This window comes from Pseudarthrobacter sp. lyk4-40-TYG-27 (assembly GCF_030209295.1).
Classification (GTDB): Bacteria; Actinomycetota; Actinomycetes; order Actinomycetales; family Micrococcaceae; genus Arthrobacter.
In genome coordinates this window covers 516,765-632,107 of sequence record NZ_JARVSH010000001.1, presented here as the reverse complement: position 1 = coordinate 632,107, position 115,343 = coordinate 516,765, and the positions used below count along the sequence as shown (strand labels likewise).

At 66.8% G+C, this 115,343-nt stretch carries 99 protein-coding genes, 7 tRNA genes and 1 riboswitch (2 of these 107 cut by a window edge); of the genes, 59 read left to right on the top strand and 47 right to left on the bottom strand.

The window, feature by feature from the left end; genetic code table 11:
* A protein-coding gene (locus QRM96_RS02945; protein WP_109864050.1) for a DNA gyrase/topoisomerase IV subunit B crosses the window boundary here: on the top strand, window positions 1-1,181 show its 3' portion. Its footprint begins 928 nt before the window's first position; the window shows 1,181 of its 2,109 coding nt (coding positions 929-2,109); the start codon falls outside the window, past its left edge; it ends in the stop codon at window positions 1,179-1,181.
* Between the two features lie 40 nt (window positions 1,182-1,221).
* Here the strand turns inward: QRM96_RS02945 and QRM96_RS02940 are convergent, their stop codons facing one another.
* Window positions 1,222-2,214: a M56 family metallopeptidase gene (locus QRM96_RS02940; protein WP_018761088.1), complete on the bottom strand. Its 993-nt coding sequence runs from the start codon at window positions 2,212-2,214 to the stop codon at window positions 1,222-1,224.
* 6 nt (window positions 2,215-2,220) lie between these two features.
* The gene (locus tag QRM96_RS02935) at window positions 2,221-2,604 is read right to left on the bottom strand and encodes a BlaI/MecI/CopY family transcriptional regulator (protein WP_018761089.1); all 384 of its coding nucleotides are present in this window, start codon (window positions 2,602-2,604) and stop codon (window positions 2,221-2,223) included.
* A 262-nt stretch (window positions 2,605-2,866) separates the two neighbouring features.
* On the opposite strand from QRM96_RS02935, the gene QRM96_RS02930 reads away from it, so the two are divergent.
* From QRM96_RS02930 to cydD, 3 genes are read left to right on the top strand one after another with little or no spacing between them, the layout of a single operon-like run.
* On the top strand, window positions 2,867-4,471 hold the full coding sequence (locus tag QRM96_RS02930) for a cytochrome ubiquinol oxidase subunit I (protein WP_018761090.1): 1,605 nt from the start codon (window positions 2,867-2,869) through the stop codon (window positions 4,469-4,471).
* Between the two features lie 44 nt (window positions 4,472-4,515).
* A complete protein-coding gene (cydB, locus tag QRM96_RS02925) occupies window positions 4,516-5,565 on the top strand; it encodes a cytochrome d ubiquinol oxidase subunit II (RefSeq protein ID WP_018761091.1) in 1,050 nt (349 codons plus the stop codon).
* A 1-nt stretch (window position 5,566) separates the two neighbouring features.
* The gene (gene cydD, locus QRM96_RS02920; protein ID WP_285318285.1) at window positions 5,567-9,022 is read left to right on the top strand and encodes a thiol reductant ABC exporter subunit CydD; all 3,456 of its coding nucleotides are present in this window, start codon (window positions 5,567-5,569) and stop codon (window positions 9,020-9,022) included.
* A gap of 41 nt (window positions 9,023-9,063) precedes the next feature.
* Here cydD and QRM96_RS02915 read toward each other — a convergent pair whose 3' ends face one another.
* Window positions 9,064-9,582 (bottom strand): DinB family protein, encoded by a 519-nt coding sequence (locus tag QRM96_RS02915; protein WP_285318284.1) that lies wholly within the window; start codon window positions 9,580-9,582, stop codon window positions 9,064-9,066.
* A gap of 69 nt (window positions 9,583-9,651) precedes the next feature.
* On the opposite strand from QRM96_RS02915, the gene QRM96_RS02910 reads away from it, so the two are divergent.
* Both QRM96_RS02910 and QRM96_RS02905 read left to right on the top strand, forming a co-directional pair.
* Window positions 9,652-10,638: an ABC transporter ATP-binding protein gene (locus QRM96_RS02910; RefSeq protein ID WP_285318283.1), complete on the top strand. Its 987-nt coding sequence runs from the start codon at window positions 9,652-9,654 to the stop codon at window positions 10,636-10,638.
* Window positions 10,628-11,428 carry an ABC transporter permease subunit gene (locus tag QRM96_RS02905; RefSeq protein WP_018761095.1) on the top strand — a complete coding sequence of 267 codons (801 nt, stop codon included), beginning with the start codon at window positions 10,628-10,630 and terminating at the stop codon, window positions 11,426-11,428. The genes QRM96_RS02910 and QRM96_RS02905 overlap by 11 nt, the downstream gene beginning before the upstream one ends.
* A 40-nt stretch (window positions 11,429-11,468) precedes the next feature.
* Here the strand turns inward: QRM96_RS02905 and QRM96_RS02900 are convergent, their stop codons facing one another.
* Complete coding sequence (locus QRM96_RS02900; RefSeq protein ID WP_285318281.1) at window positions 11,469-13,982, bottom strand: DNA gyrase/topoisomerase IV subunit A; 2,514 nt, start codon at window positions 13,980-13,982, stop codon at window positions 11,469-11,471.
* Between the two features lie 76 nt (window positions 13,983-14,058).
* On the opposite strand from QRM96_RS02900, the gene QRM96_RS02895 reads away from it, so the two are divergent.
* The 4 genes from QRM96_RS02895 to QRM96_RS02880 are packed head-to-tail and all read left to right on the top strand — an operon-like array spanning window position 14,059 to window position 19,507.
* A complete protein-coding gene (locus QRM96_RS02895; protein WP_285318280.1) occupies window positions 14,059-16,743 on the top strand; it encodes a bifunctional acetate--CoA ligase family protein/GNAT family N-acetyltransferase in 2,685 nt (894 codons plus the stop codon).
* A gap of 41 nt (window positions 16,744-16,784) precedes the next feature.
* Window positions 16,785-17,528 carry a DUF5998 family protein gene (locus QRM96_RS02890; protein WP_018761098.1) on the top strand — a complete coding sequence of 248 codons (744 nt, stop codon included), beginning with the start codon at window positions 16,785-16,787 and terminating at the stop codon, window positions 17,526-17,528.
* 1 nt (window position 17,529) lies between these two features.
* Window positions 17,530-18,762 carry an alkaline phosphatase family protein gene (locus tag QRM96_RS02885; protein WP_018761099.1) on the top strand — a complete coding sequence of 411 codons (1,233 nt, stop codon included), beginning with the start codon at window positions 17,530-17,532 and terminating at the stop codon, window positions 18,760-18,762.
* A complete protein-coding gene (locus tag QRM96_RS02880; protein ID WP_285318279.1) occupies window positions 18,755-19,507 on the top strand; it encodes a thymidine kinase in 753 nt (250 codons plus the stop codon). The genes QRM96_RS02885 and QRM96_RS02880 overlap by 8 nt, the downstream gene beginning before the upstream one ends.
* Before the next feature lie 20 nt (window positions 19,508-19,527).
* Here the strand turns inward: QRM96_RS02880 and QRM96_RS02875 are convergent, their stop codons facing one another.
* The gene (locus QRM96_RS02875) at window positions 19,528-20,487 is read right to left on the bottom strand and encodes a DMT family transporter (RefSeq protein WP_285318277.1); all 960 of its coding nucleotides are present in this window, start codon (window positions 20,485-20,487) and stop codon (window positions 19,528-19,530) included.
* 32 nt (window positions 20,488-20,519) lie between these two features.
* On the opposite strand from QRM96_RS02875, the gene QRM96_RS02870 reads away from it, so the two are divergent.
* Complete coding sequence (locus QRM96_RS02870) at window positions 20,520-21,074, top strand: helix-turn-helix domain-containing protein (RefSeq protein WP_285318276.1); 555 nt, start codon at window positions 20,520-20,522, stop codon at window positions 21,072-21,074.
* Window positions 21,075-21,186: 112 nt separating this feature from the next.
* Window positions 21,187-21,915 carry a hypothetical protein gene (locus QRM96_RS02865; protein WP_285318275.1) on the top strand — a complete coding sequence of 243 codons (729 nt, stop codon included), beginning with the start codon at window positions 21,187-21,189 and terminating at the stop codon, window positions 21,913-21,915.
* Here QRM96_RS02865 and QRM96_RS02860 read toward each other — a convergent pair.
* From QRM96_RS02860 to QRM96_RS02850, 3 genes are all read right to left on the bottom strand, one after another.
* The gene (locus QRM96_RS02860) at window positions 21,912-22,517 is read right to left on the bottom strand and encodes a dihydrofolate reductase family protein (RefSeq protein ID WP_285318274.1); all 606 of its coding nucleotides are present in this window, start codon (window positions 22,515-22,517) and stop codon (window positions 21,912-21,914) included. The two genes, QRM96_RS02865 and QRM96_RS02860, sit on opposite strands and share 4 nt — an antisense overlap.
* A gap of 92 nt (window positions 22,518-22,609) precedes the next feature.
* Window positions 22,610-23,917: a septation protein SepH gene (gene sepH, locus QRM96_RS02855; protein WP_285318272.1), complete on the bottom strand. Its 1,308-nt coding sequence runs from the start codon at window positions 23,915-23,917 to the stop codon at window positions 22,610-22,612.
* A 182-nt stretch (window positions 23,918-24,099) separates the two neighbouring features.
* Window positions 24,100-24,588, bottom strand: coding sequence for a DUF3093 domain-containing protein (locus QRM96_RS02850; RefSeq protein ID WP_285318271.1), 489 nt, complete (start codon window positions 24,586-24,588; stop codon window positions 24,100-24,102).
* Window positions 24,589-24,691: 103 nt separating this feature from the next.
* Between QRM96_RS02850 and dut the strand changes: the two genes are divergently transcribed.
* The 4 genes from dut (at window position 24,692) to QRM96_RS02830 (ending at window position 27,154) form a co-directional block, all read left to right on the top strand.
* Complete coding sequence (gene dut / locus QRM96_RS02845) at window positions 24,692-25,204, top strand: dUTP diphosphatase (RefSeq protein WP_285318270.1); 513 nt, start codon at window positions 24,692-24,694, stop codon at window positions 25,202-25,204.
* Between the two features lie 108 nt (window positions 25,205-25,312).
* On the top strand, window positions 25,313-26,026 hold the full coding sequence (locus QRM96_RS02840) for a DUF3710 domain-containing protein (protein WP_018761105.1): 714 nt from the start codon (window positions 25,313-25,315) through the stop codon (window positions 26,024-26,026).
* 46 nt (window positions 26,027-26,072) lie between these two features.
* A complete protein-coding gene (locus QRM96_RS02835; protein ID WP_018761106.1) occupies window positions 26,073-26,381 on the top strand; it encodes a single stranded DNA-binding domain-containing protein in 309 nt (102 codons plus the stop codon).
* On the top strand, window positions 26,378-27,154 hold the full coding sequence (locus QRM96_RS02830) for a DUF3159 domain-containing protein (RefSeq protein WP_109864034.1): 777 nt from the start codon (window positions 26,378-26,380) through the stop codon (window positions 27,152-27,154). The genes QRM96_RS02835 and QRM96_RS02830 overlap by 4 nt, the downstream gene beginning before the upstream one ends.
* A gap of 37 nt (window positions 27,155-27,191) precedes the next feature.
* Here QRM96_RS02830 and QRM96_RS02825 read toward each other — a convergent pair whose 3' ends face one another.
* Both QRM96_RS02825 and QRM96_RS02820 read right to left on the bottom strand, forming a co-directional pair.
* Window positions 27,192-27,953: a potassium channel family protein gene (locus QRM96_RS02825; protein ID WP_018761108.1), complete on the bottom strand. Its 762-nt coding sequence runs from the start codon at window positions 27,951-27,953 to the stop codon at window positions 27,192-27,194.
* Window positions 27,950-28,624, bottom strand: coding sequence for a potassium channel family protein (locus QRM96_RS02820; protein ID WP_018761109.1), 675 nt, complete (start codon window positions 28,622-28,624; stop codon window positions 27,950-27,952). The genes QRM96_RS02825 and QRM96_RS02820 overlap by 4 nt, the downstream gene beginning before the upstream one ends.
* A 118-nt stretch (window positions 28,625-28,742) precedes the next feature.
* On the opposite strand from QRM96_RS02820, the gene QRM96_RS02815 reads away from it, so the two are divergent.
* The 11 genes from QRM96_RS02815 to QRM96_RS02765 all read left to right on the top strand — a co-directional run bounded on the left by QRM96_RS02815 (window position 28,743) and on the right by QRM96_RS02765 (window position 43,825).
* Window positions 28,743-30,719: an APC family permease gene (locus QRM96_RS02815; protein WP_285318269.1), complete on the top strand. Its 1,977-nt coding sequence runs from the start codon at window positions 28,743-28,745 to the stop codon at window positions 30,717-30,719.
* The gene (locus tag QRM96_RS02810; protein ID WP_285318268.1) at window positions 30,716-32,104 is read left to right on the top strand and encodes a class I SAM-dependent RNA methyltransferase; all 1,389 of its coding nucleotides are present in this window, start codon (window positions 30,716-30,718) and stop codon (window positions 32,102-32,104) included. The genes QRM96_RS02815 and QRM96_RS02810 overlap by 4 nt, the downstream gene beginning before the upstream one ends.
* A 165-nt stretch (window positions 32,105-32,269) precedes the next feature.
* Entirely contained in the window at window positions 32,270-35,083 is a 2,814-nt protein-coding gene (locus QRM96_RS02805; protein WP_018761112.1) for an aconitate hydratase, read from the top strand.
* A 129-nt stretch (window positions 35,084-35,212) separates the two neighbouring features.
* The gene (dxs, locus tag QRM96_RS02800) at window positions 35,213-37,186 is read left to right on the top strand and encodes a 1-deoxy-D-xylulose-5-phosphate synthase (protein WP_018761113.1); all 1,974 of its coding nucleotides are present in this window, start codon (window positions 35,213-35,215) and stop codon (window positions 37,184-37,186) included.
* Window positions 37,183-37,800, top strand: a complete 618-nt coding sequence (locus tag QRM96_RS02795; RefSeq protein WP_018761114.1) for a DUF402 domain-containing protein — start codon at window positions 37,183-37,185, stop codon at window positions 37,798-37,800. Before dxs ends, QRM96_RS02795 begins: the two co-directional genes overlap by 4 nt.
* Complete coding sequence (locus QRM96_RS02790) at window positions 37,797-38,357, top strand: hypothetical protein (RefSeq protein ID WP_018761115.1); 561 nt, start codon at window positions 37,797-37,799, stop codon at window positions 38,355-38,357. The genes QRM96_RS02795 and QRM96_RS02790 overlap by 4 nt, the downstream gene beginning before the upstream one ends.
* Before the next feature lie 9 nt (window positions 38,358-38,366).
* Window positions 38,367-39,344: an aldo/keto reductase gene (locus QRM96_RS02785; RefSeq protein WP_109864031.1), complete on the top strand. Its 978-nt coding sequence runs from the start codon at window positions 38,367-38,369 to the stop codon at window positions 39,342-39,344.
* Between the two features lie 34 nt (window positions 39,345-39,378).
* Window positions 39,379-40,416 carry a nucleoside hydrolase gene (locus tag QRM96_RS02780; protein WP_285318265.1) on the top strand — a complete coding sequence of 346 codons (1,038 nt, stop codon included), beginning with the start codon at window positions 39,379-39,381 and terminating at the stop codon, window positions 40,414-40,416.
* Window positions 40,417-40,610: 194 nt separating this feature from the next.
* Entirely contained in the window at window positions 40,611-41,462 is an 852-nt protein-coding gene (locus QRM96_RS02775) for a glycosyl transferase family 9 (RefSeq protein ID WP_109864029.1), read from the top strand.
* Between the two features lie 10 nt (window positions 41,463-41,472).
* On the top strand, window positions 41,473-42,261 hold the full coding sequence (locus QRM96_RS02770) for an energy-coupling factor transporter transmembrane component T (protein ID WP_109864028.1): 789 nt from the start codon (window positions 41,473-41,475) through the stop codon (window positions 42,259-42,261).
* The gene (locus QRM96_RS02765; RefSeq protein WP_285318263.1) at window positions 42,254-43,825 is read left to right on the top strand and encodes an ABC transporter ATP-binding protein; all 1,572 of its coding nucleotides are present in this window, start codon (window positions 42,254-42,256) and stop codon (window positions 43,823-43,825) included. Before QRM96_RS02770 ends, QRM96_RS02765 begins: the two co-directional genes overlap by 8 nt.
* A gap of 51 nt (window positions 43,826-43,876) precedes the next feature.
* On the opposite strand, the gene QRM96_RS02760 is transcribed toward QRM96_RS02765, so the two are convergent.
* From QRM96_RS02760 to QRM96_RS02720, 9 genes are all read right to left on the bottom strand, one after another.
* Complete coding sequence (locus QRM96_RS02760) at window positions 43,877-46,036, bottom strand: 3-hydroxyacyl-CoA dehydrogenase NAD-binding domain-containing protein (RefSeq protein ID WP_285318261.1); 2,160 nt, start codon at window positions 46,034-46,036, stop codon at window positions 43,877-43,879.
* Window positions 46,033-47,313 (bottom strand): thiolase family protein, encoded by a 1,281-nt coding sequence (locus tag QRM96_RS02755; protein WP_018761122.1) that lies wholly within the window; start codon window positions 47,311-47,313, stop codon window positions 46,033-46,035. Before QRM96_RS02755 ends, QRM96_RS02760 begins: the two co-directional genes overlap by 4 nt.
* Before the next feature lie 118 nt (window positions 47,314-47,431).
* On the bottom strand, window positions 47,432-48,766 hold the full coding sequence (locus QRM96_RS02750; RefSeq protein WP_018761123.1) for an HRDC domain-containing protein: 1,335 nt from the start codon (window positions 48,764-48,766) through the stop codon (window positions 47,432-47,434).
* Between the two features lie 39 nt (window positions 48,767-48,805).
* Window positions 48,806-49,456: a DUF3000 domain-containing protein gene (locus tag QRM96_RS02745; protein WP_109864024.1), complete on the bottom strand. Its 651-nt coding sequence runs from the start codon at window positions 49,454-49,456 to the stop codon at window positions 48,806-48,808.
* Between the two features lie 66 nt (window positions 49,457-49,522).
* Window positions 49,523-50,620: a threonine aldolase family protein gene (locus QRM96_RS02740; protein ID WP_109864063.1), complete on the bottom strand. Its 1,098-nt coding sequence runs from the start codon at window positions 50,618-50,620 to the stop codon at window positions 49,523-49,525.
* A gap of 40 nt (window positions 50,621-50,660) precedes the next feature.
* Window positions 50,661-51,395, bottom strand: a complete 735-nt coding sequence (locus tag QRM96_RS02735) for an SDR family NAD(P)-dependent oxidoreductase (RefSeq protein WP_109864023.1) — start codon at window positions 51,393-51,395, stop codon at window positions 50,661-50,663.
* The gene (locus QRM96_RS02730) at window positions 51,392-52,759 is read right to left on the bottom strand and encodes a DUF6421 family protein (RefSeq protein WP_109864022.1); all 1,368 of its coding nucleotides are present in this window, start codon (window positions 52,757-52,759) and stop codon (window positions 51,392-51,394) included. The genes QRM96_RS02735 and QRM96_RS02730 overlap by 4 nt, the downstream gene beginning before the upstream one ends.
* Before the next feature lie 165 nt (window positions 52,760-52,924).
* A complete protein-coding gene (msrB, locus tag QRM96_RS02725; RefSeq protein WP_133832322.1) occupies window positions 52,925-53,398 on the bottom strand; it encodes a peptide-methionine (R)-S-oxide reductase MsrB in 474 nt (157 codons plus the stop codon).
* 59 nt (window positions 53,399-53,457) lie between these two features.
* A complete protein-coding gene (locus tag QRM96_RS02720; RefSeq protein ID WP_285318257.1) occupies window positions 53,458-53,949 on the bottom strand; it encodes a hypothetical protein in 492 nt (163 codons plus the stop codon).
* Window positions 53,950-54,106: 157 nt separating this feature from the next.
* On the opposite strand from QRM96_RS02720, the gene QRM96_RS02715 reads away from it, so the two are divergent.
* The 4 genes from QRM96_RS02715 to QRM96_RS02700 are packed head-to-tail and all read left to right on the top strand — an operon-like array spanning window position 54,107 to window position 59,689.
* Window positions 54,107-55,360: an alpha/beta hydrolase family protein gene (locus QRM96_RS02715; protein ID WP_109864020.1), complete on the top strand. Its 1,254-nt coding sequence runs from the start codon at window positions 54,107-54,109 to the stop codon at window positions 55,358-55,360.
* 1 nt (window position 55,361) lies between these two features.
* Window positions 55,362-56,945: a succinic semialdehyde dehydrogenase gene (locus tag QRM96_RS02710; protein WP_285318255.1), complete on the top strand. Its 1,584-nt coding sequence runs from the start codon at window positions 55,362-55,364 to the stop codon at window positions 56,943-56,945.
* A gap of 26 nt (window positions 56,946-56,971) precedes the next feature.
* On the top strand, window positions 56,972-57,850 hold the full coding sequence (locus QRM96_RS02705; protein WP_285318253.1) for an SDR family oxidoreductase: 879 nt from the start codon (window positions 56,972-56,974) through the stop codon (window positions 57,848-57,850).
* A 60-nt stretch (window positions 57,851-57,910) separates the two neighbouring features.
* Complete coding sequence (locus QRM96_RS02700) at window positions 57,911-59,689, top strand: multicopper oxidase family protein (protein WP_285318251.1); 1,779 nt, start codon at window positions 57,911-57,913, stop codon at window positions 59,687-59,689.
* 25 nt (window positions 59,690-59,714) lie between these two features.
* On the opposite strand, the gene ybaK is transcribed toward QRM96_RS02700, so the two are convergent.
* Genes ybaK through QRM96_RS02685 form a run of 3 tightly spaced genes read right to left on the bottom strand, consistent with a single transcriptional unit; the run spans window position 59,715 to window position 61,656 of the window.
* Window positions 59,715-60,227 carry a Cys-tRNA(Pro) deacylase gene (gene ybaK, locus QRM96_RS02695; RefSeq protein WP_285318250.1) on the bottom strand — a complete coding sequence of 171 codons (513 nt, stop codon included), beginning with the start codon at window positions 60,225-60,227 and terminating at the stop codon, window positions 59,715-59,717.
* A 13-nt stretch (window positions 60,228-60,240) separates the two neighbouring features.
* Window positions 60,241-60,702 carry a SufE family protein gene (locus QRM96_RS02690; RefSeq protein WP_133832262.1) on the bottom strand — a complete coding sequence of 154 codons (462 nt, stop codon included), beginning with the start codon at window positions 60,700-60,702 and terminating at the stop codon, window positions 60,241-60,243.
* Window positions 60,703-60,732: 30 nt separating this feature from the next.
* Window positions 60,733-61,656: a sulfurtransferase gene (locus QRM96_RS02685; RefSeq protein WP_109864015.1), complete on the bottom strand. Its 924-nt coding sequence runs from the start codon at window positions 61,654-61,656 to the stop codon at window positions 60,733-60,735.
* A 215-nt stretch (window positions 61,657-61,871) separates the two neighbouring features.
* Here QRM96_RS02685 and zapE point away from each other — a divergent pair, with 215 nt between their 5' ends.
* Window positions 61,872-62,909, top strand: coding sequence for a cell division protein ZapE (gene zapE / locus QRM96_RS02680; protein WP_133832264.1), 1,038 nt, complete (start codon window positions 61,872-61,874; stop codon window positions 62,907-62,909).
* On the opposite strand, the gene QRM96_RS02675 is transcribed toward zapE, so the two are convergent.
* The 7 genes from QRM96_RS02675 to QRM96_RS02645 all read right to left on the bottom strand — a co-directional run bounded on the left by QRM96_RS02675 (window position 62,906) and on the right by QRM96_RS02645 (window position 65,243).
* Window positions 62,906-64,138: a benzoate/H(+) symporter BenE family transporter gene (locus QRM96_RS02675; protein WP_285318247.1), complete on the bottom strand. Its 1,233-nt coding sequence runs from the start codon at window positions 64,136-64,138 to the stop codon at window positions 62,906-62,908. The two genes, zapE and QRM96_RS02675, sit on opposite strands and share 4 nt — an antisense overlap.
* Window positions 64,139-64,299: 161 nt before the next feature.
* Window positions 64,300-64,563 carry an antitoxin gene (locus QRM96_RS02670; protein ID WP_285318245.1) on the bottom strand — a complete coding sequence of 88 codons (264 nt, stop codon included), beginning with the start codon at window positions 64,561-64,563 and terminating at the stop codon, window positions 64,300-64,302.
* A 147-nt stretch (window positions 64,564-64,710) separates the two neighbouring features.
* Window positions 64,711-64,782 (bottom strand) — tRNA-Val (locus tag QRM96_RS02665).
* A gap of 31 nt (window positions 64,783-64,813) precedes the next feature.
* A tRNA-Gly gene (locus QRM96_RS02660) sits at window positions 64,814-64,886 on the bottom strand.
* 57 nt (window positions 64,887-64,943) lie between these two features.
* A tRNA-Val gene (locus tag QRM96_RS02655) sits at window positions 64,944-65,015 on the bottom strand.
* A gap of 37 nt (window positions 65,016-65,052) precedes the next feature.
* Window positions 65,053-65,123, bottom strand: a tRNA-Cys gene (locus QRM96_RS02650).
* A gap of 47 nt (window positions 65,124-65,170) precedes the next feature.
* Window positions 65,171-65,243: transfer RNA gene (locus QRM96_RS02645), tRNA-Gly, on the bottom strand.
* Between the two features lie 394 nt (window positions 65,244-65,637).
* Between QRM96_RS02645 and QRM96_RS02640 the strand changes: the two genes are divergently transcribed.
* The 14 genes from QRM96_RS02640 (at window position 65,638) to hisF (ending at window position 76,874) form a co-directional block, all read left to right on the top strand.
* Window positions 65,638-65,709, top strand: a tRNA-Val gene (locus QRM96_RS02640).
* 104 nt (window positions 65,710-65,813) lie between these two features.
* Window positions 65,814-66,677, top strand: a complete 864-nt coding sequence (locus QRM96_RS02635; protein WP_285248902.1) for a PD-(D/E)XK nuclease family protein — start codon at window positions 65,814-65,816, stop codon at window positions 66,675-66,677.
* A gap of 77 nt (window positions 66,678-66,754) precedes the next feature.
* Complete coding sequence (def, locus tag QRM96_RS02630) at window positions 66,755-67,345, top strand: peptide deformylase (RefSeq protein WP_018761141.1); 591 nt, start codon at window positions 66,755-66,757, stop codon at window positions 67,343-67,345.
* On the top strand, window positions 67,342-68,262 hold the full coding sequence (gene fmt, locus QRM96_RS02625; protein WP_285248901.1) for a methionyl-tRNA formyltransferase: 921 nt from the start codon (window positions 67,342-67,344) through the stop codon (window positions 68,260-68,262). The genes def and fmt overlap by 4 nt, the downstream gene beginning before the upstream one ends.
* Entirely contained in the window at window positions 68,259-69,854 is a 1,596-nt protein-coding gene (locus QRM96_RS02620) for an RsmB/NOP family class I SAM-dependent RNA methyltransferase (protein ID WP_285318243.1), read from the top strand. Before fmt ends, QRM96_RS02620 begins: the two co-directional genes overlap by 4 nt.
* A gap of 70 nt (window positions 69,855-69,924) precedes the next feature.
* Window positions 69,925-70,602 carry a ribulose-phosphate 3-epimerase gene (gene rpe / locus QRM96_RS02615; RefSeq protein WP_133832268.1) on the top strand — a complete coding sequence of 226 codons (678 nt, stop codon included), beginning with the start codon at window positions 69,925-69,927 and terminating at the stop codon, window positions 70,600-70,602.
* Between the two features lie 39 nt (window positions 70,603-70,641).
* Window positions 70,642-70,790, top strand: a riboswitch (FMN riboswitch).
* A 170-nt stretch (window positions 70,791-70,960) separates the two neighbouring features.
* Window positions 70,961-72,100 carry a bifunctional diaminohydroxyphosphoribosylaminopyrimidine deaminase/5-amino-6-(5-phosphoribosylamino)uracil reductase RibD gene (ribD, locus tag QRM96_RS02610; RefSeq protein WP_285318240.1) on the top strand — a complete coding sequence of 380 codons (1,140 nt, stop codon included), beginning with the start codon at window positions 70,961-70,963 and terminating at the stop codon, window positions 72,098-72,100.
* Entirely contained in the window at window positions 72,100-72,762 is a 663-nt protein-coding gene (locus QRM96_RS02605; RefSeq protein ID WP_285318239.1) for a riboflavin synthase, read from the top strand. Before ribD ends, QRM96_RS02605 begins: the two co-directional genes overlap by 1 nt.
* A complete protein-coding gene (gene ribB, locus QRM96_RS02600) occupies window positions 72,759-73,505 on the top strand; it encodes a 3,4-dihydroxy-2-butanone-4-phosphate synthase (protein WP_018761147.1) in 747 nt (248 codons plus the stop codon). Before QRM96_RS02605 ends, ribB begins: the two co-directional genes overlap by 4 nt.
* On the top strand, window positions 73,502-74,236 hold the full coding sequence (gene ribA, locus QRM96_RS02595; protein WP_285318237.1) for a GTP cyclohydrolase II: 735 nt from the start codon (window positions 73,502-73,504) through the stop codon (window positions 74,234-74,236). The genes ribB and ribA overlap by 4 nt, the downstream gene beginning before the upstream one ends.
* An 18-nt stretch (window positions 74,237-74,254) precedes the next feature.
* A complete protein-coding gene (gene ribH, locus QRM96_RS02590; RefSeq protein ID WP_109864007.1) occupies window positions 74,255-74,740 on the top strand; it encodes a 6,7-dimethyl-8-ribityllumazine synthase in 486 nt (161 codons plus the stop codon).
* A 105-nt stretch (window positions 74,741-74,845) separates the two neighbouring features.
* On the top strand, window positions 74,846-75,109 hold the full coding sequence (locus QRM96_RS02585; protein WP_009358176.1) for a phosphoribosyl-ATP diphosphatase: 264 nt from the start codon (window positions 74,846-74,848) through the stop codon (window positions 75,107-75,109).
* A gap of 85 nt (window positions 75,110-75,194) precedes the next feature.
* A complete protein-coding gene (hisG, locus tag QRM96_RS02580; protein WP_109864006.1) occupies window positions 75,195-76,055 on the top strand; it encodes an ATP phosphoribosyltransferase in 861 nt (286 codons plus the stop codon).
* A 42-nt stretch (window positions 76,056-76,097) separates the two neighbouring features.
* A complete protein-coding gene (gene hisF / locus QRM96_RS02575; RefSeq protein WP_109864005.1) occupies window positions 76,098-76,874 on the top strand; it encodes an imidazole glycerol phosphate synthase subunit HisF in 777 nt (258 codons plus the stop codon).
* Between the two features lie 67 nt (window positions 76,875-76,941).
* On the opposite strand, the gene QRM96_RS02570 is transcribed toward hisF, so the two are convergent.
* On the bottom strand, window positions 76,942-77,586 hold the full coding sequence (locus tag QRM96_RS02570) for a TIGR03085 family metal-binding protein (protein WP_026264411.1): 645 nt from the start codon (window positions 77,584-77,586) through the stop codon (window positions 76,942-76,944).
* A 111-nt stretch (window positions 77,587-77,697) separates the two neighbouring features.
* On the opposite strand from QRM96_RS02570, the gene hisI reads away from it, so the two are divergent.
* The 11 genes from hisI (at window position 77,698) to pyk (ending at window position 93,010) form a co-directional block, all read left to right on the top strand.
* Window positions 77,698-78,150, top strand: a complete 453-nt coding sequence (gene hisI / locus QRM96_RS02565; RefSeq protein ID WP_109864004.1) for a phosphoribosyl-AMP cyclohydrolase — start codon at window positions 77,698-77,700, stop codon at window positions 78,148-78,150.
* 114 nt (window positions 78,151-78,264) lie between these two features.
* Window positions 78,265-79,827 (top strand): anthranilate synthase component I, encoded by a 1,563-nt coding sequence (locus QRM96_RS02560; protein ID WP_109864003.1) that lies wholly within the window; start codon window positions 78,265-78,267, stop codon window positions 79,825-79,827.
* Window positions 79,827-80,480 carry a Trp biosynthesis-associated membrane protein gene (locus tag QRM96_RS02555; RefSeq protein WP_109864002.1) on the top strand — a complete coding sequence of 218 codons (654 nt, stop codon included), beginning with the start codon at window positions 79,827-79,829 and terminating at the stop codon, window positions 80,478-80,480. Before QRM96_RS02560 ends, QRM96_RS02555 begins: the two co-directional genes overlap by 1 nt.
* 104 nt (window positions 80,481-80,584) lie before the next feature.
* Window positions 80,585-80,872, top strand: coding sequence for an HGxxPAAW family protein (locus QRM96_RS02550; RefSeq protein WP_018761156.1), 288 nt, complete (start codon window positions 80,585-80,587; stop codon window positions 80,870-80,872).
* Window positions 80,872-81,690, top strand: a complete 819-nt coding sequence (trpC, locus tag QRM96_RS02545; RefSeq protein ID WP_109864001.1) for an indole-3-glycerol phosphate synthase TrpC — start codon at window positions 80,872-80,874, stop codon at window positions 81,688-81,690. Before QRM96_RS02550 ends, trpC begins: the two co-directional genes overlap by 1 nt.
* Window positions 81,691-81,817: 127 nt before the next feature.
* A complete protein-coding gene (gene trpB, locus QRM96_RS02540) occupies window positions 81,818-83,137 on the top strand; it encodes a tryptophan synthase subunit beta (RefSeq protein WP_109864000.1) in 1,320 nt (439 codons plus the stop codon).
* 11 nt (window positions 83,138-83,148) lie between these two features.
* Window positions 83,149-83,961 (top strand): tryptophan synthase subunit alpha, encoded by an 813-nt coding sequence (gene trpA / locus QRM96_RS02535; RefSeq protein WP_043423861.1) that lies wholly within the window; start codon window positions 83,149-83,151, stop codon window positions 83,959-83,961.
* A gap of 3 nt (window positions 83,962-83,964) precedes the next feature.
* Window positions 83,965-85,131 carry a prolipoprotein diacylglyceryl transferase gene (gene lgt, locus QRM96_RS02530; RefSeq protein ID WP_285318233.1) on the top strand — a complete coding sequence of 389 codons (1,167 nt, stop codon included), beginning with the start codon at window positions 83,965-83,967 and terminating at the stop codon, window positions 85,129-85,131.
* A 260-nt stretch (window positions 85,132-85,391) separates the two neighbouring features.
* Window positions 85,392-90,005 carry a glutamate synthase large subunit gene (gene gltB / locus QRM96_RS02525; RefSeq protein WP_285318231.1) on the top strand — a complete coding sequence of 1,538 codons (4,614 nt, stop codon included), beginning with the start codon at window positions 85,392-85,394 and terminating at the stop codon, window positions 90,003-90,005.
* A complete protein-coding gene (locus QRM96_RS02520; protein WP_285318230.1) occupies window positions 89,998-91,455 on the top strand; it encodes a glutamate synthase subunit beta in 1,458 nt (485 codons plus the stop codon). The genes gltB and QRM96_RS02520 overlap by 8 nt, the downstream gene beginning before the upstream one ends.
* Window positions 91,456-91,519: 64 nt before the next feature.
* Complete coding sequence (gene pyk, locus QRM96_RS02515; protein ID WP_043423794.1) at window positions 91,520-93,010, top strand: pyruvate kinase; 1,491 nt, start codon at window positions 91,520-91,522, stop codon at window positions 93,008-93,010.
* Between the two features lie 132 nt (window positions 93,011-93,142).
* On the opposite strand, the gene QRM96_RS02510 is transcribed toward pyk, so the two are convergent.
* Window positions 93,143-93,748: an ANTAR domain-containing response regulator gene (locus tag QRM96_RS02510; protein WP_009358190.1), complete on the bottom strand. Its 606-nt coding sequence runs from the start codon at window positions 93,746-93,748 to the stop codon at window positions 93,143-93,145.
* Window positions 93,749-93,951: 203 nt separating this feature from the next.
* On the opposite strand from QRM96_RS02510, the gene QRM96_RS02505 reads away from it, so the two are divergent.
* A tRNA-Leu gene (locus QRM96_RS02505) sits at window positions 93,952-94,033 on the top strand.
* Between the two features lie 134 nt (window positions 94,034-94,167).
* Here the strand turns inward: QRM96_RS02505 and QRM96_RS02500 are convergent.
* The 13 genes from QRM96_RS02500 to QRM96_RS02440 all read right to left on the bottom strand — a co-directional run bounded on the left by QRM96_RS02500 (window position 94,168) and on the right by QRM96_RS02440 (window position 109,771).
* Complete coding sequence (locus QRM96_RS02500) at window positions 94,168-95,070, bottom strand: carbohydrate ABC transporter permease (protein ID WP_109864301.1); 903 nt, start codon at window positions 95,068-95,070, stop codon at window positions 94,168-94,170.
* Window positions 95,071-95,078: 8 nt separating this feature from the next.
* A complete protein-coding gene (locus tag QRM96_RS02495) occupies window positions 95,079-96,008 on the bottom strand; it encodes a carbohydrate ABC transporter permease (RefSeq protein WP_285318229.1) in 930 nt (309 codons plus the stop codon).
* Window positions 96,005-97,465, bottom strand: a complete 1,461-nt coding sequence (locus QRM96_RS02490) for an extracellular solute-binding protein (RefSeq protein WP_285318228.1) — start codon at window positions 97,463-97,465, stop codon at window positions 96,005-96,007. Before QRM96_RS02490 ends, QRM96_RS02495 begins: the two co-directional genes overlap by 4 nt.
* Before the next feature lie 64 nt (window positions 97,466-97,529).
* The gene (locus tag QRM96_RS02485) at window positions 97,530-98,501 is read right to left on the bottom strand and encodes a PfkB family carbohydrate kinase (protein ID WP_285318227.1); all 972 of its coding nucleotides are present in this window, start codon (window positions 98,499-98,501) and stop codon (window positions 97,530-97,532) included.
* Window positions 98,502-98,535: 34 nt separating this feature from the next.
* Entirely contained in the window at window positions 98,536-100,131 is a 1,596-nt protein-coding gene (locus QRM96_RS02480; protein WP_243835580.1) for a glycoside hydrolase family 32 protein, read from the bottom strand.
* Between the two features lie 74 nt (window positions 100,132-100,205).
* Complete coding sequence (locus tag QRM96_RS02475; RefSeq protein ID WP_285318226.1) at window positions 100,206-101,279, bottom strand: ABC transporter ATP-binding protein; 1,074 nt, start codon at window positions 101,277-101,279, stop codon at window positions 100,206-100,208.
* Entirely contained in the window at window positions 101,276-102,229 is a 954-nt protein-coding gene (locus QRM96_RS02470) for an ABC transporter ATP-binding protein (protein WP_285318224.1), read from the bottom strand. Before QRM96_RS02470 ends, QRM96_RS02475 begins: the two co-directional genes overlap by 4 nt.
* Window positions 102,226-103,152: an ABC transporter permease gene (locus QRM96_RS02465; RefSeq protein WP_018763807.1), complete on the bottom strand. Its 927-nt coding sequence runs from the start codon at window positions 103,150-103,152 to the stop codon at window positions 102,226-102,228. Before QRM96_RS02465 ends, QRM96_RS02470 begins: the two co-directional genes overlap by 4 nt.
* 32 nt (window positions 103,153-103,184) lie before the next feature.
* Window positions 103,185-104,162: an ABC transporter permease gene (locus QRM96_RS02460; RefSeq protein ID WP_018763806.1), complete on the bottom strand. Its 978-nt coding sequence runs from the start codon at window positions 104,160-104,162 to the stop codon at window positions 103,185-103,187.
* Window positions 104,163-104,284: 122 nt separating this feature from the next.
* The gene (locus tag QRM96_RS02455; RefSeq protein ID WP_285318222.1) at window positions 104,285-105,958 is read right to left on the bottom strand and encodes an ABC transporter substrate-binding protein; all 1,674 of its coding nucleotides are present in this window, start codon (window positions 105,956-105,958) and stop codon (window positions 104,285-104,287) included.
* 79 nt (window positions 105,959-106,037) lie between these two features.
* A complete protein-coding gene (locus QRM96_RS02450; RefSeq protein ID WP_018763804.1) occupies window positions 106,038-107,108 on the bottom strand; it encodes a LacI family DNA-binding transcriptional regulator in 1,071 nt (356 codons plus the stop codon).
* 156 nt (window positions 107,109-107,264) lie between these two features.
* Window positions 107,265-108,263 carry an aldo/keto reductase family protein gene (locus QRM96_RS02445; protein ID WP_018763803.1) on the bottom strand — a complete coding sequence of 333 codons (999 nt, stop codon included), beginning with the start codon at window positions 108,261-108,263 and terminating at the stop codon, window positions 107,265-107,267.
* Entirely contained in the window at window positions 108,263-109,771 is a 1,509-nt protein-coding gene (locus tag QRM96_RS02440; protein ID WP_285318219.1) for a glycoside hydrolase family 32 protein, read from the bottom strand. The genes QRM96_RS02445 and QRM96_RS02440 overlap by 1 nt, the downstream gene beginning before the upstream one ends.
* Before the next feature lie 955 nt (window positions 109,772-110,726).
* Between QRM96_RS02440 and QRM96_RS02435 the strand changes: the two genes are divergently transcribed.
* The gene (locus QRM96_RS02435) at window positions 110,727-111,575 is read left to right on the top strand and encodes a MerR family transcriptional regulator (RefSeq protein WP_285318218.1); all 849 of its coding nucleotides are present in this window, start codon (window positions 110,727-110,729) and stop codon (window positions 111,573-111,575) included.
* Window positions 111,576-111,722: 147 nt separating this feature from the next.
* Here the strand turns inward: QRM96_RS02435 and QRM96_RS02430 are convergent, their stop codons facing one another.
* From QRM96_RS02430 to QRM96_RS02420, 3 genes are all read right to left on the bottom strand, one after another.
* Window positions 111,723-113,105, bottom strand: coding sequence for an MFS transporter (locus tag QRM96_RS02430; RefSeq protein ID WP_285318216.1), 1,383 nt, complete (start codon window positions 113,103-113,105; stop codon window positions 111,723-111,725).
* 223 nt (window positions 113,106-113,328) lie between these two features.
* Window positions 113,329-114,456 (bottom strand): L-talarate/galactarate dehydratase, encoded by a 1,128-nt coding sequence (locus QRM96_RS02425; RefSeq protein WP_285318214.1) that lies wholly within the window; start codon window positions 114,454-114,456, stop codon window positions 113,329-113,331.
* Window positions 114,457-114,642: 186 nt separating this feature from the next.
* Window positions 114,643-115,343, bottom strand: the 3' portion of a protein-coding gene (locus QRM96_RS02420; RefSeq protein ID WP_285318212.1) for a neutral zinc metallopeptidase. 364 nt of this gene lie beyond the right edge of the window; 701 of the gene's 1,065 nt are visible here — the last part of the coding sequence; the start codon falls outside the window, past its right edge; the stop codon is at window positions 114,643-114,645.

The window sequence follows — 115,343 nt, the reverse complement described above, 5'->3', positions numbered from 1 at the left end:
GGGGCATTGGTTACGACAGCACCGTCCGCAGCTTCGTGAACATCATTGCCACCCCGAAAGGCGGCACCCACCAGTCCGGCTTCGAGCAAGCCCTGGTCAAGACGTTCCGCAAAGCCGTGGAAACCAATGCCCGCAAGCTCAAGGCCGGCAACGACAAGATCGACAAGGACGACATCTTCGCCGGCCTGACCGCAGTCCTGACCGTCCGGCTCGCCGAGCCGCAGTTCGAGGGGCAAACCAAGGAGATCCTCGGCACCAGCGCCGTCCGCGCCATCGTGGCGCGGGTGGTGGAACGGGAGATCACCGCCAAGCTCACCTCCAGCAACCGGAACGACAAAGCGCAGTCGGCCCTGCTGCTGGAAAAGATCGTCAACGAGATGAAGTCCCGCATCTCGGCCCGCGTGCACAAGGAGACGCAGCGGCGCAAGAATGCCCTGGAAACGTCCTCGATGCCCACCAAGCTCGCTGACTGCCGCACGGACGACGTCGAACGCTCCGAACTCTTCATCGTGGAAGGCGACTCCGCCCTCGGCACCGCCAAGCTGGCCCGCTCGTCCGATTTCCAGGCCCTGCTGCCCATCCGCGGCAAGATCCTGAACGTGCAGAAGGCATCGGTGGGGGACATGCTCTCCAACGCCGAATGCGCGGCCCTCATCCAGGTGGTGGGCGCCGGCTCCGGCCGCAGCTTTGACATCAGCGCCGCCCGGTACGGCAAGGTCATCCTCATGACGGACGCCGACGTGGACGGCGCCCACATCCGGACCCTGCTGCTGACCCTGTTCTTCCGCTACATGCGGCCCATGATCCTCGAAGGCCGGGTCTTCGCGGCGGTTCCCCCGCTGCACCGGGTGGAGGTTATCAACGCCGGCCAGAAGGCCAACGAGATGATCTACACCTACTCCGAAGCCGAGCTCCACGTGCTGCTGGCGCGCCTGGCCAAGGAGGGGAAGCGGTACAAGGAACCCATCCAGCGGTACAAGGGCTTGGGGGAGATGGACGCCGAGCAACTGGCCGAGACCACCATGGACCCACGCCACCGGACCCTTCGGAAGGTGGGCATCGAGAATGCCCAGCAGGCGGAGGAGATCTTCGACCTCCTGATGGGTTCGGATGTCTCCCCGCGCAAGGACTTCATCATCGCCGGGGCGTCCAGCCTTGACCGGGAGCGCATCGACGCCTGAGGGTGCCGGCCTTCGGCAGGTCAACCACCGCGGCGGCAGGTCAGCCGAGCAGCCCCGGAACCACGAGCAAAGCGGTTGGCAGCGCGAGCAGCAGGATGCAGCCGGCCAGGACGGCACTGCGGGCCGCGGCCGGCAGTTGGGGCTGGGGTGTCAGCAGGCGGCTGACCCTGGACGCTGCAGTCCGGACCGCGTCCGAGCCCGGTCCCATGGAGGCCGCCTCCAGCCCTGAAAGCGCCAGGCTGGGTGAGGACGGCCGGATGCCACCAGCTTCGGGGTTCGCTGCCGAGCCGCTGGCGACGATGGCGATGGCCTTGATCAGGGTCGCCTTGCTCTCGGTCCGCAGGGCGACGTCGTCAGCCAGCATCTCGATGAGTGAGTTGACCGATTCCTGGGCAAGGCGGGTGGTGGGCAGCCAGGGCAGCGCCTGCCGCCAGGCGGCAAACGCCCAGAGCAGCAGGTGGTGCCGTTGGCTCAGGTGGGCGTTCTCATGGATGAGGACGGCGCGGAGTTCAGCCGGCTCGAGGGCGGCCATCAGGCCGTCCGACAGGACGGTCACAGAGCGGGCCCCACCCGGCAGGCAGTAGGCCACCGGGGAATCATGGCTGATGACCAGGGTTCCGGTGTCCTGTCCGGACGGTGAGGCCAGCAGGGCCAGGAGTTCACGGTGCCGCCGCCGCTGCCGCTGGATCTTGTAGTAGGTGAGCAGCAGGGTGAAGACCAGGTGAGCGGTCAGCAGGGCCGCGGCGGACAGGGCGAAGATGTGCCAGAACCCCAATGCCGTGGTGGGAGCGCTGAAAAGTACCATGCCGGCGAGGGCCCGAAGGCCGGCCACCAGGTTGTCGCCAATCGGCTCCAGGCCATAGACCAGCATGGCGCCGATCATGGACAAGCCACCTGCGAGGGCGATCGCCTGCCAGAGCAGCATCGCGGTGAAGGGCGACCTGGCCGGCCATTGTGCCTTCGAAAGGAGGATCGGCACCGGCCACGCAAGGACTATCGCAAGGACCGCCAGCAGGTACGAGGCCCAGAACATGGTTTGCTAGAGGTGGCCAAGCAGTTTGCGCAGCGTAGCGGCTTCACCTTCGGAGACCGATCCTATGAAGCGGGCGAGGACTGCCTCGCGGTCGGGTGCTGACCCGAGGACCTCATGCATGAGTTCGGCAGTGTGGTCGGCGCGGCTGGAAACAGCCTGGTAGCGGTGCGGGCGGGTGCCGCGTTCGCGTTCCACCAGCCCTTTTTTCTCCAGCCGGGAGAGCACGGTAAGTACAGTCGTGACAGCCAGTTCCTTGCCCTCGTGGCCCGCCCCGCCCTGTGCAGCCGACGAGCGCGCCAACTGGTCCCTCAGGGTGTTGGCCGTAGCCGCTTCCTGGCCCGCCCAGAGCAGGTCCATGACCGCCCGTTCCAGTTCACCAAGACTAGCCATTTCACTTTTCCTTTATTTCCCCGCACCGTGCGCTTTTCGCTGCGCCGATGACGTCACGCGGCTGTTCAACTACAGAACTAAATTTACCCCGAAACCCTGCTTCTTTCTACATATGGTAGAACATCTGGCGTGGCGGGCCGGGACGCGCCATCCTAGGGGTGTGGCGGATGGTTTTTTGCAGCCACCGACAATGTTCTACACTGTGTAGAAGTTAGAGTTCTACGAAGCGTAGAAAACTGCACTGCTAACAGTAGGGACTGCCATGGACGCCTTGGAAATCGCACGCTGGCAATTCGGTATCACCACCGTCTACCACTTCATGATGGTGCCGCTGACCATCGGCCTGGGCCTCGTGGTAGCGGTGATCCAGACCGCTTGGTACCGCACCGGCAAGCCGGAATACCTGCGGATGACCAAGTTCTGGGGGAAGCTGTTCCTCATCAACTTCATCATGGGCGTCGCCACCGGCATCGTGCAGGAGTTCCAGTTCGGCATGGCCTGGAGTGAGTACAGCCGGTTCGTGGGCGATGTCTTTGGCGCCCCGCTGGCGCTGGAAGCCCTCCTGGCCTTCTTCGTGGAGTCCACCTTCCTGGGCCTGTGGATCTTCGGCTGGAAACAGCTCAAGCCGGCCATCCACCTCGCCTGCCTCTGGGTGGCCGTCATCGGCTCAGCCCTCTCTGCCTACTTCATCATTGTGGCCAACAGCTGGATGCAGCACCCGGTGGGCGTGGAAATGGTGAACGGCCGGCCCGTGATGACCGACGCCTGGGCAGTCTTCACCAACAACACTGCCCTGGTGGCCGTCCCGCACACCCTGTTCGGCGCCCTCGCCGTAGCCGGCGGCTTCCTCCTCGGCATCGCCTGGTACCACCTGTGGCGGAGGCGGCACGACGGCGTCGACACCGTGGGTGCCGACGGCCGGGCCATCCCCGGTGAGGACGCCCGCATCCCCGGCCGGGACCGCGCCGACTACAGCGTGTGGATCCGGTCCCTGCGCATCGGCGCCGTGGTGGCCATGATCTCGTTCGCAGGCACAGCGGTCACCGGTGACCTCCAGGGCAAGCTTATGTTCCAGCAGCAGCCCATGAAGATGGCCGCCGCCGAAGCTGCCTGCCACGACGGCACGGGCTTCTCCGTCCTGAGCGTCGGCAACGTGGGATCGAAGAACTGCGACGACGTCGTGGCAGTCATCGAGGTCCCCGGCATCCTGTCCTTCCTGGCCAAGGGTGACTTCACCACCGAGGTGAAGGGCGTCAACAGCCTGCTGCCCGAGTACAAGGAGAAATACGGAACCAACCTGCCGGACAACCCGATTTACGGTGACCGCGCCGGCCAGGAGATCCAGTACGTACCCGTCATGGAAGTCACGTACTGGGGCTTCCGGATGATGATCGGCTTTGGCGGCCTTGCCGCCCTGGCCGCGCTGGTGGCACTCTGGATCACCCGCAAGGGGACGGTACCGGAATCCCGCTGGCTGATGCGCCTGGCAGTGTTCGGCATCCTGGCACCCTTCGGCGCCAACGCCGCCGGCTGGATCTTCACCGAAATGGGCCGCCAGCCGTTCGTTGTGGCCCCCAACCCGGACCCCAGCGGCATCGACCAGGTGTTCATGTTCACCGCCGCCGCCGTTTCCCCCGGGGTCTCCGCGGGCGAGCTGATCGCTTCCCTGGTGGCACTGACCGCCGTCTACGCCGTCCTGCTGGTGGTGGAAGTGAAACTGCTGGTGAAGTACATCCGCGGCGGCGTGGTCTCCGCGATGCCCGAACTTGCCCACGCACCGGCCGATGAGAATGAGGACCGGACCCCGGGCGACGACGGCACCGGGGAAGCCAGGGCCGCCGACGACGTCCTGGCCTTCGCCTACTAGCCGCACCGGACCCAACAGGCTCCAACGAGCAGAGGAAACGAACAATGGAACTGCTTCCCACCATCTGGTTCATCGCCATCGCGGTGCTCTGGACCGGCTACCTCTTCCTGGAGGGCTTCGACCTGGGCGTCGGGATGCTGATGAAGATCTTCGCCCGCAACGACACCGAGCGCCGGGTGCTCCTGAACACCGTCGGACCCGTATGGGACGGCAACGAGGTGTGGCTCCTGACCGCCGGCGGCGCAACGTTCGCGGCCTTCCCGCTCTGGTACGCCTCCCTGTTCTCCGCGCTTTACCTGCCGCTCCTGGTGGTTTTGTTGGCCCTGATCTTCCGTGCCGTGGCCTTCGAATACCGAGGCAAGGTGGATACCGACAGCTGGCGGAGCCGCTGGGACTGGGCCATTGCCCTGGGCTCCTTCTTCGCGGCCTTCGGCGTTGGAGCCGCCCTGGCCCTGACCACCACCGGCCTGCCGCTGAACGCCAACGGCGACCGGGAAGGTGGCCCCATGGCATGGTTCAGCGGCTACGCCCTGCTGGGGGGTGCGGCCGTGGTGGGATTCTCCCTGCTGCACGCCCTGGCCTTCCTGGCCCTGAAGACCGACGGCGACGTGCGGCACCGTGCGCGCCGGTGGTTCGTGCGGCTCCTGCCGGTCCTGCTCCTGCCGATTGCCGCATGGGCCCTTGCCATCCAGTTCATGGACGGCAAGCCCTGGACCTGGGCCGCCGTCGTCCTCGCCGTGGGCGCTGCCGCAACGGCTTGGCTGCTGGCCCGGAAGGGCTCCGAGGGACGGGCATTCCTCGCATTGGGCGCCTTCCTGGTGCTGGGCACCACTGCCATCTTCGGGGCGGTGTTTCCGGTGGTGCTGCCTTCCACGCTGGACAGTGCCTTTGACCTGACCATCTCCAACGCCTCTTCCTCGGATTACACCCTGGGCCTGATGAGCATTGTCGCAGCCGTTGGCCTTCCCCTGGTGATCGCGTACCAGGCCTGGACCTACTGGGTGTTCCGCCGCCGCGTCAGCGCCGCCCACATCCCGGAAGCCCACAGCTTCCTGCCGGCCGTGGCCGCCAAGGCGTTCACCATCAAGGGCTGACGTGCGGCCTACGTTCCCCGCAGGCCCGTCCACCCGGTCAGCAATCTACTGGCTGGGGGTTCTGGCGGCGCTCAAGGCACTCTCGCTCGTCCTGATCGGCCAGGCGGTGGCAGCCGTCCTGGCCGGACTGGTGGCCGGCAACCCCGCGTGGGGAACCCACATCACCGCCGGACTTGCCGGCGTGGTGCTAAGGTCCCTGACCGTCTGGGGACAGGCCGTCGCGGCCCGCCGCGCCGCCCTGGGGGTCAAGGAGGAGCTGCGCGCCGGGCTGCTGGAGCATGCCCTCCGCACCGGCGTCCGCGGATCCGGGCCCGGCGACGGAGGCCTGGCGGTGCTGGCAACCCGCGGACTGGACGCACTGGACAACTACTACACCCAGTTCCTGCCCGCCCTGGTCAACTGCGCGGCCATCCCGCTGCTCCTGGGGGCGCGGATCCTCTTCGCGGACTGGGTGAGCGCCGTGGTCATCGTCCTCACGGTCCCGCTGATCCCGGTCTTCATGGTGCTGATAGGCCGCTACACCCAGGACAGCGTGCGCCAGGCCCAGGCGTCGCTGGCACGGTTGTCAGCGCACATGCTCGAACTCGCCAAGGGCCTGCCGGTCCTGGTGGGCCTGGGCCGTGCCACCGAGCAGCGCAAAGCCCTGGAAGAGATTTCCGAGGAATACCGCTCCCGCACGATGGGCACCCTTCGCACCGCATTCCTCTCCGCGCTGGCCCTGGAACTCATCGCCACCATCTCGGTGGCGGTGGTGGCGGTCTTCATCGGCGTCCGCCTGGTCCACGGGGACATGCCGCTGGAGGCAGGCCTGCTGGCGCTGCTCCTGGCACCGGACTGCTACCTCCCGCTCCGGGAGTTGGGCACCGCCCACCACGCCAGTGACGATGGCCGCGTGGCCCTGGCGGAAGCGGCAGCGGTGACCGGCGCCCCCGAGGCGGCACCGCTGCCCGCCGCCAAAGCCGGCCGGCCGGGCGCCCCCCTCGAAGTGACCGGGCTGACGGTGCGCTATGCCGGGCGGTCCGGGACCGCCGTCGGGCCCCTCACCTTCACCGCACCGCTGGACAGGATCACCGCCCTTGACGGCCCCAGCGGTGCGGGCAAAAGCACCATCCTCGGCGTCCTGGCCGGCACAGTCGGCGCGGGCAACGGCACCAGTATCTCGGGCTCGATCAGGGGACTGGACCGCGCTGCCATTGCCTGGGTGCCGCAACACCCCGTCATGGTGGCGCCGACGGTCCTGGACGAGGTGCTGCTGTACCTGACACGGGACCCGGGCCACGGCCCGGACCGGTTCGCCGCCGAAGATGCCGCCCGGAGCTGCCTCGAGCGGGCAGGCGCCGGCCACCTGGCGGCCAAACACCAGGCGGAGCTGAGCCCCGGGGAACTGCGCCGGGTGGCGCTGGCCCGCGGACTGGCCAGGATTGATGCCGGGGCGTCGATCCTGCTGCTCGATGAACCCACCGCGCACCTGGACGACGCGTCCGCCGCCGTCGTCGAAGATGCCATCCGCCGACTCCGCGGCCAGGTGACCGTGATCCTGGTGGCCCACAACCACCGCACCCGGCACCTTGCGGACCAGCTGGTTCCGGTGGCAGGTCCCGGGCAGGCCGTGGAACCGCACGAGCCCCCGCATGCCCCGGTCCTGGCCGCTTACGCCGGCACGGGCAATCCGCCGTCCGAAGACCCCGCCTCCCTTGATGCCGCGTCGAGCGCACCCGGCACTGACCCCAGCGGCCCCAACCGTACTGCCCGGTCCACCTCGGGCGCGGCCGGACTCCTCGCGGCGCTCCTGGAACCGGTGCGCGGCAAATTCGCGGCCGCAGCCGTGGTGGGCACCTTGGCGGCCATGTTCGCCGTCGCCTTGTCGGGCCTCTCCGGGTGGCTCATCATCCGGGCCAGCGAACAGCCGCCCATCCTCTACCTGCTGACCGCTATTGTGGGCGTCCGGTTCTTTGGCATCGGCCGCGCGGTGCTCCGCTACTGGGAACGGTTACTGCTCCACGATGCCGTCTTCGCCGCCCTCACCCGCCTGCGCGGCAGGCTCTGGGAATCCCTCAGCCGCAGGGCCCTGTCGCTGCGCCGGCTCCTGCAGGGCGGCAACGTGCTGGGAACGGTGATTGACGACGTCGACACCATCCGCGACCTCCTGCCACGCGTGGTCCTGCCGCCCGTCACAGCGGTCGCAGTGTCCGCCCTGGCCCTGGCTGCCACGGGAATCCTGGTGCCCGCCGCGCTGCCTGCCGTGATCGGCGCAGCTGCCGGTGGCCTGTTGCTCGCGCCGGCGGCCGCCCTGTGGGGGGACCGGCGGTCGGCCACTGCCGAGCAGTCCCTGCGCTCCGGTGTGCTGCGGCGGACAGCGGCGGCGCTGGACGCCCGGGCAGACCTGCACGCGAACGGCCTGGCAGCACCCGTGCTCGAGTCGCTCCGGGCCGAGGACCGGGAGGCGACGGACGCCTCGCGGCGCTCCGCCTGGGCGGACGGGCTGGGACACGCCATTGCCACCATCGGATGCGGTGCCGCGGCCCTGGCCGCTGCCTGGCTTGCCGGCCCCGACGTACTGGCTGCCCGGGTTGCCCCGGCCACGGCAGCCGTGGTGGTGCTGCTTCTGCTCGCGCTCGTGGAACCCTACGCAGCCATGACGACGGCGGTGCGCCAGTTCCCTGCCCTGCGTGAGGTCCTGCAGCGGGTGGGGGAGTCCGGGGCCCTGGACGGCGGTCCGTCCGGCAGCGGCGCGGGCGTGGCCTCTCCGGACGGGGATACCTCCGGGCTGCACGCCCTCCCGGCCCGCGACGGCGGCGCCCCGGGCATAGCGCTGACGGAGCTGGCCGCTGCATGGCCGGATGGGCCCCCGGTCTTCACGGGGCTGGATGCCGTGGCGGAGCCCGGCCGCTGGCTGGTAGTCACCGGGCCGTCCGGTTCGGGGAAATCAACCCTGCTCTCCGTCCTGCTCGGCTTCCTGGCGCCGGCGGCGGGCCGGGCCCAGGTGTCCGGCCGCGCGGCCTGGTGCCCGCAGGAGGCCCACCTCTTCGATTCCACCATCCGGGGCAACCTGCTGCTGGGGTGTGCCGCCGGGACTGGTGGGCCGCCGGTTTCCGATGATGACCTGGGCGTGGTGCTGGCCGCCGTGGGACTTGATGGGCTGGTGGAGAGGCTGCCTGCCGGCCTGGATACCAGGATCGGCCCCGGCGGCGCCTTCCTCAGCGGTGGCGAACGGCAGCGCCTGGCCGTGGCGCGGACTCTGCTGACCGGCGCGGACGTGATCCTGCTGGACGAACCCACCGCCCACCTGGATGCGGAAGCTGCCGCAGCCATGCTGGCGGACCTTCGCAGGGGGCTGCGGGACCGTACCGTGGTCCTGGTAACCCACAACGGGGCGGATATCGCCGGGACGGACGCCCGGCTGGAACTTCCGGCCGTGTCCGGCGTGCCCGGGGACCGCGTGCCAGCGTCGCGCTGAGCCTGCTGCCCGCGCCGCTGCTAGCTCGGCTGCCCGTGCCGCTAGCCGTCGACGTCGTGCAGGTGGTGGACGACGTCGTGAAGGAAGTATTGGGCCAGGGTCAGGACCGTGAATTCGGATCCATTGCTGCGCAGGCCCTTCCGTACCCAGTCTTCTTCGCGGACACCGGCGAAGGCATCCGCGGCCTGGTGCCCCTCGGCGGCCAGTTCGGCGCTCACCTCGGCTGGATCGGAATTGGCGTAGTCCTTTTCCTCCGCGGTCAGGTCCTGGTCCCAGTTCTCGAAGCGGGCGCCGTCCTCGGCGAGCATCAGGTTGAGCCGGTGGTCGAAGAGGCTGAAGACGTCCCGTACATGGCAGGCATACTCCAGTGCGGACCACGTCCGGTCGTCCGGGCGCTCCGCCGCATCCGGCCGGCGCAGGACGGCCCGCCACCGGGGCAGCATGCTTTCGATGATGCCGGGAACGGTTGCCGGGGTCGCGGTGGAAGCGTCGAAGGAACATTCCGGGCAGGTGCGGGACAGGACCCAGGTCCAGTCCTTTTCATCAGGAACGATAGGCATGAGAGCAGTCTAGGGGGTCCGGGCCGAAAGACTCTGGGACGCCAGGGGACGCCTGCCTAGCCTTGCAGCATGAGTGCGGATGGCCGCCGGGATGCGGGAGCACCAGTGGATGCGGACAGCATGGTGCAGCTGTCCGGCCTGACCAAGCGGTTCGGCCGGAACACAGCGCTCGACGACGTGACCCTCACCATCGGGCCGGGAGAGGTCTTCGGGTACCTGGGCCCCAACGGGGCGGGCAAGACCACCACCATCCGGCTCCTGATGGGCATGCTGCGGCCCACGTCCGGCACAGCGGCGGTGCTGGGGTTGGACGCCTGGCGGCAGGCCCGGGACGTCCACCGGCTGGTGGGCTATGTGCCGGGAGAGCCGGCGCTCTACGACCGCCTGACCGGCCACCAGCATGTGGCGTACTGCGCCCACCTGCGGAACCGGGACGATGCCCCGCGCGCCGCCGAGCTGGCGGACCGGCTCGACCTGGACCTGAACCGGCAGGCCCGCACCCTCTCGCGCGGAAACCGGCAGAAGCTTGCCGTTGTCCTCGCGGTGATGTCCAGTCCACGGCTGCTGGTGCTGGACGAGCCCACCAGCGGGATCGACCCCCTGGTGCAGCAGGTATTCCACTCGATCCTCCGCGAGCACACGGCCGGCGGCGGGTCCGCGCTCTTCTCCTCGCACGTCCTGGGGGAGGTGGAACGCGTCGCGGACAGGATCGGAGTGGTCCGGGCGGGGAAGCTCGTGGCGGTGGAGCGGCTGCAGGATCTCGCTGCGCGGTCCCTGCACCGGGTGCGGGCCCGGTTCACCACCACGGTGTCCGCGGCAGGGTTCGCGGGTGTCCCGGGCGTACGGGACCTGACGGTGGATGGCCGCTCGCTCAGCTGCAACGCCCCGCAGTCGGCCCTGGATGCACTCTTGAAGCTGGTGAGCGCCCGGGACGTGGAGGACTTTGAGTGCTCCGAGGCTCCGCTGGAGGAAACCTTCCTGACCTACTACGGCTCGGACCAGGGCGGCGCCGGTGCCCTGGACACAGCGGGGACAGGGCCGGGCCATGCTGGCTAACGTCCTGGTGAAAACGCTTCGCGACCAAAGCAGGACGCTGCTGGCCTGGGCCGTCTCCCTGGCCCTGATCGTCGCCATGTACGCTGCTGTGTGGCCGGCGGTCCAGTCCCAACCGTCCATCAGCGGCTTCATCGACCAGATGCCCGAGGCGTTTCGCTCCTTGTTCGCCACCTCCAGCGCGGATATGTCCACCCCCACGGGATACATCCAAGTGGAGCTGATGTCCTTCATGGGACCCATCGCCGTCTTGATCTACGCCGTCAGCGCCGGCGCGGGCGCCATCGGCGGGGAAGAGGACCGGCACACCATGGACCTGCTGCTCTCCAACCCGGTGGGCCGCGGCAGGGTGGTAGTGGACAAGTTCGCGGCCATGGCACTGGGCACCTTCCTGCTGGCCGCCGTCATGGGCGTTTCGCTGGTGCTGGAGGGCAGACTGGTGGATATGGTCCTGCCGGCCGACAAAGTGGCCGCCGCCATGCTGCACCTGGCCTTGCTGGGTGTTGTCTTTGGCAGCCTTGCCCTGGCGCTGTCGGCCGGCACCGGACGGACCGGGCTCAGCCGCGGCATACCCGCCGTCCTGGCGGTGCTCGCCTACATCGTCAACGCGCTCGCCCCGCTGGTGGATGCCTTCGACCGGATCCACCAGGTGTCACCGTTCTTCCAGTACATCGGCCACGATCCGCTGCGGCAGGGCACCGCCTGGGACAGCGTCCTGGTGTCGGCAGCCACCATCGCCGTGCTCGTGGCGCTCGCCGTCGCCGGTTTCCGCCGCCGTGACGTGGCCGGGTAACCCCCGGGTTGAACGCCGGGTGGGTCCCCGGCAGCGGCTGCTAGTCTCCGGCGGCCGGTTCCGGCTCCCACGCCATGGCAGGTCCCACGACCTCCACAGCCTGGGACAGGGGGACACCCGAGCCGTCGCGCCGGCCATGCTCCTGCGGTAGTGACCGTGCCACGCCGGCCGCGGACGACGCCTTGGCCGGCCCATGTCCTGCCCAGCCCAGCAGGAGCGTGTCCTCGCCCTTCAGGAACCGGTGTGCCCGGACGCCCGCGGTGGCGCGTCCCTTGGCAGGATATTCATCGAAGGCGGTGACCTTGGCGGTCCCGGGCGCAGTGCCGGGAAGGGCGCCGTTGGTCCCCGCGATGGTGACCACGACGGCGGCGGCATCGTTCGGCTGGACCGCGCCGAAGAAGATCACCTGGTCACCCGCAGCCAGTTTGATGCCGGCCATGCCACCTGCGGTGCGCCCCTGGGGGCGGACGACGGCGGCGGGGAACTTCAGCAGTTGTGCCTGCCTGGTCACGAAGACCAGCTCGGCGTCCTCCGTGCCGGCGGGAGCCACACCCACCACGAAATCCTTGTCCTTGAGGGTGATGACTTCCCAGTCTTCGCGGTTCAGCGGGTAGTCCGGCTGCACGCGCTTCACCACGCCTTGGGCGGTGCCGATGGCCAGGACCTCATCCAACCGGACGAATGCCACCAGGGACTCACCCTTGACCAGGGTGAGGAATTCCTTGGCCGGCACGCCGCCGGCCAGGTTGGGCAGCCCGGATACCGGCGGCAGGACGGGCATGTCCATGACCTGCAGCCGGAGCATGCGGCCCAGCGAGGTGACGGCCGCGATCTCGCCGCGTGCCGACGTCTTGACCACCGATGCGTACACGTCGTGCTTGTTCCGGGGCCCTGCTTCGGCGAGGGGCTCCTGGTTGCTGGTCCGCGCCACCTGCCCTGACGCGGTGAGGATCGCCCAGCAGGGGTCGTCGGCGATTTCCAGCGCCAGCGGGGCTGCCTTGCCCTTCCCGGGGGCCGCTGCGAGCTCGGCGGCGACGGTGGGGGACACGGCCTCGGATTCCAGCAGCACGGTCCGGCGCGGGGTGCCGTGTTCCTCGGCGATCGCGCCGAGTTCGTCGGAAACCACCGTGCGGAGCAGTTCCTCGGAGTCCAGGATGGCCTGCAGTTCCGCGATCTCGCGGCGGAGCTCGTCCTGCTCCTTTTCAAGCTCGATCCGGGAGTACTTGGTCAGCTGGCGCAGGCGCAGTTCCAGGATGTAGTTGGCCTGGACCTCGGTGAGGTCATAGATGGACATCAGCCGTTCGCGGGCGGCGGCGGCCTCGTCCGAGGACCTGATGATCTGGATGACTTCATCGATGTCCACAATGGCGATAAGCAGGCCCTCCACCAAGTGCAGGCGGTCCTTCTTCTTGCCCAGCCGGAAGACGGTGCGGCGGCGCACCACGTTGATGCGGTGGTTGACGTAGACCGAGAGGAGGTCCACCAGGCCCAGGGTTTGCGGCTGGCCGTCCACCAGGGTGACGTTGTTGATGCCGAAGGAGTCCTCCATAGGCGTGTAGCGGTACAGCTGCTGCAGGACGGCGTTGGGGTTGAAGCCGTTCTTCAGTTCGATGACCAGCCGCAGCCCATGTTTGCGGTCCGTGAGGTCCACGATGTCGCTGATGCCGGTCAGCTTCTTGGCGTTGACCGCGTCCTTGATCTTCTCGATGACCTTTTCCGGGCCCACCATGTACGGCAGTTCGGTGACCACCAGGCCGGTGCGGCGTGCCGTGAGCTGCTCGATCTCCACCTTGGCCCGGGTCTTGAAGGAGCCGCGGCCGGTGGCGTACGCGTCCCGGATGCCGTCCAGGCCCACGATCCTGCCGCCGCTTGGCAGGTCAGGGCCCGGCACGAACCGCATGAGGTCCTCCAGCGTGGCGTCCGGGTGGGCGATCAGGTGCCGGGCGGCCGCGATCACTTCCACCAGGTTGTGCGGGGCCATGTTGGTGGCCATGCCGACGGCGATGCCGGTGGCCCCGTTCACCAGCAGGTTGGGGAAGGCTGCCGGCAGGACGTCCGGCTGCGTCAACTGGTTGTCGTAGTTCGGGACGAAGTCCACCACGTCTTCATCGAGGTGGTTGGTGAGTGTGAGGGCCGCCGCCGCCATCCGTGCCTCGGTGTACCGCGGCGCGGCCGGGCCGTCGTCGAGCGAGCCGAAGTTGCCGTGCCCGTCAATCAGCGGCAGCCGCAAGGAGAAGTCCTGGGCCATGCGCACCATGGCGTCATAGATGGCTGCGTCCCCGTGCGGGTGCAGCTTGCCCATCACCTCGCCCACCACGCGGGCACTTTTGACGTGGCCGCGGTCCGGGCGCAGGCCCATGTCGCTCATCATGTACAGGATGCGGCGCTGCACCGGCTTGAGCCCGTCGCGGGCGTCCGGGAGTGCCCTGGAGTAGATCACCGAGTACGCGTACTCCAGGAAGGAGCCCTGCATTTCGGACGTGACATCGATATCGACGATGTTCTCCGTGTAGGTGTCTTCCACGATGGGTTTTGAACTTTGGCGGCGGGCCATGGGGTTTGGTGGATCCTTCTGGGGGTGCTTGCAGCTTTTCGGGCATGCTGCGGGAGTTCTTGGCTAGGCTAAGCCTATGGTGGATCAGCCCGGGGACGGCGAATATCCGGAACATTGGGAGGCCGATGTCGTCCTGCGTGACGGCGGAACGGCGCACCTGCGGCCCATCCACCCGTCGGATGCCGACGCTGTCCAGGCCTTCCATACCCGGCAGTCGCAGAATTCAATCTACATGCGCTTCTTTGCGTTCAAGGCCAGGCTGTCCGCCAAGGAACTAAAGCGCTTCACTGAGGTCGACTACAAGGACCGGGTGGCGTTCGTCATCACCATCCACGGCGAGATCATCGGTATCGGCCGCTACGACCGCCTCGCCGACCCCACCGAGGCAGAGGTGGCCTTCAACATCGCCGACGCCCACCAGGGCAGGGGCATCGGCTCCATCCTGCTGGAGCACCTGGCCGCCGCCGCGCACGAAAACGGGATCCGCAAGTTCACCGCCGAGGTGCTGCCGGAGAACCGCAAGATGCTGATGGTGTTCTCCGACGCCGGCTACGACGTCAAGCGGCATTTCGATGACGGCGTCGTCAGCCTTGAGTTCAACGTGGAGCCTACCGAGAAATCGCGTGCCGTCATGGAATCCCGCGAACACCGCGCTGAGGCGAGGAGCGTCCGGGGCCTGCTGGCGCCGTCGTCCGTTGCCGTCATCGGTGCCAGCCGCAAGTGGGGCACCGTGGGGTACCAGCTGCTGGAGCACATCATCGAGGGCGGCTTCCACGGGTCCGTATACGCGATCAACCCGGAGGCGCTGGAACTGGCGGGAATGATGTCCTACGGAAGGCTCTCCGAAGTTCCCGAACCCGTCCAGCTGGCCATCGTCGCCGTTCCTTACGAGGAGGTGGCCGGCGTCATGGAAGACTGCGCAGCCGCCGGGGTCAAGGGCGTGGTGATGGCCACGGCAGGCTTCGCGGACGACGGCGAACGCGGCCTCCTGCGGCAGCGCGCCATGGTGCGCCAGGCCAGGGCCAACGGGATGCGCGTGATCGGCCCGGCGTCGCTGGGCATCGCCAACACGCACCCGGACGTGTCGCTGAATGCGTCGATGGCTCCCACCATGCCGCTGCGTGGCGGGCTGGGCCTGTTCAGCCAGTCAGCGGCGATCGGCGTCTCGCTGTACGCGGCGTCCAGCCGGCGCCGCCTGGGGCTCTCCAGCCTGCTCTCGGCCGGCAACCGGGCAGACGTTTCGGGCAACGACATGATGCAGTACTGGGAGGACGACGGCGATACCACCGCCGTGGGCCTGTACCTGGAGTCCATTGGCAACCCGCGCAAGTTCTCCAGGATCGCCCGGCGCCTGGCCCGCACCAAGCCGGTGATCGTTGCCAAGTCGGACACCATGGGATTGCGGCTGCCGCCCGGGCACGCCGTCCGGACCACGCAGGCACCGGCCGGTGCCCTGGACGCCATGCTGCGCCAGTCGGGAGTGATCCGCGTGGAAACCGTGGAAGAACTCGTGGACGTCGCCCAGGTGGTGTCGGGCCAGGCGCTTCCGGCCGGGCCCGACGTCGCCATCTTCAGCAACTCCCATGCCCTCGGCAACGTGGTGGCGGACAGCGCAGTGGCGCACGGGCTGGGCGTTGCCCAGGTGGTCTCCGGCCTCGACCTGGACACGGGCCAGTCGGTGGCGCTGCCAGCGCTGCGGAAGGCACTCCTTGACGCCCTGGCCTCGGATACCGTGCACGCCGCCGTCGCAGCCCTGCTGCCCGCAAGGGGCTTGACCGTCGACGCCGTGGCCCGGGTCCTGGCGGAGTGTGCGGCCGCCGCGGGGAAACCGGTGGTGGCTGCCTTCACCGGCATCCTGGACCCCGCCATCAACGTGGAGGGCCTGGTGGGCGCCGACGGGTCCACGGTTCCCTGCTTCTCCAACCCCGGCGCCGCCGTTGCTGCCCTTGCCGCCGTGGTGCGGTATGCGGAGTGGGCTGCCCGCGACCAAGGACACTTCGTGGAACCGGCCGGCTGCGATCCCCGCAAGGCCGAGGCCGAACTCGACGAGCTGCTGCGGGACGTCACCGGTGAACAGCTCAAGCAACTGGAACCGGCAGCAGCGGCGTCCCTCCTGGGGCACTACGGCATCACCGTCCTGCCGTCGACAGCCTTCAACACACCGGATGAGGCCGTGCAGGCCGCGGAAGCCCTCGGCTGGCCCGTCGTACTGAAGACCACGGACCCGGCCCTCCGGCACCGGCTGGACCTGGGCGGGGTACGCCTCGGCATCGAGGACGCCGAGTCGCTGCGCCAGAACGTGGCGCAGATGCGGCGGGCGCTCGCGGCCTACGGTGACCCGGCCCTTGAGGTCCAGTCCATGGCACCGGTGGGCCAGGCCTGCACTTTCCGGGCCATCGAAGACCCGTTGCTTGGACCGGTGATCTCGTTCGGCCTCGCCGGTGACGCCGTCAACCTGCTCGACGACTGGGCGCACCGGGTTCCGCCGCTGTCAGCCGCCGACGTCCACGACTTCATCCGTGCCCCCAGGGCATCAAGGAAACTGTTCGGGTACCAAGGGCTGCCGGCCGTTGATGTGCCGGCCCTTGAGGACCTGGCCGCCAGGCTGGCCTGGATGAAGGACAACCACCCGGAGATCGCGCTCGTGGAATTCAACCCCGTCCTGTGCGGCACGTCCGGAGCCACGATCCTCGCCGCTGACGTGCGGATTGGCAACGCGGCGCAGCGGACAGACAGTGCCCGCAGGGCAATGCTGGGCTGAGGCGGTTAGCAAGTGACCGGCCGATCTGTGAAAATGGGGGCATGAGCTTCCAGCCTCCCGCGTCGGCGCCCGAAACGCCCGGCAATGAAAACCAGGCACTCCGCCAGCACAGCTCACACCACCACGGACTCCAGGGCCAGAGCCTCGAAGACGCGCTGCAGAAGGCCGGCTTCTACCCGCGACTGGTCTCCGACGTCGTTGACGACGCCCTGGATGGTCGGGACTGCGTGGCGCACCTGGTGCACCTGGAAACCCATTTTGACCGGGCGGAGGTGCGGCGCCACATCACGGTGCTGGTGCTCACCGCGGACATGCTGGTCATCACCCACGTGGACGACCAGCAGCTGGACGAGGCGGGGGAGCAGATCGTCGCGCAGATCTCCACCGAATCAGTTCCCGTGGCCCAGATCCGCTCCGTGGTCCTGAGCTACATGTACGCCCAGCCGCAGAACTACAAGCCCTCGGATCCCGTCCGCGAATTGACCCTGTCGATTGCGTGGTCCGGCGGGCAACGCCTGGACATGGGTCCCGCCAGCTGCGGGGACCCGCAGTGCGAAGCGGACCACGGCTACACGGGCACCATCGCGCAGGAAGACATCGTGCTCCGCATCAGCGCCGAGGCCGACGGGCTGCAGGCCGTGCAGGACGCCAAGCTTTTTGCCCGGGCCCTGCGCGCCGTCAACACCGCATCGGCAGCGCCCGTGCCCCACGTGCAGTCCATGGCTCCCCGTCCGCGGTCCGGGGTGTTCGGAAACCGGCTCAGCCGCGGGCACCAGCAGCGCTGAGATGCCCGAAGCCAGCCACCAAGCCGAACAAACTCCCGCTTCCGGATACACCCCCGATCTTCCGCCCGCTCCTGCCTACGGGCACCGTTCCGTCGCCGAAGTCCTGACCAGTGCTGCGGCGAGCCTGGGGATGGAAGGCTTCGACAACACCTTGGGCCTCCCCGCCGCCAGCCGTGTCTGCGTGGTCCTCGCCGACGGCCTGGGCAGGAACCTGCTGAAGCAGAAAGCCGCCCACACCCCCTTCCTGCGTTCGGTGGTCCAGGCAGGCCAGGGCGACGTCCCTGTATGGCTGGACTCGGCGTTTCCTTCCACCACGGCCGCAGCGTTGGCCAGCTTCGGGACCGGCCTCCCCGCCGGCCAGCACGGCATGGTGGGCTACGACGTCCTGGACCCAGGGCAGGACAAGGTAGTCAACCTCCTGGGCAACTGGGACCCCGGCGTCGATCCGGCCACCTGGCAGCCGTTCCCCACGGTCTTTGAGCGGGTGGCCGGGCAGGCGGATGTCAGCACCGTCAGCCTCGCCCAGTTCAACGGTTCGCCCATGACCCGGGCCGCCCTGCGCGGCGGCAGGTTCATCTCCGGAACCACCGCCCATGCCCGCACCGGCGCTGCCGCCGACGCCATGGCGGGCGCCGGTCCATCCCTGATGTACTTCTACGTGAATGAGCTGGATAAAGCCGGCCACCGCTACGGCTGCCGGTCGGAACAGTGGGAACACCAGTTGGAGGAGCTCGACGCCACGGTCAAGCGGCTCAACTCCTCACTGCCCGCCGGGACCACGATCCTGCTCACCGCAGACCACGGCATGCTCGACATTCCCGAGTCCCAGCGGATCGACTTCTCCGCCGACTCTGCGCTGGTTGACGGCGTCCGGCATACTGCCGGCGAACCCCGGATGGTCCACCTGTACCTCGAAGAGACGCACCTGGACGGCTCTGCCGGCCGGGAACGGCTGGTGGCTGCCTGGAAATCAAGGTTTGGCGACCGGGTATGGGCCTTCACCCGGGAAGAAGCAATCGCCGGGGGACTTTTTGGTGACGTCCGGCCTGCCGTGGAGGGCAGGATCGGTGACGTCATGATCGCGGCGCGGGACGCCGTCGCCCTCTATGACGGGCGGCGCATGCGGCCCACCGCCATGGAAGTGGTAGGCCAGCACGGCTCCCTGACCAAAGCCGAGCGTGAGGTCCCGCTGCTCTGTTTTGCAGCCGACGGAAGGAGCCGCCGGCGTGGCTGAACTCATTTTCTTTTCCGGCACCATGGACTGCGGAAAATCCACGCTGGCCCTGCAGATGGACTACAACCACCGGGCACGCGGCCGCGGCGGTGTGCGGTTCAGCCGCAACGACCGCGCTGGCGAATCCCGCATCTCCAGCCGGCTGGGCCTGGAGACGGACGCCGTGGAGGTGCTGGACAGCACGGACTTCTGGGAGGAAGTCATGGTCCGGCGCACCCAGGGCAGGCGGGTGGATTACCTTATCTGCGATGAAGCCCAGTTCTACACCCCCGTGCAGGTGGAGCAACTGGCCAAGGTGGTGGACGAGATCGACGTCGACGTCTTCGCATTCGGCATCACCGCCGACTTCCGCACCCGTTTGTTCCCCGGGTCCCAACGCCTTATTGAGCTGGCTGACCGGGTGCAGGTGCTCCAAGTGGAGGCGCTGTGCTGGTGCGGCCGCCGGGCCACGCACAACGCCAGAACGGTCGACGGCGTCATGGTCACCGAGGGTGCGCAGGTGGTGGTCGGCGACGTGGACATGGTGGCCGACGCCGCCACCGCGCAGGCTGCCGAACACGTCCCCGTGGTGGGTTACGAGACGCTGTGCCGCCGGCATTTCATGCGCAGGGTGACGGCGCACGGCGCCAAACTGATGGCCCAGCAGGACGAATTGCTGCCGTTCGAAGTGGACGCCTGCCTCTGGCGCGGTTCAGGTGGACCAGGGGAGCCCCGCGGGGACGGCAGCCCGCACAGCGAGGCCTGACACCGTGGGGTTAGGAGCTGTCAATCAGTCCCGTTGCCGTGCTGGTGCACCAGGCCGGCAGTGCCCTCGATTCCCGCGAGTGGCAGGGTGGCCGCCCGGGCCCGCCTGCGACTGCGCAGCCTGAGTTCGCTGACCAGCGCCCCCACCACGATGCAGCCGGCGCCAACGAGCGCTGCCGGTGGCAGCCGCTCACCCGCTGCCCGCCCGATTACCGCAGCCCACACGGGCTCGGCTGCGTAGATGATCGTTGCCTTGGTCGGGGATACCGATTTCTGCGCCCAGTTCATCGTGAGCTGGATGACGCAGCTTGCGGCCCCGAGGGCAACAGCCGCTCCCACGCCAACCCACGAGAAGGCCGGCACCGTCTCCCTGGCCAGCGGCATGGCCAGGAAGCCCAGCGCCCCCGCAACGAGCAACTGCAGGACGGTGACCCGGCCGAGGTCCACCTTGCCGGCAAACCAACCGATAAGGATGATCTCCGCGGCGATCGGAACGGTGCTCACCAGGGTCTCGATTTCCCCGGGGCCGAAGGCCAATCCAGCGCTTCCTGGGCCGGCGAGCAGCACGAGGCCCGCGAAGGCCAACCCGGCACCGATCCAGGTGAGGAACCGCGGCGGTTTCCTGAACACGATCCACTGCAGGACCGGAACCAGCGGCACGTAGAGGGCGGTAATGAACGCTGACGTGCTGCTGCTGATCGTCTGAAGACCAACGGTCTGGAGCCCGTACCCGAGGAAAATCATCACGCCGATGGCTGAGCCGGCCACGATATCCAGCGGCCTGATGCCGCGCAGGACGCGCGCAAAGACGACCGCGCTGATGAAACCGGCAGTCAGGAATCGCATGCCCACAAAGAACCAGGGCCCGCTGTACTGCACGGCGATGTGGACGGCGAGGAAGGTGCCACCCCATACCGCCGTTATCAAGACAAGGGCAACCTCCTGCCGGGAGAACAGCGCCCGGGGGTCAATGTGCAACATAATGCTCCATCGTATGGTGCAGAATAGTGCACATGCAAGCTGAGGAAACACCCGGAGTCCTAACCAACGTTAGTGAGAACGTGCGCCGGTTTCGGACGGCGGCCGGGCTCAGCCAGGTCGCCTTGGCTGATCGCGCCGGCGTCAGCCGCCGTACGGTGGTCAAACTCGAAGCGGGCGAGGCCAACATCAGCCTGACCGGCCTGGACCACCTTGCCGATGCTCTGGGCGTCACATTCGTCGATCTCGTGGCCGCCCCGGCAGCACCACGTGCTGACATCCGCGAAGTTGCGTGGCGCGGAGAGCGGAAAGGCAGCCTGGCGGTGTTGCTGGCTTCCGTGCCCGCCACTAGGGAAGCGCAATTGTGGGCCTGGACCCTGGAACCAGGCGAGCGATACGACGCGGAGCCTGATCCGGTGGGGTGGACCGAGATGCTCCTGGTCTCTGAGGGAGCACTCCGCATAGATCTGGAAAGCGGTGCCACCGAGCTCCGTCCTGGCGAGCACCTTGCCTTTCCCAGTTCGCAGGTCTACGCCTACGCGAACATCGGTCACACCCGGGCACGCTTTGTGCGCGTCGTCGTTAGCTAATTCTCCTGCCCTGTTCCCCGCCGGGTTTTGCCGCACTCCCGGGCTGCCGGTGCCTGTCCGGCCCGATCTGACCAGCGCTGAATGTCGTACCCCCTTGTGAGGATGGGGGGGTATGGGGAAATCGGTGGTGGTTCGGGCGTTGGCGGATATTCGTGCTGCCCTTGCCGTGCTGGATGCTGAGGTGGATGGGCGCGGTGCGGAGCCGTTTTCGGCGGCTGATCCGTTGGCTGGTTTGGCGGATGGGTGTCTTGATGTTCTGGTCGGGGCCAGGGAGGTGGAGGCCCGGGTCGCGGGTTTGAAGGCGCGGGCTGCGGTGGTGTTTGCGGATGCTGCCGGTGTTGTGGCGGGGCCGGGGGTGCCGGTGGTGACGCAGGAGATGGCGGTCGCGGCGGAGGTGGGGTGTGTGTTGGCGCTGGGGCCGCGGGCTGCGTCTTCGTTCCTGGCCACGGCGCACGCTGTTGTTGCCTCGTTGCCGTTGACGCTGGCGGGGTTGCAGGCGGGGACCCTGTCGTGGGGCCACGCTGTGGTGATGGCGGACGAGGCCGCGGCCTTGGATGCGGCAGGTGCTGTGGAGTTAGAGGCGCACTTCCTGGACCCGGACGCCCCGGACACGGCGCGGGGGTGCCCGGTGGGGGAGTTGCCGGCGCACCGGTTCCGGGCGAAGGCCAGGGTTTGGCGGGAGCGTCATCATGCGGAGTCGATCGAGACACGGCATACCAGATCCGTGGCGGACCGGCGGGTGGAGTACCGGCCGGACCCCCCGCGCCGTTGGCATAGCTGCCAGACCGACACCCGTCCTGCCCTGCACCCTGACGCCTGGCGACCTGCAGGCGCCTGCTAGCTCCTGCGCCGGTAGCGGATGTGGGTTGCCAACGGCGAGTGAAGCACCTCGACGGGTTCGAAGTCGAAAGACTCGATGCCCTCGAAGATACGCTCGCCCGAACCAAGAAGCACCGGGGCGATGTCGAGAGTCAATTCGTCCACGACGCCGGCAGCCAGTGCTTGGCGGACGGTCGAGGCTCCACCTGCGATGTCCACGCCCTTGTCTCCGGCGGCTTGGGACGCGGCAGCATAGGCGGCGTCGAATCCCTCGGTGACGAAGTGGAACGTGGTCCCGCCCTCCATCTGGATCGGGTCATGCTCATAGTGGGTGAGGACGAAAACGGGTGCGTGATAAGGCGGTTCCGGGCCCCACCAGCCGTTCCATTCCCCACTCCACTCACCGCGGATGGGACCGAACATGTTCCGGCCCATCACATAGGCGCCGCGAGGCCGCATGAGCCAATTGGCGGCGACCTGGTTGGTTTCGGTGGCCCGGGGGTCGCCGATATGCCAGCCATGCAGCTCGAGCCCGCGTTTACCCAGGGGGTTTTCGCGGCTCTGGTCCGGTCCGGCGACAAAGCCGTCCAGCGAAATGGACATATGGCAGGTTGTGTCCGGCACCGAGAACCTCCTGGTAATTGCGCTTTACACGCGGCCGCGTGCTGGGGATCCTAGCACGTGCCCAAGTCCATCAGGGGCTGCGAGAAAAGCTCCTAGTCGCTTCGGGTTCCAAAAACGATCTCATCCCACGACGGGACGCTGGATCGCTTTGGCTTAACCGACCGTTCCGGCGCCTCGGCCTCCGGAAGTTGGCCAGTGGCGGGGGAAGCGTCGTCCGGCTTCGCCGTGGTGCGGCGGGCGTTCCCGCCAAGCAACTCATCCAGCCCGGCGCCTGGTGCTGCACCTTGGCTGCCGCCCGAAGGTTTCTGCGGGGACGCGGCGATCGTGATTTCCCTCGTGTCCGTGCTGACGCCGTCGTGAAGCCGCAAAGCATCGTCCTGGATGTCGCGGTGCGGCGGGATAAGGCTGAGCCTGGACAGCATGGACGGCCTGGCATCCCTGCGGCGGATAAACGAATCACCTTGGGCTGCCGGTCCGTCACGCTGGTCGTCCTGGGGCTCCGGTTCGTTTGACTCTGGTTCGGGAACCACCTCGGACGGGCGGGGATGGGCCGCCGGTACCCCATGGGTCAGCAGCAGCGCCAAGGCATCATCAGAATCTTCGTCGACGCCTATCCGCTGGCCACGCCGCGACCGAAGCATATCCAGGAGGCCGTCGGACTCCTTGCCGGCCTCCTGGGCCGTGGCGCCCTGGCTGCCGGACGCCTTGGACGAATCCGCGTCGGTTTCAAAGTCGAAGGGGCGGTCCGATACAGCGGTGAGGCGGCGGGCCGGAACAGGTCCGTCCAGCGGCTCAAGCTCACTCAATTGCTGTGCCCACCGGTTGGTGTTCTGCAGCGACTTGCGTGCCGGACTGAACGTCCACAGGGCCGGAGGCTCCTCGCCAATGCCGGAGGTCCCGCCCGGTTTGGCCTCAAAACTGGCGGATACCGTCCAGGTGCCGTCCTGGCGCCGCCACGAATCCCATTCCACCGTCGCCGGATCAATGCCGTGTGCGGACAACCGGTGGGAAACCATGTCGTCCAGGGTGGCCGGGGAATCGCCGAACGCGGACCGGTAGATGTCGTGGCCGGGAGAGGGCGCCGCTACTTCGACTTTCCGCGCCTGCTGCGCAACGTATTCGCGCTCGGCAAGGACCGGACCTTCGTAACGCTCCACCTTGGCCAGCGGCATGCCGGACAACTCGGCCACGTCGGCAGCGGTGGCACCGGCGCGGATCCGGGCCTGGATATCCCTCGGGGACATCGGAACGGCCGGCCGCTCCGCCCGCGGTTTGGCCGCTGACCGGCTGGCCGTCCTGAGGGCCTCATCGATCGGCAGCTGGAACATCTCGCCGCCGGCCCCGCTCAACAGGAGATGCGTCCCGTCGTCGTGCACGCCTACAAGCCGTAGATCCTGCATACAAATCCTCCACCCTGGCATTACTATCAATCGAAACTCTGCCACCCGGTGGCGCGGAATTGGCTCAAGGGGCAGGGCGCGCCGTGATTTTCCGCCTGATTCCGGCTCGAAGAGTCAGGGACCGCCCTGCGCGGAGGAGGAGAACCCGCAGGCGGGGGAGGCTGCCGCGGATACTTGTCTGCTCAGCCCCTGGTCAGGGCGGCGGTCAGCTTGTCAGGATGCCGGGTGGAGGCGAGCCAGTACGGAGTGCGGTCGGCCGGGTCGGTGATCTCGATCTTCACGACGGGGTCGATCCAGCCCCTGATGCAGAGGTAGGCGAGCCCGTTGAGCCTCGTGCCCCGCTCTGCCGTGGCCTCCCCGGAGGTGAACGGCTCAACGCTGCCGACGAATTTGCGGTCGATGCTGGCCCGTCCGACCGTCAGTGCGTCGCTGGTAACGGTGATGGTGGGCGTGGACAGGACCAGGAGCACGCTGATGATGGCAAGGAGCACCACCGCCGCGGTATACCCGGCCGCCATACTGATGGGTGCGAAGACCAGGATGCCGGCCGCGGAGACGCCTACGGCAATGACCCAAATCCAGACGTTGGGCCAGAGCTTCTCCTGGTACGTGACAGGTGTCCCGGCCGAGGGGGTGCTGGGAACGGACGCTGGCGTGCTTGATTCGGGCATATGCCAAGCTTTCCACCTTTGGTCAGCTATTTCATCTTGGGTGCCGCGGCTCCGGATCCTGCCATCTGGGACTGGTGCGGGTCGCGGGTTAGAGTGAGTGACTGTGACTGAACATCCCACCGCAGCAGACCTCGTCCCGGACACGGCCTCCCCGGCCGCACCTACCTTGCAGGTCCAGTTGAAGATGCTGGATCCGGACCTGGAAGCTCCTTCCTACGCACACCCGGGCGACGCCGGAGCGGACCTTCGCGCGCGCGAAGGCGTGGTCCTGCTGCCGGGGGAGCGCAAACTGGTCCCCACGGGTGTTGCCATTGCCCTGCCCTACGGGTTCGTCGCCCTGATCCACCCGCGCTCCGGACTCGCCACGAAGCACGGGCTGACAATCGTAAACGCACCCGGCACCGTGGATGCGGGCTACCGCGGAGAGATATCGGTTACCCTGCTGAACACCGACTCGTCCCAGCCGATCGAGCTGCGCCGCGGCGATAGAATTGCCCAGATGGTTATCCAGCGGGTGGAACACGCGCACTTCATTCCTGTCAGCGAATTGAGCGGTTCCGTGCGCGGCGCGGGAGGCTTCGGCTCCACCGGCGGGTTCAACGTTCCCGGAGCCTGACACCTCCACCCACAACCGCTGCACCACGCCAGCGCGAACGACGGCGGGACCTGGTCCCGGCCGGCAGATTTTGAGAACTGGCACATTCTAGGAACGAAGGAGTCACCCATGGTCTTTGGGCTCGGCAGGAAAGCCAAGAAGGAAGAGCCGGCGCAACCGGCCGAAGAGCTGACGGCAGCGGAATCCGAAGAAGGCCCAACCGCCGCTTCAACGCGCAGCCAGGATGGCCCCTTCGACGAATCCGAGGTAGGCAGCCGGGACGGCTTCGTGGACCTCGGTGCCCTGCTGATCACGCCCAGCGAGGGACTCCAGCTCCGCCTCGAGGTTGAAGAGGCTACGCAGCGGGTGGTGGCCGTAACCCTTGACCTGAACGGATCCAGCCTTCAACTGCAGGCGTTCGCCGCCCCCAAGACAGAAACGCTGTGGGACGAAATCCGCGAACAGATCGGCCAGTCGGTCGGCGCCCAGGGCGGCCAGGTCGAGGAGGTGGAAGGCGCGTTTGGCACGGAGCTGGTTGCCAAACTCCCAGCCGGGCTTCCGGACGGCAGCCAGGGCTACCGCGTGGCCCGTTTCATCGGCGTCGATGGTCCGCGCTGGTTCCTGCGCGGCGTCCTGGGTGGACCCGCAGCCTTGGAGCGACCCGCCGCCGAACCGTTGGAGACCCTGTTCCGGAAAGTGGTGGTGGTCCGGGGCGACAGCCCCATGCCGCCGCGGGATCTCCTGCAGCTGCGGCTGCCCAAGGATGCCTCCGCTACTCCTCCGCCCGCCGGTCCCACATTGGAGGAACCAGAACGTGGTCCCGAAATCACCCAAATCGGCTGAGGCCGCACACGGCGGACCCGCCCAGGCGTCCGGTGGGCTGACCCCATTGGCCCAACTCCCGGACAAGGGACGCGTGCTGTGCCAGGGGCACATCGAATCTGTGACTTTCGTACCCGCGGACCGGACGGCAGAGTTCATTGCCATCGTCTCCGAGACCGGAACCGGACGGCCGGGCCCCGGCCCCGGACGGAACAAGCCCGCACGGCTTCGCATCGTGTGGCTGGGCCGACGACGGGTGCCGGGCATCGAAGCGGGCGCCGAGATCCGGGTCGAAGGAATGCTTGCCCGCGGCAAGGACATGCCCACCATCTTTAATCCCCGTTACGAGATCATGTCCCGCCAGGAGCACGAATGACCGAGCAGCAGCCCGAACAGTCCTCCGAAAACGCCGCCCCGGGCCGGCGGCAGGGTACGGACCCGTCACCGGCAGCCGCGCCGTCGCCGGTAGCCGGGCTGGCCGCGGAGTACGCGGCCAAGGCGGGGCTCCACCGCACCCACGACGGCAGGGTGGACGTCCTGCGAAGCGCCGGGGGAGTCCAGGGCATTGCGGAAAGCATTGTTCCCGGGTTGGTTTTCCTCGTGGCGTTCACCGTGACACGGGAGCTCACACTCTCCCTGGTTGCTGCCTTGGCATCGGCAGCTGCGTTCACCATCGCCAGGCTGGCACAACGGCGCCCCCTGACCCAGGCCTTGGCGGGCGTGGTGGGCGTCGGCATTTCGGCATGGCTGGCCAACACCACCGGGAAGGCTGAGGATTTCTACCTGCCCGGCTTCTTCACCAACGCCGCCTACATCCTGGCGATGGTGGTTTCAATCATCGTTAAATGGCCGGTCGCCGGGCTCCTCTTCGGTTTCATCCGCAACGAGGGAGTGGAATGGCGCAAAGACCCGGACCGGGTCAAGGCCTACCGGCTGGGCACCTGGATCATCGTTGCGGTCTTGGCGCTCCGGCTCATCGTGCAGGTTCCCCTGTACCTGATGGGCTCAGACGGCCTGGCCGCCCTCGCCACGACGCGCCTGATCATGGGCGCGCCCTTGTACATTCTTGGAGTGTGGGTGGCGTGGCTCGTCACCCGCCCGGCTCCGGCCGAAGCCGAAGACCGGGCAGGCGCCGGCCAGGACACCTGATGCCCCCAGCCGCCTGAGGACCCAGGGCCGGGGGCACCTAGCCGTCGAAGCCGTCGTCGTCCGGCACCGGACCGTATTCGCTTGCGGCATGCTGGACGCCGACGGCGGGCTGCGGCGGGGTGCCGGCGTCGATGCTGCCGGGAGCCGAGGAGAGAAGCTCACGCAACCTGTCCTCGGCGGCGATCGTGGTGACGAAGAAGAGTTCGTCGCCGCCGTCAATGACATCGTCCCGGCTCGGGGTGATGGGGGCCTGGTCGCGGAGGATTGCCACCAGGGTGGCGTCTTCCGGCCAGTGGATGTCCCCAACGGTCATGCCGATAACGTGCGAGTCGTGCGGCACTGTGAACTCCACCAGCGATGCAACGCCGGTCTGGAGCGTCAGAAGCCGGACAAGGTCGCCGATCTCAACGGCTTCCTCCACCAGGGCAGTCATCAGCTGCGGGGTGTTGACCGCGACGTCCACGCCCCAGGAGTCGTTGAACATCCAGTCGTTCTTGGGGTTGTTGACCCGGCCAACGGTACGGCCCACGCCGAACTCCGTCTTCGCCAGCAGCGACACCACCAGGTTGACCTTGTCATCACCCGTAGCGGAAACCACGACGTCGGCATCTTCCACCTTGGCGCCCTGGAGCGTCGAGAGCTCACATGCATCACCCACCAGCCAGTGGGCACCGCGCAGGCCGCTGCGCCCGATCACCTCCGGCTTCAGGTCGATCAGGAGGATCTCATGCTTGTGCGCCAGCAACTCCCGGGCAATGGATGATCCGACGCTGCCGGCGCCGACGATGACTACTTTCACTGATACTCCTTGGCAGGGGCTTTGGCGAGGATCTGGGCGATCAGGGCGCTGCGGTCCACCTGCAGCATGGCGTGCACGGTATCGCCGTCCTGGTACGCGGTGCCCGCGTCCGGCAGCAGGCCTTCGCCGAACCGCGTGAGATAGGCCACGCGGACACCGGCTGCCTTCTCGATGCTGCTGATCCGATGCCCGATCCAGCCACCGTCCAGGTCCAGCTCAGCCAGGACCAGGCGCCCGGAGGGTTCGCGGAAATCGCCGGCGAGGTGCTGCTCGGGCAGGATCCGACGCAATACCTGGTCCGCGCTCCAGCGGACGGCTGCCACGGTGGGAATGCCCAGGCGCTGGTAAATCTCGGCACGTCCCGGGTCGTAGATCCTGGCAACCACGTGTGGGACATGGAACGTCTCGCGGGCCACGCGGGTGGCCAGGATGTTCGAATTGTCGCCGCTGGACACCGCCGCGAAGGCATAGGCTTCACCGACGCCGGCCTGCTTCAGGGTGTCCCGGTCGAATCCCACCCCCGTGACCTTCCGGCCCGTGAACCCCTGGCGGAGCCGGCGGAACGCTCGGTCGTCCTGGTCGATGATGGCCACGGAATGGCCGGCATCCTCCAGCGTGTGCGCCAGCGTTGCCCCCACCCGGCCACATCCCATGATCACGAAATGCGCCACCGTATCTCCTCTGTATGTACGTCACGATCGTGCAGCTAGAACTCTACCGGCACGTCCGCGGTTCGGCCCGGCCCGGCTCCGTCATGACATCGTCCGCGATTCCGACTAGCTTTGTGGGGTGTTGACAATACTGAACGCCGTCAAACGCGTGCTGGTGGGCAGGCCTTTCCGGAATGACCGCCTTGCCCATACCCTGCTGCCGAAAAAGATCGCACTGCCGATCTTCGCGTCGGACGCGTTGTCGTCCGTAGCCTATGCCCCGGATGAGATCCTGCTGACCCTTGCCTTGGCCGGCGTCAGTGCGGTGGCGATTTCACCGCTGGTGGGCCTGGCCGTGATGGTGGTCCTGCTGACCGTCGTTGCCTCCTACCGGCAGAACGTCCACGCCTACCCCTCCGGCGGCGGCGACTATGAGATTGCCAACGTGAACATGGGAAAGTACGCGGGCCTGACTGTGGCCTCCGCGCTCCTGGTGGACTACGTCCTGACGGTTGCCGTGTCCATGTCCTCGGCCGCGGCGTACCTCACCACGGCTGTCCCGTCGCTGCACGGCCAGCAGGCAATCATTGCCACCATCGGCGTCGTCATCCTTGCCCTGGTGAACCTGCGCGGCATCAAGGAAGCGGGCAGCGTCTTCGCGGTCCCCACGTACATCTTCATGGCCTCGATCCTGGGCATGACCGCGGTAGGCATCTTCCAGGCGGCTACCGGGCAGCTTGGCCAGGCGCCGTCTGCAGCCTTCACCATCGTCCCGACCGAAGGCTTCGACCAGGGCCTCGTGGGCCTCGCCGGTGCCTTCCTGCTCCTGCGGGCTTTCTCCTCCGGCGCCGCGGCACTGACGGGTGTCGAAGCGATCAGCAACGGCGTTCCCAACTTCCGGCACCCCAAAAGCAAGAACGCGGCAACCACCCTGCTGCTCCTGGGCATCATCGGCGCCGCGATGCTCGCAGGCATTATCTACCTGGCGAACGCCACGAAGGTCCACATCGTGCTGGACCCGGCCAGGGAGTTCCTGCTCGACGGCAAGCCGCTGCCCGAGGGCTACATCCAGAACCCCGCCATCAGCCAGATCGCACAGACCATCTTCGGCCCCGGTTCCATCCCGTTCTACATCGTGGTGGCAGCCACCGGCGTCATCCTGGTGTTCGCCTCAAACACCGCCTTCAACGGCTTCCCAGTGCTGGGCTCCATCCTGGCGCAGGACGGCTACCTGCCCCGGCAGCTGCGCACCCGCGGCGACAGGCTCGCCTTCAGCAACGGCGTGCTGGCCCTTGCCGCCGGCGCCCTGGTGCTGATCATCTCCTTCGACGCCGACGTCACCAAGCTGATCCAGCTCTACATCGTGGGCGTCTTCATCTCCTTCACCCTCAGCCAGCTCGGCATGATCAGGCACTGGGGCCGCGAACTCAAACTCGTCAAGGACAAGGCCGTCCGGCGCCGGATGCTGAAATCCCGCACCATCAACACCATCGGGTTCGGCATGACCGGCCTGGTGCTCGTCATCGTCCTCATCACCAAGTTCCAGCAAGGCGCCTGGATCGCACTGCTGGCCATGTTCATCCTCTTCCTGATCATGTGGAGCATCCGGGCGCACTACGACAATGTGGCCAAGGAACTTGCCGTGGACGAGGACTCCTCGCCGCGCGCGCTGCCCACCCGGGTCCACGCCGTGCTGCTGGTCTCGCACGTCCGCAAGCCCGTGCTGCGTGCCCTGGCCTACGCCCGCGCGTCCAGGCCCTCACGGCTGGACGCCATCACGGTGGACATCGATCCGGAAGAGACCGCCCACACCATTACCGACTGGGAAAAGCTCGAAATCCCGGTCCCGCTGACGGTCCTTGCCAGCCCGTACCGCGAGACGGTCACGCCCATCATGGACTACGTCAAGCAGATGCGCCTTGACTCCCCGCGGGACCTCATCGTGGTCTACATTCCGGAATACGTCGTGGGCAAATGGTGGGAGCAGCTGGTGCACAACCAGACCGCGCTGCGGATCAAGACCCGGCTGCACTTCGAACCCGGCGTCATGGTGGCCAGCGTTCCCTGGCAGCTCAAATCATCCGAAGAAGCCAAGAATCTGCAGGACGTCCAGTGACCGCAAGAACCTCGCCCACGGCAGTGCCGGCATCCGACCAGGCCGGCCACGCCGGCGAAGAAGCCGTGCTCGACGTCGGGCCGGTTGCCCACGGCGGGCACTGCGTGGCCCGCCACGAAGGCCGGGTGGTCTTTGTCCGGCACGCCATCCCCGGCGAAAAGGTCCGTGTCCGGCTGACCGATGCCGGAGACCACGCCAAGTTCTGGCGGGCGGACGCCGTGGAGATCCTCGATGCGTCCCCGGACCGGGTGGAGCACTTCTGGCACCTCGCCGATTCAGCCCGGGCCTGGGGCCACGGCCATCCGCCGGTGGGCGGCGCCGAATTCGGGCACATCACGCTGGCCCGGCAGCGGCAACTCAAGGCGGACGTCCTGGCCGAGCAGCTCACCCGGCTCGCCGGCGTTGACCCTGCACCGTCTGTGTGGGCCGGCAGCGTCGAAGCCGTGGGGGAGGCGCACGACGACGGCTCCGGCCTCGGGTGGCGGACGCGGGCGAGCTTTTCGGTCACCCCCGGCGGCAAGCTGGGGATGCACGCGCACCGTTCCGGGCATATCGTTCCGGTGCGGGATATGCCGCTGGCCACGGAAGCGGTCAACGCCCTCCGCCTGTGGGAGCTGGACCTGCAGGGCATCGAACGCGTTGAGGTGGCGGCTCCGGCGAACGGCTCCCGCCCACTGGTGCTCCTGGCTCCGGCGCCGGGAACCAAGGACAAGCGGCTGCGGGCCATTGCCGCCGGACTGCCGGCGGAGGTATCCGTGGCGGCGTTCGATCCGGTCAGCGGCGACGCGACCCAGGTCCGGGGACGGACGTGGGTGCAGGAAACGGCGGCCGGCCACGATTACCGCGTGTCGGGCGCGGGCTTCTGGCAGATCCACCGCGACGCGCCCGGGACACTTGTGGGCGCCGTCACGGAATTCCTGCGCGGCGGCGGCTTCCTGCACCCCGGGGCGGTGGTGGCGGATCTGTACGCCGGGGCCGGATTGTTCACTGCCGTGCTGGCCGATGCCGTGGGGGAGACCGGGTCCGTCCTGTCGGTCGAAGGTGCGCCCGGATCCAGCCGCGATGCACGCAAGAACCTCCATTCCGCTCCGCAGGTGGAGGTGGTCCAGGGCCGCGTGGAGCGCGTGCTCCGCCAGAAACCGCGGAATTTCGACGCTCTTGTCCTCGATCCGCCCCGTGCGGGGGCAGGGAAAGCCGTCGTCGGGCAACTCATTGCCTCGCAGCCCCGTGCCGTTGCCTATGTGTCCTGCGATCCGGCGTCGTTTGCCCGTGACCTCGGTTACTTTCGGCGCTCGGGCTGGGAACTCGCCGGGCTCCGTGCCTTCGACTTGTACCCCCACACCCACCACCTGGAGACCGTGGCACTGCTGGCTCCCGGTCCGTGATGCCACCGGCGTTTTGGACTACGATGGCCGTAGTAGTCCCACGTCGCGCCCGAATTCTCGGCCGGCCGTGTGCAATTTTCGGGCCCTCGAACTACTTAGGGCATCCTAACTAGCAGGCGGTCAACCGCGCGACAAAGATGAAACTGTTGCGAGAGGAGTCCTGCGATGAGCACTGTGGACAGCTTCGGTTCAAAAGGCAAACTTAATGTAGCCGGAACCGATTACGAAATTTTCCGGTTGAACTCCGTTGAAGGTGCAGAAAACCTTCCGTTCAGCCTCAAGGTATTGCTTGAAAACCTGTTGAGGACCGAGGACGGCGCGAACATCACGGCCGACCACGTCCGCGCACTGGCCGGTTGGGATCCCAACGCCGAGCCCGACACTGAAATCCAGTTCACGCCGGCGCGCGTGATCATGCAGGACTTCACTGGCGTGCCCTGCGTTGTGGACCTCGCCACCATGCGTGAAGCCGTCAAGGAACTCGGCGGCGACCCCAAGCGGGTCAACCCGCTGGCACCGGCGGAAATGGTCATCGACCACTCCGTGCAGATCGACGCCTTCGGCAACTCCGGCGCACTGGAGCGCAACATGGAGATCGAGTACCAGCGCAACGGCGAGCGGTACCAGTTCCTCCGGTGGGGCCAGACCGCGTTCGACGACTTCAAGGTCGTCCCGCCGGGAACCGGCATCGTGCACCAGGTCAACATCGAATACCTGGCCCGCACCGTCATGACCCGCGAGGTTGACGGTGCCCTGCGCGCCTACCCCGACACCTGCGTCGGCACCGACTCGCACACCACCATGGTCAACGGCCTGGGCGTGCTCGGCTGGGGCGTCGGCGGTATCGAGGCCGAGGCTGCCATGCTGGGCCAGCCCGTCTCCATGCTGATCCCGCGCGTCGTCGGCTTCAAGCTGACCGGATCCATCCCGGCCGGTGCCACCGCCACCGACGTCGTCCTCACCATCACCGAACAGCTGCGCCAGCACGGAGTGGTGGGCAAGTTCGTTGAGTTCTACGGCGAAGGCGTCGCGGCTGTGCCGCTGGCCAACCGCGCCACCATCGGCAACATGAGCCCCGAATTCGGTTCCACCGCCGCCATGTTCCCGATCGACGACGTCACCCTCGACTACCTGCGCCTCACCGGCCGGTCAGACGAGAACGTCGCCCTGGTCGAGGCCTACGCCAAGGAACAGGGCCTCTGGCACGACCCCTCCCGTGAGATCAAGTTCTCCGAGTACCTCGAGCTGGACCTGTCCACCGTCGTTCCGTCAATCTCCGGACCGAAGCGCCCGCAGGACCGCATCATCCTCACCGAATCCAAGGCCCAGTTCCGCGAGGACCTCCGCAACTACGTCAAGGTGGACCTCGCCGACGGCAGCCTGGACGAAGCGATCGACGAGAGCTTCCCTGCTTCCGACTCGCCGTCCTTCACCGCCTCGGCGACCCACCTCACCGAGCAGGCCCCGCACGCCCACGGTCCCAAGTCCAACGGACGTCCGTCCAAGAAGGTGGCTGTCACCACCGCCGACGGCCGCGAGTTCGAACTGGACCACGGAGCCGTGTCGATCGCCTCGATCACCTCCTGCACCAACACGTCCAACCCCTCCGTGATGCTGGCCGCCGCACTGCTGGCCCGCAACGCCGTGGAAAAGGGCCTGGCCGCGAAGCCTTGGGTCAAGACCTCCGTGGCTCCCGGCTCCAAGGTGGTCACCGACTACTACAACAAGTCGGGACTGACCCCGTACCTGGAGAAGCTCGGCTTCTACATCGTGGGCTACGGCTGCGCCACCTGCATCGGCAACTCCGGCCCGCTCGACCCCGAGATCTCCGAGGCCATCCAGGCCAACGACCTCTCCGTCACCGCCGTCCTCTCCGGCAACCGCAACTTCGAAGGCCGGATCAACCCGGACGTCAAGATGAACTACCTGGCCTCCCCGCCGCTGGTCATCGCGTACGCCCTGGCCGGAACCATGGACTTCGACTTCGAAAACGATGCCCTGGGCCAGGACGAGGCCGGCAACGATGTCTTCCTCAAGGACATCTGGCCGAATCCGGTCGAGGTCCAGCAGGTCATCGACTCCTCGATCGACAAAGGCATGTTCGCCCGCGGCTACGAGGGCGTCTTCGAAGGCGACGACCGCTGGAAGGCCCTGGACACCCCCGCCGGCGACACCTTCGCCTGGGACGAGAAGTCCACCTACGTCCGGAAGCCCCCGTACTTCGAGGGCATGCAGGCCCAGCCGGAGCCGGTCAAGGACATCACCGGTGCGCGCGTGCTGCTGAAGCTTGGCGACTCCGTCACCACCGACCACATCTCCCCGGCCGGTTCCTTCAAGTCCGACACCCCGGCGGGCCAGTACCTCCTGGCCAACGGCGTGGAGCGCAAGGACTTCAACTCCTACGGCTCGCGCCGTGGCAACCACGAGGTCATGATCCGCGGCACGTTCGCCAACATCCGGATCAAGAACCAGCTGCTCGACGGCGTCGAAGGCGGCTTCACCCGCGACTTCACCCAGGCAGACGGCCCCCAGGCCTACGTCTACGACGCCGCGCAGAACTACCAGGCAGCCGGCACCCCGCTGGTGGTCCTGGCAGGCAAGGAGTACGGCTCCGGTTCGTCCCGCGACTGGGCCGCCAAGGGCACGGCGCTGCTGGGCGTCAAGGCCGTCATCGCCGAAAGCTACGAGCGCATCCACCGCTCCAACCTGATCGGCATGGGCGTCCTTCCGCTGCAGTACCCGGCCGGCCAGAACGCCGCCAGCCTGGGCCTGACCGGCACGGAAACCTTCGCGGTTGAGGGCGTCACCGCCCTGAACGAAGGCACCACGCCGAAGACCCTGAAGGTCACCGCGACGGCCGAAGACGGCACCACCACGAGCTTCGACGCGGTCCTGCGCATCGATACCCCGGGTGAAGCCGACTACTACCGCAACGGCGGCATCCTGCAGTACGTGCTGCGGCAGATCTCCGCGAACTAGCGGAACAGCTGCGCAGCCAGCATCCTCCCCGAAGCCCCGGCCGGTCACCGACCAGCCGGGGCTTCGGCTTTGCAACCAAGCCAAGGCGTTAGAGTTAAACGGCACGTCTACCACCCGAAGGAGGGGTCATTGGGAATCTTGGACACCATCCGGAATCCGCAGGACCTGAACGAGTTGACCGAGGAACAGCTGGAGCAGCTGGCTTCGGAGATCAGGGAGTTCCTGATCACGAACGTCTCACAGACGGGCGGACACCTCGGACCCAACCTTGGCGTGGTGGAACTGACGCTGGCCGTCCACCGCACCTTCGATTCCCCCCGCGACAGCATCGTCTTTGACACGGGCCACCAGTCCTACGTCCACAAACTCCTGACCGGACGCCAGGACTTCAGTACCCTCCGGCAGGAAGGCGGCCTCTCCGGCTACCCCTCACGCGCGGAGTCCGAACACGACATCGTGGAAAGCTCGCACGCATCCTCATCCTTGTCCTGGGCCGACGGCATCTCCCGGGCCCGCCAGCTCACCGGCAAAGGCGACCGGCACGTGGTGGCCATCGTGGGCGACGGCGCCCTGACCGGTGGCATGGCCTGGGAAGCCATCAACAACATCGCCGCGGACAAGAAACGCCGGGTTGTCATCGTAGTCAACGACAACGGCCGTTCCTACGCCCCGACCGTGGGCGGATTTGCCGACTACCTCGCGTCCCTGCGCCCCACCATCGACTCCTTCCGCGCCGCACCCGCCTATGAAGGCGCCCTGGACTGGTGGAAGAAGAAGCTCCAGAACGGCGGCCCCGCAGGACAGTTCACCTACAAGAGCCTGCACGCCATGAAAAAAGGCATCAAGGACTGGTGGGCTCCGCAGGGCATGTTCGAGGACCTCGGCATGAAGTACATCGGACCGGTGGACGGCCACAACCTCCAGGCCATGGAGCATGCGCTCTCCACCGCCAGGAACTACGGCGGCCCGGTCATCGTCCACGCCATGACCGAAAAGGGCCATGGCTACGCGCCGGCCCGCGCCCATGAAGCGGACCAGTTCCATGCGGTAGGCATCATCGATCCCGAAACCGGCGAACCAACGGGCACCGGCGGCGCGCAGTCCTGGACGTCCGTCTTCGCCGACGAGATCGCCGCCATCGCCGACGAACGCGAAGACATCGTCGGCATCACCGGCGCCATGCTGATCCCGGTGGGCCTGCACAAGTTCGCGGCCAAGCACCCGAAACGCGTCGTCGACGTCGGCATCGCAGAGCAGCACGCCCTCACCGCTGCTGCCGGCATGGCGTTCGGCGGGCTCCACCCCGTCGTCGCCGTCTACGCCACCTTCCTGAACCGGGCCTTCGACCAGTTGCTGATGGACGTCGCCCTCCACAAGGCCGGCGTCACCATCGTGCTGGACCGCGCCGGCGTGACCGGCCCGGACGGCGCCAGCCACCACGGCATGTGGGACATGGCCATGGTCCAGATCGTTCCTGGCCTCCACCTCGCCGCACCACGCGACGCCAGCCGCCTCCGGGAAGAACTGCGGGAAGCGGTGGCCATCAGCGACGCGCCCAGTGTGGTTCGCTTCTCCAAGGGATCCGTGGGTCCCGAAGTGGACGCCCTCGAGCGGCTCAGCGACGGCGTTGACATCCTGGCCCGCCGACCCTCCGGATCCACCGAGAACGACGTCCTGATCGTCAGTGTGGGTGCCATGTCCGAGCTCGCCCTCGATGTCGCCAACCGGCTCGGTGCCCAAGGCATCAGCAGCACAGTGGTGGATCCGCGCTGGGTGCTCCCGGTCCGCCGCTCCATCATCGCGCTGGCCTCGCACCACCGCCTGGTGGTCTGCATCGAGGACGGCGTCCGGGCCGGCGGAGTCGGCTCCCGCATCCGGCAGGAAATGCGCGCGGCAGGGGTGGACACCGCCCTGAACGAGGTTGGCCTGCCCGTCGAGTTCCTCGACCACGGCACCCGCGCCCAGGTCATGGAGCGCGTGGGGCTCACCGCCCAGCAAATAACGCACGACATCGTCGCGCAGGTTTTGGGTACAAAGGTCCCGTTCGCGCGTCCCCTGCCCGGGCAGCAGCACCCCACCACTGGCAGCCTCCCGATCCTGTGAGGGACGAAGACGCACTGAAATACCCGGGGGCCGTGGGGGAGTCGGGTCCGGTTCTGCATACCACCACCACCCGCGTGCCCGGAAAACTCCAGCCCGGGCAGCTGGTGGTCTCCCGCAACCGGAAATGGAACGGCAAGGCGCACTGGGTGGTCCCCGGCCGGTACCTTGGCGAAGACCGGCATGGCTGGTGGATCTTCCAGGGCACCAACGAGTTCTGTTCGCGCCCCGGCGCCGCGTTCTATACGCGCTCGGACGCCGTGCTCCTGGTGCCGCGGCAGGGCGACTGGGTGGCCACGTTCTACGATTCTGCCCATCCCGCCGGCGTGCGGCTCTACATCGACCTCGCCGTGGGCCACGAATGGACGGACATCCGGCCCGCCGTCACGGAGTTCCATGTGATCGACATGGACCTGGACGTGATCCGCACCGAATCTCGCGGCGTCTTCATCGACGACCAGGACGAATTCGCCGAGCACAGCGTGTCCATGCGCTACCCCCAACGGCTGGTCGAGGACATCCAGGCGGCCGCGGATGAGCTTTTCCATGCCGTGAAGGCGCAGCAGGCGCCTTTCGACGGTACCGACGTTGAATGGTTTACAAAGGGACGCATATGAGCGGCATAGTCAGGGTCTACAAGCGCGACGACGAGGGCACCCTCCACTTCCGGGAAGCCTGGTTCGATGAGGAGTACTCCCAGTTCGTCATGAATTTCGGCGTCGTGGGGCACCAGAGCAAGACCGAGGAAACCGACGTCAGCGACGCCGAGGGTGCCGAGAGCCTGCTGGATGCCTTCGCAGCCCAGTGCCAGGAGGACGGCTACGCCGAAATCCCCAACGAGGAGCAGTCCTGGGTGGTGGCCCAGTTCGCCCTCAAGACCAGGGAGGGCACGGAGCGGGACCGCTACCTGGAGCAGAAGGCCAAAGATGCCCTCATCAGCCACCTTGCCTGGCGGGGCCTTGGAACGGTGGAACGGTCTGAGTTCACGGATTACAAACTCAACATTTTCTGCCTCTGCCCGGAGGTGAACAAGGCCGTGAATGCCATCAAGGTGTGCGCCCGCGGCGAGGACCTTGACTTCACCAAGCTCAGCATTGGTGCCGCCCCCTATACCGAACCCGGGCAGTTCAAACTCAAGCACTCAGCCAAGCCCGCCAACAGCTTCAGCCTCTAGGAGTCGTCCGTGACCAGTTACCGCCGCGTTGGAAAATCAGGCCTCACCGTCTCCACGGTGGGCCTCGGATGCAACAACCTGGGCCGCGCCAACACCGCCACTGAGTCGCAGGAAGGCACGGACGCCGTCGTCTCCGCAGCCCTGGAGGCCGGGATCACGCTGTTCGACGTCGCGGACAACTACGGCCGGGAACCGGGACTGAGCGAGACCATGCTGGGAAAGGCGCTGGGAAACCGGCGGGACCAGGCTGTGGTGGCCACCAAGTTCGGGATGGACGCCAAGGGCGCGAACGGCCCCGACTTCGGTGACCGGGGCTCGCGCCGCTACATCATCCAGTCCGTCGAAGCGTCACTGCGGCGGCTCGGCACCGACTGGATCGACCTCTACCAGTTCCATACCCCGGACCCGCTGACGCCCATCGACGAGACCCTCGCCGCTCTCGACGACCTCGTCCGCAGCGGCAAGGTACGGTACATCGGCCACTCCAACCGGGCCGGCTGGCAGATCGCCCAAGCCGAGTACGTGGCCCGGGAACTCGGCGGCGCACGCTTCGTTTCCACCCAGAACCACTACAACCTCCTGGACCGCCGGGCAGAGCAGGAAGTCACCCCCGCCGCCGAAGCCCTTGGCCTGGGCGTCCTGCCCTATTTCCCGCTGGCCAACGGCCTGCTCACGGGCAAGTACGCGCCCGGCCACGCGCCCGACGGTTCCCGCCTCAGCCACACACGCACCAACATGGTGGAGGACGCCGACTGGGACCAGCTGGGTCGGTTCAGCCTGTTTGCCAAGGAACGCGGCCTGACCGAGGTGGAGGTGGCCTTCTCCTGGCTGGCTGCACAGCCGTCCGTGGCCAGCGTGATCGCGGGTGCCACCAAACCGGAGCAGGTCCGCCAGAACGCCTCGGCCGCCGACTGGCAGCCCACGGCTGAAGACCTCGCAGAGCTGGATGCGATTTTCCCCACTGTTCCCAAGGTTGCCCTCTTCTAGGACACCGGAGACCCACACGCCCCGTACCGCGACTGTGACCTCATATCTGCTCGACGTCGATACCGGCATCGACGACGCCCTCGCCCTGGCCTATCTCGCCGCGCTGCCGGAGACGGAATTCGTATCCGTCACTGCGACACCGGGAAATGTGGACGCCGACCAGGTGGCCCGGAATACCCTCGCACTGCTGGAGCTGTGCGGCAGGCCGGGCGTCGAGGTGGCCATCGGGGCGCGCGGGCCGCTGTCCATTCCGCTCACCACCACCCCCGAAACGCATGGGCCGCAGGGGATCGGATACGCGGTGTTGCCCGAGCCCGCCGGACAGGTCTCGGCGCGGAACGCCGTCGACCTGTGGATCGAACACGCCCGCGCCAGGCCGGGGGAGCTCACCGCCCTGATCACGGCGCCGCTGACCAACTTCGCCTTGGCACTCCGCCGGGAGCCCGGCCTGCCGGACCTCCTGGCCGGCGTGGTGATCATGGGCGGGAGCTTCTACCACCAGGGGAACACCACCCCGACGGCCGAGTGGAACACGCATGTGGACCCGCACGCGGCCAAGGAGGTGTTCGCGGCGTACCGCGGCAAGCCGCTGGCCAAGTTGCCGATCGTCTGTTCGCTGGACACCACCGAGCGGATGGAGCTGCGCCCGGAACACGTCCGGCAACTCGCCGAGTCCGCCGGTGCAGCCGTGCCGGAACTGGTCCTGCCGGACCAGCCTGAGGGCCTGCGCAGCACATCCGGCAACACCCTCATCCGCCATCTGTCCGACGCACTGCGGTTCTACTTCGAGTTCCACCGGCTGTACGACCAGGGCTATGTGGCACACGTCCATGATTTCTTCGCCGCCGGAGTTGCCGCCGGCACGCTCGAGTACGACGTCCGCCCGGCCACGGTGGACGTCGAAACCAGCTCGCCGTTGCTGATGGGAACCACAGTGGCCGATTTCCGCGGACTATGGGGCGCTCCGCCGAACGCCAGGATTGTTTCCGGCAACAACCCGGAGCAGGCCTTCCGCGAGCTGGTGTCCGCCGTCGGCGGCCTGGCCCGGCGGCTGGGACTGCCGCTGGCCTGACTGCCGGCCTGACTGCCCACCAGGCGGCGAAGGATTACCGGACCGCGGCCGGCTTCCACCCCCGAAATGCCCGGTAGAATGGGCCACGGACCGGCCCGGCGCAGTTGCCGCCGGCTGCTGCCGAGGTGACATAGGCAGCCCCACCCCAGCCCGGTTCTGCCGGGCCACTGCCCGCACCCGAAGGAACATTTCCCATGTCATCGCCCTCCCTGACGCTTCCGTCCCAGGAACGCCCGGCGGCCCGCCGCCGCCGGCTGCTGGAGATCCTCGGCGCCCTGGCCATCGCCGCAACCTACGTCTACCTGGTCCTGAACCAGCCCGCGGACATCACCGGAGGCCCCGGCAGTGCCTCGGCCCTGATCGCACTCTCCGGCTTCCTGGCCGGGGCGGTCCTGCTCATCGCGGCCGTCCTGCCCACGCTTCCCGCATCCACCTTGGTGCTGATCCCGGTGGCGTTGGTCCTGAACATCGTGCTGGGCCAGTTCGTCGGCAGCACCCTGGTGCCCTTCTACCTTGACGCCATCGGTACCGTGCTGATCGCCGTCCTGGCCGGTCCCGCCGCGGGCGCTGCCACGGGCGCCCTCAGCAGCATCGTCTGGTCGTTCTTCAACCCCACCGTGCTGCCTTTCGCGGCAGGCGCCGCACTCATCGGCTGCCTGGCCGGGCTCGCCGCCCGCTACGGCCTCTTCCGCCGTTTCTACCTCGCCCCGGTGGCCGGCTTCGTCACCGGCATCATCGCCGGTGTGGTGTCTGCCCCCGTGGCCGCGTTTGTCTTCGGCGGAACCTCGGGCGTGGCCACCGGCGCGATCGTGAGCGCCTTCCGTGCCATGGGTGACACCCTCCTGGCGGCCATCACCAAGCAGGCACTGATCTCCGACCCCATGGACAAGGCGATCGTGTTCACCATCGTGGCCATCCTCGTCTATGCTTTGCCGCGCAGGGCCCGGCAGCAGTTCCCGTTCCTGCGCCGCCACCGTGTCCTGGCAGGCAAGGTCCCGGCCGGGACCACCGAGGCGCCGGCACAGGGCGCTGCCCGGGACCACTGACCGCACCGCCGTGACCGCATCCCCTGAACGCAGTGCCGCCGGGCCGGCCAGGCCGGTGCGCCTGAATCCGCTGACCTTGCTGGCTGCTGCCGGGAGTACAGCGGTCATCACGACGGCGGCCGGCAGTTGGCCGCTGTCGCTCACCGTGATTGGCGCCTCCCTGGGTCTTTCGGCGGCAGGCGGGACCGCCCGCCGCGTCCTGGCTGCCGCCGCGGCAATCCTGGTTCCCCTGGGCCTGTCACTGTTGATGCTGCACGGGCTGTTCTTCCCCGAGGGGACCACCGTCCTGGCCGCATGGGGGCCTGCCCGCGTCACGGTGGAAGGACTCGGGTTCGCCGGCCAGCGGATCCTCCAGCTGGGCGCCGTGGTCCTGGCATTGCTGGTCTTCTCCTTCAACGTCAGCCTCCCGGACCTCGTGGCGGCTTTGTCCGCCCGCGGCGTGCAGGGCCGGTTTGCGTTCGTCCTGGCCTCCACCCTGACCCTGCTGCCGGCCATCAGCGCCCGGGCGCGGCGGATCCGCCAGGCCCAGGAGTCGCGGGGGCTGGTAGTGACACGGAACCTCCTGTCCAGGCTTGCCGCGTTCCGGCTCCAGGCTGTCCCCTTGGTCCTGTCCCTGGTGGAGGATGCCGGCACCCGGTCCGCGGCCCTGGAAGCACGGGGACTCAGCAACACCGGACCCCGCACCAGCTACCGGGAAGTGCCCGACTCGCGGCTGCAGCGCACGGCACGGGCCGTCCTGGTGCTGGCGGCCGCGGCGGCGCTGGTGCTGCGGCTGGTACAGGCAGGTGCCAGTGCCTGAGCGCCTGAGGGACGCCGACACCGCCGTTCACGGCAACCTCCCGGTCCTGGCGGCCGGCATCCGGTCCTTCACATTCCACGACGACGAAACAGCGGCCCTGCGCGACGTCACGGTTTCCTTCACGGCAGGTTCCTTCACGGCGATCCTGGGTGCCTCCGGCAGCGGCAAGTCAACCTTGGGCCGCCTGCTCGCTGCGTGGCTGCCGCCGGGTGGCCACGGAGCGCTGGCCGGCTTCCTGGAGCTGTCCGGTTCCCGGCTCGAGTTCGACGGCGGCCCCGACGACCCCCGGATCGATCCCGCCCAGTGGGGCCGGCACGTGGGTTTCGTTCCACAGGATGCAGCCACGGTCCTGTCCACCGTCCGGTCCACCGTGGCCGAGGAACTCGCGTTCGGCCTGGAGAACTCCGGGATGGAACGTACCGCCATGCAAGCCGCGGTGGGGCGCACCGCAGCGTTGTTGGGCCTGCACGATCAATTGGAACAGGACCCGGCCCGGCTCTCGGGCGGCCAGCTCCGCCGGCTGGCAATCGGCTGCGCCATCATTACCGGGCCGCCGGTGCTGGTCATGGACGAGCCGTTCGCCTCCCTTGACGCGGCTGGCGCCGACGGGCTCGCCGCTGTGGTGCGGGACCTCCTGGCCCGGGGGACCGCCGTCGTCATCCTTAGCCAGTCCATCGATCCGTTGCTCCTGGAGGCCGGGACGTGGGTGGTGCTGTCCGGGGGGACCGTCACCGCGAGCGGTCCGCCCGCCGCCATGGGGGCCTGCTCCGGGGTGGTGCCGCCGGCCATCCGCCGCCCCGCCACCGCGGCGGCAGCGGTTGCCGGACCCCGTCCCGTGGTGCCGCAGACGGGTACCCCCGCGTTGGAGCTGCGGGGTGTCGACTTCGCGTACCCGGGCGGGCCGGGGGCCGGCAGGTGGCGGCGAAGAATTGTTCAAGCGGGGCATCCGGGTGGCGTTGCACCCGTGCTGCGGGGAGTCGAGCTTGCCGTCCATCCGGGGGAGATCGTCGCGGTGACCGGACCCAACGGGGCGGGAAAATCCACCCTCCTGCGGCATTTCAACGGACTGCTTCGCCCCAGCGCGGGGTCGGTGCAGGTGCGGGGTGCCAACATCTCCGGCGCACCCGTGGGGCGGACGGCGGCCTCGGTGGGCTTGCTGTTCCAGCAGCCCCGCGACCAACTGTTCGAACGGTCCGCCCTGTGGGAGGTCGGTTTTGGCCTTGACCGCCTGGTGGGTCCGGCCCAGGCAGCCCGCCGTGCTGCGGCGGCGCTGGAGTCAGTCGGGCTGGCAGGCGCTGCGCGCGAACACCCCGCCGAACTGCCGGCGTCAGCCCAGCGCCTCCTGGCCCTGGCCACCGTCCTGGCGCGCAAGCCGGCCGTCCTGGCACTGGATGAACCCACTGTGGCGCTGGACGGCGACGGGCTGGCCCTGCTGGATGCAGCCGTCCGCCGGGCAGCCGCGGAAGGCGCCGCCGTCGTGCTGGTTACCCACGACCTGGGCTACGCACGTTCGGCGGCCCACCGCCTTCTGGCGCTCGACGGCGGCCGCCTGGTTCCTGCCTGACCATCCCCGCCCGCAGCGCCTGGTGGGGATGGCCAGGTTGGACCGAAGCGCCTAGGCGGGGCGGGACGCCACGCCGGGGGCCAGGAAACGCCGTCCGTTCACACGCTCCGACGCTCCCACCCGGTCCAGGTAAGGCGTGATGCCACCGAGGAACAGGGGCCAGCCGGCGCCAAGGATCATGCACAGGTCCACGTCCTCAGGTCCTGCCACGACGCCCTCGTCCACCATCAGGCCAATCTCCTCGGCCAGTGCATCCTGGACGCGCCGCAGCACCTGCTCCCCGGTGGAGGGGCTGGAGCCGAAGGACAGCAGATCAAGGGTGGAGGCGGGGATAGCCCGGGTGCCGTCAGGTGCAGTTTCCCAGAGCGCCTTGACGTTGTTGTCGATGAGCGCAGCCAGGTTGGCGGAGACCGGGAAGCGGTCGCCGAATGCTGCGTGCAGTGACTCCTGGACGTGCTGTGCCACGGGGAGGCCCACCATGGCCAGGAGCGTGAAGGGGGTCATGGGAAGTCCCATGGGCCGCAAGGCGTTGTCGGCCACCTCGGCCGGGGTTCCCTCATCGAATACCGCGGTGACCTCTCCCATCAGCCGCAGGAGGATGCGGTTGACCACGAACGCGGCCGCATCCTTGACCAGCACGGCGCTCTTCTTCAAGGCCTTCGCCAGTTCAAATGCAGTGGCCAGCACGGCGTCGTCTGTCCGCGGGGCGCGGACAACCTCCAGCAGCGGCATCACGGCCACGGGGTTGAAGAAGTGGAACCCCACCAGGCGTTCCGGGTGCTCCAGGTCCTCGGCCATCGCCGTCACGGACAGGGACGACGTGTTGGTGGCCAGGATGCATTCCGGCGAGACAATCGCCTCAACCTCCTTGAACACCTGCTTCTTGACGCTGAGTTCTTCGAAGACCGCCTCGATCACGAAATCCGCATCCGCAAAGGCGTCCTTGGATACCGAGCCGGTCACCAGCGCCTTGGTGCGGTTGGCAGCGTCCTGGCTGAGGCGTTTCTTGCCCAGCAGCTTGTCCACTTCGGCATGGACGTAGGCCACGCCCTTGTCAACGCGGGCCTGGTCGATGTCCGTCAGCACAACGGGCACCTTGAGCTGGCGTGCGAAGAGCAGCGCCAGCTGGCCGGCCATGAGTCCGGCGCCCACCACCCCCACCTTGGTGACGGGGCGGGCCAGTTTGCGGTCGGGCGCCCCGGCGGGCCGCTTGGCGCGCTTCTGCACCAGGTCCAGGAACGCGTACACGGTGCAGCGGAACTCATCGGTCTGCATCAACTCGGCAAGCGTCTCGCACTCAACGGCGGCGGACTCCGCCGCCGTCATGGTGCGGTTGGCCTCGAGGAGGTCAAGGACCTTGCCCGGCGCCGGCGACGCGCCCGACGTCTTGGCCTCCACGAACTTGCGGCCGGCCGCAACTGCGGCCTGCCAGCGGGCTTCCACCCCGGTGGCGGAAGGGTCGACGGCGTTGGCGCGTTCCGGAACGACGCCGCCGGAGATGACTTCCGCGGCCCATGCCAGCGACTGTTCCAGGAAATCCGCGGGTTCGAAGAGGGCGTCGGCGATGCCCAGCGCGAACGCCTGCGGGCCGGACAGAGTCCGGTTGTTGCTGAGCGGGTTTTCGATCATGACCTTGACGGCGTTCTCCGGGCCCACCAGGCGGGGGAGGATGTAGACGCCGCCCCACCCGGGAACGAGCCCAAGGAATGCCTCCGGCAGGGCCAGGGCCCCGGCACCGGTGGACACGGTGCGGTACGTGGACTGCAGGGCGATTTCCAGGCCACCGCCCAGCGCTGCCCCGTTGATGAAGGCAAAGCTGGGGACGCCAAGGTTGGCCAGGGTGGCGTAGACGTCGTGGCCCAACTGTGCCATCCACAGGCCGTGCTCACGCTTTTCCAGCGATTTCACCGCGGAGAGGTCCGCACCGGCCACCAGGTAGTGCGGTTTTCCGGTGACGCCGACGCCCACGATCTCGCCGCGGGCAGCACGTTCGCGCAGGCCCTCCAGGGCCGTACCGAGTTCCACCAGCGTGTTGGGGCCCAGGGTGGTGGGTTTGGTGTGGTCGAGATCGTTATCGAGGGTGATGAGGGCGAATGTGCCAGGTCCCGGCTTGCCGTCCGTGCCCGGAAGGACGATGTCCTGCACGTAGGAGTGGGTGACAGTTTCGTTGGGGAAAAGATCCGCCAACTTGCGGTAATCTGCGGCGCTCATGCGGTGGCTCCTTCGGAAACGGTGGTGGCGGCGGTCTGCCCCGAGGGGGCTCCGCTGTAGTCGGGGTGGTGCGGGTTCTCCCAAATCACTGTGCCACCCATTCCCAGTCCCACGCACATGGTGGTGATGCCGTAGCGCACCGAGGGGTCCTCCTCGAACTGTCGGGCCAGCTGGATCATCAGCCGGACTCCTGATGATGCCAGCGGATGGCCCACGGCGATCGCCCCGCCGTAGCGGTTGACCCGGGGGTCGTCGTCGGCAATGCCGTAGTGGTCCAGGAAGCTTAGGACCTGCACGGCGAAAGCTTCATTGATCTCGAACAGGCCGATGTCGTCGATGGTCAGGCCGGCGTTCTTGAGGGCCTTCTCGGTGGCCGGTACCGGTCCGATGCCCATGACCTCGGGTTCCACGCCGGCGTACGCGTAGCTGACCAGCCGCATCTTCACGGGCAGCCCCAGTTCGGCGGCGGCCTCGGAGGACGCCAGGACAGCGGCTGTCGCGCCGTCGTTCAGCCCGGCGGCGTTTCCGGCGGTGACCCTGCCGTGCGCGCGGAAGGGCGTGCGAAGGGATTCGAGGTCCGCCATCGTGGTGCCGGGGCGGGGTGGTTCATCCTTGCTGTGGACGGTCCAGCCCTGGCCCGGCTTCCGGGCGGCCACCGGAACCAGGTCCGGCTGGATCCTGCCTTCCTGGTAGGCGGCGGCAAGCTTGTCCTGAGAGGCCACCGCGTAGGCATCGGTACGCTGCTTGGTGATCGCCGGGAACCGGTCGTGCAGGTTTTCGGCGGTGTTGCCCATGTTCAGGGCCGCCGGGTCCACCAGGCGCTCGGACATGAACCGCGGGTTGGGGTCTGCGCCGGAGCCCATGGGATGGTGGCCCATGTGCTCCACTCCGCCGGCGATCACCACGTCGTAGGCGCCAAAACCGATGCTGCCTGCCGTGGTGGTCACGGCGGTCATGGCGCCGGCGCACATCCGGTCGATGGCAAAGCCCGGGACCGTGCGCGGAAGTCCCGCCAGCAGCGCGGCGGTCCGGCCGAGGGTGAGCCCCTGGTCCCCGGTCTGGGTGGTGGCGGCGACAGCTACTTCATCGATCCGCTCCGCCGGAAGGGACGGATTGCGGCGCAGCAGGCCGCGGATGCATTTGACGATCAGGTCATCGGCCCGGGTCCCGGCGTAGATTCCTTTCTCGCCGGCCCTGCCGAAGGGTGTGCGGATGCCGTCCACAAAGACGACGTCGCGGACAGTGCGCGGGGATGCGCCGCTTCCGTGCTGGCTCACGTGTAACTCCTCATCGAGACGTAGCGCCGGATGCATGCCGGAGGACGGCAGCAGCATGGCGTCGGTTCCACCGATGTTACTCGTGAGTAACTTAGGCCGCAAGGGCCGGAGGCCTTGGCTACTGGTCGTCCGCGGCGGCAGCGGATTTGGGCTCCCTGGGCGGCAGCGGCTGCGGGTTCAGGAAAGCCGCCGCGATCAGCGGTGCCGCCAGTTCCACTTGCCACCGGCGGGCACCGAGCGTCTGCAGTTCGGCGGAAATGGTTTCCTCCGTGACCTCGGCAGGCGGGCGCCAGGCCACGCGCCGCAGGAAGTCCGGCGTCAGCAGGTTCTCCAGGGGCAACTTCAGTTCCTCGGCCTTCTCCTGGAGCAGCGGCCGCGCGGTGGCCAGCCGGGCGGCGGCCTCCGGATCCCGGTCTGCCCAGACCCGCGGCGGTGGTGGGGCGTTGGTGGCCAGGTGCAGGGGAGGCAGGTCCTCGAGGTCCCGCGCGGCGGCAATGCACCGGAGCCAGCGCGGTGCCTCGCGCTGCGCCGCCCGGCCGTGGAAGCCCTTGGTTCCCAGCAACTGGGGCACCGTGGCGGGCATGGCCTTGGCCGCTGCCACCAGGGCGGAGTCCGGAATGAGACGGCCAGGCGCGACGTCGCGCTTTTGTGCGAGGGAGTCGCGTTCAAGCCAGAGCTCCCGGACCGCGGCAAGCTGCCGGCGGTCCCGGATCTGGTGCAGGCCTGAGGTCTTCCGCCAAGGATCCACCCGCGGGGGAGCGATCCCGGCAGCAAGAATGGCGGCGAACTCCTGCTCCGCGTACTCCAGCTTCCCGTCAGCCTGCAGCAGTTCAATGAGTTCCTCGCGCAGCTCCGTGAGGACCTCGACGTCGAGGGCGGCATAACGCAGCCAGGGTTCGGGAAGCGGGCGGGTGGACCAGTCGGCCGCGGAGTGCTCCTTGGCCAGCCCGAACCCCAGCAGCTGCTCGATGACGGCGGCAAGGCCCACCCGGGGCAGCCCGGCCAGGCGTGCGGCGAGTTCGGTGTCGAAGAGCTTGTCCGGCCACATGCCAAGTTCCGAAAGGCAGGGCAGGTCCTGGCTGGCGGCATGCAGGATCCACTCCACACCGCGCAGGGCGTCATTGATGATGCCCAGGTTCCCGAAGGGTTCGGGATCAATCAGCCAGGTCCCGGCGCCTTCGCGACGGATCTGGACCAGGAACGCCCGCTGGCCGTAGCGGAATCCGGAAGCGCGCTCGGCGTCCACCCCCGCCGGTCCGGTGCCGGCGGCGATGGCGGCGGCGCAGCGTTCCAGCCCGGACTGCGTTTCGATGACCAGGGGAACGCCGTCGCGGGGCGAGTCAAGGTCGATGATTTCGGGGATGGGGCTGTCGAAGCCCTCCACGGTGATATGGGGTGCGGCAGCAGCAGCCGGGACGCCGGCTGTGGTGTTTTCCGGAATGTTTGGGGTCATGGTTTCCCCAGTTTACCGGGCAGGTCCGTCAAAGCCCGGTCAGCTTCGGCGCCGGTGCGGGAGGGCGGTGACGCCGTCGGGGAGCGGCGGCAGCCCGGCGAAGGTGCACACCATGTCCGACCACGCCTCCAGGTGGGCCTGGACGTCGGAGGAATCCGGTGTCCAGGAGGCCCGGAGTTCGATGTCGATGGAGCCCGGGCGGCCGGCCAGGGTGCCGAAACTTTCGGAGAGGACACGCGTGGCGGTGCCGCCGGCCGCCCGGTAGGCCGCCTTGTGGTTTTCGAGCGCCTCCACCAGCCAGGTCCAGGCCACGGTCCCCAGCATCTGGTCGTTGCCCATGTCCGGTTCGAGTTCAGCGCGGATATAGGTGACGATGCGGAACTCGCCGTCCCAGACGGCCGAGCCGTCGGGGTCGTGGAGCAGGATGAAACGCCCCGTGGCGAGTTCCGTTTCGTCCTCGTCCCCCGAGGCCGGGGCCGAGGCGAAGGCCATGGCTGCCGGGCCGTGCACCGGAGTTGCGGGGGCGCCGGCGCCGGGCGCCATGACTTCGGCGCCCAGAGCGACGGCGAAGGGTGCCAGGCGGGCGGGTGCCGGGATCTCGGCGAGGCGCAGTTCACTGCGGCACTGTGCCTTCCTGAGGGTTCCCAAGGCATGGACGAAAGCCGGGGGAACCTGGTCAAGTGCGTTCACCTTGGCAGATTACGGGGCCGGACGCGGCACCGCGGGAAGGCTCGCCGTCGCGGGCCGGTCACCCGGTCACCCGGTCCGGCCGTTCCGGTAGTCCCGGAGTTCGTGCCGGATCGCGGCGGCAAAGGCATCAACGTCCTCCTCCGTGGTGTCGAAGGAGCACATCCACCGGACTTCGCCGGCTGCCTCGTCCCAGTCGTAGAAACGGAAGGAGCCGCGGAGCCGGTCGGCCACGCCGGGGGGAAGGACGGCAAATACGCCGTTCGACTCCGTCTCCTGGGTGGGCTGGACGCCGTCGATGGTGTCGACGGCGGCGCGGAGCCGGGTGGCCATGGCGTTGGCGTGCGAGGCCGAACGCAGCCACAGGTCGCCTTCGAGCAAGGCGATGAACTGGGCGGACAGGAATCGCATCTTCGAGGCAAGCTGCATGTCCATTTTGCGCAGGTACACCAGGCCGTGGGCCGCCTCCGGGTTCAGGGCCACCACCACCTCCCCGTAGAGCAGCCCGTTCTTGGTGCCGCCGAAGGAGAGGATGTCGACGCCCGCATCGCTGGTGAAGGCCCGCAGCGGGACGCCCAGGTGGGCGGCCGCGTTGGCCAGCCGCGCCCCGTCCATGTGCAGTTTCATGCCCTTCGCGTGGGCATGGTCGGCAATGGCCCGAACCTCGTCCGGGGTGTAGCAGGTGCCCAGTTCCGTGGTCTGGGTGATCGAGACTGCCAGTGGCTGGGCACGGTGCTCGTCACCCCAGCCCCAGGCCTCCCGGTCGATGAGTTCCGGCGTCAGCTTGCCGTCGGGGGTGGGGACGTGGAGCAGCTTCAGGCCGCCGATGCGTTCCGGTGCGCCGTTCTCGTCCATATTGATGTGGGCCGTGGAGGCGCATACCACGGCGCCCCAGCGGGGGAGCAGCGACTGCAGCGACACCACATTGGCGCCGGTGCCGTTGAAGACCGGAAAGCATTCGATGCCCGGGCCAAAGTGGTCAACCATCAGTTCGTGCAGCCGCGCGGTGTAGTCGTCTTCGCCGTAGGAGACCTGGTGCCCTTCGTTGGCGGCGGCCAGGGCTGCCAGGATCTCGGGGTGGACCCCCGAGTAGTTGTCGGAGGCAAACCCGCGCACGCCGGGGTCGTGCAGCCGCTGCGGGGCGCGTGTTTCTGCTGTTGTCGTCATTGGATTGCTCACGCTTTCAGTGTAGGGACAGTCGCGGCGGTCAGCCCGCCAGCCGGAGCCGGGCACCGTTCAGTTCGGCGGCCGGGGTGCCGAGCAGCCGGACGACGGCGGCAGCGAGGTCAGCCACGTCCGTCGCCCCCGGGAAGGACCGCTCCGGATGCTTGCGGCGCAGTCCGTCGTCCACCAGGGCCTTCACAGCCAGGACCACAGCGGCTGCCTGCCCGCCCCCGCCCCCGTCCTTCGAAGCCTTTCGGAAGCCGTCCGCCATGGCCATGGTCCAGGCTTCGGCGGCTGCCTTCGCGGCCACGTAGCTGGCCACCGCTGCGGTGGGCTTATCGAGTGAGGTGGAGGACACCATCGCGAAGCGGCCGTGCGTGGAGGCGGCGATGTCGTCGAAGAAGACGCGGGAGACGTTGCGCAGGGTGGTGATGGCGCTCCGTTCCAGGAACTCCCAGTCGTCGTCGGACTGGTCGGCGATGCCCGTGGCGCCCCGCCAGCCGCCCACCAGGTGGATCACCGCGTCGACCGTCCCCAAGGCGTCCCCGACGCCATCGCGCAGCCGGCGGACCCCGGCCATCTCGGCGAGGTCGCACGTGAAGGGTGTGACGCCGTCGCCCGCCTCCCCTGCGGCCGCCTTGATGCGGGTTGCATCAGAACCCACCGTGGCTACCCGGTGCCCGGCGGCGGCCAGGGCCCGGGCAACGGCAATTCCGGACGCACCGCTGCCGCCGGCGACCAGGACGGTCAATGCCGTGCCGTCCGGCAACTGGCTCACAGTGCTGACCGGCCGGTGATTCCCGCGGTCGAATCGATGACCGGGCGCATCTTCTTCTCCAATGCTTCGTAGAACATGGACAGCGGGAATTCGTCGTCCAGCACCTGGTCCGTCAGTCCGCGCGGGGTTCCAGCCAACGGCAGGGCGTCAGGTCCCTTGGCCCAGACGGAGGCCGGGTTGGGGGTGACGGTAGCCGACACCAGCTGGTACGCGGCCAGCCAGTGTGCTGTCTTGGGCCGGTCGATCGAGCGCCAGTAGAGTTCGTCGATGCTTTCGCCCAGGGCGATCACGGCGTCTGCGACCTCGTCCCAGTCGATGGTCAGGCGGGTGTCCGTCCAGTGCAGCACATGCTGCTGGTGGAGCCAGGCGAAGAGGAGCTGGCCGCCCAGGCCGTCATAGTTCCTGACCCGGCTGCCGGTGATGGCGAAGCGGAAGATCCGGTCGAAGATGATGGCGTACTGCACCAGCTTCGCATGGCGCCGGGCTTGCGGGTCGGCGTCGTCGTCCTTCTCAATCCGGACAGATTCGCGGAAGGCCGTGAGGTCGCAGCGAAGTTCTTCGAGGGAGTACAGGAAGTAGGGCATCCGCTGCTTGATCATGAACGGATCGAAGGGCAGGTCGCCGCGCATGTGGGTCCGGTCGTGGATAAGGTCCCACATGACGAAGGTGGCTTCGGTCAGGTCCTGGTCGGCCAGCAGCTCGGCGGCGCCTGGCGGCAGTTCCAGCGAGGTGATGTCCGCCGCGGCCTTGAGGACGCGGCGGAACCTCGCTGCTTCGCGGTCTGCGAAGATGGCGCCCCAGGTGAAGGTGGGAGTTTGGCTGACCGCCACGGTCTCGGGAAAGAGCACGGCGGAGTTGGTGTCGTAGCCGGGAGTGAAGTCCAGGAAACGGATGGGGACGAACAGCTTGTTCGAATAATCCCCGGCCTCCAGCCCGGCAATGAATTCGGGCCAGATGACCTCGATGAGCACGGCCTCCACCAGCCGGTGGCTGCTGCCGTTCTGGGTATACATGGGGAAGACCACCAGGTGCTGGAGGCCATCCTGGCGCTGCTGCTGGGGCTGGAACGCCAGCAGTGAGGCCAGGAAGTCAGGCACGGCGAACCCGCCGGCAGCCCACACGGAGAAGTCCTGGCGAAGGGCGTCCAGGTAGGCCGCGTCGTGGGGGAACGCGGGAGCGAGGGCCTCGATGGCGTCGACGATGGCGGACACCTGCCGGGAGGCCTCGGGGTGGTTTCCGGCCTCGGGAACCGAGCCGTCCTGGGCCTGGAGGGCCTGCAGGGCGGTCGCGGCACCCTTGAGCCGGAGCCAGTCTTCGTTCCGGGCGGAAATTCCCGCCACAGCGGTGGTCAGGGCCTCTGTCATCCTCGGCTGCCTTTCTGGTTGCTTGCTTCTCTGGCGAGCGTAACAAGCAACCAGAATGACTTATGCCTGGCAGTGCTGAGCGTAAGAAACTGTTGGTCTACATGTGCTTTCACGACCGTCGAGGCCTGCATGGAACTGGTTGATCGGTGGCCTCGGGGGAGTCCTTCAGTTCCCGGACGGAACGTCGTCCGCGTTTTCCTTCTCCACGAGCCGCAGGGACACGGAATTGATGCAGTACCGCTGGTCGGTGGGAGTGCCATAGCCTTCCCCCTCAAACACGTGGCCCAGGTGGGAGTCGCACGCGGCGCAGCGGACCTCCACGCGGTCCATGCCCAAGGTCCGGTCGTGGATGTACCGCACGGTTCCCTCGGCCAGGGGTGCCCAGAAGGAAGGCCAGCCGCAATGGGAATCGAACTTCTCATTGCTGGTGAACAATTCAGTCCCGCAGGCGCGGCACTGGTAGACCCCAGCCGTATGCGTGTCCCAGTATTCGCCGGTGTAGGGACGTTCCGTGCCGGCCTGGCGGAGGACCCGGTACTCCTCCGGCGTCAGTTCTTCCCGCCATTGGGCATCGCTTTTCTGCACGGGCGATTCAGTCGCGCTTGCCGTGGTGTCCGCTTGCCCTCCGGCATCCACCATGCCCGTTGCCTTATGACCGAAAATGCTGTTTCCAAAGATGCTCATGGCAATACCAACGCTCAGGAGTCGCCGATAAATCCCGAACCCGCGTACAGGTGCAGGACGGGAACGCCGAGCTGGTCCTGGGCCTTGTTGGCCCAGTCGGTGTGGAACGTATCCGCCACGGCGTGCGGCCGCGTGATCACCACCGCCTGCGAGGCACCGGTTTCCTTGACCTTGGCGACGAGGCTGTCCACCGCCTTGCCGGCCACCACCTGTCCGGTAACCCCTGAGCCCAGCCCCGCCAGTGCTGCGAGGGAGGCTGCGAGCGTCTCATCCGCATGAGCCCGCTCGGTGGTGTCATCCGGAGTGCCGCCCGCAAGCTCCCGGAACGCCTTCGCCACGTCCAGCATGGAGAGGTTTTCCAGGAAGTCCACCAGCAGGTGCCGCTCGGTGTTGGCCGGCACCAGGACCACCAGGCTGCTGTCGGACCCGTCCACGAGCTGTTCGATGTTCAGGCGGTCGTCCGCGCCCAGGGGTTCTTCTGTCAGGATGATGATTGGATCACTCATGGCCATAGCCTAGTCGGGCCCGTGCACGCCTGCACCGCGCCCCGCGGACACCGGCGGATTGCCGCAGGGCATGCCGCGGCCGGCAGGGAATGCGGGTATCTGACTCAACGCCGGTAAGAATAGAGCCATGGCACCTTTCCGGCGAGCGCGCCCTGCAATGACTGCACCCACCCGGGATTCCGGCGGGATGTCGCCGGGAGCGAAGTGGGCAGTGGGCGGCGCGATTGCCGGCGGATCACTGGCCGGCCTCCTGGGAGCCGGTTCCTCCGCCCTGGCCGTCTACTTCGCGCGCAGGGTAATTACTCCGGCGCGGCAGCGCACGGCGGACAAGGAAGTCCTGGCCGTCATCCGTGACGGCCACAAACAACAGGTGATCCTGGCAGCCAACGACGACACCACCGTTGACGGTGTGTACGGCTTCTTTTTCGACGGCGGCAAGGGCCACGCCCGGATCGGCCGGATCGTGTCCTACTCGCCCGCGGAGCGGACAGTCCTGCGCGAGGTGGAAGCCGTCTACAGCGGGGACCTCGCATCGGCCCGCTGGGGATGGTGGAGCGGCGCCACCTATCCCGACCCGGCCGCGGCCGGGATTCCGTTCGAGGATGTGCCTATCCCCGTGGAGCGCGGGGAGGCGCCCGCCTGGCTGGTGCGGGCCAAGGGGGCTGCGCGGACGTGGGCCATCATGGTCCACGGCCGCGGCGCAACCCGGCAGGAAGCCCTGCGCGCGGTGGGCCCGGCCCTGGAACTGGGCCTGACCAGCCTGCTGGTGTCGTACCGGAACGACGGCCTGGCGCCATCGGCCGATGACGGGCGCTACGGCCTGGGCTCAACGGAATGGCAGGACATCGAAGCCGCCATCGAGTACGCCCTGGCCAACGGCGCAGAGGAAGTGGTTCTGTTCGGCTGGTCCATGGGCGGGGCCATCTGCCTGCAGACTGCGGACCTGTCCCGCTACCGGCACCTGATCCGGGCCATGGTGCTTGATGCGCCGGTCATCGACTGGGTGACGGTGCTGGCCCACCACGCCCAGCTGAACCGGATCCCCTCGCTGGTGGGCCGGTACGGGCAACTGATGCTGGGCCATCCGCTGGGACGCCGGCTCACCGGCCTCTCGGCTCCCGTTGACCTGAAAATCATGGACTGGGTGTCCCGTGCAGTCGAGCTGCGGACCCCCACGCTCGTGATCCACAGCGTGGATGATGAGTACGTGCCCTATGGACCTTCAGCCATGCTGGCCGAGCGCAACCCCGAAATGGTGACGTTCGAGACGTTCAACCACGCGCGGCACACCAAGGAATGGAATGTTGACCCGGACCGCTGGGAGCGCCTGGTCAAAGCGTGGCTCCGGCAACAACTCGCACCCCGGCTCAATCCGGGATCGGTTGGCCGGGTCACCCCGGCCGGAGCCTGAGTTGGGCGCGCCGGACGGCGTCGCCGCCTTGACGGCCCGCGGCCGGGACCTGGCTGCCGGACTCCAAGGGTTGGTGTCCGCGGCTCCGGGCCGCCCGCGGCACGCCACGAATGCACCGTTCGACGGCTCGCCGGTAGGGGACGTCCCGGTATGCAGCACCGCCGACGTCGAAACCGCCGTCGGCACGGCCCGCGAGGCACAGCGTAGCTGGGCGGCCATGCCGGTTGCCGAACGCCGGGCAGTCATCCGGCGGTTCCGGGAGCTCCTGCTGGACCGGGAGCGGGACGTCCTGGACCTGGTCCAGGCCGAAAGCGGAAAATCGCGGTTGAGCGCCTTCGAAGAGTTTGCGGACGTCGTGATGACGGCGGACTACTACCAACGCAACGTGGAAAGGTACCTCCGGCCGCGCCGCCGGAAGGGAGCATTGCCGGTCCTGACCCGCACCACCGAATATCTGTTGCCCAAGGGCGTGGTGGGCGTCATCAGCCCGTGGAACTATCCGTTGACGCTCGCGGTCTCGGACGCCATTCCTGCGCTGCTGGCCGGAAACAGCGTCGTCTTGAAACCGGATTCGCAGACGCCGTTCACGGCCCTCCTGATGCTCAGGCTGCTCCGGGATGCCGGACTTCCGGCAGCCCTGTTCCAGGTGGTGACGGGGCCCGGCACGGAGATTGGCCCCGCGATGATCGGGCAGGTCGATTTCCTGATGTTTACCGGATCGTCGGAAACCGGCAAGACCGTCGCCCGGCAGTGCAGCGCCCGGCTCATCGGCTTCTCCGCCGAACTCGGCGGCAAGAATCCCATGCTCGTGCTCTCAGATGCAGACGTTGGCCGGGCGGCCGCGGGTGCGGTGCACGCCTGCTTTTCAAACTCCGGCCAACTGTGCGTCAGCATTGAACGGATCTATGTGCACGCGGCAGTCCACGCCCCCTTCGTGGCCGCCTTTACCGCCCGGGTGAAGGCCATCCGCCTGGGGCCGGGCCCCGACTGGGACATCGGCATGGGCTCGCTTATCAGCCAGGCACAGGTCGATCGGGTGGACCGCCACGTCCAGGACGCGCTCGCAAAGGGCGCTGAACTTCTGGCCGGTGGACGCCGGCGGCCTGACCTTGGACCGCTCTTCTACGAACCCACCGTCCTGGCAGGCGTGACCGACGACATGCTTATGGCCCGCGAAGAAACCTTCGGTCCGGTGGTTGCCATCTACCGGGCTGCCGACGACGACGAAGCAGTCGCCCAGGCCAACGACTCCGACTTCGGCCTGAACGCCAGCGTCTGGTCCGCCCGCCACGGCGAAGAGGTTGGCCGCCAGCTGATGACGGGCACGGTCAACGTCAACGAAGGCTATGCCGCCACCTGGGCCTCCCATGACGCACCGATCGGCGGCATGAAGGATTCCGGGGCCGGGCGCCGCCACGGCCGGGAAGGCATGCTGAAGTACACCGAGCCGCAGACCATTGCGGTGCAGCGGCTGCTGCGGGTGGCTCCGGCCGCCGGCATGTCGAACAAGGCATACGCCCGCATCATGAAACGGGCCATCACCCTGATGGGCCGACTTCCCAGAGGCCGCTGGGACAGTGTCTAGGGCGCCGACATCCCAGGAGGAATGACATGGCCAAAGGAACCCGGCTTTCCGGTGCAACGCTGCTGGTCACGGGAGGCGGACGCGGGCTGGGCCGGCGCCTGGCGCTTGGTGCCGCCGCACGCGGGAGCCGGGTGGTGATCTGGGACGTCGACGCCGAACGGGGTGCAGCAGTCCGCGACGAAATACGCGCCGCCGGCGGCGCCGCCGATTCACAGGCCGTGGATGTCACCGACAACCAGGCCGTCAAGGCTGCCGCAGAACTGGCAGGGTCCGTGGACATTGTGGTCAACAACGCCGGCGTGGTCAGCGGCAGGAGGCTCCTGGAGGCCGCGGACCAGGACATCGAACGGACCATGCAGGTCAACGTCCTTTCCCTGTACTGGGTCACGCGCGCGTTCCTTGGCGGCATGGTGAGCCGGCGCCGCGGGACCGTGGTGACTGTCGCCAGTGCTGCCGCACTGGTTGGAGTCGCCCGGCAGACGGACTACTCTGCCAGCAAGTTCGCCGCGTTCGGCTTCGACGAGTCCCTCCGCGCCGAGCTCCGGGCCGCGCACACGCCGGTCAACACCCTGGTGGTCTGCCCCTATTACATTGACACCGGGATGTTTGACGGCGTCCGGACCCGATGGCCGCGGCTCCTGCCCATCCTGCACGAAGAGCAGGTGGCAAGCCGCGTCCTTGACGCCATCGAGGCCGGCCGCCGCAAGCTGTTCCTGCCGCCGGTCGTCAACCTGCTGCCCGTGCTGCGGATCCTTCCGGTTGGCGTCTTCGACCGGGTCATGGACGTGCTGGGGGTCAACCAAACCATGGACCATTTCACCGGCCGGGCCGCGGGGCGGACTGGAGGGAATACCGGGGTGGCCCACCCCCTTACAGAGGGGACCCGGGACCCTATGACGGACTAAAGCACAGGTTTATCCTGCTGCCCAAGGGGGGATACCGCTGCGAAGAAATGGGGCCCCAAAATGCGCATCACACGACGACAACTGCTGCAGGCCGGCGCTATGGCCGGTGCAGGTGTTCTGACCCAGGCTTATGGATCCGGGGCCAGCCCGGGACTGGCGGCCCCTGGTTCCCCGCCCGGCACCTTTACGGAGCAGCTTCCCACGCTCGCCGACCTGGGGGTTATCGACATGCGGTCCGGCGGCAACCTTGAGTTGTGGGCCCGCAACTCCCGCCACCGCTTCCAGGCCGAAATGGGCCTTACCGACACGCTGACGTACCAGGACGCTGCATCATCCAGGAGTTACCTCGGGCCGGTCATCATCGCCCGGAAAGGTACGCCCCTGAGCCTCACCGTCCACAACGATATTGGGCGGCATCCCCTTGCCTTCGCCATCGACCCCGAGCTGGTCCCGCCCGGCAGCAACGACGCCCGATCTCCCAGGACGGCTGTCCACCTCCACGGCGGCAACACTGCACCAACGTCCGACGGCGGCCCTGGACAGACTTTCCGGCCCGGCGCCTCGTACACCTACCACTATGGCAACACCCAGGATGCGGCCGGCCTCTGGTACCACGACCATGCGCTGGGCCTCACCCGCCTGAATGTCTACGCCGGGCTGGCTGGTGGCTACCTGCTCCGGGACAACCGCAGCACGGGCATCGACACCGGCGACGGGACACATCTTCCACCGCCGCCATATGAATTGCCGCTGGTCATCCAGGACCGCATGTTCAACCAGGACGGCTCGTTTGCCTACCCGCCCAACCCTGACCTGGTGGGCGCAGACGGAACGGCCCGGCCCTGGGCCCCTGAGTTCTTCGGCGACGTTGCCACGGTCAACGGAAAATGCCGGCCCAACCTGGACGTGGCCCGCGGCAAGTACCGCTTCCGGATGTTCAACGGCTCCAACGCGCGGTTCTACGACTTCACATTCATCGCGGACGGCAACGCGGCCATTTTCCACCAGATAGGGTCCGACGGCGGCCTGCTGGACGCCCCGGTCAGGCTCAACAGGCTGGTGATGGGACCCGGTGAGCGGGCAGACATTGTGGTGGACTTCGCCGGGCTGAAGCCAGGTTCGAAGGTGGTCCTGGCCAACAGCGCCCGGGTGCCCTTCCCGAACGGGCCGGAATCTGTCCAGCGCGGCGCCATCCCGCTCCCACAGATCATGCAGTTCACCGTGCTGGCGCACTCCGGCTACACGGTGCCGCTGCCGGCCCAGCTGCGGTCCGAGCCTCTCACCCGGCTCGTGGAACTGCCCACCGTGGCCACCAGGTCCATGGCATTGGTGGAAGTGGCGAACGCGGATGACGTTCCCATCATGGCGCTGCTGAACAACAGGATGTTCGACAGCCCCGACATCACGGTAGTGAAGCAAGACACACTTGAGCAGTGGGAGCTCATCAACACCACCGTGGACGCCCACCCGATCCACCTTCACTTCACCCAGTTCCAGGTGCTCAACCGGCAAAAGTTTGATGCCGACTCCTACCTTGAGGCCTCGGGCTTCGTGGACCCCAAAACCGGACTCGTCACTCCCGGAAGGGGGTGCGCTGTACCGGTCAAGCCCTTCCTGATCGGCCGTCCCAAGGCCGCGCCGGCCAATGAACAGGGATGGAAGGACACCGTGGTGGCGATGCCTGGCGAAGTAACGCGGATCCGCGTGCCCTTCGGTGCGGCCGCGGCAGGAGGAGCCCCATTGGCCATGGGCACATCCTTCACGGGTGAATACGTCTGGCACTGCCACATCCTGGAGCACGAGGACAACGACATGATGCAGCGGTACCTGATCGAGTAGCCGGGGGCTCCCAGCCCCTGCACTGCTAGGGACGGGAGCTGCCCGCAGCCGGCGAACCAATGGGCGCCGAAACAGCGTCCGTGAGCCGGATCAGGTCCGCTGGCGCCAGTTCGATGTCCAGTCCGCGCCTGCCCCCGGAGACCAGCAGGGTCTCCAGCCGCAACGCGGAGGAATCCAGGACCGTGGGGGAGGGCAGGCGCTGGCCGAGGGGCGAGATGCCGCCCACGACATAGCCGGTGCGCCGCTGGGCGGCAGCGGGATCAGCCATGGACGCTTTCTTTGCCCCGAGCGCCGCGGCCATTGCCTTGAGGTCAAGGGTGCCGCTGACCGGCACGATGCCGACAGCAAGCCTCCCCTCCACGTCCACCATCAGGGTCTTGAAAACCTTGGACGGATCGATTCCCAGGGCGGCGGCTGCCTCTGCGCCGTAGCTGCCGGCGCCCGGGTCATGGATGTACGGGTGCAGCACGAAAGGAACCCCGGCCGCGGTCAATGCCGCCGTGGCCGGGGTTCCCTGGAAAGCATTCTTGCGCGCCATCGGGTGGACGCTCTCAGCTGTGGACGCGTGAAGCGGCGGCCACCTTGCGCTTGATCCGGCCCAGCATGGCCGTCATGCCCCGCATGCGGAGCGGGGTAATGGCCCGGGTGAGGCCCAGCAGTTCCGGCATGTCATCGGGGACGGACAGGATTTCCCCGGCGGACAAGCCATCCAGGCCCTCGTACAGCACACCGGCGAAACCCCGCGTGGTGGGAGCCTCGGCCGGGGCCTTGAAGTAGAGGTGCACCACGCCGGCCGGGCCGTCGTCGTTCTTCTCCGTCTCGATGGTGAGGAACAGCGGTGACTGGCACTCCACCACCTGCTCAAGGAGTTCAGGGTGGTCCTTGAGGCGGTCGGGCAATTCCGGCAACCCCTCCGAGAACTCCAGCAACAGCTGGAGCCGCTCGGGTTCGGACAGGGCCTGGAAATCGTCCACGATCGCCGCCAGGGCGGTGGGCAACGCTTGAGTACTCATCGTTCCAAGTCTACGCGGGCACGCCGGGCGTCAGGCCCCGACGCCGACCGGAACGGAACCGCGCTCGGCGCCCTTGACGATCGGCACGCGGACGGCGTTGCCCCATTCCGTCCAGGAACCGTCGTAGTTGCGGACGGTCTCGAAGCCCAGGAGGTACTTCAGGGCGAACCAGGTGTGGCTGGACCGCTCGCCGATCCGGCAGTACGCCACCACGTCGTCGCCCTCCGTCAGCCCGGCCTCGCCAAGGTAGATGGCTTCGAGTTCCTCGCGGCTGCGGAACGTCCCGTCCTCGGCGGCCGCACGGGCCCACGGGATGGATGCGGCAGTGGGGATGTGGCCGCCGCGCAGGGCGCCCTCCTCCGGGTAGGCCGGCATGTGCGTGCGCTGGCCGGTGTATTCCTCGGGGGAGCGGACATCGATCAGGGGCTTGCCCAAGTGCGCCAGGACGTCGTCCTTGAACGCGCGAATGGGCGCATCCTCGCGCTCAACCACCGGGTAGCTGCCGGGTGCGGGGGAGGGCTTGTCCCTGGTCAGTTCGCGGCCTTCGGCAATCCACTTGTCCCGGCCGCCGTCGAGCAGCCGGACGTCCTGGTGGCCGAACAGCGTGAACACCCACAGGGCGTACGCGGCCCACCAGTTGGACTTGTCGCCGTAGATCACCACGGTGCTGTCCCGGGAAATCCCCTTCGACGCCGCGAGCTCGGCAAATGCTGCGCCGTTGACGTAGTCGCGGGAGACGTCGTCGTTCAGGTCCGTGTGCCAGTCGATCTTCACAGCACCGGGGATATGCCCGGTTTCGTACAGGAGCACGTCCTCGTCGGATTCGACCACGATGAGCTCGCCGTTGGCTACCGCGCCGCCTTCGATGGCGGCGGCCAGCCACTCCGTGGATACAAGCCGTTCGGGGTGGGCGTAGGCTGCGAACTTCTCATTCTGTTCAACCGGGTAGGGCATGGCGTTGGCCTTTCACTAAGGGCACGGAAAACCGTGGGACCGGCATTGGAACCTGGTCCCACCCTAGCCAGCGCCCCCGGCGTTGTCCGTATTCCGTTAACAGGGCGAAATGTTGGCTTGGTCACGCGGGCGTGCCGGAGATACCGCCAACCCCCGGTGCGGTCCCGGTTGCCGGTATCCTTTCTGGGGACCAACCACGAGCAGAACGGACCACCTTGGTACAGATCGAACAGCTTGCCGCCCGTACGCCGGCAGTCTCGGTGGACGAGCTCCTCAAGGGCTTCTACCCATCGCCGCGGTTCGGGGAGGTTTCCTTTTCGAGTTACCGCCCGGACCCCAAGCAGCCAAGCCAGGCCGCAGCAGTGCGCGCCCTTGAGGAATTTGCCGGCGGCGTGGGAGCGGGCAATGGGGGCGGGCTGTTCAAGAAGCTGTTCGGCAAGAAGGACGAATCCAGGGCAGGCATCTACCTCGACGGCGGATTCGGCGTGGGCAAGACCCACCTGCTCGCATCGCTCTGGCACGCTGCGCCCGGTCCCAAGGCCTTCGGTACCTTCGTGGAGTACACCAACCTGGTGGGCGCCTTGTCGTTCCGCAAGACCGTGGAAGCGCTGAGCAGCTACAAGCTGGTCTGCATCGACGAATTCGAACTTGACGATCCGGGCGACACCGTCCTGATGTCCCGGCTCATGCGGGAACTGGCCGACGCCGGCGTCAAGCTCGCTGCCACGTCCAACACCCTCCCCGGTTCCCTGGGCGACGGCCGTTTCGCGGCGGTCGACTTCCAGCGCGAGATCCAGGTGCTTGCGGACCAGTTCGAGGTCATCCGCATCGACGGTGAGGACTTCCGGCACCGCGGCCTTCCCGCTGCCCCGGCACCGCTGAAGAACAGCGAACTGAACACGCACATGAAAGCGGAGTTCGACGGCAAGACCGTGGCGCAGGACGAGTTCGCCACCCTGATCCACCACCTGGCGGGCGTGCATCCCAGCCGCTACCGGCAACTTATCGACGGCATCGACGGCGTGGTGTGGCGGAACGTGGAAACCATCAGCGAGCAGGCCGTGGCGCTGCGGTTCGTCGTCCTGGCGGACCGGCTCTACGACAAGGACGTTCCCATCCTGGCCAGCGGTGTCCCGTTCGACAAGCTGTTCACCGAGGAAATGATGACCGGCGGATACATGAAGAAGTACTTCCGCGCTGTTTCCCGCCTCACCGCGCTGGCCCGTGAAGGCCAGAACCACGAACCCTCCTAGTTCCCGGCCCTCTCCGGGGCGGCGCGCCGTCGTGGAACCAGCAGCGCCCGCACCGCCAGGCCGGCGAGGAGCGCCCAGAACGCGGACCCGATTCCGGCGAAGGCCAGGCCGGACGCCGCCATCAGGAAGGTGACCGCAGGAGCTATCCTGTCTTCCGGGTCCGCCAGCGCGGCCGACACCGCCGAGGCGAGGGTCCCCAGCAGCGCGAGCCCGGCCACTGCTTCCAGCATCCCCGCCGGAGCCGCACCCACCACGGCCACGAGGGCAGCGGAAAACGCTGCCAACAGCAGGTACGCGGGGCCCGACACGAAACCGGCGATCCACCGCCTGCTCCGGTCCGCGCCTGCCTCCTCGCCGGCGGCAAGAGCCGCGCTGAGCGCTGCAAGGTTGATGGCATGGCCGCCGAACGGTGCCCCCAGGACGGTCCCCGCACCCGTCACCAGCATGGCCGGCCGCCACGGGGTTACATATCCGAACGACCGCAGGACTGCCACCCCGGGGACGTTCTGGGATGCCATGGTCACCACGAACAACGGGACCGCGATGCCCATCAACGCCTGCAGGGTGAAGGCGGGTGTGGTCCACACCAGGGTGGGGATGAGGGTCGCGGCGCCGAGGGCGGTCCCGCCGGCCGCGACGTGGATCCCGATCACCAGCAAGGCGACCAGCAGCGCGGCCGGCACGGCCCACCGTGGAGCGAACCTCATCATCACCAGCCAGCACAGGACCACGGGGGCTACGAACCATGGAACCGTGCCCAAGGCCTTGAAGGGCGCCAGGCACAACTGAAGCAGGACACCTGCCAGCATCGCCTGCGCAAGCGTGGGCGGGATGGCTGTCAGCAGCCTGCCGAGCGCGGGCACCAGGCCGGTCAGTGCCAGCAGTACCCCCGCCACGAGGAAGGCCCCGACGGCGGCCGGCCAGCCGCCGTCGGGCATTCCCGAAGCTGCCAGCAAAGCGGCGCCCGGCGTTGACCATGCCAGCGTCACCGGAACTTTGGAGCGCCAGGCAAGCAGCAGCACACCAAGCCCGACAGCGAGCGTGACCGCCAGCAGACCGGAGGCAGCCTGGGCAGGATCGGCACCCACCGCCCCCAGGCCGGCGAGGACCACAGCAAAAGACGACGTAAAGCCCACCAGGGCTGTGACGATTCCGGCGACCACGGGCCGGGAATCCAGCCGGGACCGCCCACCGGGGGCTGTTGTGGGAGATGCTGCGGACTTTGGCATACCGGCAGGTTACCGGCGCGGCTTGGCGAACCGGCAATTAGGTGCTCCGCTGGTTGGTCGCAGCGAGGACCTGCCATTAAACGACAAAGGTGCAGGTGCCGCCTCCCGGCGGGACCTGCACCTCCTTGACGTGCCGGGGCAAGGGCCCCTGGCCAAATCCTCTACGGCGTCCTGTCAACCGGCGGAACCGGGGTTTCAGGAGCAACCGGCGGAACCTGCCTGGCGGCAGGTGCCTGGCCGGGAGTTCCGTTCTTGTCAACGAGCTTCGAAGCGCCATCCTGGATTTTGTCGACGTGGCCCGCGTACTTGCCGCCGGTCTTGGTGTCGACGAAATCGCCGGCCTTGGTGATGCCGTCCTTGATGGCCTGCTCGTTGCCTTGGATCAGACCCTGAGCCTTGCCCTTTAGATCGTCAAGTAAACCCACGAGCACCTCCCTTCGATCGCGGAGCCAGGTCGCTCCTCGCGCAATCGATCCTAGCCGCGGAGGGAAGGCATGCCAAGGAAATCCCGTTCGCCCGCAGCGTATCCCCGGGCAACAAAAAAGCAGCTCCGGAGAGCTGCTGCATAAGTGTGGGCGATACTGGGATCGAACCAGTGACCTCTTCCGTGTCAGGGAAGCGCGCTACCGCTGCGCCAATCGCCCGGAACCGGAAGACCGGTATGGGATAAAAGAGAGCGGACGACGAGATTCGAACTCGCGACATCCACCTTGGCAAGGTGGTGCTCTACCAGCTGAGCTACGTCCGCATTTTGCAGCTTGTCCCGGATATTCCGGTGGTACTGCCGGCAAGTTTCCTTGCCGAGTGGGCGATACTGGGATCGAACCAGTGACCTCTTCCGTGTCAGGGAAGCGCGCTACCGCTGCGCCAATCGCCCATTGCCTCCGGTAACCCGGAAACCATGGTTTTCACCGAGGTGGGTACGGGATTCGAACCCGTGTATACGGCTTTGCAGGCCGCTGCCTCGCCTCTCGGCCAACCCACCGTGTTAGCGTCAATTCCGAAGAATATTTGCTGTGACAGTGTCCTGCGAGCGGACGACGAGATTCGAACTCGCGACATCCACCTTGGCAAGGTGGTGCTCTACCAGCTGAGCTACGTCCGCATTTTGGAGGCTTGATTCCCTGCCGTTTCCGGCATTTCCTCGCGTTCCAACGAGTAAAAACAATATAGGAGGTTCCGGGATTCTCCAAATTGCCTCCGGCCGGCAATGGTCATGCGGCTCCGCTTCGGCGTCATGACGCGGATTTTGTGACTTACAAGCGTGTAATTCGACCGTGGCCGGGATCCGGCGGAAGCGGCCGCGGGGGCTCACCCTGGTGCCTCCACCATGGTGCGTTTGCCGCGCATAGGTTCCGCGGGCCCACCGTCCACCTCGACCCGGGCCTCTCTCGAGGGTGACGGAAGCAGTGCCCAGCCCCCGACCCCGGGCATGCGTCCTGCCTCGGGAAGCCGATTTTTGAAATGTCCGGAAGGTCGGCTAGCATTCAAATGCATCGGGGCGATTGGCGCAGTGGTAGCGCGCTTCGTTCACACCGAAGAGGTCACTGGTTCGAACCCAGTATCGCCCACCGCAAAGGTCCGTTTCCGCTCATACGCAGCGGAGACGGACCTTTTTTGCGTTCGGATCCAGCGTCCGGAGATTTTGTCGGCCCCCTGTGAAAGAGTCTTTTGTATGACTGATCCGCTTCTTGCCCACGCTACTGAATACGGCCGGATGTACGCACGGTCCACGTCTGAACAGTTTTCCGTGCCGTCCATCACCACCGTCATCAGCCAGCAGCCGCACGGCCTGGACGGCTGGTTCGGATACATGGGTGCCAGCAGCCTGGCGAACGACCCCCTGCTCGCGGACTGCCTGGGGAGTCCGGCGAAAATCAAGCAGGCCGTCAACCGCGCGGCGAAGGCAGCCGAGACCTACCGGGACGACGCCGCCAGGCGGGGGGACCGGGTCCACAACTACTGCGAGCAGGTGGCGCTCCGCGCGCTGGGTCGCCCGCACACCATGAAGGAAGCCCGCGAGGCCCTGGCCGCGAACGGGGAAGAAGCCTTCGCCGTCCGCTTTGACGAGTGGTGGGAGCTCTTCCGGGTGGAGCCCATCGCCCCCGAGATCACGGTCTGGAACAATACGGTGGGCTATGCAGGCACCCTTGACCTGGTGGCCCGGATCAACGGACGAGTCTGCCTGATCGACTACAAAACCAAGGGCACCACCCGCGACGGACTGGTCAAACCGCTCGATGACAAGGTGGTCATGCAGCTGGTTGCCGGCATGAAGGCGGAGGAAAGCCTGGTGGATGCGGAGGCCGGAACCTGGGAGCCCTGGAAATACGGCGACAACCCGGTCCTGCTGGCTGTCGCCATCGGTGTAACCGAGGTGCGTCCGGTCCGTGCCAATCCCGAAGTCCTCAAGCACCACTGGTGGAAGTTCTGCGCCTTGCGCCGGGTGTGGGAACTGTCCGCGGACACCCTCAGCGCCGGCACGGCGCTGCTGCCCATCGCGCCGCCGCCGCTGGCACAGGCCGCCCGTACCGCCTAGGACCGAGCCGAGCGGCGGGGGACTGCACCTAAACTGGACAGGTTCCCTTTGCCGCCAACCGTGAGGAATAACTGCGCATGGCTATCCTGAATATCCGCATCATCGGGGATCCCGTGCTCCGCACCGTGGCCGATCCCGTGACGGAATTCGGACCCGAGCTTGCCAAACTGGTCGCCGACATGACCGAGACCATGGAGGATGTGGAAGGCGCCGGCCTTGCCGCGCCGCAGGTCGGCGTCAGCAAGCGTGTCTTCACCTACCGCATTGACGGCGTGGAGGGCCACATCATCAACCCGGTGTTGGAGAACAGCGAGGACTACCAACCGGACCAGGTGGAGGGTTGCCTGTCCATCCCCGGCCTCGGCTTCCCGGTCCGCCGTTTCCGCACCACCCGGGTCACCGGCGTCGACATGCACGGCAATCCGGTGACGGTCGACGGCGAGGGTCTGCTGGCGCGGTGCTTCCAGCATGAAAACGACCACTTGGACGGCATCCTCTACACCGACCGGCTGGAGGGTGAAGACCGGAAGGCAGCGCTGCGCTCCATCCGCAATGCCAATTACGACGCCGTCGCCGAACGCACCACGGCCAAGCGCGCCAAGAGCGTCGGGTCCAGCTTCGGCGGCACAAGTTTTGGTGCCCCCGGCAGCTTTGGCAACGCCGAATGAGGGTCCTCTTTGCCGGTACTCCGGCAGTCGCCGTTCCCTCGCTCGATGCCCTGGTCAACGCCGGCTTTGAGGTCGTCGCAGTCCTGACCCGCCCCGATGCGCCGCTGGGGCGCAAGCGCGTGCTGACGCCCTCCCCGGTTGCCCGGCGCGCGGCTGAGCTGGGCATCGATATCATCCACGCGGCCAAGGTGGACGCCGGCACCACCGCACGCATCTCGGCTGCCGCGCCTGACGTGGCAGCCATCGTTGCCTACGGCGGCCTGGTCCCGCCGGCCGCGTTGGCCGTGCCCCGCCACGGCTGGGTCAACCTGCATTTCTCCCTGCTGCCGGCGTGGCGTGGAGCAGCGCCGGTGCAGCGGGCCGTGATGGCCGGAGACGACCTCACCGGTGCCGTCACCTTCCGGCTTGAAGAGGGGCTCGATACCGGTCCCGTCTTCGGGACGCTGACCGAGCCGGTGGGCGCCAACGACACCGCGGGCGACCTGCTCGAGCGGCTGTCGCGCAGCGGAGCGGTCCTGCTGGCCCAGACACTGTCCGCCATCGACGCCGGACAAGCGGTGCCGCAGCCGCAAACGGGCGATGTCACCCTCGCCCCGAAGCTGACCTTGGACGACGGCCGACTCACCTGGGCCCACCCGGCGCTTGCCATCAGCAGGCAGGCGCGCGGCGTCACCCCCGAGCCGGGAGCCTGGACCATGCTGGATGGCCAGCGGATCAAGCTTGAGCCGGTCCGGCTCCGGCCGGATGTTGCTGGCCTGGCGCCGGGGTCGGTGTCCGTCCAGGGAAAGAGCGTCATGGTGGGAACGGGATCGCACGCGGTGGAACTCACCCGGATCCAGCCCGCCGGCAAGAAAATGATGGCTGCCGCCGACTGGGCGCGCGGGATGGCTTCTATGGAGGGCGTGGTGTTCGAATGAGCGGTTCCGGAGAAAACCCGGGCGGCCAGGGCAGGCCCGGAGGGCGGGGGAACGCCGGGCGGAACGGCCAAGGCGGCAGCGGCGGTTCCGGCGATGCCAGCCGGCGGAACGCCAAGGGACGGGAACGCAACCGCGGGCCGCAACGGAGCTTCACCGAGCAGGCGCCGTCGCAGCGGACCCGGCGCGCCGACCCCGCACGGCTGGTGGCCTTCGAGGTTTTGCGCGCCGTCGCACAGGAGGATGCCTACGCCAACCTGGTGCTGCCCGCACGGATCCGGCACCACCACCTGGACAAGCGGGACGCCGGCTTCGCCACCGAGTTGAGCTACGGTGCGCTGCGCAGCCAAGGCACCTACGACGCCATCCTGGCCCGGTGCGTGGACAGGCCGCTTGACCAGCTTGATCCGGCCGTCCTCGACGCCCTCCGGATCGGCGTCCACCAGCTGCTGGCCATGAGGGTCCCGGCCCATGCGGCATTGGACCAAACGGTTGGACTGGCCCGCGCCGTCATCGGTGCAGGCCCTTCGGCACTGATCAATGCAGTCCTGCGCAAGGTCACGGCCCGCACCCTTGATGAATGGCTGGACCTTCTGGTGGCGGGCGAAACCGACGACACGAAGATCGCGTCGCTGCGGTACGCCCACCCGGAGTGGATTGTCCGGGCCATGCGGCAATCGCTGGTGGCGCACGGCCGCCCCGCCACCGAGATCAACGCGCTGCTCGAAGCTGACAATGCGGCACCCGTGGTCAACCTGGTGGCGCTGCCCGGGCTCGGGAGCCTGGAGGAAGCCCTGGAAACCGGTGCCACGCCCGGTGAACTGGTGGAGGGATCCGCGCTGTCCAGCGGCGGGGACCTGGGCCGCCTGGCCTCTGTCCGGGCCGGAACCACCCGCGTGCAGGACGTCGGTTCCCAATTGGTGGCCAGGGCGCTTGCCGCCGTCGACCTCGGCCCAGCGGCGGATGCCGCTGGCGGGCCGACGGCGGCCGAGTCCCCGGAGGCGTGGCTTGATCTTTGTGCGGGGCCCGGCGGGAAGGCGGCACTGCTGGGGGCCCTGGCCCACCAGCGTGATGCCACGCTCCTGGCGAACGAACCGGCACCGCACCGGGCAAAGCTCGTGGGCCAGGCCCTGGCCGCCGTCCCGCGCGACAGCTGGCAGGTCCGCACCGGAGACGGCCGTGATGTCGGAACGGAGCAGCCCGGCGGTTTCGACCGCGTCCTCGTGGACGTCCCGTGCACGGGCCTGGGAGCGCTGCGCCGCCGTCCGGAGTCACGGTGGCGGCGCTCACCCAAGGACATCGCGGACCTCGGCCCGCTGCAGCGTGAGCTGCTGGCATCCGCGCTGGCCGCGGTCCGTCCCGGGGGAGTCGTTGCCTACGTGACCTGTTCGCCGCATCCGGCCGAAACCACCGCCGTCGTGGCTGACGCACTCCGGAAACGCGACGACCTTGAGCTCCTTGATGCCGGCGCCGCCCTGGACGCGGTCAGCCTCACCGGCAACCTTGGCGCCGGACATGAGTTGACCGCCCAGCTTTGGCCCCATGTCCACCACACCGACGCCATGTTCCTGGCCCTCATCAAAAAGACATCCTGACCGGGAGTGTCCCTGCCAGGGCAGGGACACTCCCGGCAACACCCCCACACCTTCAGCGAAAGGCACTTCCGTGGCGCAATGCTGCATCAACCCGAGCATCCTCTCCGCCGACTTCGTCAACCTTGAGGCCGAACTCCAGCGGATCAGCAACGCCGACGCCGTGCACGTGGACGTGATGGACAACCACTTCGTCCCCAACCTCACCCTTGGGCTGCCGGTCGTGCAGCGGATCCAGGCGGTCAGCCCCGTTCCGCTGGATGCGCACCTGATGATTGCCGATGCCGACCGCTGGGCGCCCGGGTTCGCCGACGCCGGGCTCGCCTCGGTCACCTTCCACGCCGAGGCCTCCATCGCCCCCATCAAGCTCGCGCGGGAACTGCGCAGCAGGGGCGCCAAGGCCGGGATGGCCTTGCGGCCGGCCACGGCGGTTGAACCGTACCTGGACATGCTGCCGGAACTGGACATGCTGCTGATCATGACCGTGGAGCCGGGCTTCGGCGGCCAGGCTTTCCTGGATATCACGCTGCCCAAGATCCGCAGGGCCCGGGAAGCGGTGGACGGTTCGGGACTGGGAGTGGCCATCCAGGTGGACGGCGGTATTTCGGAGGACACCATCGCCCGCGCCGCCGAAGCCGGCGCCAACGTCTTCGTCGCCGGCTCCGCGGTCTACGGTGCGGAGGATCCGGCCGCAGCCATCGAGCTGCTCCGTGCAAAGGCCAGCCGGACGTTACGTGCGGCGACGGAATAACCGGCTGGCCCTGCCGGTTGTGGCACAATAACAACACACATACGTGCTCCGGGGTCGGTGTAAGTCCGAACCGGCGGTGACAGTCCGCGACCCGCGAGCCGGTGCCCTTTCCACAGGGACCCGGCAGACGGTTGAACCGGTGGAATTCCGGTACCGACAGTTAAAGTCTGGATGAGAGAAGCACGTACAGCTGTATCTGCGGGCCTTTGGGCTCCGCAGCGTTCTGCTGTCGTATATCCCCGGAGCCATCGCGGTTCGAGAGGGAAGGAACGACACGAATGAACCCCCAGCGATGGCTCTTCAACGCCACAAGTCCTGCTGCTTCCACGGCAGGCACCAACTCCCCGACGGCCGCCGCATGAGCGGTGCAGTTGAACTGAAACCAGCCGCCGGAGTAGTCACAGCCTTCAGCACGGATGAAATCCGGGCCATGGAGGAAGCCCTCGAGGCAGCCCTGCGCGGTCCGCGCGGCGCCAATCCGTTGGTGGGTGCCGTCGTCATCGGCCCCGACGGCCGCCACCTGGTCACCGGCCACCACCGCGGTGCCGGCACCGCCCACGCCGAAGCCGACGCCATAGCCCAGGCTGCCGCCGTCGGCATGGACCTCTCCGGCTGCACCATGGTGGTCACGCTCGAACCCTGCAACCACGTGGGCCGCACCGGGCCGTGCACGGAAGCGATCATCGCCGCGGGGATCACCGACGTGGTCTACGCCATCGACGACCCCCATGACCCTGCCGCCGGGGGAGCAGCCACCCTCCGCGCCGCCGGGGTAAGTGTCCGCAGCGGCCTCGGCGCCGAGGAAGCGCTGGACCTGAACCGGCAATGGTTTGAGGCCGTCGCGGCCAAGCGGCCCTTCGTCACGCTGCACATCGCACAAACCCTGGACGCCAGGATCGCTGCCGAAGACGGCACCAGCCAGTGGATCTCCAGCCCGGAATCGCTGGCGGACAACCACGGGATCCGCGGACGCATCGATGCCATCCTGGTGGGCACGCAGACCGTGCTGGTGGACAACCCGCGCCTGACCGCCCGAAACCCCTCCGGTGGGCTGGCCGCCAAACAGCCCGTACGGGCCGTCATGGGGCTCCGGGACATTCCCGACGACGCAGCAATCCGCGGCGATGACGGCCTGGCCGTCCACCTGCCCACCCGCGACCCCGCCGAGGCCCTGTCCATGCTGTACGACGCAGCCGCCCGCCACATCATGGTGGAGGGAGGATCACGGATCCTCAGCTCATTCCTCTCGGCCGGGCTCGTGGATGAACTGATCATGTACCTCGCCCCCACTTTGCTGGGCTCGGGCACCCCGGCCCTGGACGGGCTGGGCATCACCACCCTTGCCGACGCCCAGCAATGGGAATGGGACCAGTCCGACGGCGGCGCCGTGCGGACGCTCGGCCGGGACCTGAGACTTCACCTAAGACCGCAACGCAGAGTTGCACTGGACCACCAACCAACCCGCGGTACCGCGGAGCAAGCCCAGGGAGGCCGCTGATGTTCACCGGAATTATCGCCGAGCAGGGGCAGGTGCTGTCCGTTGAGCGCGACGGCGACACCAGCGCCACCGTCCGGCTCCACGCACCCGGGTCCACGGAGGGCCTGGCACTTGGCGGTTCGATCGCCGTCAACGGGGTCTGCCTCACGGCCACCGCCATTGACGGCAAGGAGTTCAGCGTCGACGTCATGGGCGAAACACTGCTCCGGAGCACCATCGGCGAACTCGCTGCCGGCGACTCCGTCAACCTGGAACGCTGCGTCCCCGCCGGCGGCCGCCTGGACGGGCATGTGGTGCAAGGCCATGTGGACGGCGTAGGTGTCCTGCTGGAAAGGGAAGCCCAAGGCAACTGGGAGCGGCTGCGCTTCGGCGTTCCCGCCAACCTGGCCCGCTACATTGCAGAAAAAGGCTCCATCGCCATCGACGGCGTTTCCCTCACGGTTACTGCCGTCAGCCCCGCGGCCGAGCAGGAACCCTGGTTTGAGGTAGGCCTCATTCCCACGACGCTGGCTGAGACCGGCCTGGGCACCAAGCACACCGGCAGCCGGGTGAACCTGGAAGTCGACGTGCTGGCCAAGTACACCGAACGGCTGCTGGCCTTCCGCGAACCGGCCTCCGCGGCCGGTGCCGGCGAGGCTGCCACCGCTGGAGGTGCACGGTGAACGCCGCGGTACACCTGGACACGCCCGTCGCCGGAGACCCGGCCACCGGCCAGCCGGTGGCCCAGGCGCCGGGCAAAGGCCTGGACCCGATCGAGGACGCTGTGCGCGCCATGGCCGCCGGCCGGCCGGTGCTGGTGGTCGACAATGAGGACCGCGAGAACGAAGGCGACATCATCTTCGCGGCCCAGCACGCCACACCGGCGCTGATGGGCTGGACCATCCGCTACAGCTCGGGCGTAATCTGCGTGCCGCTGACGGGTGCCCGGGCCGATGCCCTGGAGCTGCCCCCGATGACGGCCGTCAACCAGGACGCGAAGGGCACCGCCTACACGGTCTCCTGCGACGCGGCCACCGGCGTGAGCACGGGAATTTCCGCGACGGACCGTGCCTTGACGGCCCGCATCCTGGCGGACCCGCACGCGGTTCCGGCCTCTGTGACCCGACCGGGGCATATTTTCCCGCTTCGTGCGGTTGAGGGAGGTGTGCGGGAACGCCAGGGCCACACCGAGGCCGCGGTGGACTTGTGCCGCCTTGCCGGCCTGGAGCCTGTCGGGGTGATCGCGGAAGTAGTGTATGACGACGGTGAAATGATGCGCCTGGACGGCCTCAGGACTTTTGCGGCCGACCATGGGTGCCCGCTGATCTCGATCGAGGACCTGGTGGCGTATCTTGAAGCCGGGGCCGGGGGAACCCAGCGCGAGAAGGTCCGGGTCACGCCGGGCGAAGAGAAGGAGAAGCCATGACGGCATCGGCAGCCAGAGACGACAGCCACCAGGACGGCCACAGGGACCACCACTCGGTACCCGGTGCCGGGACCTACCCCGTCAGCGGAGGTCCCATTGTGCAACTGCCCACCGCCTTCGGGGACTTCGTTGCCCAGGCCTGGACCGACGTCCTCACCGGTGTGGAGCACCTGGCCGTGAGCTCGCCCAACGCGCCCACTGACGGCAAGGCACCCCTGGTACGGCTGCACTCCGAGTGCCTCACCGGCGACGTCTTCGGTTCCTACCGGTGCGACTGCGGGGAACAGCTTGCCTTCGCGCTGGAACTGATCCGCGACAACGGCGGCACCCTGCTCTACCTGCGCGGTCAGGAAGGCCGGGGCATCGGCCTCGCCAACAAGATCAAGGCCTACGCGCTGCAGGAAGCGGGCTTCGACACCGTGGAAGCCAACGAACAGCTGGGCCTGCCGGTTGACGCGCGGTGCTACAAGGCCGCGGCCCAGATCCTCGCCGAAATGGGCCTGCACGAGGTCCGGCTGCTGAGCAACAACCCGGACAAGCAGAACAGGCTGGCCCAGGCCGGCGTCAAGGTGGTGGAAATGGTCCCCACCGAGGTCCCCTCCCGCGAACAGAACATCCGGTACCTGCGCACCAAGAAGGACCGGATGGAGCACCGGCTCCTGCTGGACACCAGCGTGGCACCGGTGCCCGTACCGGCCTCCGAATCCCCTTACGACCACGAACAAGACTGAACGGAACACGACACACCCATGAGCGGACACGGCGCCCCCGACATCGACCTCAGCACCCTCAACCCGGCCGAGACTTCGCAGCTGAAGCTCGCCATCGTGGCAGCCAGCTGGCACACGCAGATCATGGACGGCCTCCTGGACGGCGCCCTGCGGGCCGCGAAGGACGCAGGCATCAGCGAACCCACCGTCCTGCGCGTTCCCGGCAGTTTTGAGCTGCCGGTGGCCGCCGCACGCCTGGCCCCGCATTTCGACGCCGTGGTGGCCCTCGGCGTCGTGATCCGCGGAGGAACGCCGCACTTTGACTACGTCTGCCAGGCCGCGACGTCGGGCCTCACCGACGTCAGCGTTTCCACCGGGGTGCCGGTGGGCTTCGGAGTGCTCACCTGCGACAACGAACAGCAGGGCCTGGACCGCGCAGGACTTCCCGGCTCCAAGGAAGACAAGGGGCATGAGGCAGTCACCGCTGCCCTGGCCACGGCCGTGGTCCTGAAACAGTACGCATGACTCCGATGTTCAGGTGGCGGGCGCGGTGTGTATTCGCTCACATCGCGCCCGTCATGCAACGGCCCGGGAAGCGCCCGTGCGGCCGCAGCAAGTAGGCTGGAGGGCGTGAAGAATTTCGAGACGCTGTTCGCTGAGCTCAGCGAGAAGGCAGCCACCCGTCCGGAAGGCTCCCGCACCGTCGCAGAATTGGAGTCCGGTGTTCACGGCATCGGCAAGAAAGTCGTTGAGGAAGCAGCCGAAGTATGGATGGCTGCCGAATATGAATCCGATGAAGCCGCGGCAGAGGAAATTTCCCAGCTTTTGTACCACCTGCAGGTTCTGATGCTCGCCAAAGGCCTGACCCTGGAAGACGTCTACAAGCATCTGTAGCCACTGGTCCGGCGCCTGCCGCCGGCCCCGCTGTGGCCTTCATTTGCCTGAAAATCCAGACCTTCCACCCCAGAAAGAATTTCCCATGCTGCGAGTAGCCGTCCCCAATAAGGGCTCCCTGTCAGAAGCCGCCTCCGCCATGCTCTCCGAAGCCGGATACCGCCAACGCCGCGACAGCCGCGAACTGGTCATGGTGGACCCGGACAACGACATCGAGTTCTTCTTCCTCCGCCCCCGCGACATCGCGGTCTACGTCGGCCGGGGAACGCTCGACGTCGGCATCACCGGCCGCGACCTCCTGCTGGACGCCGAGGTGGAAGCCGAGGAGTTGCTGCCGCTTGGATTCGCCGCCTCCACCTTCCGCTTTGCCGGTCCGGTGGGCGACTTCAGCTCTGCCGCAGAGCTCGAAGGCAAGCGACTGGCCACCAGCTACGACGGACTCCTGCGCAACTACCTCGCCGAACGGGGCATCAACGCCAAGGTGGTCAGGCTCGACGGCGCCGTTGAGTCTTCCGTCCGGCTTGGCGTCGCGGATGCCATCGCCGACGTCGTGGAGACCGGGAACACCCTCAAGGCCGCCGGCATGGAAATTTTCGGCGAGCCCATCCTGAAGTCCGAAGCCGTCCTGATCCGGCGCACCGGCAATGGCGGCGCGGCGAACGGCACCGCCAAGGAAATCGAGGTGCTCATCCGGCGCCTCCAGGGTGTCTTGGTGGCCCGCCAGTACGTGCTGATGGACTACGACATCCGCAAGGAACTCGTGGAAAAGGCCGCAGGCCTGACCCCCGGCCTGGAATCGCCCACGGTCTCGCCGCTCCGGGACTCGGACTGGGTCGCTGTACGGTCCATGGTTCCCAAGAAGGAAACCAACCGGATCATGGATGAACTGTACGACCTCGGCGCCCGCGCCATCCTGGTCAGCAGCATCCACGCCTGCCGCATCTGACCACCGGCGACCCTCAGCAGCACTGAATATCCAGGAGTTCCCATGGCAGTAGCAGTACGCGTCATTCCCTGCCTCGATGTCGACGCCGGACGCGTCGTCAAGGGCGTCAACTTCGAGGGCCTCCGCGACGCCGGTGACCCCGTGGAACTGGCCCACCGGTACGACAATGCCGGCGCCGACGAACTGACCTTCCTCGATGTCACGGCCTCCTCCGGAAACCGCGAGACCACCTTCGACGTGGTCCGCCGCACCGCCGAGGAAGTCTTCATCCCGCTCACCGTCGGCGGCGGCGTCCGGGGCGTCGCCGAGGTGGACAAACTCCTCCGGTACGGCGCCGACAAGGCCTCCATCAACACCGCTGCCGTGGCGCGGCCGGACGTCATCGACGAAATCACCCGCCACTTCGGATCCCAGGTGCTCGTTCTGTCCGTCGACGCCCGCCGCACCCGCCCGGGGTCCCGGCCCACGCCGTCGGGATTCGAAGTGACCACCCACGGCGGCCGCACCGGGACCGGGATTGACGCCATCGCGTGGGCGAAGGAAGCCGCCGACCGCGGCGTGGGGGAGATCCTCCTCAACTCCATCGACGCCGACGGCACCAAGGACGGCTTCGACCTCGAACTCATCAAGCTGGTCCGGGCCGCCGTCAGGGTGCCGATCATCGCCTCCGGCGGCGCAGGGGAGCCCGCACACTTCCCGCCGGCGGTTGCTGCCGGCGCGGATGCCGTGCTGGCGGCGTCAATTTTCCACTGGGGCCCGGACGACATGATGTCCCAGGTCAAGGACGCCATCCGGGACGCCGGCTTCGAAGTCCGTTAACCCGACTGGCTCGCAGCTGTTGTCGTTATGAACGCTCTTAACGGCAACAACTGCGAGCCAGTTTCGGTCAGAGGCCTACTTCGGCTGACTGCAGGAGGGCGACGGCGTCCGGCTGGCCTTCGAAGGTGACCAGGGCGTGGCGCGTGCGGCCGTGGGCGTGCATCAGCAGTTCGCCCGGCTCGCCCACGATGGCCACGGAGACAGGCGCCCGCTTGGCGACGTGGCGGGGACCGGACGGACGGACCAGCACGATGCCGAGGTCCACGCCGCGGTACAGGATGGCGGCACGCTTGACCAGTTCGTCCCAGAGCGCATCAGAGTACGCCTCGTCCAGGGCCCGCGGCGCCCACCGGTCCACTGCCCGGCGGACGTCCTCGGTGTGCACGAAGTACTCGATCAGGTTGGCGCTTTCGTCCAGGGCTTTGATGCTCATCGGCGAAAGGGCCGGCGGCCCGGCACGGAAGGTGTTGACCAGCCGGGCGTAGTCCTCGGTGGTGGTCAGCTTGGCCGCAAGCTTGGCAGTGGCCTGGTCGGAGGCCTTGGCCAGTCGCTTGATGATCAAACCGAGCCCGACGGCGGCCTTGCGCTCCCGCAGGTAGAGGTGCGCGGCAAGGTCCCTGGTGCGCCAGCCCTTGCACAGCGTGGGCGCATCAGGGCCGGCCGCAAGCAGGGTCTCGGCCAGGACTTCTCGGGACGGTTCGACGAAATGCATCACTTGTGAAACTAGCACGAGAGCCGCGAAGTTGGGCAGCATCCCACCGCCCGGTGGCGTGCCGTTGTTCACATCGGGAGGGCGGCCGCCAAAGGCACTAGACTTGACCCGATGTCTGAGCAGCCAACCCCCGCCCCAACCGCTGGATCCAACGGATCCCAGGTACCGTCGTCGTCCGCTGAATCCGACCCGGCAACACCCGGCTCCGGACCGCTTCCCGAGGACGTGGCAGCCGCGCTCAAGCGCGATGCCGCCGGCCTGGTGGCAGCGGTGGTCCAGCAGTTCGACACGAACGAGGTCCTGATGCTCGGTTGGATGGATGACGAGGCACTGCGCCGGACCATGACCACCGGACGCGTCACGTTCTACTCGCGGTCCCGCCAGGAGTATTGGCGCAAGGGCGACACTTCCGGCCACGTCCAGTGGGTCAAGTCGGTTGCACTGGACTGCGACGGCGATGCACTCCTGGTGCGCGTCGACCAGGTCGGTGCCGCCTGCCACACCGGCACCCGCACCTGCTTCGACGGCAGGGACCTCACCGTCGTCACAGGCCACGCACGCTAGGCCGGACCGGCTGCCGGGCCACGGCGTCTCAGCCGGCCGCGGCCAACCCAGCAAGCACACTCAAGGTGTCCGGCGCGGCCGGCCCTTCAGAAGAACAGGCGGACAAGCATAGCCATGCAGGACCTTGGAACCATCAGCCCAAGCCTTGAGGAATTCCGGGAACTCGCCGGCCACAGCCGGGTCATCCCCGTCAGGCTCAAGGTACTGGCCGACGCCGAAACACCCATCGGCCTGTACCGCAAGCTGGCGCAGGGCCAGCCCGGAACGTTCCTGATGGAATCCGCGGCCGTTGGCGGCGCCTGGTCCCGCTACTCCTTCATCGGTGCCCGGTCCCGCGCCACCCTGACCACCAAGGACGGACAGGCCCACTGGCTGGGCGAGCCGCCCGCCGGCGTCCCCGTCAGCGGCAGCCCCGTCGACGCCGTACGCGACACCATCGACGCGCTGCGCACCGACCGCTTCGAGGGGCTCCCGCCCTTCACTTCCGGCCTGGTGGGGTTCCTGGGCTGGGAAACCGTCCGGCACTGGGAGCGGCTGGTCAGCCCGCCCGAGGACGACCTGCAGCTGCCGGAGATGGCCCTGAACCTGGTCACCGACATGGCCGTGCACGACAACGTTGACGGCACGGTCCTGCTCATTGCCAACGCCATCAACTTCGACAACAGCTCCGAGCGCGTGGACGAGGCCTGGCACGACGCCGTCGCGCGGGTAAAGGAACTCCTGGCCAAGATCAGCGCCCCCGTCCCGCAGCCGGTCTCCGTTCTGGAACCGGCGGCACTGGATTTTGCGTCCAGCGTCCAGGAACGCTGGGATGAGGCCGAGTACCTGGCCGCCTTGGACCGCGGCAAGGAAGCCATCGTGGACGGCGAGGTCTTCCAAGTGGTGATTTCGCGACGGTTCGAGATGGAATGCCACGCGTCCGCCCTGGACGTCTACCGGGTCCTGCGCAACACCAATCCCAGCCCCTACATGTACATCTTCAGCCTGGCCGACGCCGAGGGCCGCGAATACTCCATCGTCGGATCCTCGCCCGAAGCCCTGGTCACGGTCACCGGCGAGGAAGTCATCACCCACCCGATCGCCGGATCCCGTCCCCGCGGGAAGACAGTGGAAGCGGACAAGGCCCTCGCCGAGGAACTGCTCGCCGACCAGAAGGAACGTGCCGAACACCTGATGCTGGTGGACCTCTCCCGCAACGACCTCTCCAAGGTCTGCGTGGCCGGCACCGTGGACGTCACACAGTTCATGGAGGTGGAGCGCTTCAGCCACATCATGCACCTGGTGTCCACCGTGGTGGGCAGGCTGGCACCGCAGGCCAAGGCCTACGACGTCCTGAAAGCGACGTTCCCGGCCGGCACCCTCTCCGGCGCGCCCAAGCCCCGGGCGCTGCGCCTGCTGGACGAACTCGAACCGCACCGCCGCGGCATCTACGGCGGCGTGGTGGGCTACCTCGATTTCGCCGGCGACATGGACATGGCCATCGCCATCAGGTCCGCGCTGATCCGCGAAGGCCGGGCCTACGTCCAGGCCGGCGGCGGCATCGTGGCCGACTCCGTGAACCCCACGGAGGCCCTCGAAACCGTCAACAAGGCCGCCGCCCCGCTGCGCGCGGTCCACACTGCCGGTTCCCTGCACAACATCTCCGCGGAATCCCTTCCCGGCCGGACGGAGTCCTGATGGCTGACTCCGGAGTGGCTGCCGGCAGCGCGGGAACAGCAGGCAAAGCCGGCAAAGCCAAGGCAGGCCGGACCACACCCGCGTGGGCGCGCAAGTCCACGCTGGTCCTGCTGATCACCCTCCTGGCCCTGGCCGCGTTCGGCACCACCACCCAGACGTGGATGACCGCCACCTTGGACCCCAACCAGGCAGGCGCCGCGCAAAGCGTCCTGCCCGTGCAGGGGAGCAAGGCGGCCACCACCGTCACGGCCCTGGCCCTGGTGGCCTTGGCCGGCGGGCTGGCAGCGTCCATTGCCGGCAGGATCGCCCGGTGGGTCATCACCGCCATCATCGTCCTTGCCTCGGCCGGCATCGTGACTGCCGCCGCCACCGTCCTTGCGGACCCGCTGGCAGCGGCGCAGGGAACGATTGCCACCGCTACCGGCGTCTCCGGCAGCCAGGCGCACGTTGAACTCACCGCTTTCCCGGCAGTGGCCGTCGTCGCCGGCTGCCTGCTGGCCCTGGGCGCCCTGCTGATCATTCCCGCATCCCGGCACTGGAAGGCGCGCACCAAATATGACGCGCCCGTCGCAGCCGGGCAGGCGGCTCCGGCCGGACCCGTGGACGAGATCGACAGCTGGGACCGGCTGTCGCGCGGCGACGACCCCACCTGAGCGGCGCCGCCGCCGGCGCCGGAACCGGCGGGACGCCTGACGGTACGCGGGCGGCAACCAAAAAATGGCAGAATGTAAGCAGTATCCATCCTGAGGAGATTTCCATGAGCAAAGCACCTGCGTCCGCTTCCACGTCCGGCACCCGCACGGTGGCCCCCGGCGTCATTGACCACAGCCAGGAACTTGGCCACGGCAACAGCCCGGCCGCCTGGACCTGCGTCATCGTCATGCTCGTCGGCGCACTCATCGCAGCCATCGCGTTCGTCATCGCCAGCACCCCCATCTTCATCGGCGGAGCCGTGGTCATGGTGATCGGGCTGATCCTCGGTTACGTCATGCGCAAGGCAGGCTACGGCGTCGAAGGCAGCAAGCTGAAGAACTCCGGCCACTGATGGCAACTGTTCTCGACGACATCAACGCCGGTGTCCGGGAGGACATGGAGGCCAGGAAGCGTCTCGTTTCGCTGGCTGAGCTGAAGGACCGGGCCCAGGCCGCCGCGCCCGCACGCGACGCATGGGCGGCCCTCGGCGGCACCTCCGCAACCCGGGAACAGCTGAAAGTCATCGCGGAAATCAAGCGCCGCAGCCCCTCCAAGGGCGACCTGGCCAGCATCGGGGATCCGGCGTCGCTGGCCAGGCAGTACGCCGACGGTGGCGCGTCCGTCATCAGTGTCCTCACCGAACAGCGCCGCTTCAACGGATCCCTCGCCGACCTTGACGCCGTGCGCGCCGCCGTCGACGTCCCGCTGCTCCGCAAGGACTTCACGCTTGACGAGTACCAGGTCTGGGAGGCCCGTGCCCACGGCGCCGACCTCATCCTGCTGATCGTTGCCGCACTCTCCGACGCCCAACTCACCGAGTTCAGCGCCCTCAGCGCCGAACTGGGCATGAACGTGCTCGTGGAGACCCACACCGAAGAGGAAATCGAGCGCGCCGTGGCGGCGAACGCCCGGATCATCGGCGTCAACGTGCGCAATCTGAAGACGCTCGACGTCGACCGTTCAGTCTTCGCCTCCTTGGCGGGCCTGATCCCGGGCGACGCAGTGGTGGTCGCCGAATCGGGCGTCCGCGACGCCGAGGACGTCACGCATTACGCCGCAAACGGCGCCAACGCCATACTGGTGGGCGAGGCCCTGGTGAGCCATGCGACTCCCCGGGAACGAATCGCCGAATTCGCTGCCGCGGGTGCCGCCGCGATCGCCGCGCGCTGACGGCACCCCGGCGCACCCTGCATTGCGGTGCCGGCCCGTGCCGGCCCCGCAGTGCCTGCAACCACCGATCCGGCCCAGGCTGGAACAGCACACTTTTGACCGATCAACTTGGAACAGGACGGGACTGATGGCCGACGCACCCTCAGGGCACGCTGAGAACAACACCGCGGAAGCATTCCTGCAGGGCGGATCCCTCCGCCACGCGCCGGGGCCGTACTTTGGCGGCTACGGTGGCAGGTGGATGCCCGAGTCCCTGATCGCCGCCCTGGACGAACTTGAGGAAACCTTCAACAAGGCCAAGGACGACCCCGACTTCCGGGCCCAGATTGCCGACCTGAACAAGAACTACTCCGGCCGGCCGTCGCTGCTGACCGAAGCCAAGCGGTTCTCCCAGCATGCCGGGGGAGTGCGGGTGTTCCTCAAGAGGGAGGACCTCAACCACACGGGTTCGCACAAGATCAACAACGTCCTGGGCCAGGCGCTGCTCGCCAAGCGGATGGGCAAAACCCGGATCATCGCCGAAACCGGCGCCGGCCAGCACGGCGTGGCCAGCGCCACCGCCGCTGCCCTGCTTGGGCTGGAGTGCGTGGTGTACATGGGCGCCGAGGACTGCCGCCGGCAGGCGCTGAACGTTGCCCGGATGGAGCTCCTGGGTGCCAAGGTCATCCCGGTCACCAGCGGATCACAGACCCTCAAGGACGCCATCAACGACGCCCTCCGGGACTGGGTGGCCAACGTCGCCAACACCCACTACCTGCTCGGGACAGCGGCCGGAGCCCACCCGTTCCCCGCCATGGTCCGCTACTTCCACGAGGTCATCGGGGAGGAAGCCCGCGCCCAGATCCTGGAGCAGGAGGGCCGGCTCCCCGACGCCGTCTGCGCCTGCATCGGCGGCGGCTCCAACGCCATCGGCATCTTCCACGGCTTCCTGGATGACCCGTCCGTGAAGATCTACGGCTTCGAGGCCGGCGGCGACGGCGTGGAGACCGGCCGGCACGCCGCCACCATTTCGCTGGGCAAGCCCGGCGTCCTGCACGGCGCCCGCTCCTACCTGATGCAGGACGACGACGGGCAGACCATCGAATCACACTCCATCTCCGCCGGCCTGGACTACCCCGGGGTCGGCCCGGAACACTCCTACCTCTCGGACATCGGACGGGTCAGCTATGAACCCATCACCGACACCGAAGCCATGGAAGCCTTCCGCCTTTTGTGCCGCACCGAGGGCATCATTCCCGCCATCGAATCCGCGCACGCGCTGGCCGGTGCCATCAAGGTGGGCCAACGGCTCGCCGCCGAAGACCCCGCCAATGCGGCGGAGAAGATCATCATCGTGAACCTCTCCGGCCGCGGCGACAAGGACGTGGCCACCGCCGCCGAATGGTTTGATCTGCTTGACAAGGATTCCGCCGAATCGGAAATCGGCAAAGAGGGGGAGCAGCTGTGAACAGCGCAGAGATGACCAGCAAGTCGGCAGCCGCCATTGACCGCGCCCGCGCCCAGGGCCGCTCGGCACTGATCGGGTACCTCCCCGCCGGCTACCCCAGCGTCGAGGACACCATCGCCGCCGGCATTGCCCTGGCGGAGAACGGCGCGGACCTGATCGAGATCGGGATCCCCTATTCCGACCCCGTCATGGATGGCCAGGTCATCCAGGCTGCCACCACCGAGGCGCTGGCCAAGGGCTTCCACGTCAAGCAGGTCTTCGACGTCGTCGCCGGCATCACCAGCAAGACCGACGCCGCCGTCCTGGTCATGACCTACTGGAACCCCGTGGTCCGCATGGGCGTGGACGAATTCTCCCGCCGCCTTGCCGAGGCCGGGGGAGCCGGGCTCATCACGCCGGACCTGATCCCGGACGAGGCCGCCGAGTGGATGGCAGCGTCGGACAAGTACGGCCTTGACCGGGTGTTCCTGGTTGCCCCGTCCTCCACCGCCGAGCGCATGCAGCGGACCGTGGATGCAAGCCGCGGGTTCGTCTACGCCGTTTCCATCATGGGCGTCACCGGTGCCCGCACGTCCGTCAGCACCGCCGCCAAAGACGTGGTTGCCGCCGCGCACGACGCCGGAGCGGAACGCGTCTGCGTAGGCCTCGGAGTTTCCACCGCGGACCAGGTCCGCGAGATTGCCGCCTACGCTGAAGGCGTCATTGTGGGCACCGCCCTGGTTGCGGCCCTCCGCGACGGGGGAGTGGACGCCGTCGAGGCCCTCACCAAGGACCTCAGCACCGGCCTGGCGCCGGAAGCCGGCCACACCACGGACGGGGCATAACCCATGCAGGCACTGATCCAGGCAGCCGCCCTGGCACCCGCACTGGTACCGGGCAGCATCCCCAGCCCCAGCTGGTCCGGGTTCGACATCCCCCTGCCGTGGGGCAGCCTGCGGATCCACGCCTACGCGCTGTGCATCCTGGCCGGCATCGTGGTTGGCCTGTGGCTGACCTCCGTCCGCTGGGCCAAGCGCGGGGCCCCCGAAGGCAGCGTCTGGGACATCGTCATCTGGGCCATTCCCTTCGGCATCATTGGCGGGCGCCTGTACCACGTGGTGTCGTCCCCCGATGCCTACTTCGGCCCCGGCTTCGATGGCACCGGCGACCTCTCGCTGATTCCGCAGATCCAGCGTGGAGGGCTCGGAATCTGGGGCGCCGTCGTCCTGGGCGCCGTCGGTGCCTGGATCGGTTGCCGCCGCAGCGGCGTCAAGCTCAGCGCCTTCGTCGACGCCGCCGCACCCGGCCTGCTCCTGGCCCAGGCCCTGGGACGCTGGGGCAACTACTTCAACCAGGAACTCTTCGGCGGCCCCACCACGCTGCCGTGGGGGCTGCAGATCGACGCCAACAACCCGAACTTCCCGGCCGGCCTGCCGGCGGATACCCTGTTCCACCCGACCTTCCTCTACGAATCGCTCTGGAATGTGGCAGGGGTACTCATCCTGCTCGCCCTGGACCGGCGCTTCCACTTCCGCCGGAGCAGGCTCTTCTGGCTCTACGCCATGTACTACACCCTGGGCCGTGTCTGGATCGAACTGCTGCGCATCGACGACGCCGAACAGATCAACATCCTCGGCATCACCACCAGGCTCAACGTGTGGACCAGCATCTTCGTGTTCCTGGCCGCCCTGCTTGCTTTCCTCCTGCTGGGGCTCAAGGGCCGGCCGGAGCCGGACACCGTTTACCTGCCCGGCCGTGAACCGGCCGAAGCAGCCCTGCCCGGGGCAGCCGCCGACGACGCACAGGAAGTCCGTGATCCGGACACTGTTGTCTCAGATAGTGATTCGCGTGGTAATCTCCCTGATAACCAAAGCGGTTCCCGGCATGCTTCCGATTCCACGGAAGAACCCGCGGCGGCTCCGGCAGGCTCCAAGCCTGGCACGGATGCCACGGCTTCCGGAACATCCGGCAGCACAGCCACAGGACCCGCATCGGAGGCCGGCGCCAGTAAATAGGAAGCCGGCCAGGCAGGGCAGCAGAGCCACCGCTCGAAGGGCCCGAAACCACAATGTCGTGGCATGGGGCCACTCCTGGCAGCAAAGAGATGCTGACGGATGAAGCCCCGGGCAGGTGCCTGCGTAACCGTTAGTTCAGCAGGCTGCGCTGACCTACAATTTCCAGTAATCAACACTTTGTTGTGCCCTTGCAACGGCGCCGACGAGTGGGGCCAACGGTGTCCCTTCCATACGCACGATCAGGAGGAAGGACGTCTCCCATGACCCAAACTCTTAACACTCCCAGCTGGTCCGAACCGGACCAGCCTGAGACTGCACTGTCGCCGTTCAAGCGCTTCGCCGCCATGCCGGAAGCTGCCGGGCTCTACAACCCGGAGCAGGAAAAGGACGCGTGCGGCCTCGCCATCATCGCGACCCTGCGCGGCGAGCCCGGATATGACATCGTCGATGCCGCCCTGACGGCCCTGCGCAACCTTGAACACCGCGGTGCCGTGGGTGCCGACGAGGGCACGGGCGACGGCGCGGGCCTGCTCATGCAGATCCCCGACGAGTTCTTCCGGGCGGTGACCGAGTTCGAGTTGCCTGCCCCCGGCCAGTACGTGGCGGGCACGGCATTCCTGCCTGCCGAGCAGCGTGAGGCCAACGCAGCCAGGGCCGGCATCGAGGGCCTCGCCGCCGACGAAGGCCTGAAGGTCCTCGGCTGGCGTGAGGTACCTGTTGTCGCCGACCTCGTGGGCGCTATGGCCCGCGCCTGCATGCCCTACTTCTCCCAGCCCTTCCTGGCCTCGGCCAATGGTGAGGAACTGGACCGCAACGAACTGGACTCCCGCGCCTGGCGGATCCGCAAGCGCGCCCAGAACAAGTTCGGCGTCTACTTCCCCTCGCTGTCCTCCCGGACCATCGTCTACAAGGGCATGCTGACCACCGCGCAGCTGGAGCCGTTCTACCCGGACCTCTCGGACAAGCGGTTCAAGACCAAGCTGGCAATCGTCCACTCACGCTTCTCCACCAACACCTTTCCGTCCTGGCCCCTGGCGCAGCCGTTCCGGACCATCGCCCACAACGGTGAGATCAACACCGTCAAGGGCAACCGGAACTGGATGCGTGCCCGCCAGTCACAGTTGGCCAACCCGCTGCTGGGCGACTCTCCCGAAGAGCTGTACCCCATCTGCACCCCGGGTGCATCCGACTCGGCGTCCTTCGACGAGGTCGCCGAGCTGCTCTGGCTCTCCGGCCGCCCCATCACGCACTCGATCATGATGATGATCCCCGAGGCGTGGGAAAACCACGCCACCATGGATCCGGCACGGCGCGCGTTCTACGAGTACCACTCACTGCTGATGGAACCGTGGGACGGCCCTGCCGCCGTCTCCTTCACCGACGGCAACCTGGTGGGTGCCACCCTTGACCGCAACGGCCTGCGCCCCGGCCGGTTCTGGATCACCGAAGACGGCCTGATCGTCTTCGCCTCCGAGGTGGGCGTGATCGACGTCGAGCCCTCCAAGGTGGTCAAGAAGGGCCGCGTCTCCCCGGGCAAGATGTTCCTGGTGGACACCGAGGCCGGCCGCATCATCGACGACGAAGAGGTCAAGGCCGAAGTCGCCGCGGCCAACCCGTGGGCCGAGTGGGTCAAGGACAACCTGATCGACCTCAACGAGCTGCCCGAGCGCGAGCACGTGGTCCACACCGCCGCGTCGGTGAACATCCGCCAGCGCACCTTCGGGTACACCACCGAGGAACTGAAGATCCTGCTGGGCCCGATGGCCCGCACCGGCGCCGAGCCCCTCGGCGCCATGGGCTCCGACACCCCGGTGGCGGTCCTGTCCAAGCGCCCCCGCCTGCTCTTTGACTACTTCGTGCAGTCCTTCGCGCAGGTGACCAACCCGCCGCTGGACGCCATCCGCGAGGAACTGGTCACCTCCCTGACGTGCGCCATCGGCCCCAACGGCAACCTGCTGGACACCAAGCAGGTGCGCCAGCCGCAGGTCCAGCTGCCGTTCCCGGTGATCAACAACGACCAGCTCGCCAAGATCGCCAACATCGAGGACGCCGACGGCAACCGCGTGGCCATGAAGGTCCGCGGCCTGTACCGCCCGGAGGGTGGCGAGAACGCACTGCGCGCCCGGCTGACCGAGATCTGCGAGCAGGTTTCCGGCGCCATCAACCGCGGAGTCCAGTACATCGTGCTCTCCGACCGTGACTCGAACGCCCAGTGGGCCCCGATCCCGTCCCTGCTGCTGGTCAGCGCCGTGCACCACCACCTGCTGCGCAGCGCCAACCGCACCAAGACCGCCCTGGTGGTGGAGGCCGGCGACGTCCGCGAGACGCACCACGTGGCCGTCCTGATCGGCTACGGCGCGTCCGCCGTCAACCCCTACCTGGCCATGGAATCCGTGGAACAGCTCATTGCCGCAGGCGACGTCACCGGGGTTACCCCGCAGGACGGCGTTTACAACCTGATCAAGGGCCTCGGCAAGGGCGTCCTGAAGATCATGTCCAAGATGGGCATCTCCACTGTTGCGTCCTACACCGGCGCCCAGACGTTCGAGGCACTGGGCCTGGGCCAGGAACTGGTGGACGAATTCTTCGCCGGCACGCACTCCCAGCTCGGCGGCGTTGGCCTGGACGTTATCGCTGCCGAAGTTTCCGCACGCCACCAGATGGCATACCCGGAAGGCGGCATCGAACAGCCGCACCGGCCCCTGCTGGGCGGTGGCGAGTACCAGTGGCGCCGCGACGGCGAACCGCACCTGTTCAACCCGGAGACCGTCTTCCGGCTGCAGCACGCCACGCGTGAGCGCCGGTACGACATCTTCAAGGCCTACACCAAGGGCGTGGACGACCAATCCACCAACCTGATGACCCTGCGCGGGCTGCTCAAGTTCAAGAACGAGCGCCCCTCCGTTCCGCTCGAAGAAGTGGAACCGGTCTCCAGCATCGTCAAGCGGTTCTCCACCGGAGCCATGAGCTACGGCTCCATCTCCCAGGAAGCCCACGAGACGCTGGCCATCGCCATGAACCAGCTGGGCGGCAAGTCCAACACCGGTGAAGGCGGCGAGGACGTGGACCGCCTGCTGGACCCCAAGCGGCGCTCCGCGGTCAAGCAGATCGCCTCCGGCCGTTTCGGCGTCACCAGCCTCTACCTGACCAACGCCGACGACATCCAGATCAAGATGGCCCAGGGCGCCAAGCCCGGCGAAGGCGGCCAGTTGATGGCGCAGAAGGTCTACCCGTGGGTGGCCCGGACCCGCCACTCGACTCCCGGCGTCGGACTCATTTCCCCGCCCCCGCACCACGACATCTACTCGATCGAGGACCTGGCGCAGCTGATCTACGATGCCAAGCGTGCCAACCCGTCCGCACGGGTGCACGTGAAGCTCGTCTCCGAAGTGGGGATCGGCACCGTGGCCTCCGGCGTGACCAAGGCCAAGGCCGACGTCGTCCTGGTTTCCGGGCACGACGGCGGAACCGGCGCCTCGCCGCTGAACTCGCTCAAGCACGCCGGTGTCCCCTGGGAACTTGGCCTGGCCGAGACCCAGCAGACGCTGATGCTCAACGGCCTGCGCGACCGCGTGGTGGTCCAGGTCGACGGCCAGCTCAAGACCGGCCGTGACGTCGTCATTGCCGCCCTGCTGGGCGGCGAGGAATTCGGCTTCGCCACCGCCCCGCTCGTGGTGGAAGGCTGCATCATGATGCGCGTCTGCCACCTGGACACCTGCCCGGTGGGCGTTGCCACCCAGAACCCTGAGCTTCGTGCCCGCTTCAGCGGCAAGCCGGAGTTCGTGGTCAACTTCTTCGAGTTCCTGGCTGAGGAAGTCCGTGAAATCCTTGCCGAGCTTGGCTTCCGGAGCCTCGAAGAGGCCATTGGCCACGCGGAAGTCCTGGATGCCCGCGACGCGGTCAACCACTGGAAGGCCGACGGCCTGGACCTGGACCCGATCCTGCACGGCCTGGAGTTCGACGACGACGCGCCGCTGCGGAACATGACCGGCCAGAACCACGAGCTGGACAAGCACTTCGACCAGCGGCTGATCACCATGGCCACCGAGGCGCTGACGGACCGCAGCCCCGTGAAGATCAACGTGGACGTCATCAATACCGACCGTTCCGTGGGCACCATGCTGGGCCACGTCGTCACCAAGACCTACGGCACCGACGTGCTGGCCACGGACACGATCGACATCACGCTGAACGGCACTGCCGGCCAGTCGCTCGGCGCCTTCCTGCCGGCGGGCATCACCCTGCGGCTGTTCGGCGACTCGAACGACTACGTGGGCAAGGGGCTGTCCGGTGGCCGGATCATCGTCCGGCCGGACCGTACCAACGTCTTCAAGGCAGAGACCAACGTCATCGCCGGCAACGTCATCGGCTACGGCGCCACCAGCGGCGAGATGTTCCTGCGCGGCCAGGTGGGCGAACGCTTCCTGGTCCGCAACTCCGGTGCCACGGCCGTCGTCGAAGGCATCGGGGACCACGGCTGCGAGTACATGACCGGCGGCCAGACGCTGATCCTGGGACGCACCGGGCGCAACTTCGGCGCCGGCATGTCCGGCGGCACAGCCTACGTGCTGGACCTGCGGACCACCCGCGTCAACAAGCAGGCCCTCGAGTCCGGCGAGCTGCAGCTGCGCGAGCTCGACGCCGAGGACCGCGACATTGTCCATGGACTGCTGGTGAAGCACATCGAAGAAACCGAATCCCAGCTGGCGGCGCGGCTCCTCGAAAACTTTGACGACACAGCTGCCCGCATTACCAAGGTGCTGCCGCGCGACTACGCGGCCGTGCTGCAAACCCGTCTTGACGCCATCGAAGAGGGCCTTGACCCCGACGGCGAAGAAGTATGGTCTCGAATCCTGGAGGTGACCGGTGGCTGATCCACGCGGATTTCTGAAAGTACGCCAGCGTGAAACCCAGCCGCGCCGTCCCGTTCCCGTGCGCATCATGGACTGGAAGGAAGTCTACGAAGCGCAGGAGAAAGGCGTCCTGAAGGCGCAGGCCGGCCGCTGCATGGACTGCGGCGTTCCGTTCTGCCACCAGGGCTGCCCCCTGGGGAACCTCATTCCGGAGTGGAACGACCTCATGTGGCGGGACAAGGGCGAGGAAGCGATTGAGCGGCTGCACGCCACCAACAACTTCCCCGAGTTCACCGGCCGGCTGTGCCCCGCCCCCTGCGAAGCCTCCTGCGTGCTGGGGATCAACCAGCCCGCCGTCACCATCAAGCAGGTCGAAGTTTCCATCATCGACGAGGCGTTCGAGAACGGCTGGGTCAACCCGCTGCCGCCGACGCGCCTGACCGGCAAGACCGTCGCCGTGGTGGGTTCCGGGCCGGCGGGCCTGGCCGTCGCCCAGCAGCTGACCCGCGTGGGCCACACCGTCGCTGTCTACGAACGGGACGACAAGATCGGCGGCCTGCTGCGCTACGGCATCCCCGACTTCAAGATGGAAAAAGAGCAGGTGGACCGCCGCGTCGAGCAGATGAAGGCCGAAGGCACCCGCTTCCGGACCGGCGTGGCCGTGGGGACCGACGTGACGTGGGAGCAGCTGCGCAGGCGCTACGACGCCGTCGTGGTGTGCACCGGCGCCACCGTCCCGCGGGACCTGCCCATCCCGGGCCGGGACCTGGAAGGCGTGCACTTCGCCATGGACTACCTGGTACCCGCCAACCGCGTGGTGGCCGGGGAAGCCATCGAAAACCAGATCCACGCCAACGGCAAGCACGTGGTGATCCTCGGCGGCGGTGACACCGGGGCCGACTGCCTCGGCACCGCCCACCGGCACGGCGCAGCGTCCGTCACTACGCTGGCGATCGGCAAGCAGCCGCCGGCCGAACGTGCCAGCCACCAGCCGTGGCCCACGTTCCCCAACCTCTTCGAAGTGGCCAGCGCCCACGAGGAAGGCGGCGAACGCACCTACCTCGCGTCCACCGTGGAATTCGTTGGCGAGAACGGCAAGCTCACCGGCGTCAAGGTGGCCGAAACCGAATTCGTCGACGGCAAGCGACTCCCCAAGGCGGGCACCGAGCGGGTCATCCCCGCAGACCTGGTGTTCCTGTCCCTGGGGTTCACCGGAGCCGAACCGGCCGGCATCACCGAACAGGTGCACGCCGACTTCGACGGCCGCGGCAACGTGGCCCGCGACGGCTACTACATGACCAACACCGACGGTGTCTTCGTTGCCGGTGACGCCGGCCGCGGGCAGTCCCTGATCGTGTGGGCCATCGCCGAGGGCCGCGCCGCCGCAGCAGCCGTGGACAAGTACCTGATGGGAAGCACTATCCTTCCCGCTCCCGTCGCGCCGACGGACCGCGCCATCGCCGTCCTCTAGGGGTGCATCGAGGGTTCACCTCGCCGACAACTTAACCAATGCAAGAGACCAATAGGGTAGGTATATGAGACGCGCAAAAATTGTGGCTACGTTTGGCCCGGCAATTGCCAGCTACGAGAACACCCTGGCTGTGCTGGAGGCCGGCGTTGACGTCGCCCGCATGAACATGAGCCACGGCGATTACACCGTGCACGACAACACCTACGAAAACGTCCGCAAGGCGGCAGCGGACCTGGGCAAGGCCGTGGCCATCATGGCCGACCTGCAGGGCCCCAAGATCCGCCTGGGCCGTTTCGTGGATGGCCCGCACGCACTCGCGGTTGGTGACATCTTCACCATCACCACCGAGGACGTCCCCGGCACCCAGGAGATCTGCTCCACCACCCTGAAGAGCCTCACCGAGGACGTCAAGGTGGGAGACGCACTGCTGATCGACGACGGCAAGGTGGCCCTTCGCGCCATCGAGGTCGACGACGTCAAGGTGGTTGCCGAGGTGACCGTCGGCGGCATGGTGTCCAACAACAAGGGAATCAACCTGCCCGGCGTGGCAGTCAACGTTCCCGCGCTGAGCGAAAAAGATGAGGACGACCTCCGCTGGGCAATGCGCCGGGGCGTGGACCTGGTGGCCCTGTCCTTCGTCCGGGATGCGTCCGACATCACCCGCGTGCACGAGATCATGGATGAAGAAGGCCGCCGCGTGCCGGTCATCGCCAAGATCGAGAAGCCGCAGGCTGTCGAGCAGCTGCCGGAGATCATCGACGCGTTCGACGCGATCATGGTGGCCCGCGGCGACCTCGGTGTGGAGCTTCCCCTGGAGGAAGTGCCGATCGTGCAGAAGCGCGCCATCGAGCTCGCCCGGCGCTGGGCGAAGCCGGTCATCGTGGCCACCCAGGTGCTCGAGTCCATGATCGACAACCCGCGCCCCACCCGTGCAGAGGCCTCCGACTGCGCCAACGCCGTCCTCGACGGTGCCGACGCCGTCATGCTCTCCGGCGAGACCAGTGTGGGCAAGTACCCGATCGAAACGGTCAAGGTCATGGCCCGGATCATCGAATCCACCGAGGTCCACGGCCTGGAGCGCGTCCCCCCGCTGGGGACCAAGCCCAAGACCCGTGGCGGCGCCATCACCCGTGCCGCCGTCGAAATCGCCGACCAGCTGGACGCCAAGTACATCTGTGCGTTCACCCAGTCCGGCGACTCCGCCCGCCGCCTGTCCCGCCTGCGGCCCATCAAGCCGGTCTTCGCGTTCACCCCGGTGGAGCAGGTCTGGAACCAGATGGCGCTCACCTGGGGCATCCAGCCGGTACTGGTGCAGATGGTGGACCACACAGACGCCATGACCGCCCAGGTGGACCGCAGCCTTGAGGAAATGGGCCTGGTGGAAGATGGTGACCTGGTAGTCATCGCCGCCGGTTCGCCTCCCGGAAAGGCCGGTTCCACCAACTCGCTGAAGGTGCACAAGGTAGGCGACCTGGCCGACTCCACCCGCGCCGGTGAAGTCAGCAGCAACAAGGAAAAGCTCGGCCCCTGGCCGGAAAAGAAGAAGAAGGCCTAGCCTGGTCTTCGGATAAAGCAAAGGACCCCTGCCGGTTGGCAGGGGTCCTTTGCTTTGGTGCTGTGCGCGTTAGGGGACTTTACGCGTGGGGGCCGGGCCGCCGTCGTAATTCTCTGGGCCCCGGCCGGAGCGCTAGTTGACCTGGTTGATGATGGTTTCGGCGACCTCGCGCATGCTGAGGCGGCGGTCCATGGAGGTCTTCTGGATCCAGCGGAAGGCCTCCGGCTCGGTCAGGCCCATCTTGGTGGTCAGCAGGCTCTTGGCGCGCTCCACGAGCTTACGGGTGGCGAACTGCTCCTGGAGGTCGGAAACCTCGCTCTCGAGGGCCTTGATTTCCTCGTGCCGGGAAAGCGCGATCTCCAGGGCCGGGATGAGGTCCGCGGGCGTGAACGGCTTCACCACGTAGGCCATGGCGCCGGCGTCGCGGGCACGCTCCACCAGTTCCTTCTGGCTGAAGGCGGTCAGCAGCACCACGGGGGCGATGCGTGCCTTGACGATCTTCTCGGCCGCCGAAATGCCGTCCATGACGGGCATCTTGACGTCCATGAGGACCAGGTCCGGCTTCAGTTCCTCGGCGAGCTGGACGGCCTTCTCGCCGTTATCCGCCTCGCCCACAACGTCATAGCCTTCGCCGCGCAGGATCTCGATGATGTCGAGGCGGATGAGGGTTTCATCCTCCGCCACAATGACGCGGCGCGCCGGCTGGGACGTGGGCTTGGACTCCGTCTGTTCAGTCACGGGATCTCCTTGAAAAGGTACGGCGGGACATCACTATCTTAGGTGCCACCGCGGCTGTACTTGGCTTGCAGGGTTTGTTTGCGGCGACGGCGGCGCGATTCTGGAATTCAGCCTATCTGCATGTAGAGTAATTCCGCGTACGTGAAGCGATCGCGTTGCTCACAGTCAGCTGTGGGCGTAGCGTTTCACTCCATGTATTCCGCGCCCGAGTGGCGGAATTGGCAGACGCGCCGCACTCAAAATGCGGTATCGAAAGGTGTGTGGGTTCGAGTCCCACCTCGGGCACAGCAGATCCCCTCGTCAGAGGGGCTTTTTGCTTTAACCTGTTCAGATACTTTGAGTGTCTTCGCTCTGGCCCGCCGTGCCCTCCCGAGATGATGCGCCCCACTGCGCGGACCTGTTTCTTTCCTGCACCACCGCTATTTGCTGGCGCCGGCGGTGAGGCCTTCCCGCAGGGTTCGTTGGCCGAAGATGAACACGACCAGTGCCGGCAGCATGGACAGGATCACGCCGGCGAGGACCACCGAGATGCTGCCGGTGCCGAGGTTGCCCTGGAGCGTGACCAGGCCGAGGGGAAGGGTGAAATTCTGTTCGCTGATGGTGAGGATCAGTGGCCGGAAGAACTCGTTCCAATGGAAGTTGAAGGCGAGGATCCCGACGATCGCCATGCCGGGGACCGCCAGGGGGACGTAGACCGAACGGAAGATCCGCCACGGCCCGGCACCGTCCAGGGCTGCTGCTTCGGCGAAGTCGTTCGGCAGGCCAAGGAAGTACTGGCGCATCAGGAAGGTGCCGAATGCTGTGGGAATGGCCGGCAGGATCAGGGCCAGCAGGGTGTCGGACAGGCCCATTCCACGGATCAGCATGAACACCGGGACGATGGTGACCTGCACCGGGACCATCATGGTGGCCAGCACCAGCGAGAAGATGGCGTTCTTACCGCGGAAGTCCAGGCGGGCGAAGGCGTAGCCGGCCAGGGTGGCCGACGCCATCTGGCCAAGTGCGATCAGGCCGGTCACCAGGGCGCTGTTCAGGACCAGGAGGCCGACGTTGATCTGCTTGAACACTTCCTGGTAGGCCGTGAAGTCAGGGTTGATGGGCAGGAAGGAGGGCGGCAGGTTGAACGATTCCGACGGCGTGCGCAGCGACGTGGACAAGGTCCACAGGACAGGGCCGAGGGTCAGCGCCGCTGCCACGGCCAAGGCTGCGTATCTGCCGACAGTGCCGGCTGATGGCAAGCGGCGGGGCGTACGGGTGGCGGCCGGTTCGGCGGTGGAACCGGAAGGCAAGCCGGTCCCGGTGTGCAGGGTCTGGCTGGACATGGCGGACCTCACTGGTAGAAGACGAAGCGGCGGCTAAGGCGGAACTGCAGGGCGGTGACGGCAAGGATCAGCACGGTGAGTACCAGGCCGATGGCGGAGGCTTTGCCGAACTCCAGTTGCTGGAAGGCGGATTCGAAGATGACCATGACGGCGGTCCGGGTGGAGTCGCCGGGGCCGCCGGCGGTCAGGACATAGGGCTGGTCGAAGACCTGCAGGGCGCTGATGATGGCCATGACGGAGGCCACGAGCACCGTCGGGCTGATCAGCGGAAGGGTCACGTTGCTGAACTGTTTCCAGCCCGTGGCACCATCCAGGTTCGCTGCTTCATGCAGTTCTTTCGGGATATTGGTGAGGGCGCCGAGGAAGAGCAGGAAGGAGAACCCGAAGTTCTGCCACACGTAGACCAGGACGACGACGGCGGCGGACGCCGCAGGGCTTGTCAGCCACGGCACAGCGGGGATCCCGACGAGAGACAGGAGCCAATTCACCACGCCGAATTGTTCGTTGAACATGTACCGCATGAAGATGGACACCGACGCGGCGGACAGGACCAGGGGAAAGAAGAAGGTGGAACGGAGGAATACCCTCAGCCAGGAGGGCATCCTGGCCTGAAGCATGGAGGCCAGGCCAAGGGCGATGCCGAGTTGAAGGACTACCGCCACAATCACAAACCCGATGGTGTTCAGGAAGGACACGCGGACGGTGGGGTCCTGTGCCAGTGAGGCGAAATTGGCGAACCCGACGAACTGCGGTGCCGAAACGATGTCCCAGCGGAAGAACGCGAGGACCAGCGAAGCAATGATCGGCAGGAAGGTGAAAAGGGCCATCCCGATCACCGTAGGAGCAAGGAAAATCCTTGCAAGCCACCGCTCGACAAACGACCGGCGCACGGCCGGTGGCTTCACTGATGGCCGCGGGACGGTGGACGTGGTGGTCATGAATTCCTCCTCAGGGCCAGTTCGAGGTCACGTTGAAGGTTGCCCATCGCGGCCCGTACATCGGCGGAGCTGCCGCTGACCGCGGTGGAGACGTTCTTCATCAGGGCAGTTTCGACGGCCGCCTGCTGCGGCGGGGCGGGGATCGGACCGGAGGTGGGGAACCTGTCCAGGGTGTCGTAGAAGACTTTCCAGTGCCGCGGCCCGGTGGCGGCGTAGAAGGACTCGTTGACCATCGAACGGCGTGTGGGGGTGGTGTTCGGTTTGGGAATGGCCAGCTGCATCGCTTCGCGGCTGGAGCAGAACTTCACCCATTCCCAGGCCGCGTCCTTGTCTTTCGCGGTGCGCATGATCGCGTAGCCGGCAGCACCGAACTGGTGCCGCTGGGTCCGCCAGCGCGGGAAGAACTGCACGTCGAACTGATCGGCGGTCATCCCGGCCTCGTGCAGGCCCTGCGCCCAATAGCCACCGGCCGGCGTCGTGCCGATGCGGTTGTTGCCGAACAGGCCCACCAGGGCGTTGCCGCCACCTGATTCGGGACGTACGCCGAGTCCTTCGGCTACGAGCTCGCGCAGGTAGTCGAAGGTTTCAATGACGCGCCCGTCCTCGGCGTTGGGGGCCAGCCACTGGTACCCGCCACCACGGGTGCCGCGGGCAGGGTCGGTGGGGTAGAAGCGGTCCCAGAGCCAGTCCCCGCCGGGCGCCTTCGTTTCGGACAGGAAGCTGGTGTCATTGGCGTAAAGCCACGGGACCACCCCGCCGAAAAGCCGGTTGGTCCAGTAGTACGGGGTGAAATCGGAGGGGCGGGCTTTACGCAGGGCCCGTAGGGTGGAGCTGAAGTCGTCCTTGGTCCAGTCGTCCCTCGGCCGGTCAAGGCCGGCCTGCGCGAAGGTGGTGGTATTCAGGTACATGTTCGCCGCGTTCCAGTCCAGGGGAAGCTGGTACAGGCTTCCCTGGTACATGAAGGCTTCCAGCAGGCTCGGATGAACGTCATTAAAGTAGTCGCTCATCGCCGCGGCGTCCCGGCGGACATATCCATCCAGAGGCTCGGCCAGCTTGTCGGCGAACAACTGGGCGCCTTCGGTGGCGACATAGACCACATCCGGTGGCGTTCCCGCGGCCACCATGGTCAGGATCTTGGAAAAGAAGTCCTTCCAGTCCGCACCCTGAATCGCCTGCAGCCGCACTGGGATGTCGGGATGGGCGGTGGTGAAAGCCTGGATCAGGCCCTGGCGTCCCGCCGCATCCGCTGCCGTTCCCAGAATGGCGATGTTCAGGGCCTTGCTGCCGCGGCCCGGAATGTCGGCGCCGGTAAGTCGGGGCCAGGCCCCCACAGTGGCCCCCGCCACGGCGAGCCCGCCCAGGCCCAGCATGGAACGCCGGGTGAGTTGCGCAAACCTGCTGCTGGACCGCAGCGAATGCGCAGGGGCTTGGTGCTCCGGTGTCTTCTCAGACGTCATTGTTGGCTCCTCTTAACAGGGTAGACGGCGTCCTTTACGTTTGTTGCCCGCGGGGTCGTTTTGTTTATGCCTGGTCGCATGCGAAAGCCCGTGGTGCGGAGGCGTGTGCTTCGACAGCAGCTGTCAGTTCGTCAAGGGTGGGTGGGTTGGCCCCGGCGCGCTGCACGGTGATGGCCGCTGCTGCGGCTGCCGTGCGTCCCAGTTGCTCCATGACGGCGGGGGCAAAGCCCCCGGCGCCGCGGGTGAGCAGGCCCAGGATCAGTGCGGCCATGTAGGAGTCGCCGGCGCCGATGGTGTCCGCCACCGTCGCTTTGACGGCGGGAATGGTGATGCTCGCGGACGGCGAGGTGAATTGGGAGCCGGCAGCACCTTTGGTTATCACCGCCAGCTTGGCGCCCAGGCGGAGGATGTGCTCAGCGGTTTCTTCCAGTGTTTTCGCGGGGTAGAGCCACTGGGCGTCCTCGTCGCTGAGTTTAACGACGTCGGTCAGTGCGCCGATTGCTTCGAAGGTTGCCTTCGCTTCGGCGTGGCTGCCAAGCAGCGATGGCCTGATGTTCGGGTCGTAGGTGATGGTGCAATGCTTGTGGGCTTGTTCGAGCAGGCTTTTGACGGCACCGGCCCCGGGGTTGAGGAAGGTGGCGATGGAACCGGTGTGCAGGACTTGGGGGAAACAGGCAGGCGTTGCTCGTGGCAGCTGCCAGCGGATGTCGAAGTCGTATGCGGCGGATCCGTCGGGTCCGAGGGTTGCGGTCGCTGTTGCGGTGCGGGTGAGGGATTTTGATCCAGGCAGAAGTGTTACCCCTGCCCGGTGGAGGTGGTTCTCGATAGTTCTTCCCCGCTCATCGGGTGCAATGGCCGTGAGCAAGCCCGTGGTGACCCCCAGGAGACCGAGGCCATAGGCGACATTGGCGGGCGATCCGCCAGGATGCTCAACCTGGCTGTCCGGGGCGGTGACCACATCGATCAGCGCTTCGCCGACAACGACGGCGTCAAATGGCTGCTCGGCGTCTGGGCAGGCTGCTTTGAGGTAATCCATATTTTTCTCTCGGGCAGTGTTGATTGGGGAGCGGCTAAGTCGTCGCGTTGATCTCGTTGATCGTGAGGTCACTGAAGGTGGCCGTTCCATCGTTGGCGTAGAGCCGGATGTTGTTGTCACCTTCCAGGGGAAACACCCGGTGTGAGTGCACCACCCGTCCGTCTCCGACGAACATTTCGACGCTGGTCCGGTCCACCAGGAGACGGAGTGTAAGGCGCCCTGCCGAGGGATCGATGGGTGTCTGGCTTTCCCCGCCGGTGGGGTTGATGGTGGGCCGCCGGTTGACGTAAGCGAAGGGGCCGCGGAGGAATGCACCGGCGGCGACGTGCCGGCCCCCACCGGCTGCACGGCAGACCTCAAGGCCGATGTTGGACGGAGGGGCCGCCGGGTCCCATACAAGTTCACAGGTCAGGTCATAGGCCAGTGAACTGATATCGAGGTCATGGGTTCCCGTGACCTCGACGTCCCCGAGGCGGTGGGTGCGTTCGATGTGGTTGGCCAGGCCGGTGGTGGGGGTCGAGAGGAGGCTGTAGCTTCCGCCTGCCTTCTTGAGCCGGATGTCGCGCACGATCATGTCATCACCGTTGTACGCGTCGGTCGCCAGGGTGGGGGTGTTGTGGGGGTAGTCCCAGAAGTTCGCCCAGCCAAGCGCCCTGCGCAGGGTGGCATCCTCCGCGCCGGAGGCGTCGTGGTGGGGGTAAGTCACTGCTCCGTAGAAGTCATAGCCGTAGTCCAGCCACTCCGGCTCGGCATGGTCCGGAGCAAACGTGATTCCGTTGAAGGCTCCTGTCCAATAGGCGTATGTTGCCGGCAGTCCTCGGCCTTTGCCGTTGGCGCTGGTGCCCAGGATCCAGTGCGAAGTACCGTCGTCGGCGGTCATGCGGAAAAGGTCCGGGCACTCCAGCAACCCAAGGTCCGTCCGGACGAACTCGCCGACCCGCCGCCAGGAACGCAGGTTGGCAGATGTGTAGAAGCCGAGCTTCTGCCCTTCGGCGTTGACCATGAACCACTGCCTGCGGTCTTCGTCCCAGATGACTTTCGGGTCGCGGAAGTCCTGCACGCCTGGGTTTGGAAGTACCGGCGCCGTCCCACCAGGTTTGAACGAACGCCCACGGTCAGTTGAGTACCAGAGGTATTGCGCCTGGCGGCCTTGGGGTGCCTGGGTCACGAGGGCTATGACGGCGTTTTCACCGTAGCCGGCAGTGTTTCGTTCGTCGATGACAAGGCAGCCTGACCAGCAGTCGCCGTTGCCGTTGCTGAACTTGGGGATGGCCACGCCACGGTCGCGGAAGGAGACGTGGTCGGTGGTGGTGGCACGGCGCCACGATGTGCCGCCGCCGCCCTGGAGGTAATCGGCGTTGTAGAGGTAGTAGTAGTGGTATTCGCCGTCGATGTAGATGGGCCGCTGGGGGTCGTTCTTCCAGTTGTCGGGGACGCTGAAGTGATAGGTCGGGCGCATACGGGTTGGTCCTTTGTAGGGCGGCTTGGCCGGTGCGTTGTCTGGGGCGTTCAGGCGTGCCGCTGCCGCTGACTGGGCGAATGGTGTTGCCAGTGCGAGCGATCCGGTGAGGGCAGCGGCCCCGCTTCCGGTCAGGAGGGCACGCCGGGATACGGCGGGTGAATCTTCCATCAGTTACCTTTCGGCGGGCAGCGACGGTGCTGCCAGGGCGTGAATGTTGATGTTTGGACGTGGAAACGGGAACGTCAGTCTCCAGGCTCCGGTTCTGTCGCCAATGCATGGCCGCCGGCGCCGGCGCGCGGGCGGTAGAGGTGGCAGCGGACCCAGTGGCGGTTCAGGGGGTCGCCCACCTGGTGCCGGACGGGTTCCTTGGATGAGCAGCGCTGCTCCGGGTCGTTCTCAAAGGCGCAGCCGGCGGAAGCCATGACGGCTTGCCGGAGCTGGGCGCGGTGGATGGGGTCGTAGGATCCGGCCCGCGCCGGGTCGGGGACGGCTGAGACGAGCAATTGGGTGTAGGGGTGGGCCGGGTTGGCCAGCAGGTCCAGTGATTCACCTTCTTCCACGATTTCGCCGGCGAACATGACGGCCGTCCGGTCCGCCAGGTACCGGGCGGAGGCGAGGTCGTGGGTGATGTAGAGCATGGAAATGCCCTGCTCATCGCGCAGTTTCCGCATCAGGTTCAGCACGCCGATGCGGACCGAAACGTCCAGCATGGAAGTCGGTTCGTCGGCGAGGATGACGTTTGGCTCCACGGCCAGGGCCCGCGCGATCGCGACCCGTTGACGTTGCCCGCCGGAGAGCTCATGGGGGTAGGAGTCGAGCATGTCGGCCTGAAGCCCGACGGTGGTCATGAGCTCTTCGAGACGGCGCCTGGTCTGCTCTTCGGAACCGCGTTGGCGGGTGCCGCCTTTGCCGTGGATGGTGAGGGACCGGCGGAGGAAGTGCTCGATTCGGTGGGCGGGATTCAGCGAGCCAAAGGGGTCCTGGAAGACCATTTGCAGCTGGGACCGGAACTCCCGTGAGGCCTGGAAACGGTCACGTTTGAGTACGTCGACCCCGTCGACCAGGATGGCCCCTTCGCTCGGTTTCTCGAGCCGGGCGACACAGCGGGCCAGGGTGCTCTTGCCTGAACCGGATTCGCCGACCAGTGCCACGATCTCTCCGCGACCGATGGTCAGGTCGACACCGTGGAGCGCCCGGACCGCCTGGCTGGAGAACAGGCCGCCGATGTGGAAGGACTTACCAAGTCCGCGCACCTCCAGGGCAGGAGTCAGGGACGAAACATCCGGCCGTGCCGGGGAGTGGACGGCGTGGCTCATTGTGCTGCTCCTTCAAGGACGGCGGCTTCGGCGTCGGCATCAAACGGTGCCACGAAGTGGCCGGGCGCAATTTTGGCGAGGTCCGGGATGTTCCGGAACTTCACGCCGTCGGGCAGGCCCTTAAGCGGGATCCGCGGGCCGGTGAGCGGCGGGAACGCGCCCATGAGGGCTTGGGTGTAGGGGTGTCCTGGGGCGGTGTAGATGTCGTGGGCTTTGGCCGTTTCCACGATCCGGCCGCCGTACATGACGGCCATCCGGTGGGAGAGTTCCACCATCAAGGACATGTCGTGCGTGATGAAGAGGACGGAGAAGCCCAGTTCGCGCTGCAGATCCTTGATCTGGGCCATGATCTCCTGTTGCACCACCACGTCCAGTGCGGTGGTGGGCTCGTCAAGGATCAGCAGTGACGGCTTCAGGGCGACAGCCATGGCGATGACGGCGCGTTGCCGCATGCCGCCGGAGAGTTGATGCGGGTACGACTTGAGGCGGGCGGGGTCCATGCGGACCAGTTCCAGCAGCTGCGCCGCGCGTCGAAGGGATTCTTTGCGCGGGTAGCCGGCGTGGGTGGTGAAGATGTCAGCCATCTGTTCCCCGATGGTGAGCACGGGGTTCAGCGAGTTCATGGCGGACTGGAACACCATGGCGACGTCCTGCCAGCGGAAACGGCGCAGCTCGTCCTGGTTCATGGCGAGGACGTCCTTGCCGCCGAAGGAGATGCTGCCGGCGGCGATCTTCGCCGGGTCCTTGAGCAGCCGCATGATGGAGTTGGCGATGGTTGATTTTCCGCAACCGGATTCGCCGGCCAGCCCGAAGACCTCACCGGCGCCGATGCTGAAGGAGACGTCGTTCACGGCCGTGGTCGAGCGGGAGTCGCCGACGTATTTGACGGTGAGGTTCTTGACGTCGAGGACCGGTTCATGGGAGCCGAAGGAGGTTTGGGAGACGGTCACTGTGCGGCGCCCCTTTCGGTGGTGGCGGGTTTGCGGATCTTCCTCAGCCGGGGGTTGGTTACTTCGTCGACGGCGTAGTTGATGAGGGCCAGGGCGAATGCGACCAGGGCGATGCAGAGGCCGGAGGGGATGAAGACCCACCAGCTTCCGGTGAGCAGGGCGCCTTCGTTTCCGGCCCAGAAGAGGTTGTTGCCCCAGGAGACAGTGCTGACGTCACCCAGTCCAAGGAATTCGAGGCCGGCCTGGGCCCCGATGCCGTAGATGACGCAGGCGAGCAGTGTTCCCATCACGATCGATGCCATGTTCGGCAGGATTTCGCGGAACATGATGCGGCCGGCGCGCTCACCGGAGACGACGGCGGCAGCGACGAAGTCCTTGGATCGGATGGACAGGGCCTGTGCCCGGAGTACGCGCGCTGATCCGGCCCATCCCGTGACGGTGAGGACCAGGATGACCGTGCCCAGCCCCGGGGGCAGGAAGGCGGCCAGGATGACGAGCAGCGGCAGGCCGGGAAGGAGGAGGAAGACGTTGGTCAGCAGCGACAGTGCTTCGTCGATGAATTTGCCGAAATAGGCTGATGCCAGGCCAACGAGGATTCCGATGAAGGTGGATGCGAACCCGACGGTAAGCCCTACGAGCAGGGAGCTTCGGGCGCCGTGGATGGTCAGGGCGAGCACGTCCTGGCCCTTGGCGGTGGTTCCGAGCCAGTGTTCGCTGTCTGGTTCCAGTGAGGCCATCCCGGTGATCCGGGAGGGGTCGTCCGGGAACAGTACCGGCGCGGCCAGGGCCAGGACGATGAAGACGAGCATGATGGCCATGCCGGTCATGGCCTTCTTGTTGGTGATGAGTCCGTGGATGAAACCACGGTTGGTTTTGCGGGCAGCTTTTGCTTCAGTTGGCTGCTGGAGGATAACGCTGGTCATGGTCGGTCCCTTGGTTACTGGGTACGCACTGCTCAGTTGCTGCGCACGCGGGGGTCGAGGCGGACGTAGAGGATGTCCACCAGGAAGTTCGCCAGCAGCACGGCGGCGGTGATGGTCAGGAACAGGCCCTGCATAAGCGGGTAGTCGAGGCCTTGGACGGCGTTGAGGAGCTGGTATCCGACGCCGGGGTAGGCGAAGACCACCTCGGTCAGAAGGGCGCCGCCGACGACGAAGCCCAGGCCCATGCCGAAGCTGGTCACCGAGGGCAGCATCGCGTTCCGGGCTGCGTAGCGGAGCATGATCCGTCCGGGGCGAAGGCCCTTGGCTTCGGCCATGGTGATGTAGTCCTCGGAGTTCGTGGCAATCATGGTGTTCCGCATGCCCAACATCCAGCCACCGATGGAGACCAGCACGATGGTCAGCGCCGGTAGCACGAGGTGGGCGCCGACGTCACCGATGAACTCGGCAGTGAACGCCGGCTCCAGGCCGTCGGTGAACGCGTGGCGGATGGGGAACCAGCCGAGCACGACGCCGAACAGGTACAGAGCGCCCATTGCCAGCCAGAAGTAGGGGAACGATCCGATAAAGACCAGCACGGGAGGCAGGGCAGAGTCGAGGGCGCTGCCGCGGCGCCAGGCTGCCAGGATGCCCAGCAGGTTGCCCACGACGGCGGCAATCACCAGCGCGGTTCCGCCAAGCAGGAGGGTCCAGCCGATTTGGGATGAGATGACTTCGGTGACGGGGGTGGGGAAGCGCGTAATCGATACCCCCATCTGTCCGGTGAGGATGTTCTGGAGGTAGCCGGCGTACTGCTCCCAGATGGGCCGGTCGTCCACGCCAAGCAGCTTGCGCAGGGCTTCGAGCTGTTCGGGCTGCATTCTGTCCTGGGTGCGGGCAAACATGCGTGATACGGGGTCCCCGGGCATGAAGCGGGGGAGCAGGAAATTCAGGGTAATGGATGCCCAGAAGGCGATCAGGTAGAAACCCAGTCGGCGCAGGATGAAGCGCACGGTTTCCCTCCAATTCGGGAGTGGTCAAGATTGTGGGTACGCCCGACGGCCGGCTGATGGCATGTGCCAGGCCGTCGGGCGTGTGGTGCCTTGAGGGCCAGATGGGCCTCAGGGGCGGGGGACTACTTGCGCGGTTCCAGGCTGGTCAGCACCAGAACCGTGGTGGGTGCGCGAACCGAGAGGGTGGCGTAGGGGTTGTCCTGCGTGGGCCAGCCGGTGAAGCGGGTGTCATTGTATGCACCCCATTCCGGGCCGGAAAACAGCGGCACCACTGGTGCGGCGTCGTTGTATTCTTCCTGCAGCTTGTTGGCAATATCCTTTTGCCTGGACTGGTCAGTCGCTGCAGCGAAGTCGCTCAGCAGGGCATCAGCTTTGGGGTCGCCGAAACGGTGGTAGTTATCAGAGGCCTTGGTGCCCACCGGCTTCACCGATGCGGAGCCCATGGTGGTGTTGAAGTACTTGTACGGGCTGGGATCGTTGGCACTCCAGACGATGCCGGAGTCGAAATCACCCTTTTCGTACCCTGCCACCACGGCAGCCCAGTCCGGAGAGTCCACCTTCGCGGTTACGCCGACCTCCGCCAGGTTCTGGGAGATCACGTTGGCCACGGAAAGCCAGTCGGACGAGGTAGCACCCACGGAAATCTTGAACTCGAACGGTTTGCCGTCCTTGAGCGTGCGCTTGCCGTCGGGGCCCTTGGGGTAGCCCGCCTTGTCCAGCAGGTCGTTTGCTTGCTGGACGTCGTGCTTGGTCCACGTGCAGTTGTCCTTGACCTGGGCGTTCTTCCAGGTCTCGTAGTTGCCGGAGAGGCCGGTGCAGTCGGCCGGCTGCGCGTAGCCGCTCATGCCGATCTTGGTGACCTGGTCCCGGTCCACGGCCATGCTCAGCGCCTTGCGGACATCTACATCGTTGAAGGGCGCCTTGGTGGTGTTGAGCTGCCAGTTGATCATGGCACCGGTCGGAGGGAACCAGTAGTGCCGGTGGTCCTTGTCCTTCGAGACGAAGGTCTTTTCGATATTCGGGATGTACTGGGGCGCCCAGTCCACGTCGCCGTTGGCGGCGGCGAGGTTGGCGCCGTCGTTCCCGGCGAACGCGAGCATCTTGATGCCGGCAATCTTCTGCTTGTCCGGCTGCCAGTAGTTGGGGTTCTTCTTCAGCACGAAGGACTGGGCCTGGAAGTTGTCCACCTCGGTGTACGGTCCGGTGCCCACAGGTTTGGCGTTGGCGTCCTTTTCCGGATCGGCCAGCGCGGACCAGATGTGCTTGGGCAGGATGCTGAGCTGGCCGACGTCGTACAGGGCGGGGGACCAGGGCTTGTTGAAGTTGAAGGTGACCTGGTTGCCTTGCGCCGTCACGCCGTCGAGATACTCGTAGCCGCCCTTCAGCTTCTTCTGCAGCTCGAACGTGTACGCGACGTCGTCGGCAACGAACGGCTGGCCGTCGGACCACTTCACACCATCACGCAGGGTGAACGTGATGGACTTACCGTCGTCCGCGGCCTTCCAGTCGGTGGCCAGCCACGGCACCGTATTGCCCTTGGCCGGGTTGAAGACCAGGAGGGACTCGTAGATGGACTGCTGGACCATAGGGTTGACGGTCGGCGCGAACGGGTTGAAGTTCTGCACGAACGTGCCCATGTCTTCACGGGGAATGGTGAGGAACGCGCTGGCGTTGGCTGCGGCGTCGGTGCCGCCGGACTTGTTGCCGGTGGCGGCGCAGCCGGTCAGCAGCATCGCGCCTACCGCCAGTCCGGCCGCGGCAATGCGGGCGGACTTGAGGAACCTGGTTTGTGTCATGATGGGGTTATCTCTTCCTGTCTTCATCAGCAAGGTGAAGGGTGGGTTGGGGTTTTGCTCTTCGACGTTGATTTCGCGGTCAGACCGAAGAGCGTTCTAACAGCGGACAGTCGACCAACTGCTGACTGGCAGTGATCGGCTGTCCGGCTGTAAGGGCGGCGAGCGTCTGGACTCCCAGAGCGCCCATCTTTTCGAACGGCAACGCAACAGTGGTCAGCTTGGGCCTGAGGTAGGCCGCGATGAGTTCCTGGTTGTCGAAGCCGATCACGGCGATGTCACCGGGGATGGCCAGGCCACGTTCCTTGATGGCGTCGTAAGCCCCCATGGCCATACGGTCATTGAGGCAAAACAGGGCGGTGGGCCGGTCCTTGGCCGGGTACCGGTCAAGGATCTGACAGGCAGCGTCGTAGCCTCCGTCTGCCGTCGCATACCCGGCCGCCACGAGTTCCGGATCAAGCTCCAGGCCGGCGTCGGCCAAGGCCTCCCGGACGCCCTGCAAACGCCCAACAGCTGCCGGGATGCGGGGGTCCAGGTTGATCACACCGATCTTGGTGTGGCCGGCCTTGAGGAGGCGTTCGACGGCGACCCGTCCGCCCGCGCGTTCGTCAGGGACGATTGAGGGCAGCTTCCCGTCCAGGTCGAAACAGTTGACGAGCACCGTGGGCACTTCGTGCGCGCTGGGGGGCACATGGACGCCACGGTGGTGGGTTGCGGCGTACAGCAGGCCTTCCACCCGCTGCTCCAGCAGCTTTTCCACAGCAGCATCCTCCATCCCCTGGTTGGGGCCGGCCGCATCACCCTGGTCCGACGGGGCGATCAGGAGGAACCGGCCGTCACTCCAGGCCTGGTCCTGGGCACCTTTGATGATGTCCACGGCGAATGGGGCCGTGACGATCTCGGTGACGATCCCGTACCAATCGCTGCGCTGGGATGCCAGCGCCCTCGCCCCGGCATTTGGACGGTAGCCCAAAGCTTGAACCGCCTCAGCGATGCGGACCCGGGTCTCCTCCGAGATGCTGGCGTCTTCACGGTTGTTCAGCACGAATGAAACAGCTGTCCGGGATACTCCGGCATGCTTGGCTACGTCATTCATGGTGACGCCACGCTGCCGGGCAGTGCCGGGTTTGTCGGGGGAGGTGGTCTTCGCCATTGAATGCTCCAGAGGTCTTCGTTGAGCTGGGGTTGCCCGTGCTAATACGGAGGCAATGGGGTGAATCTAAGCCTAGTAACTCGCGTTACTTTCGGGCTGTGATCTAAGTTACCCGCGTTACTAGATGGTGTCAATACATTTCTTTAGCTGCTGCTGTTAGGGGCGGTCCTTGAAGGACTCGACCTTCCCGGGGTCTCTTTCGATGACGGGGCCGAGGATGTCATCGATCCTCAGGAGCATTTCCTGGTCGAGTTTCACTCCTGCGGCACGGACGTTGTCCACGAGCTGATCGGGCCGGGATGCTCCCACGATGGCTGCCGAGACGTTGGGGTTTTGGAGTACCCATGCAACCGCGAAAGCCGCCATGGACAGTCCCGTCTCTTCGGCCAGGGGCTTCAATTCCTGGACGCGGATGAGGATGTCCTCGTTGAGAAAGCGGTGGTCATTCTTCAGCTTGCCGTTGTCGCCTCGGAAGCGGGAGCCTTCCGGGGCCGCCGCGCCGGGGGTGTATTTGCCGGTGAGGACTCCCTGGGCGAGCGGAGACCAGCAGATCTGGCCAATGCCCAGTTCCCCGCTCAGGGGAACGATTTCCGGTTCGATGACGCGCCACAGCATGGAATACTGCGGCTGGTTGGAGATGAGCTGGACCCCAAGGTCCCTGGCAAGGGCAACGCCGGAGCGGATTTCGTCCGCCGTCCACTCCGACACCCCGATATAGTGCGCCTTCCCCGCCCGGACAATATCGGCAAAAGCCTGCATGGTCTCTTCCAGCGGAGTCTCGTAGTCATACCTGTGCGCCTGGTAGAGATCCACGTAGTCAGTCTGGAGCCGGCGCAGCGAGGAGTTAATGGACTCCATGACGTGCTTGCGGGACAGGCCGCGGTCGTTCCGGCCATCCCCGGTAGGGAAGTAGGCCTTGGTAAGGATCTCCACGCTTTCACGGCGTGTTCCCTTGAGCGCGACACCCAAAGCTTCCTCCGCCCGGGTTCCGGCATAGGCATCGGCAGTGTCAAAGGTGGTGATGCCCAACTCCAGTGCCTGTTTGACGCATTCCGTCGCGGCGGCCTGGTCGATCTGCTCGCCGTGGGTGACCCAGTTTCCGTAGGCGATTTCGCTGATGTACAGGCCGGAGGCTCCCAATTTGCGGTATTCCATTAGGCATCAGCCTTTTCGAAGTTGGTGAGTTGGAGCACTGCGTCGGCTGTGCCGCCGGTGGAGTAGAGAGTGAGGGAAGTTTGGGCTTGATCCGGGAAGATCAGTTCGGTCACCGAGACGAGCCCATCGTTGCCGAAGACCTCCACTGAGCAATGGTCGACGAAGATCTGCAGGCGGTAGTTGCCATCCTTGGCTGCGGCAATGGGGGCGCGGCTGGTGGAGGCGAAGGCTTCATGGAAGTCGGTGTCGCCGGAGTGGGTGCGGTCCACGATCAGGTCCCCGCTGCCGGCGTGGATCCCGATTCGTGTCCCGACCGTCCCGTCCGCTGACCCTCTGACCACAAGCCCGAACTCCTCGGCGTCACCAGGGGAGAAGGTGATGTCAATAAGCTGTACCGCAGTGCCGCCCTCAACGGTTGCGGGGCCGTTCAGGGCCAGCCGCTGCTCGGGACCGGGTGTCGAAGTTGCCCTCGCCTCCGGTACGGGGCGCTGCAGGAGCCGGGGTTGCCCGTTCACGGAAACGAGGGACACGTCCCGGACCAGGCTCATGGGGCTGCGCCAGGGCGAGGTGGGGATGTGGTTGGCATACTGCCAGTTGTTCATCCAGCCGATCATCAGCCGCCGGCCGCCCGGGACGTTGCTGAACGAGACCGCGGCGTAGTAGTCCCGGCCCCAGTCCAGCCACTGGTAGTCGGGTACGCGCTCAGGGTCCTGCATCCCCGCGGTGAGGGTTGTCTCGGAACTGAACGTGACGCCGTCGAACTCTCCCACGAAGTACTGCCCGGCGGACCCGCCGTTGGGGCCGCCGGGGTTCATGTTCACCGTCAGGACCCATTTCATGGCTGAGGAGTCACCGTCCAGGGGCAGCTCGAAAAGGTCCGGGCATTCCCAGATGCCTCCCGTGCCATTGGCGGGGCCGAAGGTGCTGAGATATTCCCAGCTCTTGAGGTCTTGTGAGCGGTAGAGCAGGACGGTGAAATCATGGGCCTCCACCGCCACCATGACCCAATAGCTGCCCGAAGGGCCGTCGTAGCGGAAGACCTTGGGATCCCGGAATTCCGGCGAGTTCCGGGTCAGGACCGGGTTGCCGGCGTACTTCGTCCAGGAGTATCCGCCGTCCGTGCTCCACGCGAGGGACTGCGCCTGCGTGCCCTCGTGGAGGGAGCCCGGCTTGTACGCGCTGGTGTAGATGGCCACCAGGGGAGCCTTACCGTCCGCGCCGAATCCGCTGGTGTTTTCGGCGTCAACCACAATGCTGCCGGAGTAGATTTCCTCGTCGTTATCACAGGGAATCGCTACCGGTTGCTCCGTCCAGCTGACCAGGTCAGCAGAAGTCGCATGGCCCCAGGACATATTGGCATGGACGTTTCCGAAGGGGTTGTTCTGGTAGTACAGGTGGTAGGTGCCCTCGTGGAAGACAAGCCCGTTCGGATCGTTGAGCCACGTGTCTTTGGCGGCGAAGTGCATTGCCGGCCTGTAGGTCTCAACGGTGGTGGTAATGCTGTTCATTGTTCTCTTTTCATGGCCGTGACGCGGTCCGCGGACCTGTGGAGCGGGCGTGTGTTGGCGTAAAGGGAGCACCGCGAAATCGAACTGGCTGCAATTGCAGGAGTCGGGGTGCTCTCAGTTTCATCGCGTGGGGAGAGCGCCTGGCTCGACCTGAAGAAAGAATCTGGTTTGTGTCATGATGAGCTGTCTCTTCCTTTCTTCATCAGCAAGGTGAAGGGTGGGTTGGGTTTTGCTCTTCGATGTTGATTTCGCGGTCAGACCGAAGAGCGTTTTAGTACCGGACAGTCGATTACTGCCGGATGGCAGTGGTCGGCTGTCCTGCTGCATAGGTTGATGAACTTCCTAAGTGTTTGTTCCTAAAGACCCACGTCTACGAGGCTCCTTGGCGCCCCGTGTGCAGCAATAGCTGCCTGGCGAAGCAATGTCTGAGAAGTTCCGTGCCCGGCTTTGGGAGGCGGTGTCCGCCATTGGATGCTCCAGAAGTCTTCTCTCTAACTGGACCTTGGCCGCTAGTCGTCTGGTCTTACTATTAGTAACTCGCGTTACCTTGGTGCGTGATCTAGGTTACCCGCGTTAGCTGTTTGGTGTCAAAGGGTTTTTCCACATGTGCGCCGTCGCCCACTGCATGGGGGGCGTTGCCGGGAATGGCAGATTTCCCAATCCCGGCACCGTATTCGTGAGATACGTGCCAGCCTGTCGTTGACTGGAACGGGGTCGCGTACAGCCCTGGACGGGCCGTCCCGGCGGCTCGTCGCTATAGCCTGTAGCCCTGAGAACCTCGATGGGCCTCATGTTCCGGCACGCCTGGCAGTGGCAGCATTGGCGCGGGTAGCCCAAGAGAGATGGGCTTAGGCTACTTTTGGTCGGCACCCCGGCTGGTCGGTCGCAGCGCGCCGTCACATGAGTCTTCGAGAAAATGGACTCTGACACGATGTCAGCGCGGAGAATCAGAGGCATGACCGATATCTCGAAGCTCATGCCCATCGGCCACTTCTCCTCGCTCAGCAGGATCAGTGTCAGGATGCTGCGGCATTACGACGCGAACGGAGTCCTCGCTCCGGCTGTTGTCGATCAAGCCAACGGCTACCGCTGGTATGCCCACGACCAGCTCCGCGAGGCAAGCGAAATCCGGCGGCTCAGGGACGTGGGCTTTGGTGTGTCTGCCATAGGGGCGCTCCTTGCTGCCCGGGGGACCCCCGCTTACGCACAAGCCCTGTCCGCTCAGCGAGCGGCCCTTGCCGAGGAATCGTCAGCCGCCCTGCGACGGCTCGTAATCATTGAACGAATGCTGGACCAACAACGTCAGGAGGACGCCATGTCTACCATCTCGGCCCAACTCACCACGTTGCCCGAGCAAACCCTCATCACCCTTCGCGGGAGGGTGCCCGACTACACTGCCGAGGGCGAACTATGGGCCCGGTTCACGCCTGAGATCTCAGCCCAAGGGACTCGCGTCACGGGGGCTGGCGGGTGCATCGAACACGACGGTGAATACCGCGAGCATGACGTCGACGAGTCGGTCTTCCTTGAGGTAGCGCCCGATACCGAGGCCGCGGAGCCACTGAGCGTGCTGCACTTTCCCGCACGTCGCGTGGTGGCCGCTACAGTCACCGGGCCGTACACGGATGCGATTCCCCGGGCACATGAAGCGATCGCAGCGTTCATGGCCGAGAACGATTGGCGGCCGGCCAGGGAAGATGACGACCTCGCGACGCACCACTTCAACATTTATCGCAACGATCCGAGCCAAACGCCCGAAGCCGAGCTCGTGACCTCAGTGTTCATGCCTGTCGTGGAGGCATAGTCATATGCGTTCTCTGAAGGCAGCCAGGTGATTTGGGTGAGCGGTCCAGTCGAACCCTGAAGGAAGCATCGGCGAAGAGGACCCCGTGGCACGAGAGTCATCTTGCGGCATTCTCTTCGGCGAGTCGGGCTTGGGCGCCAGAGGAGTCTAGTTCTGTGCTTTGTCGTGGGTGAATTCGAGCCGCTGTACCTTGCCCATGATGAGGTAGCCGAGCAGGGCGACGGCTCCGTGGGCGCCGACGAACCAGAGGGCGACGTCGAAGTTCCCGGTGGCCGCGATGACGAATCCGATGACGATGGGGGTCACGATGCCGGCGATGTTGCCGAAGGCGTTCATGATGGCGGCGGAGACGCTGTTGGCTTCCTTGGGGGCCATGTCGGTGGCGAATGCCCAGCCCAGTGCCGCAACCCCCTTACCGAAGAATGCGAGAGTCATGAGCGTCACGATGAGGGGAGTGCTGTCGGTGAATGGGCAGAGCATGATCAGCATGGCCAGTGCCATGCCGGCAACCGACGGAATTTTCCGTGCCGCCGTGAGGGGGACTCCCCTGCGTAGGAGGAGGTCGGAGATGAATCCACCCAGTATGCCGCCAACGAACCCTGCGAGGGCGGGGATGGCCGCGATGAAACCGGCCTGCATGATGTTCAGGTGCCTGCTGCTGACCAGGTAGATCGGGAACCAGGTGATGAAGAAATAGGTAAGGGCGTTGACGGCGTATTGTGCCACGTAGAGACCCCAAAACATGCGGCTGGTGAAGAGCTGCTTGAACTGGGACCGGGTGATTGTCGCCTTCCGCTGGGAGAGGGTTGCCGATTCGTCGAGGTCGACCAGGCCTCCTCCTGCCCGGATGGTTTCGATTTCTGTTGCGGAGACGCGTTTGTGCCTTGAGGGGACGTTCATCCAGCGAAACCAGACGACGGCCATGGCCAGGCCAAGTGCGCCCAGGACGTAGAACCCGATGCGCCAGCCGAAGCTGAAGGTCATCCAACCGATGATGGGGGCGAACATCGCTGTGGCGAGGTACTGAGCGGAGTTGAACACTGCCGTGGCTTGACCGCGCTCGCTGGTGGGGAACCACATGGTGGTAATACGTGCGTTAGCAGGAAAGGCAGGGGCTTCCACAAGCCCGAGGAACAGACGTAGGGCGAACAGGATGCCCACCGATACCAGAACCGGTGTGGAGATCAGGCCGACGAAGCCCACCACGAGAGTGGCCGCGGACCAGAGCGCGAGGCTGAGCCCGTAGGTCTTTTTGGCTCCGAACCGGTCCAGCAGGTATCCGCCCGGAAGCTGTCCGACGACATAGGCCCAGCTGAAGGCTGAGAAAACAAACCCGAGCTGGACTGATGTCATCCCGAGTTCTTTGGTCATGTCTGTTCCCGCGATGGACATGCTGCTGCGGTCTGCGTAATTCACTACCGTGACGAAGAAGATCAGCCCCAGCACAAGGAACCGTGTATGGGACTTGGTGCGTGCAGGACGTGCTGGTCCGGCTTCCTGGGTGGTGGATTGGATGATGGGATTGGACATCGACGTTCCTTATCGTGAAAAAAGCGCGGGGGTCGGGTTCACTGCGGCGTCAGTGGGCCGGGCCGGGACATCCGAACACTCGTGGGTTTAGTTGTCGGTGCTGCGCTGTGTGCCGCAGGGGGAAGCCGGAGCATTGTGTGCTTCGGCCGTGTCGCCGTGGGCGCGAACGGCGGCAAGCGTGGATTCTGTGGGCGCCGGCAACCGTGCGCGCCCGGAGCGGCAGTTACGCGCCGAAGGCCACGCTTTCGGTTGTCCAGGCGCGGGCTTGGTCGCTGAGGGTGATGCCGAGGCCGGGGCGGTCCGGGACGATCATCCGGCCGTCTTTGGTTTCGAGGCCTTCGTTGAACAGCGGGTCGAGCCAGTCGAAGTGCTCTACCCAGGGTTCGCGGGGGTAGGTGGCGGCGAGGTGGAGGTGGATTTCCATGGCGAAGTGCGGGGCTAGGCCCAGGCCGCGTTCGTCGGCGAGGGCGGCGAGTCGGAGGAATTGGGTGATGCCGCCGACGCGTGGGGCATCGGGTTGGATGATGTCGCAGCCGTTGGCGTTGATCAGGGCTTTGTGTTCGGCGACGGAGGCGAGCATTTCGCCGGTGGCTATGGGGGTGTCCAGGACGTGGGCGAGGTGGGCGTGGCCTTCGAAGTCGTAGGCGTCCAGCGGTTCTTCGATCCAGGCCAGGTTGAAGTCTTCGAGGCGGCGGCCCATGCGCAGGGCTGTGGCGCGGTCCCACTGTTGGTTGGCGTCGACCATCAGTGGGACGTCGGGGCCGATGTGGTCCCGGATGCCGGCGACCCGGCGGAGGTCTTCCGTGCTGTCCGGCAGGCCTACTTTGATTTTGATGCCGCCGATTCCTTCCTCGATGGACCGGCTGGCCCGGTCCTTGACTTCTTTGAGGGTGGCGTTGAGGAAGCCGCCGGAGGTGTTGTAGGTCCGCACCGAGTCGCGGTACGAGCCCAGGAGCTTGGCCAGGGGCAGGCCCGCGCGTTTTGCCTTCAGGTCGTACAGGGCGATGTCGATGGCGGCCAGGGCCTGGGTGGCGACGCCGGAGCGGCCCACGGAGGCCCCGGCCCACAGGAGTTTGGTGTAGATCCTGGCGATGTCGTTGGGGTCCTCGCCGATCAGGCCTTCGGCGACCTCTTTGGCGTGGGCGTACTGTGCCGGTCCGCCGGCCCGTTTGGAGTAGCTGAAGCCGATGCCCGAATGCCCGAGTTCGGTGGTGATCTCGGCGAACAGGAAGACCACCTCGGTCATGGGCTTCTGCCGGCCGGTAAAGACTTTGGCGTCGCTGATGGGAACAGTGAGCGGCAGGCGCGCGGTGGACAGCTTGACGTGCCGGATCAGATCGACAGTACTCATTGATACTCCTGGGAAAGGGGGCAACGTTACCCCGCTCACATATAATACAAGCTGACAACTTGTATTACAAGATGCGCCGTCACTCCAGTCCCAGGCTTTGACGATCTACTGGGTTCCACTGGGGGACCGGATCCTCCCAGTCCAGGCACCCTCGACGACACGGTGGCGAGCAGCCGAGGGAGCCCCCTATTTCCAGTAGGTGGAGATGCAGGCGAGGGGATCGCCCGATTTCGTCTCCGCCGTGCCGTTGTAGCCGGTCAAGAGCGCCGCCTTCCGTTCGTCTGCCGAGCCGTGCGGGGCCGTTCCGCCGGGGAGTGTGTCGCCAATGGACTCCAGGCCGGCAATGGCTTCTTCGTAGTCACCTGGCTCCAGCAGCCCTTCGTAATAGGCGGTGGCCATCCAATTGCCTGCGAAGCAGTCGGCTATGAGTTCAATGTTTTTTCCTTGCGGTGCGGCCGATATTGGCGATTCCGGATGCAATTTGTTGTAACCCAGCTGGATCGCATTCTGAACGTGGTGGCCGAACTCGTGGGCCACAAGGATGGCGGCAGCAAAGTCACCCTTGGTCTTGCTGTTGCGTTCGAAGACGTCCCCTGTCCACATCTTCTGGAAGGTCGTGACGGGGAGAATAATTGTCCCGTCATGTTGGCTGTCGCTGTCCTTGGGGCAGTAATAAGAGTTCGGATGATCACTGGTGAGGGGCACGGTGAAGCATTTGCTCGTGGTTGTCGTATTTGGCTCGATGAGGATGAAGTATACGGACGGTTGAGGCAGGCCAACTGAAGGGAACCACTTCGCCCATTGGTTTCCTACATCGTCCATAACGAAATTCAGGTACTGCTCCACGGTGTACGAGTAGTCGCTACCCGGGATGACCTGGCTTTGCG

Bases quoted from the DNA above. Each gene is read 5' to 3' on its own strand.
- gltB (WP_285318231.1), top strand. From the start codon at position 85,392: ATGACCCAAACTCTTAACACTCCCAGCTGGTCCGAACCGGACCAGCCT.
- QRM96_RS02900 (WP_285318281.1), bottom strand. From the start codon at position 13,982: ATGGCCCGCCGCCAAAGTTCAAAACCCATCGTGGAAGACACCTACACG.
- QRM96_RS02490 (WP_285318228.1), bottom strand. From the start codon at position 97,465: ATGACGTCTGAGAAGACACCGGAGCACCAAGCCCCTGCGCATTCGCTG.
- ybaK (WP_285318250.1), bottom strand. From the start codon at position 60,227: ATGGCGCGCAAGAATGCTTTCCAGGGAACCCCGGCCACGGCGGCATTG.
- QRM96_RS02705 (WP_285318253.1), top strand. From the start codon at position 56,972: ATGGCCAAAGGAACCCGGCTTTCCGGTGCAACGCTGCTGGTCACGGGA.
- QRM96_RS02870 (WP_285318276.1), top strand. From the start codon at position 20,520: ATGCAAGCTGAGGAAACACCCGGAGTCCTAACCAACGTTAGTGAGAAC.
- trpC (WP_109864001.1), top strand. From the start codon at position 80,872: ATGGCAACTGTTCTCGACGACATCAACGCCGGTGTCCGGGAGGACATG.
- pyk (WP_043423794.1), top strand. From the start codon at position 91,520: ATGAGACGCGCAAAAATTGTGGCTACGTTTGGCCCGGCAATTGCCAGC.
- QRM96_RS02485 (WP_285318227.1), bottom strand. From the start codon at position 98,501: ATGGATTACCTCAAAGCAGCCTGCCCAGACGCCGAGCAGCCATTTGAC.
- QRM96_RS02890 (WP_018761098.1), top strand. From the start codon at position 16,785: ATGAGCTTCCAGCCTCCCGCGTCGGCGCCCGAAACGCCCGGCAATGAA.
- QRM96_RS02685 (WP_109864015.1), bottom strand. From the start codon at position 61,656: ATGCCCTACCCGGTTGAACAGAATGAGAAGTTCGCAGCCTACGCCCAC.
- QRM96_RS02930 (WP_018761090.1), top strand. From the start codon at position 2,867: ATGGACGCCTTGGAAATCGCACGCTGGCAATTCGGTATCACCACCGTC.
- ribA (WP_285318237.1), top strand. From the start codon at position 73,502: ATGACGGCATCGGCAGCCAGAGACGACAGCCACCAGGACGGCCACAGG.
- QRM96_RS02830 (WP_109864034.1), top strand. From the start codon at position 26,378: ATGACCGAGCAGCAGCCCGAACAGTCCTCCGAAAACGCCGCCCCGGGC.
- QRM96_RS02875 (WP_285318277.1), bottom strand. From the start codon at position 20,487: ATGTTGCACATTGACCCCCGGGCGCTGTTCTCCCGGCAGGAGGTTGCC.
- QRM96_RS02940 (WP_018761088.1), bottom strand. From the start codon at position 2,214: ATGTTCTGGGCCTCGTACCTGCTGGCGGTCCTTGCGATAGTCCTTGCG.
- QRM96_RS02935 (WP_018761089.1), bottom strand. From the start codon at position 2,604: ATGGCTAGTCTTGGTGAACTGGAACGGGCGGTCATGGACCTGCTCTGG.
- fmt (WP_285248901.1), top strand. From the start codon at position 67,342: ATGAGGGTCCTCTTTGCCGGTACTCCGGCAGTCGCCGTTCCCTCGCTC.
- sepH (WP_285318272.1), bottom strand. From the start codon at position 23,917: ATGCAGGATCTACGGCTTGTAGGCGTGCACGACGACGGGACGCATCTC.
- QRM96_RS02775 (WP_109864029.1), top strand. From the start codon at position 40,611: ATGTCATCGCCCTCCCTGACGCTTCCGTCCCAGGAACGCCCGGCGGCC.
- QRM96_RS02555 (WP_109864002.1), top strand. From the start codon at position 79,827: ATGGCTGACTCCGGAGTGGCTGCCGGCAGCGCGGGAACAGCAGGCAAA.
- QRM96_RS02500 (WP_109864301.1), bottom strand. From the start codon at position 95,070: ATGTCCAGCCAGACCCTGCACACCGGGACCGGCTTGCCTTCCGGTTCC.
- hisF (WP_109864005.1), top strand. From the start codon at position 76,098: ATGGCAGTAGCAGTACGCGTCATTCCCTGCCTCGATGTCGACGCCGGA.
- QRM96_RS02445 (WP_018763803.1), bottom strand. From the start codon at position 108,263: ATGGAATACCGCAAATTGGGAGCCTCCGGCCTGTACATCAGCGAAATC.
- QRM96_RS02440 (WP_285318219.1), bottom strand. From the start codon at position 109,771: ATGAACAGCATTACCACCACCGTTGAGACCTACAGGCCGGCAATGCAC.
- QRM96_RS02475 (WP_285318226.1), bottom strand. From the start codon at position 101,279: ATGAGCCACGCCGTCCACTCCCCGGCACGGCCGGATGTTTCGTCCCTG.
- QRM96_RS02730 (WP_109864022.1), bottom strand. From the start codon at position 52,759: ATGACAGAGGCCCTGACCACCGCTGTGGCGGGAATTTCCGCCCGGAAC.
- QRM96_RS02675 (WP_285318247.1), bottom strand. From the start codon at position 64,138: ATGCCAAAGTCCGCAGCATCTCCCACAACAGCCCCCGGTGGGCGGTCC.
- ribD (WP_285318240.1), top strand. From the start codon at position 70,961: ATGAGCGGTGCAGTTGAACTGAAACCAGCCGCCGGAGTAGTCACAGCC.
- cydB (WP_018761091.1), top strand. From the start codon at position 4,516: ATGGAACTGCTTCCCACCATCTGGTTCATCGCCATCGCGGTGCTCTGG.
- QRM96_RS02790 (WP_018761115.1), top strand. From the start codon at position 37,797: ATGAGCGGCATAGTCAGGGTCTACAAGCGCGACGACGAGGGCACCCTC.
- ribH (WP_109864007.1), top strand. From the start codon at position 74,255: ATGAGCGGACACGGCGCCCCCGACATCGACCTCAGCACCCTCAACCCG.
- QRM96_RS02885 (WP_018761099.1), top strand. From the start codon at position 17,530: ATGCCCGAAGCCAGCCACCAAGCCGAACAAACTCCCGCTTCCGGATAC.
- QRM96_RS02740 (WP_109864063.1), bottom strand. From the start codon at position 50,620: ATGACGACAACAGCAGAAACACGCGCCCCGCAGCGGCTGCACGACCCC.
- QRM96_RS02700 (WP_285318251.1), top strand. From the start codon at position 57,911: ATGCGCATCACACGACGACAACTGCTGCAGGCCGGCGCTATGGCCGGT.
- trpA (WP_043423861.1), top strand. From the start codon at position 83,149: ATGACCAGCAAGTCGGCAGCCGCCATTGACCGCGCCCGCGCCCAGGGC.
- QRM96_RS02620 (WP_285318243.1), top strand. From the start codon at position 68,259: ATGAGCGGTTCCGGAGAAAACCCGGGCGGCCAGGGCAGGCCCGGAGGG.
- QRM96_RS02750 (WP_018761123.1), bottom strand. From the start codon at position 48,766: ATGACCCCAAACATTCCGGAAAACACCACAGCCGGCGTCCCGGCTGCT.
- QRM96_RS02850 (WP_285318271.1), bottom strand. From the start codon at position 24,588: ATGCCCGAATCAAGCACGCCAGCGTCCGTTCCCAGCACCCCCTCGGCC.
- hisI (WP_109864004.1), top strand. From the start codon at position 77,698: ATGTCTGAGCAGCCAACCCCCGCCCCAACCGCTGGATCCAACGGATCC.
- QRM96_RS02915 (WP_285318284.1), bottom strand. From the start codon at position 9,582: ATGCCTATCGTTCCTGATGAAAAGGACTGGACCTGGGTCCTGTCCCGC.
- trpB (WP_109864000.1), top strand. From the start codon at position 81,818: ATGGCCGACGCACCCTCAGGGCACGCTGAGAACAACACCGCGGAAGCA.
- msrB (WP_133832322.1), bottom strand. From the start codon at position 53,398: ATGGTGGATGCCGGAGGGCAAGCGGACACCACGGCAAGCGCGACTGAA.
- QRM96_RS02560 (WP_109864003.1), top strand. From the start codon at position 78,265: ATGCAGGACCTTGGAACCATCAGCCCAAGCCTTGAGGAATTCCGGGAA.
- QRM96_RS02465 (WP_018763807.1), bottom strand. From the start codon at position 103,152: ATGACCAGCGTTATCCTCCAGCAGCCAACTGAAGCAAAAGCTGCCCGC.
- QRM96_RS02895 (WP_285318280.1), top strand. From the start codon at position 14,059: ATGGTGGATCAGCCCGGGGACGGCGAATATCCGGAACATTGGGAGGCC.
- lgt (WP_285318233.1), top strand. From the start codon at position 83,965: ATGCAGGCACTGATCCAGGCAGCCGCCCTGGCACCCGCACTGGTACCG.
- QRM96_RS02865 (WP_285318275.1), top strand. From the start codon at position 21,187: ATGGGGAAATCGGTGGTGGTTCGGGCGTTGGCGGATATTCGTGCTGCC.
- QRM96_RS02715 (WP_109864020.1), top strand. From the start codon at position 54,107: ATGACTGCACCCACCCGGGATTCCGGCGGGATGTCGCCGGGAGCGAAG.
- def (WP_018761141.1), top strand. From the start codon at position 66,755: ATGGCTATCCTGAATATCCGCATCATCGGGGATCCCGTGCTCCGCACC.
- QRM96_RS02760 (WP_285318261.1), bottom strand. From the start codon at position 46,036: ATGAGCGCCGCAGATTACCGCAAGTTGGCGGATCTTTTCCCCAACGAA.
- QRM96_RS02840 (WP_018761105.1), top strand. From the start codon at position 25,313: ATGGTCTTTGGGCTCGGCAGGAAAGCCAAGAAGGAAGAGCCGGCGCAA.
- QRM96_RS02550 (WP_018761156.1), top strand. From the start codon at position 80,585: ATGAGCAAAGCACCTGCGTCCGCTTCCACGTCCGGCACCCGCACGGTG.
- QRM96_RS02450 (WP_018763804.1), bottom strand. From the start codon at position 107,108: ATGGCGAAGACCACCTCCCCCGACAAACCCGGCACTGCCCGGCAGCGT.
- QRM96_RS02480 (WP_243835580.1), bottom strand. From the start codon at position 100,131: ATGGAAGATTCACCCGCCGTATCCCGGCGTGCCCTCCTGACCGGAAGC.
- QRM96_RS02905 (WP_018761095.1), top strand. From the start codon at position 10,628: ATGCTGGCTAACGTCCTGGTGAAAACGCTTCGCGACCAAAGCAGGACG.
- QRM96_RS02690 (WP_133832262.1), bottom strand. From the start codon at position 60,702: ATGAGTACTCAAGCGTTGCCCACCGCCCTGGCGGCGATCGTGGACGAT.
- hisG (WP_109864006.1), top strand. From the start codon at position 75,195: ATGCTGCGAGTAGCCGTCCCCAATAAGGGCTCCCTGTCAGAAGCCGCC.
- QRM96_RS02435 (WP_285318218.1), top strand. From the start codon at position 110,727: ATGACCGATATCTCGAAGCTCATGCCCATCGGCCACTTCTCCTCGCTC.
- QRM96_RS02455 (WP_285318222.1), bottom strand. From the start codon at position 105,958: ATGACACAAACCAGGTTCCTCAAGTCCGCCCGCATTGCCGCGGCCGGA.
- QRM96_RS02805 (WP_018761112.1), top strand. From the start codon at position 32,270: ATGAGCACTGTGGACAGCTTCGGTTCAAAAGGCAAACTTAATGTAGCC.
- QRM96_RS02430 (WP_285318216.1), bottom strand. From the start codon at position 113,105: ATGTCCAATCCCATCATCCAATCCACCACCCAGGAAGCCGGACCAGCA.
- QRM96_RS02605 (WP_285318239.1), top strand. From the start codon at position 72,100: ATGTTCACCGGAATTATCGCCGAGCAGGGGCAGGTGCTGTCCGTTGAG.
- QRM96_RS02570 (WP_026264411.1), bottom strand. From the start codon at position 77,586: ATGCATTTCGTCGAACCGTCCCGAGAAGTCCTGGCCGAGACCCTGCTT.
- QRM96_RS02425 (WP_285318214.1), bottom strand. From the start codon at position 114,456: ATGAGTACTGTCGATCTGATCCGGCACGTCAAGCTGTCCACCGCGCGC.
- QRM96_RS02635 (WP_285248902.1), top strand. From the start codon at position 65,814: ATGACTGATCCGCTTCTTGCCCACGCTACTGAATACGGCCGGATGTAC.
- QRM96_RS02720 (WP_285318257.1), bottom strand. From the start codon at position 53,949: ATGAGTGATCCAATCATCATCCTGACAGAAGAACCCCTGGGCGCGGAC.
- QRM96_RS02910 (WP_285318283.1), top strand. From the start codon at position 9,652: ATGAGTGCGGATGGCCGCCGGGATGCGGGAGCACCAGTGGATGCGGAC.
- QRM96_RS02495 (WP_285318229.1), bottom strand. From the start codon at position 96,008: ATGACCACCACGTCCACCGTCCCGCGGCCATCAGTGAAGCCACCGGCC.